Here is an 88,121-nt window from a genome sequence, read left to right on the forward strand (position 1 = left end):
TACAACGGGGCCAACAGGTAAACAATTACAAGTAGATTTATTATCATTCTTATCTACATTAGAATGGAATGGAGGCAATACATGAGTAAGGAAATGAACGAGGAAGTAAACGAAGAAATAGAACAATTAAAGCAAAAAGTTTTAACCTTTATTGAAAAAAGTGAATTAAACAGTGTGGAAGTCAATGATATCAGTGAAGGACTAAACAGTACGGGCTCTAAAGATTTTAAAAAACTGGTCAATGCCATAGCAGAATTAGAACGTGAAGGGAGAATTATACTGACACAGCAAGGGCGATTTAAACTTAAAGAGGCAGAACCAGTTATGCAAGGCGTATTTAGCGGAACAGATAAGGGTTTTGGATTTGTTCCGATTGAAGAATTTGAAGAAGATATCTTTATTCCACCTCATGAAACAAATTCTGCACTAAACGGCGACTTAGTCACTATTGAAGTTACAAAAGAAGCTGTTCCTTGGAAAGGCAAAGGACCTGTGGGAAGAGTATTAGAAGTAGTCGAACGCGCAACGAAATCACTTGTAGGAGAATTTCATGCCTATACAGACGATGAAGTAGAAGAACGTGGACTATTTGGTTACGTTCAGACACAAAATAAAAAGTTGCCAAGTATGAAACTTCAAATTACGGCTAAAGGGATACGACCTGTTGAAGGCAGTATCGTTCAAGTAGAAGTGACAAAGTACCCGAGATCAAGTGAAGAAGATATGTATGGAATTATCATGCGTACAATTGGACACAAAGATGAACCAGGTATCGAGATTTTAACCATTGTAAACAAATATGGCATCCCTTCTGAGTTTCCAAAAGAAGTTATTGAAGAAGCAGAAGCGGTACCGGAAAAAATTGCTGAAGAAGACTTAGCTGGCAGACGAGATTTGCGAGATGAAGTCATCGTAACGATTGATGGAGCAGATGCAAAAGATTTAGATGATGCTGTAGTCGTTAAGAAACTTGAAAACGGACATTTTCACTTAGGCGTTCATATTGCAGATGTTTCACATTATGTAACAGAAGATAGTGCAATGGATCAAGAAGCATTTGAACGAGGCACGAGTGTCTATTTAACAGATAGAGTGATTCCAATGCTGCCACAGAGACTATCTAATGGAATTTGTTCTCTCCATCCAAATGTTGATAGATTAACACTTAGTTGTGAGATGGAAATTGATGCTTCAGGAGACGTGGTCAGCTACGAGATTTTCCCAAGTGTCATTAGATCTTATCGTCGAATGACTTATTCAGCTGTAAACGATATTTTGATGGAAAAAGATCCAAAAGCGATGGAGGAACATGCTGATCTTGTAGAACATTTTGAGACGATGGGCGAACTCCATCATATCTTAGAAAAGAAAAGAGAACAGCGCGGATCGATTGATTTTGATTCAAAAGAAGCAAAAATCGAAGTCGACTCTGAAGGAAATCCAACAGATATTGTCATTCGTGAACGAGGTATTGGCGAGCGATTGATTGAATCATTCATGCTTACAGCCAACGAGACTGTATCTGAATATTATGCAAAACAAGATCTGCCAATTCTTTATCGTATCCATGCGCGTCCAGATGAAGCTAAAATGCAGCGATTTCTCGAATTTGTGACTAGTTTTGGAATTAATGTAAAAGGAACAAAGGACAGTGTTTCGCCTAAAGATTTACAAGCTGTAATGAAGGAAGTTAAAGGGAAACCAGAAGAAATTGTGGTTAGTATGCTGATGTTGAGATCAATGCAGCAAGCTAAATATGACGTAGATCCTATTGGACACTACGGATTAGCAGCTGATTATTATTCTCACTTTACTTCTCCAATCAGACGTTATCCAGATTTGATTTTGCATCGTTTGATTCATTACTATGATGAAGTAGCTAAAGACGAGAAAGCACGGAAGCGTTGGGAGAAAAAACTCCCTGAAATCGCGGAACATAGTTCCAAAACGGAACGTCGTGCCGTAGATGCTGAAAGAGAAACAGATGAATTGAAGAAAACAGAATTTATGGAAGGAAAGATTGGCGAAGAATTCGAAGGTCTAGTTACTTCTGTTACAAACTTTGGCATGTTCGTTCAGTTACCCAATTCTGTTGAAGGATTAGTTCATATTTCGAAAATGAATGATGATTATTATGAGTTCAGCGAACGTGGACTATTGTTGATTGGACAACATACAGGTAAGATTTTCCGCATCGGAGAACCTGTAAAAGTCAAACTGGTAGCAGCGAATAAAGAAGGGTATCAGATTGACTTTGAATTGGCTGACTTACCAGAAGGTGAAAAACCTAAGAAAAAGAAACACGATAAAAAAGCTGATCGTAAAAATCAGCATACACAAAAAAGAAAAACCAAGAAAAAAAGAACAGGCAAACGCAAGCAATAGCCTGAGACAGAAGGAGGGTGATCTAGGTGCCTAAAGGTGAAGGCAAGCTGATTGCTCAAAATAGGAAAGCAAGATATGAATATAGTATATTGGATACGGTTGAAGCTGGGATCGTACTCAATGGAACAGAAATAAAGTCTATCAGAGCTGGAAGAATCAATCTGAAAGATGGCTATGCAAGTATCCGAAATGGTGAGATGTTCTTATATAATGTGCATATTGCGCCATTTGAAAAAGGGAACCAGTTTAATCATGATCCATTAAGAACACGAAAATTATTGATGAAGAAAAAACAAATTGATAAATTCGTTGGAGAAGTGAAACAAGGCGGAGTAACAATCGTTCCATTAAAAGTCTATATAAAAAATGGATATGCTAAAGTGCTTATCGGATTAGCAAAAGGTAAGAAACAATATGATAAGCGTGAATCCATTAAACGCAAAGATCAGAAACGACAAGTAGAGCGTGCATTAAAAGACTATCGCTAATAAACCAATAAATACCAGAGCATCTAAAACGGCTCTGGTATTTATTTATATATTCATAATCTATAAAAAAAAACGATTAATTTTTCTTATGATAGAGGTACATTGTAATAGGAGCAAAAATAATAAGCAAAGTGCCAGAAGCTGTAAGGGTCCAGAAAATATCTGAGAGCATAACATTTCCATGCATTAAGCCTCTTACTGCATCAACAAGAATAGTTATTGGATTAATATGAACAAATAGTTCCAAAGAATGAGGCATTGTCTCTGGATCTACAAACGCACTGCTTAAGAATGTGAGTGGGAAAATAACCATCATTGCAATAGTCATTAAAGCGTTTTCGGATTTTAAAACCAAAGCTAATACATTCCAAATCCAGGATAAACAAAATGCAAAGACTAGCAATAAGGCCACTGCAAAAATCAGTCCAAAGAATCCGCCTTGGGGTCTGAAACCTAAGATCATTGCAAAAATAATCATTATAATGGAAGCGATCGTGTAGCGTAAGGTATCAAACAACATTGCACCAACTAATGAAGATGGAGACCAGATCGGTAAGGTCCGCTGTCGATCAAAAAAGCCTTTTTGGATATCTTTATTTAAATCGAGTCCAGTATACATCGTGATTTGAGTCACTGCTTGTACTAAGATTCCCGGCAAAATGAATTGAAGATATTCTTGAACGGAACCCGCAATGGCGCCTCCGAAAAGATACGTAAACAACAGTAAAAATAAAATGGGCATAGCTGTAATATCCAATAAAGCCGTCGGTGCATGCTTCGTTCTGAGAAGAGCCCTCATGGCAAAAATTCTTACAGAAGTAAAAGAATTAGGGGGCGATGGCCGCTTTTTAGAAATGATAGTCTTCTGTAAGCGATCTTGACTAATCGACTGATTCTGATCCATAAAAATCCTCCTTATATAAATTTATTCATCTTCAGTTAGAGCCAAAAATACTTCATCTAAACTGGGCTGACTAAGGGAAAAAGTAACATATTCAATATGCTGAGCAGTTAAATCAGTTAAAGCTTTAGCAGAAGCAGAAGGATCATCTACTTTAATAAACAATTGCAAACTCTTTGAGGATTCATGTAAAACAGATCCAACACTTTCTTCTAGAATAGTTTCTGCTTTTTCTCGATCAGCTTCGTTCTTTAAAGTGATATGGAGCATACCTGAGCCGACAGATGATTTTAGTTCTTGTGCTGTTCCTTCAGCAATGATTTTTCCTTTATTGATTACAGCAATTCGGTCTGCTAACTGATCAGCCTCTTCTAAATATTGAGTAGTCAGTAAAACAGTGGTCCCGGCTGATGTTAATGCACGAATGACAGCCCAGACTTGGTTTCTGCTTCTAGGATCTAATCCTGTCGTTGGTTCATCTAAAAATAATAAGTCAGGGGTCACTACAATACTAGCGGCGATATCTAGACGTCGGCGCATACCGCCAGAGTATTCTTTAGCTTGTTTAGAAGCTGCTTCCGCTAGCCCGAAAGCTTCCAGTAGTTCAGCTGAACGGATTTTAGCTTCTTTTTTGCTATAGCCCATCAGTCTGGAAATCATAACCAGGTTCTCAGTACCTGTCAAATCTTCATCCACAGAAGCATACTGTCCAGTCAGCGCGATACGGGGACGGATTTTTTTAGCTTCTTTGGCAACATCATGACCGAATATCTTAGCTGTTCCATTATCAATTTTTAGCAAAGTAGTTAACATTTTTAAAGTAGTGGTTTTACCAGCACCGTTTGGTCCAAGAAAGCCATAAACAGTTCCTTTCTGGATTTTCAAGTCAATCTCGTCAACTGCAGTAAAATCCCCAAATTGTTTGTTTAACCCGTGCACTTCAACAGCGTAATCTTTTATTTCATTTATCATGTTACTCCTCCTTTGTTTTGGGGAAATCGGATTACTCAGGATAGAGTGAAAGCCGAAGTTTATAATTATATTCTACATAATACTTATCTTGAAGTACATTATATTTATGTAAAGTTGAAACGCCAGAGCAAAGGTCAGAATGCTGTTTAGTTGAAGCTGTATTGAATGTTGATATAAGCAATTCGTTTAAGATTAATATGAACTTTACCTCATTCTCTTAGCATCCGCCATACAAGTCTGTTACAATATATGAGAAAACATATTTTGGAAGGAGCAACAATTCATTATGACTAGTAAAGGTGTCACGATTTATTTTGTTCGTCATGGAGAAACGTATTTAAACTATTACGGACGTATGCAAGGATGGAGTAATGCTCCATTAACAGATAATGGTATTGAAGATGTTCGTCGATGCGGACGTGGCTTAACTGATGTGAAATTTGACGCAGTCTATACAAGTGACTTAACACGTACACAAGACACAGCTTCCATCATTTTAGAAGAAAATAAGCAAACTCCAAAAATGGATATGGTACAAATGCCTGAATTCAGAGAAGTATTCTTTGGCTCTTACGAAGGAATGCCTGGTTCAGAAGCGTGGAAAAAAGTTGCTGAACAGATGGGGTACGCTTCTTCCCGTGACATGTTCTTAAATACAGAAATTCCAGATCGAATGAATGCATTTAGAGAAACAGATCCTTACCATGATGCTGAAAACTTTATGATGTTCTGGAATCGTGTGGAACAAGGTCTGATTAAATTGATTGACAAACATCGGGATACTGGAGAGACTATATTACTAGTAGCTCATGGGGGAACAATTCGTTATATACTACAGAACCTGATTCCTGACTTAACAGATACAAAAGCATTGCTGAACGCAAGTGTATCTGTAGCGGCTTATCACGATGGTAAATATCATCTTGACCGTTACAATGATGTTTCTCATTTTAGAGATGAAGAATAAAATTAGTTAGATTTGAGGATAAAGTATTGAAACCTAAAGCATTAGTATTTTTTGATCTAGATGGAACATTGTTAAATAATCAGTCAGAACTAGACCAGGATGTTATTGAAGCACTGGAAAAATTAAAAGTAAATGGTGGAGTGCCTTTTATTTCTACAGGTCGTAGTCACCTGCAAGTGGAACATGTATTAAAAGAGACCGCTATTGATTCCTTTATTTCTTTAAATGGACAGTATATTCAATATGAAGGTCAAGATATTTATGAAGGAATCTTTGATCAGAGTCTTTTAGATAGGATCCAATCTAAAGTTGAGGAAACCGATATTTCAGTTGCCTATTATAGTAAAGATGGATTCAGAATCACTAGAAAAGATAAAAACTCTACTGAAGCGTATGAGTTTATTCATACTGAAGTTCCAAAAGTCGATCAAGAGTATAAGAATCATCATGAAATTCTGATGGCTTTACTTTTTACAGAAAACACAACGTTAGATGCAGAATTTTTAGAAGAATTTCCTGAATTATCTTTCTATCGAAACTCGCCTTTCTCTATTGATACGATCCTAAAAGAAAACTCAAAAGCAATTGGAATTAATCGTTTAGTTAATAAATTAGGATTTGAAGAGATACCGACTTATGCATTTGGAGACGGTCCAAATGATTTGGAGATGCTTAAAGAAGTCGATTACAGCGTAGCAATGGAAAATGGTACAGCTGAAGTCAAAGCTGTTGCTGATTATATTGCAAAGAGTAATATCAATGGTGGAATCGTAGACGGATTAAAACATTTCGGACTGATTTAATTCTAAACAAAAATCACACATCTTTTTATCATTTGTCAATCGAATGATAGGAAGGTGTGTGATTTTATGATATTAAGTATAATTTTTATTCATCGTCTTCTACTAAAGAAACAGGATGAAATTCTTTATCTTTACAAAGTAGAAAATTCAATTCAAAATCATTATGGTATCCTTGAAGATTATATACGATATTTTCACCATTCTGCAATCGATCTTTACGGAACAAAGAAGGATGCAACTTTTTAACCACATCAATTAAAGCAAGTAACAGCATATCTGGTGTCTTTAATAAATTTCTGAAATCCTCATCGCTAAGTCGGTAACTTTTAAAGAATTCTTCAGTAAAGTCATTGTCCGGTCTAAGAGCAGATACAAAGCGAAGACTAGTAGGAGTCATGTAACGTAACTTAAATGAATCACTTTCGCGATCATAAATAATGAAGTCAGCTGAATAAAGCTCTTGGTCCATTTCAAATAGCAGCTTATACTTCTTTATATCAATATCATTTAACTTTGGATCTTCATCAATCATTGTATTGAATTCTTTTAACAAGCTATCCAAAATTCTCATCTGGTCAAAATTCATTTATCGCACCTCCTTTTTCAATTTTATTATAGCATTATCAAAAAAAAATCGCACATCAAACCCTAATTAATGCGACATTGAAAGGTTACACCTACTGAACATAGGCTAGGATCAGTTTGTGCGTTTGTTATGCCATTTCAGTACATTATAAACTTCCACATTTCGAATCAGATCGATATTCACCCTTTTAACTCGTCCATCTTTTAATTGTAATATAATCTTGTCCCCTAGATAGCCCATAACTAAGCAATGAACATCTGGGTAAAACTGTCCGTTTCTTAACACATTTGCTTGGATGGCAACGGGAGATTTTGTGAGATAAGCCTCGTAAAGGACTGTTGAAACCTCTTCTATTGTCATTTCTTCTTTAGCGGTGATGTCGCTTTTCTCATCTTCTGCTTTCATCATTTTCAATGCTTCAGAGTGATCTGACAGCATCATTCCTTGCCATTTCTTTATTCCTCGATCTTTATACCCTAACTTATCTGGATTAAGTAGAATGACTTCTTCTGACATAGTGATTACCCCTTTATGCGAATGCATGTTTGTATAGTTTAATAATAGGAACATTCGTTCGAATAGTCAAGTAGAATAATTTGAAATTCCTAACCCGTATCAAGAATGACTTAGAGGGCTCCTCGTTAGCGTCCTTAGCAATTTTTTTTGATGGGGTTTATTTTAGAAAAATAAGGGGAGCAATGATTGTTTTAAGCAGTTTCATCAACTATACTATGGGTAAACTGAGACTCAAGGAGGAGGAAATAAAAATGAATAGAATCAATCTTATTGCCTTAGGCGTTCAAAATATGGAAAGAGCACTGACTTTTTATAAAGGAATAGGGTTTAAATGTTATGAGGATTCTTCCAATCCACCTATCGTATTTTTTGATAATCAAGGGACGAAGTTAGAGTTGTTCCCTTTAAAAGAGCTGGCACAGGATATTAATGCGCAAACACCCCCGACTATCACACAACAAGGTTTTAATGGAATTACTTTTGCAATTAATACAAAAGAAAAAAGAGAAGTGGATGAACTGATGGCGTTAGTAAAAGAAAAGGGCGGTACGATAGCCAAAATACCCGAAACTGTATCGTGGGGTGGCTATAGTGGATATTTTCAAGACCCAGATGGTTATTATTGGGAAGTGGCCTATGCAGATAGCTGGAAATTTGATGAGCATAATATGTTGGTGATTGAGCCGTGATATATAGAAAAGTTTAAAAAGAGGAGAAATAAGTATGATAGAAATGAAAAGGGTAGGAATGGAAACACTAGATTCAATGGTCGAAAAAGTCTTTGCTGAACAAGATATAGATCATTTTGGAAGTATAGTGGAAACAAATAAAGAAAAAATAGCCATAGGAGCTTACTTAGACAAGAAGTTAGTCGGAGGAATCGTTGCGGATAAAGAGTACCAAACGATCCATGTTTCCTTATTAGTGATTACTCAAGACGCTAGAGGATTATCAATAGGCAGTAAATTGTTGCAGGAAATTGAAACAATCGCAAAAGAAAAGGGCATCATTCATATCACTCTTACAACGAGAAGTTATCAAGCAGTCGACTTTTATAAAAAGAATGGCTATACAGTTTTTGCAACCTTAGAAGATATGCCAATAGAAGGCGTAACAAAGTACTACTTTGATAAAAGACTAAAGTGAATAAAGAGTTATCTTCTTAAATATGAATCTCTGTTAGTATTGTTTCTTTGGTCTTTTACTTACGCCTCTTCAAGTAAGTTTATACAGTAACGTCTTTAGGGTGAGAGTTATTTTGTTGCTTTTTTGTAGCTAAGGTTCTGTATTCTATTTTCCTTTTTCAATTTGAATATTCGTTTCATTTTCAGTAGCACTTTGAGAAACTAATCTTGCTTGTTCTGCTTTTAATTTTTCTACTTCTTTTTTTAGCTGATTGATCTGCTCATCAATATTTGCTAAAGTGACTACTTTGCTTTGTTCTTCCGGGGACATATTTTCTTGTTCTAATTGCTCTTTTTTATTTTGCAAAGCAGTACTATCGAATGTCACCAAAATCTCTCCTTTTTTGACCTCTTGATTTTCTTCAAGATTATTTACTTTGATTTTTGTTTCTAGTGGCATATGTTGGTCTTCTGTTTTAGTTGCGGTTAGTTGAGCCGATGTCCGGATAAAAACTTCTTCTTTTGTAAAAGTCAAGAATAGACTAACCAAGAGAAAGAAAATAATTACAGAGTATAGCACCCACCGATAGAATTTCTGATGTTGTTGACTATATATACCTGAGTGGTCAAGCCAGTCGTTCTTATGCATTGTTTTGCCTTCCTTATCTTAAATTTCCCATAATTGTTGGTAGAGGCCCTCATTGTAACGCAAATCATCATGGGTACCTTGCTCCACCAATTTTCCTTCGTTAAGTACTAAAATTTGATTACAGACTTTGGCTATAGGTAAATGATGAGCAATAAAAATCAAGGTTTTCATTTCTAAATTTATCAGGTAGTCTAAAATTGTATGCTCTAAGAACCTATCCAGTCCACTGGTCGCCTCATCTAATATTAGGACATCAGCGTCTTTCAATAAGGCACGAGCAATAGCCAATCTTTGCCGTTGACCACCAGAAAGATTGGTTCCGCCCTCTTCTATTATTGTGTCGTAACGTAAGGGTTGCTGGTTAATAAATGCGCTCAATTGAACTGCATCGCAAACTTCAACTATTCGTTCAAAGCTAGGTGAGATATCTAAGCTAAAGGTTAAATTCTCAATGATAGATCCACTAAAAAAGAATGATTCCTGGGGAATATAAGTTACTCGGTCGCGTAATTGATGAAAAGGAATGTCTAAATGGTTGATATGACCATAACGAATAGTTCCTTCAGACGGGGAGTAAAAATTTACTAGTAATTTTGCTAAGGTAGATTTTCCCGAACCACTAACGCCAACAAAGGCAACCTTACTAAATGGTGGAATAGTACAAGATAGATTACTCAAAGTTGGAGGATTCATTTTGTAAGAAAATGAAACATCTTCTAAGCTAATTCCCTGTTGAAATGTTTGATCTGTAACAACACGATTAGGGTGTTGGTTAACTGACTCCGTTTCAATAGCAAGAATTTCATTTAAACGTTTGTTGGCAACTTGTGCTGTCTGCATTTTTACCTGTAAATTAATGATATTTTGTAAAGGATCAGTAAAAAAAACAAGCAGCGCATTATAAGTAATAAGTTGACCTAAGCTAATCGTACCATCCATGACGTAATAAGAACCTACCCATAAAATTAGTGCGCTACTGATTAACTGAATAGCGTGTTTGATGCCTTGTTGGATATTGTCTAAGGTTGACGTACGAAAAGACTTTTTCATCAATTTAACAAATTCTCGATCGACTAGATCATAGACTTTTTCTTCACCATTGTATGCCTTAATGGTTTCAATCCCCTTAAGGCTTTCAATAATACTAGAATTTAAAGTTGCACCAGCAATCATTTCTTCTTGATTCGCTTTTTCATGGTTTTTGACAAAAGCTAAAATAGCAACTAAATAAAAAGGTAACGAGGCTAAAGTGATCAAAAATAAGGTAACATTTTGAAAGGCTAAGGTAATCCCTACAATTACGACCATACCAATGTCTAAAAAAACAGACAAGGTGGCACTTGCTAAAGCATCAATAATTTTATTAGCGTCAAGAAAACGAGAAATGATTTCTCCCGATTTACGAGTAGCAAAAAAATTCATTGGCAAAGAAAGTACGTGCTTAAAATATTGAAGCATTATCGTCATACTCATACGTTGGCCCAATATAACTAAGATATAATTTCGGCTATATTCAAATATGATACGAAAGAAGTAGATAACAATTAATCCCACAGAGACAACGTTTAAAGCAGAACGGGCTTGGTTAGGAATAAAAAAATCGAGAATTCCTTGAAAATAGAAAGAACTTCCTATGCCAAAAGAAGTAATAAAAATTGATGCTAAAATAATATTAAAAACAAGCCCTTTTTGATGCCAAATAACTGGTAAAAAAGAATTTATGCTCGCAACTTTTTCTTTACTAGGAAAGTAAGTTTCTTTGGGAGTAGGCAATAATAAAATACCTGTCCATTCTTTAGCAAATTCTTCAATCGTTATTTTTACTTTCCCTATAGCTGGGTCATCAATTAATAAGGTCTTTCCTTTTATTCCATAAACAACTACATAATGCATATAGCTATTTTCAATTACAATATGTGCAATTAAAGGTAGTGGTAACTCTTTTTCTCCCCACACATCATTATCCGCTTGAACAGCGGGGCAATCAAAAGATAAATGTTCAAATGTTTTCTTTAATCCAAAAGCTGTGGTTCCTTCTAAATCAGTTCCTGAAAAATCACGTAATTTGTGAATGGAAATTTCTGTCTTGTAATGTTTTAAAATCATGGATATACAAGAAACACCACAATCTTTTTCGTCTTGTTGCTGAATATGAGTAAAAAGTTTCATCAATGTACAGTGGTCCTTTCAAAATTAAGTTAATATTTATTTCAATTTTTCTTTAATTAGTTTTGCTTTCCCTAATGCAAAGTTTCTTACTAAGTCAGATTCAAAATAAACAGCACGTTTTTTAAAATTAATTTCTTTTGCATTAATTAAATTCACTAAACAAGATCGATTAATCTTGAATAAAGTAGGGTATTTTTTTTCTAATTCAACTAACTTTCCATAAAATTCATATTGACCATTTTTAGTATATAGAGATAATCTATGGGGAAGCTTAGAAGATTCTAAAAAATAAATATCTTGTAAATCAAGAGTAAATGTTTGAGACCCGATAGAAAATATAAATGCTTGGTTTAAACTAATTTTTGCTTCATCAATTCTTTTCTGAGCAAGGAGTAGTAAATCTACAATTTCTGACCGATAGTTATCCAAAGGTTGATCTTTTATCACAAAACCTAATGTTTCCACACGTCTTTTAATAGTTAAAGGGATCATTTCATCATGTGTTGTAATGAAAATGATTTTTGCTTGGACATCTTGCGCACGTATTTTTTCCGCTAGATCAATTCCGGTTATAGTGTGGTTTAAATCAATATCTAAAAAGTAAATTCCCTGCTTAGGTTTAAACTTTTTTAAGTAATTTTCTACTTCGTCTGGGCTTTGTGTTTTTAAACTGATTTGGAAAAGATCACTATGAAAAAGTGTGAAATTTTGAATGATTGTTTCAATCTGTTGTAGTTGAATAAGTTGATCTTCACAAATAATAATAGGATAAGTCATAATAGTTCCTTTCTTACCACATCAGGATAATACTAGTGATGAATGTAGAGTTTTTCATTTTGTATTGAATAAACATATTTTGAGTTTTTTCATTTATTTCTTGAATCGTGTTCATTCCTAATCCTTTATGATCCGCTTTTGTTGAAACACCCTTTTCCATCAACTTTCTGATAGAAAGGTTAGTTCCTTTATAGCTATTTTCAAGAAGAAATTCAAGCTGTGAGTCATCTTGATAAATCATAAGAGATAATTTCCGTTCTTCGCTTTCTTTAGAGGCTTCTATTGCATTATCAAGAACAATACCCAATATTCTTACACAATCAAAAATCGGAATAGGGACTAGTTCAATAGTTTGGTTACATTCTAATTGAATATCTAACTGATTTTCATTTGCTTGATAAATTTTCGAAATAAAAAGACTTTTTAAATATGAATTTTTTATATTCTTTAATTGTTGACTGCTACTTGATATATCCTTTACAAAATAATGATTAGAATACTTATCTAATTCATGGACTTGTTTCGAAAAATCTATGTCTTTTTTTAAGTAAGAGATTTCTTTTAAACTGAGTAATAAATTTTTGTAATCATGTTTAAACTTATTTAGTTTTTCTTGACTTTGTTCTAACTGATCAGTGTATCTCTTTAAATAAATAAGTTCTTGTTCTTTCAACCGTTGCTCATATGTTTCTTTTTGCTTCTTAGTTGTTCGAACACCTAAAATAAAAATAAATATGGTCTGCACGACAAGGAAAACTAAAATTCCTAAAATGAATTGATCAAATACTTTATATTGATGCGCAGTATATGATATGAAGAAAGAAATTCCCCATAGGTAAATCATGCACATAAAAGTTGTAATAGAACTATAGCTTTTAATGATTTTCTGAATACTTACCTTTTTGTATAACAAAACAAATATAGTTAGCAAGAAACATTCAAAAATTATTTGTATAATTACATAGTCATAATCATTAACTCCTTGGAAAAATCTGGGTATCATCAATAATGAGCTAATGATTGATATACTATAACTTACGAGTAAACTTAGCATGAGCTTATTTAAAAGGACAATTTTCTTGTTCCCGTTCTCTCTCAAGAAAAAATAACTACTAATTATCGGTATCAAATCAGAAAAATCGGTAAATAATTCGATAAAAAAGGTAATTGGAATAAGCACAATTACCTTTGAATATTTACTAATTGTAGCTTCATCTTTAGTAACAAAGAATATTAAGAAGTAAAAAATAAAAATATTTATTAACATACGTAGTAAGTAAGCCTTTGTATCAATGATAATCAAGAAAATACCTCCCTGATTAAATTATACGAAAGTTAAAGATTATTAGCAGTTTTTGAAAAAAGAAAAGACACATTGTGCTAAATTAGATGAGGGGGCCCCTTTAGTTACTGATTTATTACCGCCTCGTATTTGTTTTAATTTTTTTTCAGAACACTCTTCAATTTTTAAGTCTTTTTTATCGTTCACTTTTATTCCCTCCAATTTTTTTACAGAGATAGTATGCCATACATTTAGTTATAAAACGAAAAACTTTCCTGAAACGCTAGTAAATTATTCCTGAACAATATAACCGATAGAAAGTATAGGTTAAGGAAGAGTATCGTTGTAGTTCAGGAATAAACATTCCACGAATAAAAAAATTGTGGTACAGTCAGCGTATTATCAAAATATTTTATGAAGGAGCGTGTGATTACATGCAAAAGGTTAAAGAACTTAGCGTTAAAGAAATGCAACAAACTAAAGGAGGGAAATATTATGGAAATGGTGTTTCTTGTAATAAAAAAGGATGCACTGTAGATTGGGGAAAAGCTATTGGAATTATCGGAAATAATGCAGCAGCAAATTGGGCTACAGGCGGAGCCGCTGGTTGGAATAAATGATAACTAAAGATACTCATTTTTATATTGTAAAAAAATAAAGAAAATACCCATCCATGGTATTACATAACATAGATGGGTATTTATACTTGCACGGGTCTTTTTAGGCAAAGTTTGATATCGAACATGGGTTATAGTTATATTTTATAGTTTCAACAATTATGTTCTACTAGTCAAGCTAAGGCATTTTCAACGGCATGTAAAGAAATATACAATATCAATCAAAATTAAAAGTATATTGAATTTAGGAAGGATATTTTATGAGCAAATTAAAATGGTTTTCCGGAGGAAATGAACGGGCGAAACAAGCAGAAAAAATTATGACTGATTTATTAGATGATCTAAAAACAGACTTAGGTAACGAGTCGCTACAAAAAGTGTTAGAGAATTATCTTGAAGAGTTAAAACAAAAGAGCGCTTCTGTTCCTATGATTTTGAGTCGAATGAACTTAGATATTTCTAAAGCAATCAGAAATGATCGAGCTGTTTTATCAGACTATCAATCAAAAAAATTAAAAGAGTTGACTTCCGTATCCAATATTAGATATAAATATTAATAGTGGATACAAAGGTATGACTCCAATATAATAGTTTGTCAGTGTGATAAAATGAATCGTACTGTAGTCTATGCAAAAAAAACATCTGATTCCTTTAATTTAAAGGAATCAGATGTTTTTTAGGTTACGATTGAACTTACACAATGGAGTTGAGGGGAGTCGAACCCCTGTCCAGACACATTGGCACTCAAGCCTCTACGTTCATAGTTACACTATTAGATTTCGCTCAACATTAGCCGCATAACAGGCGTCATGTGTCGCTAGTCTGGTAATCTCTTCTTATTCTTACAGACGGAAAGAATAAGCGTATCCCACTTAATTATAGGACCCAAACGTGACACGTGGGCGATGCCAGTTCGGATCACGCTAATAAGCTGTTATTACGCAGCTAAAGCGTAAGTGTTATTATTATTGTTTGCAGTTATATTTAACTGTGACGTTGGTATGCAGTCTCGTCACCTGCAGAACGCAACTCAAGCTCAATCTATGCCTGTCGAATCCGTAACAACCCCGATATAGAATAAAACTTGAAAGCAAATGGATCGTAGAGAACGACCATTTCTAAAAGCATTATAGCACAAATTGTTTAGAAATGAAAGTCTGTTCGCTTATCTAAACAATAATCGTGTGATTTACATAGACGCTTGTTATAATGAATGAAAAGGTAAGAAAGGTGTACTGATAAATGGATTCAAAAATAACTCAATTAAAAAAATATATAGATGAAGCAGAAATTGTTGCTTTTTTTGGTGGGGCAGGCGTTTCTACTGAAAGTGGTTTACCTGATTATAGATCACGAAAGGGTCTGTATACAGAAATGGAAGGACAGAAATTAAATCCTCAAGAAGTAATGAGTCATAAATATCTGATAGAACATCCTCAAGCTTTCTTTAACCGACGACCTAAAAAAGATAGGGTTGAACCCGAACCAAATGATGCACATAAAGTATTGGCCCAAATGGAACAAGCTGGGAAAGATATACGTGTAATCACTCAAAATGTAGACGGTCTTCACCAGAAAGCAGGTCATCGGTTTGTATTAGAATTACATGGTCATAGTAGAACCTGGTATTGTATGGAATGTTCCAGAGTTTACAAGCCAGAAGAAGTTGAAAAAGATGAACTGAATATACCAAGATGCCCAATCGAACAGGGAATCGTCAGACCAAACATTGTATTATTTGGAGAGAACCCAGACAGAGGTATTTTAGAAAAAAGTAAAGAAACGATTAGTAAAGCACAATTACTAATTATTGCCGGAACATCACTGACGGTAAATCCAGCAAAAAACCTGATCCATCGTTTCAAAGGGAAACATGTAGTAGTCATCAATAATGAAGAGATAGATACAAGAAATCTAAAAGTCGACCTATATATAGAAGGAAAAGTCGGAGAAACCTTTAAAGCTATAAATGAATAATAAAAATACGCTCAGTATATAGAGAAATTATTTTCTATACATACTGAGCGTATTTTTTTAGTTGCTTATTATTCTGTTTGAACCTTCATCAGAATCATAGTGATAATGCTTATACATTTGTGCTAACAGCATAGGATCTGAACTGACTTTATGCATCAGATTAGCAGCAGCCTGCAGAGACTGCTCTTTTTTTGCAGCTCTAGCTTCGTCTGTTTTTGTACACACGGTCAAATCATCTAATACATTATGAAAATCTTCAAGGAAATTCTTAAACCCATGACTATCTTCCAGCAATACATTTTTTACGGATTGATTTTTACGATGGAGATAAATTAGGTAGTCTTTTACCGTCATTCCCATGTTTTCAGCGAATGCTACGATCTCTTGATATTCTGTATTTTCTTTCATCCAGATAAGCCTCTACCTTCTTTCGTTAATAATCATATAGTTAATAAAATATTAACGGAATTATAATATTGGTATTAAATATATTACAATTCTAAAATTTATAAGTGAATTTGTAAATAAAAAAAGTGAATAATTAAAATTCTATAATAAATAACAATACCAATTTTATAATTATTCTATTCAAATATAAACAATGAATAAGAAATAATAAATAATGAATGTAAGGCATAAAACTCTAATAAGGTAATAGATACGGGAAACTCAACGTTTGAAATTAATAGATATGGAGATATTGAGTAACTAAAAACAGGAAAATACTAACATAAAGTAACTTGTTCAAAAAAGTGTCACATTTATTCTGCAATCGATTTCAAATCGCTAGAAAAACGTGTGTATAACATATTAAATGCGAATTATAAGTATTGTTTATTGAATTTACTGACAATTACCATTGACTTTATCATTTAATAAATATAAAATTTGAAAAAGATTATAAAAATGTGTGTATTCTAATTTTATAGATTTAAATACATAATTCATTAGACAGAAGGAGTGGAGGATAAATGGGATATAAAATTTGGGAAGAAGCGTTAGCTGCTAATTATAAAACGACTGTTTCATGGAGAAGACAGTTACATGAGAATCCAGAACCTTCTTTCGAAGAATATGAAACCCGGAAATATATTGCGGATAAATTAAAATCGTTTGGGTATGAAGAAATTGAGGAAGAAGTAGGGGGTGGCGGAATTGTTGCTTATCTGAGAGGAAAGCAAGAAGGACCAACAATTGGATTTAGAGCAGACTTTGATGCTTTAAAAATTCAAGAAGCTACCGGATTATCTTTTTCATCTAAAAATCCCGGTGTTATGCATGCCTGTGGACATGATGGACATACAGCAACCTTGCTTAGTGTAGCCAAGGTAATGAAAGAGTATCAGTCTAGTTTATCTGGCACAGTAAAATTTATCTTTCAACATGCAGAAGAAGTTTTACCAGGTGGCGGAAAGGCAATGGTTGATGCAGGTGTATTAGATGATGTGGATTTCATATATGGACTTCATCTGAGATCACCTCTTGAATACGGTAAAGTTACTTATTGTTCTGGTTACGCTATGGCTGCTCCGGACTTCTTTGAAATTAAGATACAGGGTAAAGGTGGACATGCAGCGCATCCTAATGCCACAGTTGATTCAGTTGTGATCGCCTCTTATGTAGTGAATCAGCTCCAATCAATCATTAGCCGTAAAAAAGATCCGACTAAATCAGGGGTCCTAACATTCTCTACCCTTAAAGCCGGGGATGGAGCAAATAATGTTATTGCGGACAAAGCTTTTCTCAAAGGAACAGTTCGTACATTTGATCCTGAAGTAAGAAATATGATAGAAGATAAAATCAAATTTATGACAGAACAAATTTGTAAAGCACATGATGCAACCTGTGAAGTCAATTATGGACGTGGCTATCCAGCGCTTTATAATCATGAAACAGAAACTGAAATAATTGCTGATTTATTTAAAGAAACATTTGGCGAAGAAACGGTTGAATCAACCCCGTTGCGTATGGGAGGAGAAGATTTTGCTTACTTCTTAGAAGAAAAGCCTGGTTCATTTTTCTTCGTTAATTCAGGTAATGAAGAAAAGGGAATCATTTATCCTCACCATCACCCAAAATTTGACTTTGATGAACGTGCACTCTTGTTAGGTGGTAAGTGCTTCTTAGCCATCATTGATCATTACTTGACCGAGAAAGAAACGCATAAAGTTAAAGCATCATCAGTTGTGGGAGAATAGTCAATTCGTACTAAATGAATAAAGTATAGAAAGAAGGAGAAGGATCATGGCATATGAAACATGGGCAGATGAATTAAAACAAAATTTTGATGAAACCGTCAGCTGGAGAAGGCATTTACATGAACATCCAGAACCTTCATTTGAAGAAAAAGAAACAGCACAGTTTATTTTGGCAAATTTAAAAGAATTTGGGGTAGAAGACATTCAAACGAATGTGGGTAATGGATATGGAATTGTCGCAAGAATTAAGGGCGCCCATCCTGGACCAACTATTGCGTTACGTGCTGACTTTGATGCCTTAAGAATAAAAGAAGAAGCGAATGTTCCTTTCAAATCAAAAAAAGAAGGATTCATGCATGCTTGTGGGCATGACGGACATACGGCTTCACTCTTGAGCGTCGCAAAAGTGTTAGTTAATCATAAAGATGAATTAAAAGGGAATGTTGTTTTACTTCACCAGAATGCTGAAGAAGTTTTACCTGGAGGAGCCAAGTCAATGGTCGAAGCAGGCGCTTTGGAAGATGTGGACTATGTATTTGGTATTCATTTAGGAGCTACGCAGGAATTAGGGAAAGTCTACTATAATTATCGTTTTGGATCAGCCAATTCAGATACCTTTAGATTAAATATTCAAGGAAAAGGTGGACATGGTGCAGCGCCACATGATACGCATGATGCTTTGACGATTGGCACACAAATCGTGTCAAGCTTACAGCAGATTGTAAGTCGTTTAGCTGATCCCGTTAAACCGGCTGTTTTGACCTTTGCAGGGTTTAATGCTGGTGGTGAAGCATATAACATCATTGCAGATACAGCTGAGATCAAAGGAACGATTCGAACGATGCATAAAGAAATACAGGATCTGATGGAGAGTAAATTAAAATCAATTAGCACAGGGATTGCAGAAGCTTTTGATGCAACATTAGCTATTGATTATGTTAGAGGTTATCCATCGATTCAAAATGATCCAGCACAAGTGGAAAGAATTAAACAAAAATTTTCAACCGTATTTACAGAAGAGCTTATGGAAGAAGAAGTAGAAGGATCTATGGGGGGAGAAGATTTTGCTTATTTCTTAAAAGAAAAGCCAGGGGCATTTTTAAGAGTGGGGGCAAAATTTCCAGAAGATGAGTCTCCATATCCACATCATCATCCTAAATTTGTGATTCATGAAGACTCTTTATTAAGATCTGGAGAAGTATTTTTAGCCATTATTGATGAATACCTTAGTTAGAAATTTAAAGTATAAGATACGTTTGTACGAAGCAAAGGGGAGGAAAATATGCAAAAATTTATCACGAAACGACTGCTGACTGCTATTCCAGTATTGATTATGATTTCGATGGCTGCTTTTCTAATGGTGAATTTGACGCCTGGGAATCCAGCGGAATTATACGTAATGCCAGATGCGACTGCAGAACAAATTGCTGCTACTGAACGTGCTCTGGGATTAGACCAACCCATGCCAATTCAATATGTTCGTTGGTTAGGAAGAGCCTTAACACTGGATTTAGGCAATTCATTTTCAACTAGATATCCTGTATTGCCCATTATCCTTTCTAGATTAATTCCAACTGTTGTTCTGATGGGCTCAACATTATTGTTTTCATATATCATTGCGATTCCGCTAGGGATTATTAGTGCAAGAAAACAAGGAACTTGGATTGATAATCTACTGACAGGAGGATCCTTTATTGGTGTATCAATCCCTAACTTTTTCCTGGGACTTGGATTGATTTATATCTTTGCTGTTCGGCTAGGGTGGTTACCGACTGGGGGAATGACAGAATTAGGTGGAAATGGCGGTTTCTTTGAAGTACTCAAACATCTTGTCTTACCCGTTATTGTCCTTTCAGCATTCTATATAGCCAACATGTCGAGATATATGCGTTCCACAATGATACAAGTTTATGGAGAAAATTATATGCGGACAGCTACAGCAAAAGGATTAGCTTCAAAAACGATTTTAACCAAACATGGATTAAGAAACGCTATGATTCCAGTTATTACAATTATTGGAACGGATTTGCCTAGATTGGTCGGGGGAGCAATCGTTACAGAGCAAATTTTCCAGTGGCCGGGTTTAGGACGACTAACGATCACGGCGATTCAGCAACGGGACTATCCGATCTTGATGGCCGTTACGATGCTATCTGCTGTAGTCGTTTTAGTCGCTAACTTGTTAGTAGATATTATGTATGCCGTAGTTGATCCGCGAATTAAATATAACTAATGAAAGGGAGAGAGTAAATGGCTCAAAATATAGGTAGTAACAATAAAACAGAGTCACTTTTCCGCATAGCTGATACTGCTAACCGGGTAAACTTCCCTGGAAGTTCGGATGAACAGATTGTAACGAATGGCGACAGTTACGTTAAAACGATCGCTAAACGGTTTTTTAAGAATAAAGTCGCTGTAATCAGCTTAGCGATCTTCATAGCAATGATTTTAGTTGCAGTCTTTGCGAATCAGCTTTCACCATATGCGAGAGATGCTTCTGTAGGAGGGTTTCGATCTGCACCACATGGGAATTATTTTTTAGGAACAGATGATATAGGTAGAGATACGTTGACGAGATTAATTCATGGAACACAAGTCTCTATGATTGTCGGAATATGTTCTGTTGCAATTTATGTAGTAATTGGAACATCTCTAGGTCTGGTGTCAGGTTACTTTGGTGGCATCATTGATGCGATTATCATGCGCGTGACAGAGGCATTTATGTCTTTTCCATTTTTCTTAGTCATTTTGACTTTGGTTTCACTACTTGGATCAGGAATATGGGTCGTCACAATTGTCTTAGGGGTCTTGAGCTGGCCACCTTTATGTAGATTAGTTCGTGGGCAAGTTTTAACGTTGAAAGAACAGGATTTTGTGCTGGCAGCTGAGGCAACTGGTTATTCAACATTTGGAATTATGTTTGTGCATATCTTGCCAAATGTGATTTCACCCATTTTAGTTAATGCTACTTTTGGGATTGCTACAGCGATTTTAACGGAAGCATCCCTTAGCTTCTTAGGTGTGGGAGTACAACCGCCTAGGCCAAGCTGGGGCAATATCTTGTCGCAGGCTCAATCGATTCGCGTGTTGACTTCTGAACCGTGGCGATGGGTACCAGCCGGTATTTTGATTTTTGTAGCGGTACTTTCCATTAATTTTATCGGAGAAGGTTTGAGAGAAGCAATCGAGGGCGAGAATAAAGGATAAAATGCAAGATCATTAACGAATTCAAACGATTTAATAAAAATTGGTTTAAAGGCAAATTAATTCATAGTAGAACACAAGCTTTATAGTTGTTTAATTCATAGTTAAAAAAAAGAGTTAATTGGGGAAGTCTATTTAAAAGGGGAGAAAATTCATGTCAAATTGGAAAACAAGATTTAAATTTGGAGCAACAATCTTTGCATCGACGGTAGTACTTGCAGCTTGTGGGGATTCTGCAGTTCCAGGACCAGATGATGCTGCTGGAGGAGCTGAGGGAGAAAGTAGTGTTCCCCAAGCAAAAGAAGGAGATACTAGTACTTTAATGGTTGGATTAACAAATGCTCCGGATAGTTTTAATCCATTTTATGCACCAGGAATCTCTGGGAAATGGATTCAACGGTTTATGTATGATAGTTTACTTGTCATGCCAGAAGCAGACTCTTGGGATAGTGCGTTAGCATCAAGTTTTGAAACAGAAGATAATCAAACTTTTACCATTGAAATTGATCCAAATGCTAACTGGACAGACGGGGAACCTGTTACAGCAGATGATGTAGCCTTTACCTTGAATGCAATTGCTGATCCGCAAATAGAATCATCATTGGGAACGCGTATTGCAATGATTGAAGGAACAGATGAATCTGGTATCTTAGAGGAAGGCGCAGAATCACTCTCAGGTGTAGAAGTAACGGGAGATAAGTCATTAACAATTAAAACGAAAACACCCGTTGATATCGCATTGATGAAAGAATTTGTAGGGTTTGATGTTCTAATTGCACCGCAGCACATTTTTGGAGAAATGGAACCAACTGAAATAGCAAATTCTGAAGCAGCAACCCAACCATCTGTATTCAGTGGTCCTTATAAATTTGTAGAGTATGACAATGATAATTACGTACAGTTAGAAGCAAACGAAGATTATTATAGAGGCGCACCAAAAATTGAAACTATTTATGGAAGAATTATGAATGGTACAGCAATGGTCACTGAATTCCAAGCTGGTAATCTGCATATGGCTGCAGGTGGCGGTATTGGTATGGTACCGATCCAAGATATTTCACTTCTAGAAGATATTGAGGGATTAGAAGTAAAAGAAAATCCAAGTTTCAATGGACAATATATGATCATCAATAACGATAAATTCCCAGATCCAGAAGTACGAAAAGCATTTATTCATGCAATAGATCGTCAATTGACTGTAGATAACTTGCTAGAAGGACGCGGAGAAGTATTATCTAGTATGTATACCTCAGCGAGTCCATATCATTCAGATGAGATTGAGCCATTGGCGTATGATCCTGACCAAGCTAAACAAATGCTGGAAGATGCTGGATTTGATTTCAATCAAACACTTAAATTTGGCGTACCAACAGGGAATGCTGTCAGAGAACAAAATGGTAACTTGATCCAACAAGCACTAACGGATATTGGAGTCAAAGTTGATCAACAGAATTATGACTTCCCGACATGGCTGCAAACAGCTCAAGACTTGGATTATGATATTGGCCTAATGGGATATGGACATACAGTTGATCCGAATGTGTCCACTTATATTCAAACAGGTGCAACATCAAACAACTCAGCGATTGCTGATCCAGTGATTGATGATTTATTAGCTAAAGGGAATGAAGGAACGAGTGTTGATGAAAGATTCCCAATCTATGAAGAGCTTCAACAATACATGCAAGACCAGGCTATCATCGTTCCATTGTATTCAGATTCTCAATTCTCAGTTCAAGTGGATAACTTGAACGGTGGAATTAATGAGTACTGGGCAGGATCATTGTATAACGTTCACGAATGGACACTAGATCCACAAGAATAATCAATTAAAGGATACTGAATGTAATCGTGAAAGGACGTAATGAATGACTACGTCCTTTCATAAAAGTAGGAAAAGGAAAGATAGAGGTGAACAAAATGGATAACACAAATGTGCTGGAAATTAAGGATCTGGCTATTTCTTTTAAAACCTTTGAAGGTAAAGTCCAAGCTGTTCGAGGGGTGAATTTTGAACTGAAAAAAGGAGAAACATTAGCAATCGTTGGCGAGTCAGGTTCGGGTAAATCTGTTTCTACCAAAGCAGTTAACCGATTGTTACCTAAAAAAAATTCGATTATCGAAAGTGGTCAGATACTATTTGAAGGCAAAGATCTATTAACCATTTCAGATAAAGAAATGCAAGAGATTCGCGGTAATGATATAGCTATGATTTTCCAGGATCCAATGACCTCTTTAAATCCAACAATGCAAGTGGGTCGGCAAATCGCTGAACCGATGATTAAACATCAACATCTATCAAATGAACAAGCTAGAGAAAAAGCGATAGAATTAATGCGATTAGTAGGGATTAGAAATCCTGAACAGACCCATAAACATTATCCGCATCAATTTTCTGGTGGAATGAGACAGCGGGTTATGATCGCTATCTCGTTAGCTTGTGAACCTAAAATTTTAATTGCTGATGAACCAACTACTGCATTAGATGTAACCATTCAAGCTCAAATTCTGAACTTGATGAATAATTTGAAACAAGAACTGGATACATCCATTATCTTTATTACGCATGATTTAGGGGTAGTAGCCCAGATGGCAGACCGAGTTGCGGTAATGTATGCAGGCCAAATCGTTGAGATCGGTACAGCAGATGAAATTTTTTATAATCCAATGCATCCTTATACTTGGGGCTTACTAGCATCTATGCCAACCTTGGATGTTAATCAGACGGATCTATATAACATACCAGGTTCACCGCCGAACTTATTACATCCACCAGTTGGAGATGCCTTTGCACCTAGAAACGAATTTGCCTTGGAAATTGATTTTGAACAAGAACCAGAATTGTTCAAGGTCACGGATACTCATTATGCGAAGACCTGGCTACTGCATCCTGAAGCACCGGATGTTACACCTCCGGCAGAAGTAGTTAGACGTAAAGCAAAATATGAAAGCTTATATGCGGAAAAAAAGACCAGTAACCAAGTAGGAGGTGAAGTCGTTGGTAGCAGAGGTTAAAGAGAAAAAGCCGATAGTTGAAATCTTCGGATACAAACAGTATTTTAATGAAGGTAAAAGAAATGAAGTTAGAGCAGTAAACGATGTAAGTTTTAATATATATAAAGGAGAAACATTTGGACTAGTTGGAGAGTCTGGTAGTGGCAAGTCGACTACAGGACGGGCACTGATCAAACTGGGAGACATTACAGGTGGACAAATCCTTTATAAAGGTCAAGATATTACTAAGATTAAAGGCCGGGGAAATCTTTTAGATTTTCGTAAATCAATGCAAATGATTTTCCAAGATCCTTATGCATCATTAAATCCGAGAATTACAGTGAAAGATATTATTGGTGGCGCCCTAAAAGTTCATGGTCTCTACAAAAATAGTAGTGAACGCAATGAAAGAGTGTATGAATTGCTTGAACAAGTAGGATTGAGTAAAGAATTTGCTAACCGCTATCCAAAAGAGTTTTCTGGAGGACAATGCCAACGTGTTGGAATTGCAAGAGCATTAGCTGTAGAACCGGATTTTATTATTGCAGATGAAGCCATCTCAGCGCTTGACGTATCGATTCAAGCACAAGTAGTCAATTTATTAAAAGAACTCAAAAAGGAAAATAACTTAACCTATCTATTTATTGCGCATGACTTATCCATGGTGAAATACATTAGTGACCGGATAGGGGTAATGAATAGCGGTCGAATACTTGAAATTGCTGAAGCAGACGAATTGTATCAAGCACCGCTTCATCCTTACACGGAATCTCTTTTATCAGCCATACCAACGCCTGATCCTGAGTTAGAGCGGAACCGAATCCGAACTGAATATGATCCTAAGTACCATCAATATGAAGATCTGAGTAAAGTTGGATTACATGAAATTGCTCCAGAACATTATATCTACTGTCATCAGGACGAAGTAGAATTGTATCGCAAAAAACGTGATAAGTTACTAAGAGAAGGACAGAAATACGCATAGATAAATGAATTTAAAAATATGGAGGCTGGTTTTAAGTATGATCTTAATGAAATCTAGGATAAATTCTAGAGTTTAAAAGATTGCTTAAAATCAGCCTTTTTATATATAAATTTGTAAAGGTAAAATATGATCAGAAAGTAGGCAGCTTTATATATGGATATATTAAAAAGTAAATTGCAAGATGTGATAGATAAAAGGATGACTGAATTTTACGATTACCTAAGGCTTGATTCGGTTTCGACTCAAGATAGAAAAATTCCTGAAACAGTTGAATATGTCAAAAATATGCTTGAAAAAACTGGTGGAGAAGTACAAGTCTTAGATGATCTAGGTGGGAATCCGGTTGTATATGGATTCTTTCCAGCAGGAGAGAAAGGGAATAAAGATAAAACGTTACTGTTCTATAATCATTACGATGTTCAACCAGAAGACCCCATTGATGAATGGGAGAGTGCACCCTTCGAGCCGACAGTAAAAGATGATATTCTTTATTGCCGTGGAGTTGCTGATAATAAGGCAAACTTAATGGTAAGATTAAATGCCATTCAAGCTTTACTAGAGTCAGGAGAAGGTTTGTCTTGTAATGTTAAATTTTTAATTGAAGGAGAAGAAGAGAATGGTAGCCCATCCTTAGGCGGATACTTAGAGAAATATGCTGATCTATTCAAAAGTGATGCCTGTATTTGGGAATTCGGTGGGAAAGATGAAGATGAAAATTATGTTATTGAAGCCGGAATTAAAGGCATGGCTTATTTTGATTTATATGTTGAAAGTGCAGATGTGGATATTCATTCTTCGATTGGAGCAGTTGTAGACAATGCTGCCTGGAGATTAACCCATGCATTAGCAAGTTTGAGAAGTGCGGATAACCAAGTCTTAGTAGAAGGGTTTTACGATGATATTACACCGCCTACTGATTTTGAAAAAGAAGTTGTTGCCAGAAAACCATTTGATGACGAGAAGACAAAGGACCTTTATGGATTAAAACATCCGCTTATTACAAAAGATTTAGATTGGACACCAAATGAAGCTCTAGCTTTTTACCCAACAATGACAATCTGTGGATTTATTTCTGGGTATACTGGTCCGGGAACCAAAACTGTTTTACCTAGAGCTGCTTCAGCAAAGCTGGATTGTCGCATTGTTCCTGGGCAGGATCCAGAAAAGATTCATAAACTGATTAGAAAGCATTTAGACAAAAATGGTTTTGAAGAGGTTAAACTAGACCTGATTAAAGCACAGAAAGCATTTCGTTCGGATTTAAAAAATGATTTTGTGGATACCGTAGTAGAATCTGCTAAGAAAGCTTATGGGGAAGGAACAGATGTAGTGCTGTCACCAAATAACGCTGGAACGGGACCAATGTATAATTTTGATAAATATTTGAGTTTACCTGTTTTAAGTAGTGGCTGTGGCTGGGCTAATTCAAAAGCGCATGCACCAAATGAATCTGTTCGTCTAAAAGATTTCTTCGAAGGAACGGCTCATATGGTGTATCTACTACAAGATTTTGGAAAGTAAAGGAGGCATATAGTGAAAGAGATAGCAAAAGCAAAAATTCAAGCAACAGCTGAAGAGAATCAGAACCTATTTTTTGAATATTTAAGATTAGAGTCTGTTTCCACACAAGGAAGAATGATTTCAGAAACCGCCGAATTTGTAAAACAGCTGATTGAAGATTTTGGTGGAAAAGCTGAATTATTAAATGATCTTGGCGGGCATCCCATTGTTTATGGATTTTTCCCAGCAGGACAAAAAGGCAATTCAGAAAAAACGCTACTATTTTATAATCACTATGATGTTCAGCCAGAAGATCCTTTAGAGGAATGGAAAACAAAGCCTTTTGAACCAACGATCATTGATGGCGTGCTTTATTGTCGCGGCGTATCGGATAACAAAGCAAATTTTATGGCTCGATTAAATGCTATTCAGCTTTTGAGTGAATCAGAAGAAGGCCTTCCTTGTAATGTGAAATTTTTAATTGAAGGAGAAGAAGAAATCGGTAGTCCAACTATCGATTTGTACCTAGAGAAACATGCAGATTTATTTAAAGCAGATGCTTGTATTTGGGAATCTGGAAGTAAAGATAACGAAGAACGATTTAATATCGATGCGGGCATCAAAGGGATTGCTTATTTTGATGCTTGGGTAGAAAGTGCAGATGTAGATATTCATTCTTCAAAAGGAGCAGTGGTTGATAATGCAGCTTGGAGACTAATGCATGCGTTAAGTTCGCTCAGAACAAAAGACCATCAGGTTATCATTGATGGATTCTATGAGATGATGACACCACCAACTGAACTAGAAAAATCATTTGTTGAAAAAACGCCCTTTAATGGAGAAAAATTAAAAGAAAATTATGGATTAAAACACCCTCTGATTGTAGAAAATTGGAATAGAACACCTCAAGAAGCGCTGATTTTATATCCAACGTTAACCATTTCTGGATTATTATCCGGTTATACAGACCCAGGTTCTAAAACGGTATTACCAAGAAAAGCACAAGCAAAGATTGATGTACGCTTAGTACCAGGTATGGATCCAGAAAATGTCTATGAAATCATTAGAAACCATTGGGATCAACAAGGATTTAAAGATGTTCAGTTAAAGCTGCTGACAGGAGAAAAATCTTTTCGAACAGATCTGACCGATCCCTTTGTGGATATTGTACTGAATTCAGCGAAAAAAGTTTATGGGGAGGAGGTAGTCTTAACACCTAATTCTCCAGGGACTGGGCCAATGTATGGATTCGGGAAATACTTAGGTGTGCCGATTTTAGGGAGTGGAACTAGCTGGGCCAATTCTGGAGCACATGCGCCAAATGAAAATGTCAGATTAAATGATTTTTATCAAGGAATTGAACATATGGTACATCTAATGAAAGACTTCGGCTCAAAAAATTAAAGATAAAGGAAAGCCCTTTGGGTCAGGTGAGACGAACTGATCTTAAAGGGCTTTTTGTCACCTTATAATTTAATAATAAGCTAGAGATGCAAGAATCAGATAGCTTCTTGCATCGGATCGCTGCCGGTCTCTGACTCAGGTACTTGTGTCAAGACAAAGAATCCAATCAGGAATAAAATAATTAAACTAAACACGCCGTAATTTGATTGCCCCGTAGCTTGTGTAATAACGGCCACTAAAGCTGGCCCGATAATAGAAGCAAATCGTCCGAAAATATCGTAAAGCCCAAAAAATTCACTTGCTTTATGTTTAGGAATAATCCGTCCGAAATAAGCTCGACTTAAAGCTTGAATACCACCTTGAGAAGTAGCAATCAACATAGCTAAAATCCAGAAATCTATCAGCGTATTCATAAAGAAAGCATAAGTACAAACTCCTATATATACCGTGATTGCTACATAGATCATTGTTTTTCCTGGAAATCTGTCAGCTAGTCTTCCATAAAGAATAGCAAAGGGAGCAGCCACAACTTGTACGGCAAATAAAACAACCAGTAAATCAGTTGAAGCTAAACCTAAATCTTTACCATAAGCTGTAGACATTGAGATAATGGTTCCTACCCCATCAATGTAAAACATATAGGCAATCAAGAAAGTAAATGCTGCCCGATAATGCTTAAGCTGCTGAAAGGTACTGAGTAATCTTTTAAAACTGCTTTTGATTAATTGTGGTCTGCGGGGAACCCCATGAATCTGTTCCACGTTTCGAATCATCGGTAAACTAAATAATCCCCACCATAAAGCCGTTAATATAAAAGCAAGCCGAGTAGCATTGACAGTAGAAACAGGAATTAATTCATTTTGAGCGAGTAATATCAGGCCAATACTCATAATAAAAGGAATACTACTGCCAATATAGCCTAGACTGAATCCTCTTGAAGAAACACGATTCATCCTGTCGGGTTCGGTTACATCTACTAAGAAACCATCATAAAATACATTAGCGCCAGACATACCGATTGAAGCTATGGCGTAACCAATTAGTAAAAGGATCCAGGAGGAATGAGGAACGAGCGCAAGGCTTAAAGTCCCTAGTACACCAAGTGAGAAGAACGTGAGGAAAAATCGTTTTTTAAATCCTTTAATATCAGCCATTGTACCAAGTAAGGGGGAAAGAAGCGCAACGATAAAAGTGAAAATAGATATGGTATAACCCAAATAGGCAGTAGAATTTGCATCAGAAACACCCGATAATTCTGCAGCGCTACTATAATAAATTGGAAATACAGCAGTCGTCACGATAATAGAAAAAGCCGAACCGGCCCAGTCATAAAACATCCAGCTATGTTCAGCTTTTGTATAGCTTATTTTCATAGTATGGTTACCCCTTTTTACGTAGTGCCTTCATTCTATCAAAGAAAGGCTATTAATAGAGAAAATTAATCAATATTTAGCCTAAAGTTTACATAAGCAAACTCTTTTAATAAACAGAAACACAAAAGTGAAATGTAGCAGATAAAAGTAGAATTGAATTTGTTAACTTTATGTGAACATTTTGTAAAAGATAATGAAAAGTAAGGGATTTTAAGTGAGCGAATTTAAAGAATATGTAAGCGGAATCTTTTCGGAGTTATTCGGAGATTTCCGAACAATTTATTAAGTAATTAGTAATTGGTTTCGGAAATAAATCTCGTTTGAAAAAGCAGATTAAAAATCAGGTGTTGAATTCATTTATTTATAAGTGCAAGTGAGATTAGAATCCTCTAATTTGTAAATTTTTTGTTCATTTATTGTAAACGAACATTTAAGATAGGGATGGAGACTCTGAATTCGATGGTTACCATATTGAATAAGCATTCCTATGTGTAACTTCAAGTTATCCATAACCAAAAATATGTAACGACTATACGGAGGGTATAAAATAGTGGATGTACAACAAATCATTTTTCAGTTCTTAGGCGGACTGGGTATTTTCCTTTTTGGATTAAAATATATGGGAGATGGCCTGCAAAGATCAGCTGGAGATAATTTGCGTGATATTTTAAATAAATTTACATCAACACCTTTTCGAGCGGTTCTAGCAGGAATCGTTGTAACAGTATTGATTCAAAGTAGTAGTGGGACAACAGTTTTAACTGTTGGTCTTGTAAGCGCTGGATTTATGAAATTGAAACAAGCGATTGGGATTGTGATGGGTGCGAATATTGGAACGACAATAACAGCCTTTATCATTGGTTTTGATATAGGAGCCTATGCTTTACCTATAATTGCAGCAGGCGCACTTTTACTCTTTTTCTTTAAACGCCCGTTTATCAATAGCCTGGGCCAAGTAATCTTCGGTTTTGGAGCATTATTTTATGGGTTAGAATTAATGGGAGACGGTTTACGCCCACTTGAAAATCTAGAAGTTTTTACAGATGCAATGGTAACTTTATCTCAAAATCCTATTCTAGGAGTTGTTTCGGGTACGCTATTTACATTTATGCTACAGAGCTCATCAGCAACGATTGGGATACTTCAAGAGTTATATAGTCAAGGGAGCATGAGCTTAGATGCGGCACTACCCATCTTATTTGGAAGTAATATCGGAACAACGATTACGGCAATTCTAGCTGCGATAGGGGCAAGTGTAGCGGCAAAACGTACATCAGCTTCTCATGTGATATTCAACTTGTCAGGTACCATAGTTATCCTTTTACTTCTGAGTCCATTTACCAGTCTTGTTAGTTATTTGTCAACACAATTAAGCTTGAATGCTGCGATGCAGATTGCCTTTGCTCACGGGATGTTTAATGTATTTAATGTGCTTGTTCAAATGTGGTTCATCAGTCAAATTGCTGCTTTAGTGACTAAACTGGTTCCAGGAGACGATGCATTGATTGAATATGATTCTTCTAATTTGGACTATTCAATTATTCAAACAGCTCCTTCAATTGCCTTGAATCAGGCAAAACTTGAAATTGAACAAATGGGTGAATTCGTTTCAGAAGAATTTAAATCTATGTTTGATTATTATAAAAATCAAGATGAGAAAAGTCGATTGAATACTTTGCAACTTGAAGAAGTTGTGAATAAAATAGATGGGTATCTTACAGAATATTTGATGTTGATATCGGTTGAAGATCTTCCTTTACAGAATTCAACGGAACATGCAAAATTAGTAGATGTAACGAAATACCTTGAACGTATTGGAGATCATTCAGAAAACGTCATAAAAAATATTCAAGAAGCTGTAAAAGCTAATAAAAAACACAATAAGAATAATAAAGATAAAGTTGAGAAAGTTTTTTATGATGACGATTTGGTAAAATTGTTTGAATTAGTAGAAGAAAATATTAAAGATGCAGTAGAATCTTTCTCTACAGATAGTTACGCACTAGCGGGGAAAGTATTAAAACGAGAAAAGGATGTCAATAAGCTTGAAGACGATATCCGTAGTAAGTTTATTGAGCGATTGAATAAAGGCGTTGGCTTACCTTCGGATGGTATTTTGTTTGTAGATATTGTTTCCAACTTGGAAAGAATGTCGGATCATTCAACGAAAATTGCGAAACATACTTTAGGAATGCGTTATCCATTCCAGAAACAATCAAAAATACCAAGACATGGGTATTTAAAAGAGGTAGCAGAGCCAATTGAATTGCCTTAATATAATTAAAAAGCAGCGACTTTTCTGAAAATAGAAAAGCCGCTGCTTTTTTTATTACTTTATTTGATTACTTAACGTACCAATATTTGATATAGTTGCTTCAACTAAATCATTTTGAGATAACCAGTTTTGTTCATCGTTTGGTTTTGCTAAAATAACTCCTTTGGGCGTACCGGTAAAAACCAAATCTCCAGGTTTTAAAGTAAGATGTTTGGATAAATAACTGAGAATAGTTGGGATATCAAAAATCATCTCTTTTGTATTTCCATTTTGAACAATTTCATTATTGACTTTTAAGTTAACGTAAAGATTATTTAAATTAGGGATCTCATCTTTTGTAACAATATTGGGACCAATTGGTGCAAAATAATCTAACGTTTTTCCAAGCATCCATTGCGAAGATTTCCTTTGTAATTTACGGTCAGTCAAATTATTGCCAACTGTGTACCCAAATATACAGTCAAATACATTTTCTTTCTGGACATTTTTCATTGTTTTTCCAATAACCACAACGAGTTCAGCAGAATAATCTACTTGTCTAGCTACAGGCGGAATCGGAATATCTTGTTTATGAGCAGCCAAGGTATTATTGAATTTATTATATAAAACAGGGTTTAAAGGTATTTCTCCATCCATTTCTTTCACATGATCCAGATAATTCATACTAACACATATAATTTTCTCTGGATTTTGAACTACAGGAAGAAAAGTAATCAGATCTTTTTGTTCAATAAATGTTTCAATCGCTACCCCTGAAGCATCTAATTGTTCAATTAAATCTTTTAGCTTCATTAATTGCTCGTTACTATTTTCGATCACTGAATCCATAGTATATTTAGTAGGTTTATTGAAATAGCTACTGAGCTTTGCTACGTTTACTAAACCGTGCGTTGTCTCAATACCAAGCTGAGTCGTAAGGGTGGAATTCTTATGGTAGTATTGAACGAGTTTCATTATTTTGGCTCCTTCTGTGAAGCGTTTTATATTCTGTCAAATCATTATATCGAAAAGATTCAAAATATAGAATTATAATGAATCAGTGATTGAATTTTTCTTGCTCATACGGTTAGTTTGAAGTATGCTAAAGAGAAAGAATAAGTATAGGTAGACTAAAAACGGAGGTTTCACATGGCTAATAGAAATAAAAATATTGAAGTAGAAATTAAAGAAACAACGAACCAGTCAGACTCGTTGACAGAACTTGAAGTATTAGTGAAAAATAAAGTGATAGGAACCGTTAGACAACCATTAGATGAGCAAGTTGCGGTTCGGTATAAAACAGAAAAAGAAATGACGGCTAAAACAATTGATGAAGGGATTCAAATGATTATAGCTGAATACAATTTACACGATCAGTAAAAAATTGAGCAGCCTTTTAAGAGAAGTTTCCGGTTAACCAGTTAATTGGGTTAAATACCGTAGATCTTGGCTTAAAAAGGCTTTTTATTTTGCTCTCTTTCTGCACGCGTTCTTAATAATGCCTTTCGATATTACTTAAAGAGTACTCTGTGATATGATAGTAAAAAGAACTGTTAACAGTTAACATAAAAAGGAAGTGAAATAAAATGGAAAAAATGGAAAAATTCGAAGAAAAAGTTCCTCATAAAGAAAAGCTGATACGCTTAATTCGTATATTGAAGTCAAATTGGGAACGAGCTGAAGTTGCTCAAAGTGCTGCAGAGATGGCCTATTTCCTGTTATTATCTTTATTGCCTGTATTATTGGTTATCGCAAATGTTATTCCTCTGCTTCCTATGGCTACTAGTGACGTATTAAGTTTTATGTCTGATTTGATTCCCACCGATATTTATAATGTTTTAGAGCCGACAATTGAAAGTTATTTACAAAGTGCTAGCGGAGGGGCCATTTCTTTTGGTTTGCTGGCAGCTATCTGGTCATCCAGCCGAGTGATTAATACCTTAAGAAACAACTTGAATGATGTTTATGGTGTTGTTCAAGAAAACAACTTTATTGTAGCTAGAATTATTTCCGTATTAGTCATGATGGCCATTCTAGTCGTCATTGGTTTGACCGTGTTCCTCTTTGTATTTGGAGAACAAATACTGAATCTTGTACAAAATTTTGTGGGGATAAGCATGCCGTTTATTCAGGAATTTTTAGTTTTAAGATATGTTGTTTTAATTGTTATTTTGTTTGCTGTTTTCTTCATAGTCTATCGATTTGTTCCAAATCATAGTTTATCTATCAAATATTCTTACCCGGGAGCATTATTTACAACGATTGGCTGGTTAGCTTTAGTGCAAGGTTTTTCATTCTATCTTAATTTTGCTGGGGGAGATGCTGTAGCAAATGCAACGTTTGGAGCTTTCATCGCCCTAATGCTGTTCTTGTATCTGTCTAGTATAATTATTTTATTAGGCGGGTTACTCAATGTGATTATTTTTGAATGGCAGCGCCAGGAATCTGTTCCGCAATATGAATCGGAATTAAAACACCAAGAACAGCTGAAAGACACTTCTTGGGAAGGTTATCCAAGTGAATCCGATACTGTCATTATGAAAAGAAAGCTTTACAAAGTTAATCGATTAAAAGAAGACGAATTAGAGGATATCCACGAAAAAGAAGAAATAAAAGAGAATAACTGATAATTTAAGAATGAAAATGAAGTAGCGGTTTAAGCTTGCTTCATTTTTGTTTTGTCCTCTTTTTCTTTTAATACAAATGGATTATAATAGTAAAAGACGATTTAAGTGAGAGGAACAATTAAAAATGAAGTTTTATTGTCACCCTACATGCACTACCTGTAAAAAAGCTCAACAATGGCTAGAGATCAATCATATTGATTACACATTTATTAATTTAAAAGAAACGGCACCCTCAAAAGAAATGTTAATGAAACTAATGAAACAGTCAAAGCGACCCCTAAAACAATTTTTTAACACAAGTGGCCAGCTATATCGACAGTATGAACTTAAAGATAAAGTTTCGGATATGTCTATAGAAGAAGCGGCAGAATGGCTTTCAAAAAATGGAATGCTAGTTAAGCGTCCCTTAGCTATAAAGGAAAATAATTTTACCATAGGATTTAAAGAAAAAGAATATGAAGCAGTATGGCTATCAGCAGAAAAGGAGAACACAAAATGACAGTGAAGTATCATGAATCAGGTATATGGATCGAAAAAACAGGTGAAAATTATAGAATCGGTTTATCTGAAAAAGGGCAAGATGATATTGGCGAAGTGATGTTCGTAGAATTACCGGAATATGGCACAAAGCTAGAAGCAGGAGATGTACTATTAGGAGTTGAAGGAGCAAAAGCCGTAACCGAACTGACCATACCAGTAGCCGGGGAAGTAAAAGCTATTCACGAAGAAGTAGAAGATGAGCCCGAATTACTGAACTCTCCCGATAAAAACGAAAATTGGATTATTGAAGTTAGTGGCGTAGATCAAGCTGTCGTAGACACATTTGCAAACGATCCTTGGGAAAGTAAAAAATAATCTTGACATCCTAAGTATAGACTGATAATATAAAGACCACTTAAAACAAATGAATTTAATAGAAATTAAATGCGATGAAAAGAAGAGTACATCCAAGAAACATTCAAAGAGAGCTGTGGTTTGGTGAAAAGCAGCAATGCAGGCGGGATGGAAAATGATCTTTGAGCAGATCAGGTGAATGATCATTCACAAGCTTGGTCCGGGTGCATCCGATAAAATGCCACAGTATACAGATAAGGTAAAATGTCTAAGTACTGGATGAGGTGATATACGTGAGTATATGACGAATAAAGGTGGTAACACGAGAGCTAAAGCTTTTGTCCTTTGGAATCTATGATAGGATTCTATAGGACAGAAGCTTTTTTTGTCTGATTTTATAAGTCAAAATAATATTCAGAAACAAAGTACTTGTTTACCACTACTTTTAAAGGAGGAAGCAGCATGATTGAATTAAAAGAAATCAGAAAAATTTATAAAACTAAACAAGCGGACGTTACGGCGTTAGACGATGTTAATATTGCAATACAAGATGGAGAAGTTTATGGAATCGTGGGGTATTCAGGAGCTGGAAAAAGTACTTTACTCAGACTGTTGAATGGGCTGGAAAAACCAACAAGTGGCGAAGTCTCACTAGCAGGAAAAGCTTTAAATACTTTGAAAAACTCGACATTACGTAAAGAAAGACAAAAAATCGGGATGATTTTCCAGCATTTTAATCTGCTATGGAGTCGAACGGTGTTGGAAAACATTCTTTTCCCTTTAGAAATTGCGCGTGTATCTAAAGTAAAACGAAAACAAAGAGCCTTGGAATTGATTAGATTGGTAGGACTTGAAGGAAGAGAACATGCCTATCCTTCAGAATTATCCGGTGGTCAAAAACAGCGTGTAGGAATTGCTAGAGCGCTGGCTAATGATCCTACCGTACTCCTTTGCGACGAAGCCACTAGTGCATTGGACCCGAAAACGACGGAAGATGTTTTAGAACTTTTACTAGATATTAATAAAAAGCTGAATTTGACGATTGTATTAATTACCCATGAAATGCAAGTGATCAGAAGAATTTGTGATCGGGTAGCTGTAATGAGTGAGGGGAAAGTCGTAGAAGAAGGTCAAGTTAAAGAAGTCTTCAAGAATCCTAAAGAAACTATTACTAAACAATTTATCAGACAAGATACGAATATTGATGCAGAGGATACCATAACCATTTTACATGAGCTAGCTCGGAAATACCCAGAAGGAAAAGTTGCTCGGTTGGTTTTCTTGGAAGATCAAGTCAGAAGTCCTTTTATTTCTAGAATATCAAGGGAATATGATGTGGATATCAATATCATTCAAGGAAGTGTGCAAGAGTCACAAGATACGTCACTAGGCTCATTATACGTGCAGATTACCGGTAGCACTGAATCAATAGAGCAAGCTTTGCAAAAAATCAAAGCGTACCATATAGAAATCGAGGTGATCGATTATGCGTAAAGAAGAGAGTTTTATAGAAATCATCCAGTCCTATATGAACTGGGAAGAAGTAGATCCTGCCAAGTTATGGACGAACACATTAGATACGTTGTATATGACGTTTGCTTCTCTTGTGGCTGTATTACTTTTAGGATTAATTTTAGGACTAATATTATATGAAACAAATAAAAGAGAAGGAAAACTTGCAAAAGTCATCTATTATATTACGACCCTTTTTGTGAATGTTTTCCGTTCAATTCCGTTTATTATACTCATTGTTCTACTCATTCCATTTACACGAGCACTATTAAATACAATGACAGGTCCTACTGCTGGGCTGCCAGCATTGATTTTATCAGCAGCACCATTTTATGGCAGACTTGTTGAAACGAGTTTTAGAGATGTAGATAAAGGCGTTATTGAAGCAGCCGAAGCTATGGGTGCCAGCAAATTCGAAATCATCACTAAAGTGCTCATACCAGAAAGTTTACCTTCATTGATCTCAGGGATTACCGTAACGGCTATTTCGTTGATTGGTTTCTCAGCAATTGCCGGGATTATTGGGGCAGGCGGCTTAGGGAATATGGCTTATCTGGACGGATTCCAGCGAAGTCGTAATACGGTGACCTTAGTGGCAACAGTTACGATTGTAGCGATTGTTTTTGTACTTCAAGCCATTGGAGACTTCATCGTTAAGAAAATTGATAAAAGGTAACATAATACTATGTGGGAATAAAAAACAAAAAAAAACAAAAAATTTGGAGGAAAAGCAAATGTCTAAATCATTATTAAAGAAAGTTCTTTTATCAGCAGGAGCGGTCGCACTGCTAAGTGCATGTGGTAACGGAAGTGATTCATCTAATGAGGAATCAAGTGGAAATGCAGGCTCAGAAGAAACAAAAACTTTAACAGTCGGAGCAACGAATACACCTCACGGAGAAATTTTGGAATTTGTTAAGCCGACTTTAGAAGAAGAAGGCGTAGAATTAGATATTGTAACCTATACAGATTATCCACTGATCAACCAAGCACTTGCAGATGGGGATTTAGATGCGAACTACTTCCAGCATGTTCCATATTTTAATGCAGAAGTAGAAGAAAATGGATATGACTTTGCCAATGCTGGTGGAATTCATATTGAGCCAATCGCAGCCTATTCACAACGCTATGAAAAATTAGAAGACCTACCAGAAGGTGCAGAAATATTGGTCAGCAGCAATGCTCCCGATTATGGACGCATTTTAGAAATCTTGCAAGACCATGGATTAATCAAACTTAAAGAAGGCGTAGACATTACAGAAGCCACATTTGATGATATTGCCGAAAATGAACGCAACCTTGATTTCCAGTATGATTATGATCCAGCGCTGATGGTTCAATTATTGAACAGTGATGAAGGCGACGTCGTATTTATTAATTCAAACTTTGCAGTAGATAATGATATCAATCCAGTAGAAGATTCTATCGCAATACAAAGTGAAGATTCTCCGTATGCCAACATTATAGCCGTACGTTCTGAAGATGCAGAAAATGAAGCAATTCAAAAATTAGTAGACGCATTGCATAGTGAAGAAACACAGGACTATATCTTGGAAAATTGGGGCGGATCAGTGGTCCCTGTTTCTAAATAATAGTGACTAGTAAGAAGCAAACACAAAATAATAAATGTGAAATCAAATAATTTACTTTTTAAAATTAAGTATTTTTATAAAACACTTTTAAAATTTTAGTTATCTATTTTCTAAATCTGAAGTATGCTATGATTGAATGAATTAAATGTAAGGAGTGAGTTGTATGCCAATCGTTCACATCGATATGATCAAAGGGCGCAGTGATGAGCAAAAAAAGGGATTAGTGGAAGATATTGTTAAAGCGGTGGAAACTCATACAGGCGCTAAAAAAGATGCCATAACGGTCATTATTAACGATGTTGAGAAAAACAATATTGCAACTAAAGGCGAGTACCAAGGATAGTGTCTCACTATTTTGACTTACAGCAACTTTTTTTGATCCAGTTATATGAACTTAAACACTGTTCAAAACTAAATAAAAGACATTAAGAAATAGTGCAGTTCAGAGTGTTTATTCTGAATGTGCACTATTTCGTTGTTTAAGCAAGAACAAAAAATTATAAGATAATCAGATTCAAGGAGTGGATACAATGCAGATGAGTTTTAAAAAAATTGGATTAGTACTAGGACCATTATTATTTTCTTTATTTTATTTCATCCCTTCGATTACAGGTCTAGATAGTGCACCTCGAGCCGTACTTGGTGTAACCGCTTGGGTGGCGACTTGGTGGATTACAGAAGCGTTACCCATACCTGCTACCTCTCTTTTACCCATTATTTTACTTCCTTTGACAGGTGGAGCAGACCAAGCTACTGCAACAATGGCTTATGGGAACCCTATTGTATTTATGTATATGGGTGGGTTTACCATTGCGATAGCCATCGAGAAATGGAATTTACATAGAAGAATCGCCATGTCGATTATCTCTATTCTAGGCACAAGCAGCAACCGAATTATTCTAGGTGTCGGACTTGCCACAGCTTTTTTATCCATGTGGATTTCAAATGCGGCAACAGCTTTGATGATGTTGCCAATCGCGATTGCGCTGATTACAGAAATCAAAGAGAAACAATTCTTTAATGAAAAATCCATGCAGAATTTTTCAAAAGGATTATTATTAATGGTGGCTTATTCAGCCTCTATTGGAGGGTTAGCTACTATCGTTGGTTCAGTTCCCAATGCTGCCTTTGTTGCCATCGCAAATAGTATGCTCAACCAGAATATTACATTTTCTGATTGGTTCTTGTTTGGGATTGTAGTGACAACGGTTTTAATGATTGTCCTATATTTTTACATTACAAAAATTAAGTTTCCAGTCAAACAAACTGGAGAAATTTCTTCAGATTTTGCTAGACAGCAGTTAAAAGACCTTGGACCAATGTCTATAGAAGAAAAAATGGTCTCAATCATCTTTTGTCTAATTGGTTCTTTGTGGATATTCGGTGGATTTTTGCCCTTTGAATTATCTGATACCACCATATCTATGACTGGAGCAGTTCTGTTGTTTATGATTCCGAGTTCAAAAGGCGGCAGAATTCTAGACTGGATCGATATGAAACATCTGTCTTGGGGATTACTGTTGTTGTTTGGTGGAGGCTTGTCCTTAGCAGCAGCGTTTGAATATTCTGGATTAACAAGCTGGTTCGGTGATATCTTATCTAACCTGGAACAGTTTAACTATCTGGTGATCTTGATCATTCTAACCGCTACAATTCTATTTATGACAGAAATCATGTCTAATACAGCAGTATCAAATATGTTGATGCCAATCAGTGTAGGATTAGCTGCAGGGATTGGGGTAGCGCCTTATGGCATCATGGCAGTGGTAGCATTAGCTTCATCCTGTGCCTTCATGCTGCCAATTTCTACACCGCCTAATGCCGCAGTCTTCAGCACGAATGAGTTGAAAATTGAAGATATGGTTAAGGCCGGATTCTGGATGAACATGGTGAGTATTGTAGTCATTGTACTTGCTGTCTATTTCCTACAGCCAATCCTGTTGAATTTTTAAAAATAAACGATTATTAAGAAAGTTCTGAGCATTTACTTAAGCGGTTCACTTGAGTAAAAAATTGTTCAGAACTTTTTGCTTTGTAACGATGATAGTAGTTTGAAAATCCTTTAGGTAAAAGATTCGTAGGGAAGATCGCTAGAGTTCCAATGATATTTACAATAAATTTACATAAGTTTACATTAAATACACATAAATTCAGTAATGAATCAACATTCAGCTTGTAATATAGGAACCGAGGACAAGGAAGACTGTCTATCACACATTAAATCAAAGGAGATTTAAAATGAAACTTAAGTACGCATCTAAATGGATTATGGCACTAAGCGCAACAGCATTATTAGGAGCATGTGCAGATGGAGGATCTGATGACGATTCTGGAAATTCGTCTGAAGAATCGTCGGGTGACTTTGATACTTCTAAAGGAATTACTGTAGTAGCGCGTGACACAGCTTCAGGTACTCGTGGAGCGTTTAACGAAATTACTGGAGTATTAGTAGAAGATGGCGACACTGAAACAGACAATACTGCTCAAAGCGCAATTATCCAAAGTGGTACTCAAGGTGTGATTACTGCAGTATCTGAAGACGTTAACGGAATTGGCTACATTTCACTAGGTTCTTTAAATGATTCTGTTGCAGGAGTAATGATTGATGATGTGGAACCAACACATGACACAGTAGCTGATGGTTCTTACCCAATTGCTCGTCCATTCAACATGGCTTACGGTGAAGATTTATCTCCACAAGCTCAAGAATTCTGGGACTTCATCTTTAGTGCTGAAGGTCAAGCAATGGTTGAAGAAGAAGGATACATTCCTGTAGAACCAGATGCAGCTGAATACGAAGAAGCTGAAGGGATTGAAGGTACAATCAGTCTTGCAGGCTCTACTTCAGTAGAACCTGTTGCTACAGTAATCTCTGAAGCATTTAAAGAAATATATCCAGATGTTGTCTTTGAAATCTCTGCTACAGGATCAAGTGCTGGGATAACTGCTGCACAAGACGCAACTGCAGACATTGGTATGGCATCTCGTGAATTGTCAGAAGAAGAAGCAGCTAATTTAACGGTTGAAGCGATCGCTAATGATGGAATCGCAGTAGTCGTTAATAATGATAATCCACTAGAAGGATTAACTTTAGATCAAGTTCGTGAAATCTTCACTGGTGAAGTAACGACTTGGGAAGAGGTAATGGAATAACCTTTATTCCTGCACAGATATAAGATTCTAACTAAATAAGTTTCCCCTTATAATAGATCTTATTAAGTTTAAATAGTTGGTTTACAATTGAATAAATTGAAATGAGTACTAGAGGGGTGGAACCGAATTGAGTTCAATTCGGTTCCATACCTTTTTTGCGTGTATATTATACAGTCAAAGATAAGTTAGTGGCCGGTATAGATTTTGTCGGTCTTATTAGTTATGATGAACAAAAGCACGTATCTTATCATTGTTCTGGAAAGGATGCTTAATATTGAAGAATAGTAAAGAAATGATTATGAAGGGAATCTTTTTTCTTTCGGCTTGTTTCTCTATCGTTGCACTATTATTAATTGTAGTGTTTATTTTTGCTAATGGTGTGCCATTTATGCTTGATTATGGATTCTTTAAGTTCATTTTCGGTATGGAATGGACACCTACTAATTCACCAGCTTCATATGGAATTTTTCCAATGATTATTGGATCCATCTACGTTACTTTAGGTGCTGCCGTCGTTGGAGTGCCCATTGGCGTAATGACCGCAATTTTTATGGCAGATTTTTGTCCGCCATTTTTATATAAAATATTAAAACCAGCTGTAAACTTAATGGCTGCTATTCCGTCTATTGTCTACGGATTCTTTGCTTTACAAGTTTTCACCCCACTAATCAGACAATATTTTGGCGGCAATGGATATAGTGTCCTTACAGCTTCGATTTTACTTGGGATTATGATACTGCCAACAGTCATTAGCCTTTCTGAATCAGCTTTACGTGCTGTACCGCGTACTTACTATACAGGGAGTATTGCTTTAGGGGCGACCCACGAAAGAAGTATTTTTAGAGTATTATTGCCAGCGGCTAAATCAGGTATTATATCCAGTATTATTCTGGGAATCGGTCGCGCAATTGGTGAAACAATGGCCGTTGTATTGATTGCCGGTAATCAGGCAATTATTCCTGATAGTCTTCTTTCCGGTGTTCGTACGTTGACTACGAATATTGTCATCGAAATGGCTTACGCAACGGGCGAACATAGAGACGCTCTGATTGCTACAGCGGTTGTATTATTCGGATTCATTCTACTGATCAATTCAATCTTTCTATACTTTAAAAACAAGGAGGCGAAGTATTAATGAGTGCAAAAGTCATAAGAGGATTCGTTTATCTGTCTGCAGCGATAACATTTGGAATGTTAGGGTATGTCATTTTCTTTATTCTAATTAATGGAGTCAGATTTCTTACGCCTGACTTGTTCGCCTGGAATTCTACCTCAGAAAACGTTTCTATGATGCCAGCAATTATTACTACTTTATATGTAGTGGGCGGAACCTTATTAATTACAACTCCAATTGGCGTCTTTACTGGATTTTATCTTGTTGAATATGCGAACCGTAAAAATCCAATTGTTAAAGCGGTTAGTATGGCTACCGATACATTAGCGGCAGTTCCTTCAATCGTATATGGATTATTTGGATTTTTATTCTTTGTAACCTTCTTAAGCTTTCGTCTATCCTTGATCGCAGGGATTTTGACATCAGTGATTATGTCACTTCCATTAATTATTCGTGCAACTGAGGAAGCCTTGGTCTCCACCGGACGTCCGATTAGAGAAGCTAGTTACGCACTTGGAGCTGGTAAGCTAAGAACAATCTTTACGGTTGTACTCCCGGTTGCTATGCCTGGGATTCTTTCAGGTGTTATTTTAGCTACTGGACGTGTAATCGGTGAAACAGCAGCACTCCTTTATACATTAGGCTCTGCTTCTAATATTCCAGGCGACTTGTTCAGTTCAGGTAGAACACTCGCACTGCACATGTTCGTATTGTCTAACGAAGGGTTTCATGTTGATCAAGCCTATGCTACAGCAGTTGTCTTATTACTGTTTGTCTTAATTCTGAATGGCTTATCTACATTAGTTAGTGCCCGTTTATCTAAAGGAGGAAAATAGATGTCTACACCAACATATAAAATGGAAGTAAAAGACTTGAAATTATGGTATGGAGATTTTCAAGCCTTACATGGATTGGACTTAGCCATTCCCGATAAAAAAATCACAGCATTTATCGGACCATCCGGTTGTGGTAAATCTACTTTTATTAAATCACTAAATAGAATGAATGACTTGATCGAGACTTGTCGGATCGAAGGAACCATTGAGTTAGATGGTAAAAATATTTATGATCATAAAACAGATGTCAACCAACTCCGTAAAAAGGTAGGAATGGTGTTCCAACAACCAAACCCCTTTCCAAAAAGTATTTATGATAATATAGCATATGGACCACGTACACATGGAATCAAAAACAAAAAAGAACTAGATGAAATTGTTGAGCGCAGCTTAAAACAAGCCGCAATATGGGATGAAGTGAAAGACTATTTAGATCGAAATGCCCTTTCTATCTCAGGAGGACAACAACAAAGAATCTGTATCGCTAGAGCCTTGGCAGTTGGACCGGAAGTCTTGTTAATGGACGAGCCCACTAGTGCCTTGGATCCAATTTCTACAGCTAAAATCGAAGAATTGGTTTCAGATTTGAAGTCAGAGTATACGATCGTTATGGTCACACATAATATGCAGCAAGCTTCCCGTGTCTCTGATGAAACAGCCTTTTTCTTGAATGGTCATATCATTGAACATGGTGATACCCGTAAAATCTTTACAAACCCAGATCAAGAAGAAACAGAAAATTATATTTCTGGTAGATTCGGATAATAGCAGGTAACAGCTTTTTATTAATAGGAGGGAATGGATTATGAGAAGAGCATATGATGAAGAATTAGAACAATTGCACCGTAAGTTTTATCAAATGGGATGTAAGGTAAACGAAGCAATCTATAAATCTATCAAAGCTTTTGTCAATCACGATAAAGAACTGGCAAAAGGCGTTATTGAGGAAGACAAAGAAATTAACCAGTTCGAACATGACTTAGAACAAGCTTGTATTGAATTAATCGCTTTGCAGCAGCCAGTGACAACGGACCTTAGAAAAATTATTACCGTTATGAAAGCTTCTGCAGATTTAGAACGTATGGGAGACCATGCTGTCAGTATTTCAAAATCAACTATCCGTGTTAAAGGAAATAAAAGAAACAGCATGATCGAAGGTATGATTTCAGATGCCGGAGAAAAGATCAAAAAAATGGGTGAAGAAGTCATCACTGCTTATATTGAATATGATACAGAGAAAGCTATCGAGATAGCGAATTATGATTATCTAGTAGATAGCTTAGTGTATGATATAAAAGAAGCGAGTATTGCCGAAATGAAAAAAGATCCCGAACTAGTACTTGGGGCAACGGATTATATTATGGCCGGCACGTATATTGAAAGAATTGGAGATTACATTACCAACATCTCTGAATGGATTGTTTACTTCCAGACAGGTGAGATTCAGGAACTAAATACTCACCACTCATACGAAGACTTATAAACGTAGACTAGGTCAGATTGTTTTCATAATTGAAAACGATCTGATCTTTTTTAGTGAGTAGGCAAGTATAAATTTCTTTGAGCATGCTTCTCTAACGCATAAGTGACTCTATACATTAAAAGGCAGAGGTACAGCCATTTAAAAGTCTATATTCAATATTTTTTGAAGCTCTCAGTGGAATTTATTCCTTTTTTTTAATCTTAAAAATAGTTTATACTAGAAGAAATGAATAAATAAAGGAAGTTGAAATCGATGCAGGTAAAGATTACAGAAAAGATCACACTAAATGTAGAAGTTAGCGGTCACGGACCGGCTATGCTTTTATTACACGGAAATGGAGAAGATCATCATATTTTTGATACAATTGCTGAAAAGTTGCAACAGCATTTTACACTTTATGCGGTTGATAGCCGAGAGCATGGATCAAGCACGAAAACAGGAATAACGTTTAATTATGAGGATTTGGCTGAAGATATTCATTTATTGATTAATCAATTAGGACTAAAGGAAGTCAATATTGTTGGATTCAGTGACGGCGGGATTATCGCCCTCCTCTTAGGAATCAGACAAGAAGCGTATTTAAATAAAATAGCCAGCTTAAGCCCAAACCTGTCTCCAAAAGACTGGAAGAAAAAACCATTGCAGTATTTAGAACAAAAATATAAAGAAACTAAAGACCCAGCGTTCTATCTGATGTTGAATGAACCAAATATAGATCCGGAAGCATTGAAAAAGATACAGATTCCCTCATTGATTACCGCAGGAGAAAATGATTTGTTCTATAGATCAATGTACCGTACGATCGAAAACCAAATTCCAGATGCTACATTGAAAATTATAAAGGGTCATGATCACAGCTCTTATATCATTGATACGGATCTTTTATATAATGACTTTATGCAGTTTTTTGAAGATGAAAAAAGCAAATAAATAAAACAATTAATCTAGCTGCAAGGTATAGGTCTATAGAAGTAAAGGCTCAATTTGAAATTTTAGTTCAATAAACTTTTATGTGACATTATAATTTGAATCAGCTAGGATGCTTATAGTAAATAACTTAGTTTTGTGAGGAGTCAGCCTATGTCAATTGAACAAGCACCTTATAAAGAAAATAGAGAAAAAACCTTAGCGGGTATTGAAGCATACACTAAAGAAAAAATGCCTGATCTGGATATGCGCTATGAAGAAGTTAGTTTTGTCTATAAAGAAGCGAATAAAGTATTGGGAAGAATCGTCGGTCATGTCCACTGGGATCATTTATCTGTTGAGCTCTTCTATATAGAAGCGAATACCAGAGGGAAGGGCGTAGGAACAAAATTATTAGAAGAAGTTGAAAAGATTGCTTTAGAAAAGCATTGTAAATATGCATTTCTAGAGACAATGAGTTTTAATGCCCCTGTGTTTTATCAAAAGAATGGATATAACATTCTGGCTCAAATTGAAAATTCTCCTGCTGAAGGCGAAACAAGATATTTCATGAAAAAAGATTTCTTATAGAGCAGCCGAATACAATTATTAGCTTTTTAAAGTTGAAAAAAGAACAGTCAAGAGGGAAGGTTAAATCTCCCTCTTGACTGTTCTTTTATAAATAATTATTTCTATAAATGTGATGCTTTTGTTTGTGACCAGTTCTTAACAGTTTCTACGTAAGCATCGAATAATCCCTGCGCCGATACATTATGTCTGATCATCAACTCAGGATGCCATTGTACGCCAATGGTAATGTGTTGATCGTCTTTGCTTTCAAAGGCTTCAATAAGCCCATCTTTCGACCAAGCTACTGGCTGTAAACTAGCTGCCAACTCTTTAATGGCTTGATGATGGTAGGAGTTGACGTTAGCTTGTGCTCCATATAATTGACCTAACCAAGAATCTTGCACGATATTGACAGAATGAGCAGCCGTTTCTGGCGTGGAGACTTGTACATGCTGGACAGCCAAGTCGGGATACATAGAGACATCCTGATAGAGTGTCCCACCAAGAGCCACGTTGAAAATCTGTAAGCCACGGCAGATAGCTAATACAGGTTTGTTTTCTGCCCAAGCTTCTTTAATGACGGCCATTTCAAAACGATCACGTTCGAGGTTGGTATCTTGCAATTTGATATGAGGTTCTTCACCGTAACTTAAAGGAGAGACATCTTGCCCACCAGCTAGAACAATGGCATCGACACTTTTGACATATTGTTTAGCATTCTCTTCATTTGAAATTGGGAAAACAATAGGCAAAGCACCAGCCCTATGGAGTCCTTCCACGAATCCTTGAGGCGTGTAAGTAATTGGGAAGCTCTCATACCGTGGACTGAAATTCGTCAATATATTTCCAGGAATTCCGATAACTGGTTTCATTTTGTCTCATCCTCTCAAAAACCATTCATAAGTGTATTTAGTATACCTTACTTATAAATTGTATGACAAATAGATTTTCCATAATAAATCGTTTTCTTGAGTAATGACAAATATTAGAAACAAATGATGGATTTAGTTCAATTGCTTCCGTTCAAGCAACCTTTTAAAAGTATGTTCAATAATAAAAGCACCGATGGGAGCAGTAATCAAAATTGAAAGTACAGCTACCGTCACGATTAAATGTCCACTGGCTAGCCCCATGGCAAGAGGTACACCACCAATGGCAGCTTGTACAGTTGCTTTTGGGGTATAAGCAATCATCGTGAACAGTTTTTCTTTATTGTTCAAAGTAGAAGGTGTCAAGCTGAGATAGACGCCAAGCATTCTGAAGACTAAAGCACCAAGAACCAAGATTACCGCAGCAACTCCAGCAGAAAGGGCGTAGCTTAAATCAACAGTTGTTCCGACTAATACAAACAAGAGAATTTCTGCGCCAATCCAAAGTTTTGAATACGTTCCAGATAGTCGCTTGGAGAGATCAGGGTACAACTGATTCAAGACAATCCCCATACTCATAATGCTGAGCAGTCCAGATAAAGGAATAGTACCCGCTAACCAGTCCTCTAAAGCCAACAAGAAAAATGAAGTGCTGAGCAGTACAAGAACTTTTACGGAATGATTCATTCGAATGAATGTAAAGAACTTCCCAATGACAAAACCAGTCAAAACCCCTACCAGAATACCGAGTACGATGGATACAGGAATCGTTAAAAAGTGTCCTGCAGATACAACGCCCCCAGAAGCTAGGGTCAAGAAGGAAGTGAACAGTACGATAACAAAAATATCATCTAAAGAAGCGCCAGCTAAAATAAGTTGGGGAATACCTCTTTTCTGTCCGTAACCAGAATCTTTTATTCTTAACATTAAAGGCACAATAACAGCCGGTGATACAGCTGCAACAACTGATCCCATCAGCGCTGCTTCTATATAAGTCAGATTAAACAATAAAGGCGCTAGTAACGTAATGGCACCAATCTCAAATGATGCTGGAACAAAGCTCATTAGTATGGCAGGCCAGCCAATCTTTTTAAGCTCAGCCAAATTTAAAGAAAGTCCCGCACGGGTTAAAATAATAACTAAAGCAATTTCTCGTAAATCAGCTGAAATCGAAAGCAAAGAATCGTCCAGTATATCTAATGCATACGGGCCCATGATTACACCCGCAATAATCATTCCGATCAATCCTGGCAAAGCGATCTTCTTAAATATCCCTCCTAAAGCTAAACCAGCTATAAAAATTAAAGCAAAACTCGTTAACATGTTCTTCAATCCTCTCAGATAATATGATGAGATGAAAGTTCGATCCAATCTATCAAAGCATAGAAAAAAGCCGAGACTCCTGGATGAAGCATTTCATCACAGAAGTCATCAGCTTTTCAGCAGTTTAGGCTACGCCTTGGGAGACATTCATTCCCATATGAGACACTAGTATAGCATATAATGGGCGTCTTTTCTACATAGGATCATTTAATTCAAAAGAAAAAACTTAGTTCAAGTTTAATAAAAACTTGCTAGCTTTATTTTAAGGGAAGTAGTATTCTTTTCCTTAGAAGCGAGAGACAAAAAGTTGTGAGGAAGAGGATTTAATATCTGACTTCCATCAAAATGAAGAACAGGGAGAATAACTTGAAAAAATAGTTTAAATACTCAGGGGTAGCATTTATCGTGATAACAGTGTTCACGGTGTTGAACTTACCTAACATGATCTATCCAATAATTGATGATGGAGGAATGGATACAACACAATACAACCTTGAAGTGACGATAAATGTCATAAGATACATAACACTTGCTGTCTTTTCTTTTGTACTAGGCGTCAAGGTCTTATTTCCTATTAAAGAAGTTAAAGAAGGTTAAGTTTAAAAAAGAGAAGACCATTTATCAGTAGTTTCATATCCGTATTTTATTTTGTCTAGGTCTATGAAAGAAAATCAGGTTGAAGAAAGTATATAAAGCCTGATTTACTCTTAAAGAAGATTTTAAATGGTAAACCACATAAGTTAGAACATTTCAAATTATGATGGTTTTCGGAAATAATTAGGTTCTGCGTAGGCTAAAAAACTTCGAGGAAAGGAAAAAACAGAGCCGAAACAAATGTGACAAAAACACAAAAACGCTGTCACATTTATCGTGTGTAAAAAATAAATTTGTTGATACTATAAGGTTTCTACAGGGGGCAACGGAACGTTGCTCCCTCTTTATTTAGGATTCAACTATAATTAAATCAGCAGAATTAAGAAGATAAAAAGAAAGAAATGATAACTTTAAAAGAAGTTCTTTATTTCTTTCTTTACAGTGGAGTAAACTATGAAAAATTCATTATATAGATTCAGCGATAGGTTAGAAATTTTTTTTATTTATTTGTTTTGTTTTGTAGTGAATGCATTACTGATTTATGCAGAAAGAACCTATCAAGGTAGCGACAGTTTAATTGGTAGTTATATTAATAGTATTGTCGAATATAGACTCATTATTACTATTATGCTCACTTTTCTAGTCATAATATTTTGTTACCAGTTTATTACTAGAAAGAAAACAGAAATCCGTATTCGATTCCTTGTGGGGGAGACTTCTTGGGAGATTAGGTATAGATACTTTATACAAAGTATGATCATAATGGCACTGAGCTATTTTGTTTCGCTTTTGCTAAATATTTATCTAAGCATAAGCTTAATGGTTAATCTGTATTTGATTTTCATTTTTATAAACTATATTTTAGTAAGCACAGTTGGGGTGAAAGTAAAGTGAAAGATTTAATATTCTTTATAAAACGAATTTTTTTAAAAAGATGGATTCTTGTATTAGGCATGCTGCTTATCATATTTTTAGCTAATTATCTGACTTTTACAGCCTCAAGATCTCTAATTTCTACCTATCAAGGGAATCAAGAAAATAAGATTTTAGATCAAGATGGACTCTTTATTTCTAACCTGGATCCAGATGTTGAACAAAATTTTGATGCGATTACAATTGAAGAGACGCAAAAAGTTTATGACTACTTAGAAAGTCACTACGAGTATGCTATAGACACTTATGGATTTGTTGCGGATATCCCTAATACAGAAGACATGGAAGTTTCAGTTAGGTATATAAATGAGCAAGCCTATGATTTAAGAGACATAAAATTATCAGAGGGCAAACAGATAACATTCCAAGATCTTAACACTGTAAAGCCTGTACTAATAGGTGCTGGGCTAGCTAAAGAGTATCCGGTTGGATCTGTTATAGAAATGATTGATCCCGTGACGCATCAACCCACTAAATTAAAAGTGAATGGTATTTTAGAAAAAAATGCCTCTCGTTCTAATATCTATGCACTTAACTCAAAAAATTACTTAAATTATTCTATCTACTCTCCAATCGATGAAGAGTTCATTAAGCAATCTAGTCTTGACTTACATGTAAATGCGCTAAACGATTTAATACTACTTAATTCTTCTGAAAAAGAAGTTAATCATCTTAAGGATTTGATACAAAGCACAACAGGTCTAACGTTTAATTTTTTTAGTCAGAAAGAAAATGATAAGTTTTTCAAAGATTATTATATGAATGGGTTACAAATAATCAGTATGTTGACATTGATTTGTTTCATAATTGCTACTGGTCTAGCAATTTGGAACACACTGATCAGTATTAGATTAATGATAAAGGACTTTACAGTTCATCTGCTGGTTGGCTTAAGTTACCCCCGATTGCGAAGTATACTTTATCAATATTTTGGAATAGTATTCTTTATAAGTTTTTCACTCCTCACTATATTCGTTTCCGTTAATAGATATAGTGCGTGGTACAGAAAAGATGCCATATTTGCAACTCTAGGTATATTAAAATTAATTGGAATGGACTGGATGGCATTAATCATTGTTCTATTAATAGATATGATTATGGGGATTTTTATTGTTGAATTTATGATGAGAAAAATTAAGAAGATTCCTATATCTCTGGGGGTTCTAACATGAAAGAACTAATTCAATTGAATATTAGACATAAATTATTTAATAAAGGTACGCTTTCGATTTTAAATAATTTTCAATTAAGTGTATTATCTGGTGATAAAATAGCAGTTATGGGGGAATCGGGAGTAGGAAAAACCTCATTACTAAACATCCTAGGCTTAATCGATTCGGATTATGAAGGAGAGTACACCTTATTTCAAGATGAAGCGAAATCACTCACTTCCAAACAACGAGCCGTTATAAGAAATAAAAATATTGGATTTGTTTTACAAGAAAATTCATTGATTGATTCTCTAAGTATTGAAGAGAATATTAAACTCCCTCTTTTATATACAAATGAACCTAACAAAAAAGAAATAGAGGAACACTTTCAATTGATTACACACAAAATGGATATCGAACCTTTATTAGCCAAAAAACCTTTGGAGTGTTCAGGCGGCCAGCGTTCTAGAGCAGCTATCGCTAGGGCTATTCTAATGAAGCCCGACATTATCTTAGCGGATGAACCAACAGCTTCTCTGGATGAAAAAAATAAATTGCGTGTTTTAGAATTGTTAGATGACATTAATGAAAATTATGGAAGTACGATCATTACTGTAACACACGATCGATCAGTAGCAGATCATCACGACAGAATAATAGAAATGGAGCGAGAAGACTAATGGGGTTTATTTTAATGATTTTATCAGCAATAATAGGCATTTTTTTAGTTATAGTAGGGTTTGCAAGAGCAAAACAAAATACCTTATATAAAGTTTTATTAATCATTGGAATACTTTTAATTCTATTCTCTATTTACTTAGCATTACCGAAGTAGAACAGAGTAGATCTGATAAAGATGACTTGAAAGTTAATGAGGTAGAGAAAGTTACTGATCAAAATAATGTATTTAAGCTCAAATACTAGTGGTTATAGTCAAAAGATTATCATACTGTAAACCATTGGCGTGGAGATATATCCTACTTCTATAACTTAGAGACATAAACTATTACACGCCTCTTGGGGAATAGTTATCTGCAAGGGCAAGTTTGTTGGTAAACTAGTTGAATTTCTCCTATTTTTTGGAGATAGAGCAGGCGTTATATTATGCAACCATTTTATCGAATAGGGTTGATCTCCAGATGCTTATTTTAGAGTAAGGTTTTATTAAGTGGGAACAAACTTTATCTGCAGCAATAATAAAATAACCATTACAATAGAAATTTTGCGCTGCTATATTTTAAATATATAAGATTTATATAGAATTAGGGAGAGGTCATGATTAATAAGTATAGAAACTTTGCAAAAGAACATCCGTATGCCCATGTCATATTAATAGCTTTGTTTGCTAGTATAATAGGGATTTCAATAGAATATATAGTAAATAAAGATTTCATCGGCGGAGGGTTATATACTGTTTTAACCCTTGTATTAATTCAATTTATAATAATTAAGAGAAGAAAAATAAAAGATGAGGATTAATTATTAAATTTTTATTTATTGAATTGATAAAGTGGATTTTAAATAGCTCCTTCACGTTTGTTGTGGGGGAGCTGTTTGGGGTTAATTGTAAAGATTAAATCATTTTTTAACACATTAATTCTAACAATCAGTTGAGGAAAGCGTAGAAATAGCTTTTGAAGGATGAAAAACTCTAACCAAATAAAAAAATTTATTATAAAAGCCTTAAAAAACATTTTCAAATCATTATAGGAGGAATAGAAGTTGGGTTAATTTTCAAAAAGTCTTTTATTCATATCATCGCTAATTATCTTAGGATTAGGAGTTTTTCTTCTAAAACATAAGAATCCACAAAAAAATATAGAGATTTATTTGAAACTAGTTTCTGTGTTTTGTATTTCTTTGGGCATAGTGGGCATATTGTTTATTGTGTTTTTATAACGCTCCTAAAGCAACAAAAATTTGAAAAAATATCAATTTAAATAACTTCCAAATAATTTATTATCTATGAAGACCACACTGAATAAAGAAAACTTAAAATTCTTTTTAAATCATGTTTTTCGTTATAATAGCTTATGTAAGTGAACGGAATTTTTAAAAAACGAGTTGAGAATGTATGTTAAAGATTTACATTAGGATGACTTGTGTATTTGCGTTGTTCGATTTTAAAAACTATATGATTTATATAGAATAAGGATGAGAATATGATTAATAAGTATAGAAAGTTTATAGAAGAACACCCGTATGCTCATATCATATTAGTAATGTTACTGACTAGTTTTATTGGTGTTTCAATAGAATATATAGTAAATAGAGATTTCATAGGATCAGGGATATATACCGCTATAGGACTTACTTTAATTGAATTTTTAAGGGTTAAAAGAAGAAAAAGGAAAAATGAGAATGCATGATTGGATTAATGATCACAGGATGGATAAAATCAAAGGATAAGTAATAACGTTTGCTTTTTCAAGCAGATTACAGGATGTGCACTTGATTAGCTACATATAAACATAATTTTATAAGAAAAACTGAAGTAGATGTATAGATCTTTATAAATTAGATTATTATGGTAATTTACATGGATGGATTAGCTTGTATTCAATATTTTAACTATGGTATACTTTTGAATATTTTTATGAGGAGAGCGACTATGACAAAGTATATGGGAATAAATATTGAGGGAAATTTAAATTTAATCGTTCCAGAGTTTAGTATGGCAGAGGAACTTTTTCGTTTAGTCGATTCTGACAGAGACCACTTAAGAACGTTCTTGAGTTTTGTTGACGATTCTGTAGATGTAACCAGTCAAATGAATTATTTTAAAATGAAGATGGCCGGTGCAGCAAATGGAACGGATAAAATATTTTTAATCGCTTCTGACGATAAAATAATTGGAAGCATTGATTTGCATCACATCGATTCGAATAATGGAAAAGGTGAAATTGGATACTGGATTCATTCAAGTTACGCTGGTAAAAATATCATTTCTAAAGCAGTCAAAACATTATGCGCGTATTCTTTTGAAGTACTTAAGTTGAATAAATTAACGATTTTTGCAGATGTCGAAAATATTCCTAGTAACAAAGTGGCTTTAAAAACAGGATTCCAGCTAGTTGGAACAAAACGACAAGATATTATAATGTATGATCAATACAGAGACATGAATGAATACTATCTTTTGAAATCAGACTTCTTACAATAAAAGTCAGGTTTCGTTATTAGATTCATAAGTCACTCTATTTAATAAAACGATAAAAACGGAAGCTTGTGTCTTATGATTAGATTACAAGCTTCGTTTTATATTCTGTTTTACCCAATTAAAAGTAAACGTTACTTTCCAGATTTGGGTTGATTAATATCTGCTGAACACAAAAGAATAGTCTCTTTAAAATACAAGTAGTGTAAGAGAATTCAGATAAAACTAAATAGCAATAATCGTAATTCATAGGAGGAAATATGGCTAGAGAAAGAAAAAAATTTTTATTAGAAAACTTTTTAGTTTACTTAGGATGTATTTTTGTTGGTGCAATCTGTAATACTTTTTTAGACTTTAACGATAAGTTCGATAATAATATTCTATTTTTGATCTTACCTATATCTGGTGTACTACTATCATTAACAATAAATTTTCTCCTTCGAAAAAACGAGACGTATGTTCAAAAGAAAAATAACAAACGATTAGTGATGCTTTTATTGATTCTGATTATAGTATTACGCTTGTTTCCGACTCTCTATCCAAAATCAATGGTTGAACTCGTAATTTTTTTAACTGTTATATTTATATTGGTCATACTACAAGATCTTATCCCTAGAAAGAACTCATGATCAAACTATAATGAGGTTGGTGATTTTTCACCAACCTCATTATTTATAGAACACAATAACTTTTCTAATCTGACTTTGCTGTTAATTATTAAAGATAGTCATTCCTTTTGAAGTTTACGCTTTTGCGACACAATTCTTGCGATTGAAAGAATTATTACTATCCATGTACCAATATCGTCGAATCCGATTCCGGATAATGACTCTCCACCAGATACAGTTAAAATAATCATTAGAAATAACAAGTAGGACAATGAAAAAATTTGGCTATATACTATTTCAAGTCTATTATCAGTTTGGAGACGTTTAAAAAAGAGAGAAAAAATAACCAAGCCTAAGATAACCCATATATATATTTCTCTGGGAATAAAGTTAAACATTGACAAATCAGGGAAATAATCGTAAACCATCAAAAAAGTTAGCGGTACATAAAATAATAAATCTATATAGTTAAAGTACTTCATTAGTAGCTGCCTCAAATCTTTTATTTCTTTTCAGTATATAGAGAATAGTAAGCAACATCAGTTGGATTATCAAAGTCTGAATCTGAATGTCTTACAATGGTAGCAAAGTATTGCCAATAGTTATGATTATAAGTATAAGATGCTCTAGAAATCCATTCAGAGGTATAAGTAGGTTTGAAATCCCAACCTGTCATTTTGTTAAAAAAATAATTAGCAACGATAGACTTTGTGAACTTTGTAGGTAAATGTGTTCCAATCCAAGCAACAAAAACATTTGCTATTTCTTTAATATTTTTATTAGTATTTATTCTTTCAACAGGACCACGGATAATTGATCCTGTGTAAGTTCCTGACTGGACAGGTCCAAAGGGTACTATACCTCTGTTACTATTGTCATTTGTTTCTAATTTCTTAGGAATGTTTGAATGAGTCACTTCACTTTGAATTCTTTGAAGATCTGCTTCATTTAATTTTATATTAGATTCAATAGTTAATCCATCGTAGTTATATTTATGGTCAAGTTCTTTTTCTAAAGAAGAGCTTTCTATATCGGGAGTATTAACGCTGTTTTCTTTTGCAAAAGCTAATCTCCCTGGTATGGTGGCACTTAGTAAACATGTTGCTATTAAACTGCTAAGTAATATTTTTTTCATAATAATCTTCTCCTTTATGAATTTATAATTAAAGATACGGAAATTTTAATCATTTACATAATCTAAACTATCAGAAATTTTAGATATTTATAACGGTGGTTTACAACCGTATTTTATTTTTTTAAATGTAAAAAAAACTATACGAGTGAATTATAATAAGCACGTCCTCAAAATCTCCTGAAGAATAGGTTATCAAAAAGGTGTTTTTATTTTAAACGGAGTAAAATATGCATAGTTTTTCAAATGAATATTAGAAAGGACATTACACGAAATGTACTGAAAACACCTAAGCGAATAGTTTTATATTATTTACTAGATAATAATTTTTATAATCTGAAAAACCCCTTACTGGTAGCCTTTCTTCATATATACGCATTTCAAGAGACGGATTCGCCTTGATATGCATTCTCAATTACATTAAAATAAAGGAGTATATGTAACGGGTAAATACGTTTGCATAGTTCTATTTATAATAAAAAATAACCTAGAAAAGGAAGGTACATAATGGCCGTATTAGAGATCAAGAACCTACATGTATCCATTGAAGGTAAAGAGATTTTAAAAGGTGTTAACTTAACAATGAAAACGGGAGAAATCCATGCAATCATGGGACCGAACGGAACAGGAAAATCAACCCTTTCTGCAGCGATCATGGGTCATCCGACATATGAAGTGACGGAAGGAGAAGTGCTTTTAGATGGTGAAAATATCCTCGAAATGGAAGTGGATGAACGAGCACGTGCCGGTCTGTTCTTAGCTGTTCAGTATCCAAGTGAAATCGCAGGGATTACCAATGCAGAATTTATGCGTGCCGCCATCAACTCAAGACGTGATGATGATAATAAAATGGGCGTGATGGAGTTCATCAAAAAGCTGGATGAAAAAATGGACTTACTAGATATGCCGGAAGAAATGGCAGAACGCTACTTGAATGAAGGTTTCTCAGGTGGAGAGAAAAAACGAAATGAGATCCTGCAATTATTAATGATCGAACCGACTTTTGCCATCTTGGATGAGATTGATTCAGGTCTAGATATCGATGCCCTTCAAGTTGTTTCTAAAGGGGTCAATGAAATGCGTGGAGATAACTTTGGCTCATTGATTATTACGCATTATCAAAGATTATTAAACTATATCACTCCAGATGTCGTCCACATTATGATGGACGGACATGTCGTGAAAACAGGCGGCGCAGAATTGGCACAACAATTAGAAGCAGAAGGTTACAAAGGTTTAATGGAAGAATTAGGAATTGAATACAACGTGGAAGAACACGAATAAAAAAGAGGAGGCAAACCGTATGGTAACAAAAGAAAAGCAGTATGTAGAATATGCAGATGCCCTTACAGCCTTCTCAAAAGGACTAGGTGAACCAGAATGGATGACTCAGTTACGGTTAGATTCCTTAGATAAAATAGACGAATTAGACCTTCCAGTAATCGAACGTCTGCGGTATAATCGCTGGCCGCTCTGGCAAGTCCCTGATCTGACAGGTGCACCTGCTCAAAAAGCAATCGACATCACTGAATTTATAGATGACAAAGCAGATGCTGCAAGAGTCGTTCAAGCGGGAAATGAATCGGTAATTGAAACATTACCAGAATCGTTAAAAGAAAAAGGCGTCATTTTTACCGATATCAAGACTGCTTTAAAAGAATATCCTGACCTTGTCAAAGAAGCCTATATGCAGCAGGCAGTGAAAGCGGATAAGAATAAAGTCACTGCTTTTCATGCGGCATTTATGAACTCGGGGTTATTCTTATATGTGCCAAAAAATGTAGTCGTTGAAGAACCATTAGAAGCCATCTTCATTCAAAACAGTTTAGTAGAAGACAGCTTTATCAAGCATGTGCTAATCTATGCGGATGTGAATTCAAATTTCAACTATGTAGAAAAATTTCTAACCGCCGGACAAGAGAAAAACGCAGCAAACATATTAGTAGAAGTTGTGGCTAAACAAGGGGCACAAGTGAAATTCTCTGCTGTAGATCAACTAGGTGAACAGACTACAACCTACTTTAACCGTGCCGGACATACTTTCCGCGATGCCTCAATCGATTGGGCACTCGGTGTAATGAATAATGGAAGCACCATTGCAGACTTTGATACGAATCTGGTCGGAGACGGATCTCAATCACACTTGAAAGCTGTAGCCATCAGCAGTGGCAAACAAACACAAGTCATTGATTCGAATGTTGTCAGCTATGGCAGTCACACGATCGGGAATATTTTCCAGCATGGGGTAATCTTGGATCGTGCTACCTTAACCTTTAATGGGATCGGACATATCATCAAAGGCGCTAAAGGATCTGACGCGCAGCAAGAATCCCGTGTCCTCATGCTTTCAGACAAAGCACGTGGAGATGCAAACCCGATCTTATTAATCGATGAATATGAAGTGACTGCCGGACATGCCGCTTCAGTTGGAAGAGTCGATCCGGAAGAAATGTACTATCTAATGAGTCGTGGAATCGCTAAAAGCGAAGCCGAAAGACTGGTTATCCGAGGATTCCTGGGATCAGTAATCTCAGCCATTCCACTCAAATCAATTAGAGATGAATTGGTCGAAACAATCGAAAGGAAGCTGACCAGTAGATGACCGTTCCATTCGAACCGTTTGAACACTTAGAAAAAGATTTTGCCATTTTAAACCAAATTGTCAATGATGAACCATTAGTCTATCTGGACAATGCCGCAACGACGCAGAAACCGGAAGCTGTACTGCAGGCACTGGAGACCTATTATCATACCTCCAATGCCAATGTTCACCGTGGTGTGCATACACTAGCTGAACGCGCAACAAGTCAGTATGAAGGCTCACGAGAAGTCGTTCGGGCATTCATTCATGCCAGTGAAACCGCTGAAGTCTTATTTACTCGAGGCACAACGACTTCCTTGAACTGGGTAGCCAGAAGCTTTGGGGAAATGATCGTTGAATCAGGCGACGAGATTCTGATCTCTTATATGGAACATCACTCCAATATTATCCCTTGGCAACAGTTAGCTAAGAAAAAGAACGCAAAGCTCATTTATATTGAGCTAACGGAAGACGGACAGTTGGATCTGGGAGATGTTAAAAATAAAATCACCGACAAAACAAAAATTGTTTCTCTAACGCACGTATCAAATGTCCTCGGTGTCGTGAATCCGATCAGACAGATCGCGGACTGGGTTCATGAACAAAACGGCTATCTGGTCGTCGATGGTGCTCAAGCCGTTCCGCATATGCCAGTAAACGTACAAGCGCTAGATGCAGACTTTTATGCCTTCAGCGGGCATAAGATGCTGGGACCGACTGGCATTGGTGTATTATATGGTAAACGGGCTTTACTCGAACAAATGGAGCCAATCGAATTCGGTGGTGAAATGATCGATTTCGTTGAAGAACAAGACAGTACCTGGAAAGAACTGCCCTGGAAATTCGAAGCGGGCACGCCTAATATCGCCGGCGCCATCGGATTAGCGGCAGCAATTCATTACCTGAATAACATCGGTATGAACAACATCATGCAGCACGAACGAGAAATCGTAGAGTACATCATGCCGAAACTAGAAGCCATTGATGGGTTAACACTTTTTGGACCCAAAGATGTTGCGCACAGAACAGGGGTCATTTCTTTCAATATTGATGGGATTCATCCCCATGATGTCGCAACAGCGATGGATATGGAAGGCGTCGCAGTCAGAGCCGGACATCACTGTGCACAACCTTTGATGACCTATCTGAACCAGCCCGCAACAGCCAGAGCGAGTTTTTACTTGTACAACACGAAAGCCGATGCAGATAAATTCGTAGAAGCGATTATTGCCACGAAGGAGTTTTTCTTAAATGGCCTTAACTAAACTAGATCAATTATATCGAGCAGTCATATTAGACCATTCTCAGTCACCGAGAAGACGGGGCGTACTGGATGAAACGACCACCCAGATCGAACTGAGAAATCCGACTTGTGGAGATGTCATTCAAGTCCAGCTCAATGTTCAGGACGGTATCGTAAAAGATGTCCGTTTTGACGGCAGCGGCTGTACGATCTCCATGGCCAGTGCCAGTATGATGACCGAAGCAATTATTGGAAAGCCTGTTGAAGAAGCATTGAAGTTGTCAGAAGAATTTTCGCAAGTTGTTCAAGGCAATGATGTCGAGCATGAACAAGAACTTGGAGACGCAATGATGTTGTCAGGCGTATCCAAATTCCCAGCCCGAATCAAATGTGCCACACTATCTTGGAAAGCCTTGGAAAAAGCCTTGGAAAGCCAAGGTACAGGTGTGGATGGTCAGCTAAAGCACGAAGACATGATTGAATAAAACTGATGAATGAACACTTACAGAGAACAACCAATCACGAGAGGGGAACGCAAACATGGTGAATGTACCAGAAAAAAGCGAATACCAATACGGGTTCCACGATGATATCGAGTCGATTTACGATACCGGTAAAGGACTGACCGAAGACATCATCAGAGATATTTCCAAACGGAAAGAAGAACCGCAATGGATGCTGGATTATCGTTTGAAATCTTATGACCACTTTTTGAAACGTCCAATGCCAGAATGGGGCGCAGATCTTTCAGAAGTGGATTTCGATAACATTACGTATTACCGTAAATCCAGTGAAAGAGCAGAACGCAGCTGGGATGATGTACCAGACAAAATCAAAGAAACTTTTGACCGTCTAGGCGTTCCTGAAGCTGAACGTCAATTCCTAGCCGGATCCGGTGCACAGTATGAATCAGAAGTGGTTTACCACAACATGAAAGAAGAATACGAAAAATTAGGCATTGTTTTTACCGATACGGATTCAGCCTTAAAAGAATATCCGGAAATCTTCAAAGAACACTTTGGAACCGTTGTACCACCAACTGATAACAAACTAGCAGCACTGAACTCAGCTGTCTGGTCAGGTGGAACCTTCATCTATGTACCAAAAGGCGTGCGCTGTGACGTACCGCTGCAAATGTATTTCCGTATCAATGACGAAGCAATGGGTCAATTTGAACGCACACTGATCGTTGTAGACGAAGGCGCAAGTGTGCATTATGTAGAAGGCTGTACTGCACCAACCTTCTCAGAAAGCTCCTTACATGCCGCAGTTGTTGAAATCATCGTTAAAAAAGATGCCTACTGCCGTTACACAACGATCCAGAACTGGTCAGACAATGTCTATAATCTGGTAACCAAACGTGCCACAGCCGCAGAAGGCGCAACAGTTGAATGGATCGATGGAAACCTGGGTGCGAAAACAACCATGAAATACCCAAGTATTCATTTAAATGGACGCGGCGCTCGTGGAACAACAATGTCTATCGCAATGGCAGGAGAAGGACAAGTGCAGGATACAGGCGCAAAAATGATCCACAATGCACCACATACATCCAGCTCGATCGTATCAAAATCCATCGCCAAAGACGGCGGAGAAGTAAACTACCGTGGACAAGTGACCTTCGGAAAAAATTCCGGCGGATCGATCTCACACATCGAGTGCGACACGATCATCATGGATGACAAGTCGAAATCCGATACCATTCCGTTCAACGAGATCCACAACGCAAACGTCGCCCTAGAACACGAAGCAAAAGTCTCCAAAATATCCGAAGAACAACTCTACTACCTCATGAGCCGCGGCCTAAACGAAGAAACCGCCACAGAAATGATCGTCATGGGATTCGTAGAACCCTTCACTAAAGAACTTCCAATGGAATATGCAGTCGAGTTAAATCGATTGATTAGTTATGAGATGGAAGGATCAGTAGGGTAAGAATAAAAAAGTTCCAAACATTTCACTTTGAATGTTTGGGCTTTTTTATTTGGAAGATAGTTACAGGTACTACTTAGGTAATGAATATTCAAACTCAGTATTGAAAATGACTAAATATATTGAGTAATAACAAGTCTTTATGAAGCACTAGAAAACTTATATGATATTTTTGAAACAAAGTTCATATACTATTAAATAATTTGTTTATTTGAAGTTAGCTTCAAATAATGATAAAATTGAAGTTACTAAGAAGTTAACTTCAAAGGAGGACTAGCTATGTTTCAAAGACCTGTTTATCTTAATCAACTGATTGAATTTAAAGATTCGGATTTCATAAAAGTTATTACTGGAGTACGTCGTTCAGGGAAATCAGTTTTATTAATGCTTTTTAAAGAGTATTTAATACAAGAAAATGTAGCTGAAGACCATATTATTTATATGAACTTTGAAAGTTTCGATTATCAGACAATTACAACTGCAGAAAAATTTCGCGAAAAACTGAATGAATTAATTCCGAAAGATCAAAAAAAGGTCTATTTTTTATTCGATGAAATACAAGTCGTGGAAGGTTGGCAACGTGTCATTAATGGTGTTCGAGTAAGTTTCAATAGTGACATCATCATTACAGGTTCAAACGCAAATATGCTATCAGGGGAATTAGCCACCTTTTTAAGTGGGCGGTATATTGAAATACCGATTTATCCATTTTCGTTTCGTGAGTACTTAAATGCAAAGGGAATAGAAGAAGATTCTCGTCATGTAGATAGTGCTTATGATCAGTACGAAAAATATGGTGGGTTTCCAAGCGTGGTCATTGCGGAAGAGACAATCAAAGACACAATCTTATCAGGAATATTTGATACGATTGTTTTAAATGACGTTGCATTAAGAGCGGGAGTAAAAGATGCTACTGCTTTGAAATCAATTATCCGATTTTTAGCAGATAATGTTGGTCAATTAGTTAATGCTTCTAAAATTGTCAATACGCTAAAAAGTGAAGGTGTGGAAACAAGTGTCCATACAGTCAATCGCTATTTAGATTTACTTGAGAATGGCTATTTATTCTATCGAGCAAAACAATATGATATCAGAGGCCGAGAATATCTTAGAACTAATGGAAAGTATTTTATTGTCGACACTGGACTACGTAGAAATGCTGTTGGTAGAAAAGAGGGTAACTATAGTAACCGATTGGAAAATATCGTTTATGTAGAATTGCGTCGAAGAGGCTACACAGTCGATGTTGGTCGAGTTGATAACAACAAGGAAATTGATTTTGTTGCAAGGCGACTAGATGAGACACTTTACGTTCAAGTAGCGTACGAATTACCAAACAATAAGCATGAAACAGATAATCTTTTGAACATAAAAAACAACTACAAAAAAATAGTCGTTACGGGCAGGTATCATGACGTAGAGCAAATAGACGGTATCCCAATTATCTATATAGTCGATTGGTTGTTGACAGAAAAATAATCTGACTTAATAAGAAGGATCTTTTCTAAAAAAGCTTAAACCTAAAAAGTGTCGATATGAAATTAATTTCAGCCCATTCAACACAATTCATAACTCCAACGTTGTCCTGGAAAACAAAGCAAAAGTCTCTTAAATATCCGAAGAACAACTTTACTACTCCATGAGTATAGTACTATCAATGAAACTGCCACAGAAATGATTGCCATGGGATTTATAGAATACTTAATCAAAAAATCCATTAAATAACTGATCAAACGGTTGGTTCTGATTAGTTATTTAATGGAGAAATCTGTTTGGTAATGCTCAAAATTATACATATAATAAGCAAAAGGGATTAATTATTCCCAACAACGAATAGTTACTTGCTATCAAATCGCTTTTTCAGATTCAACACTCCTTTTTTAAGTCACTATTTTTTAACTTTTTGAATAGATCCATTTTCTTGTTCCAATAGAGACTCCAAGAATTTATCTAATCTGCCAACATCTTTTAAATTTTTTGGAAAGTCTATTTCAATCATTACTCTTTCTCCTGGAGTTATTTCTTCTCCAGTACTAGTATCATAGAACTTTTTCATTTCTTACCCTCCTTCTAAAAATCACTATTATTTTCTACTCTTTTAAAATAAAATAACCAAAATAATTTTTTAAGCGCTCTACTTAAAAGTTAGAGAGCACTAAGAACTTTATGTAAATAAAGCGTTCCTTCTGTAAGAAAATCGGCTCTCTTCTAGTGTTTAAAATATTTTCTGTAGTTCTGCTTTAGCTTTATTGTTTTATGGCAGGATTCCGATTACTTTTTATATTTATCGACAATTGTAGCGAGTACATAAATAATAACAGCAATCATAAAGAAAGATAACCATGAATTAAGGTTTAAGCTTAATACGAACATTGCAGTAATTGCACTAATAATTCCTACGATAATCCCTTTTATATGTCTATTTTTTTGCATGTTTTATGACCTCCTTTATATTAGTACTACCATAATTAAGTTTATCATTTAAAATTAATGAAGTTTAGACTAGTTAGTATGTTGTCAAAAAGATTGATTAAACTATAGGCTGCCTAGTATGTACGTGATCACAGTTATCATGACAACAAAAGATACTGTAAACCAAAAAGTTTCAAGTGGATGGTTCTCTTCAAGGTGTATTTTCTCGATAATTCTAATAAGCGTTAAGCAGAAAACTATACCCCAGATAGGAATAGTAAGAGCACTGATATATAGTATAAAAGTCATAATCATTATTTTGTCGTTTACCTCTTCCTTTTTTTATCATATTTAAATCGTATCATATTATTTTAGCCTGTAAAAGCAAATTTTAATTAATTTTAAAGCTATACAATTGGAGATTAGGCATAGGAATATAAGATAGATTTTTAAGAAATTAGATTTATTCTTTAGTCTTTTCCCCAGATTATTTTCTGCTCAGTTAAATCTGCAAGGTCACCAAGAGAATAACCTTGTTCTGATCCTTCGCCTGTGTAAACATCTCCTGATACAATGGAAATTTTATCAATAGATTCTATATCGGGTACATCATCTAAGGTAAATGAAAATGCGTTTTGACCAGAAAGAGACGGTTGTTTATGAATGACGATATATAGAACTGTATCAACTTTCTCTTTATTTATATGGGTTATTTCTTCAAAGCTATCTACTTCGATTTCTCCAGATATGATCGTTTTACTAGACAAGATTTCGGGAGAAGCATCCACATTAATATTATTCACGTCATCAATAGGAACAACACTAATATTGTTAGCTTGGTAAATACTCAAAAAAACATACAAACCAAAAAAAGAAACAAAACTCAGCGATAAAATGAGTATAATTTTTTTCAGGGGTAATTTATTTTTCAGAATAGTTTCCTCCATTCTTATTATATAATTAAAATAGTAACATACTGCAATGGTGTTATTAAGATAATACTAGATATGGTTGCGCTTCAATATCTTTATGTATACAATATATTTATCAAATAAAGAGAGCGTTTTTATGAAGAAATATAAAAAATGTTGTTGTTTTAACGGTTGCTATACTTATGTTTCAGGTGCTCAAGGAACCTGGTCATCTAGTTGGGGATAGGATGTAAACGGGGCTTCAAAAATTGGTGCAACAAGTGCTATGGAAAGCTCGTACTGGTACCAATTTCAAGTACACGGCGCAGGCAATGTAGTTTTAAGTCATAGTATTAAGCAATTAAGTGCTCATCAAAGTTACAGTACTACTCACTACTCTGCGCCTTTGCAACAAAAGCAAGGCAGAATTTCAGCATCACCTCAAGTACATTTTACACCAATCTTTAATCACTAAGAATATCTATAATAAAATCCATATTCTATGAAATCAGAATATGGATTATTTTTTAGAAAAGAGGATATTATGTTAAAATTTTCAAATTTAACAAAAACATTTGGCGATAAGACTATTTTAAATAATGTTAGCTTTCAGATAAATAACCCGGCACATCTTCATGTTTTAACGGGTGAAAGTGGGAGTGGAAAGACCACTTTATTGAATATAATGTTTGGATTAGATCATGACTACCAAGGGAAATATGAGTTATTTGGAGTGGACAGTAAGACATACAAAAATAAAAATTGGGATCATTTAAGAACTGAAGACATAAAAATGGTTTTTCAAGATTTTAAATTATTCGATCAGTTAACGATCTATGAAAATCTTTATTTATCAGGGGATTTTGAGGATGAAGAAATTTATTCTATTCTAGAAAGCATGGATTTATTGAGTTTGAAAAATGAATATGTCAAAAATATTAGTGGTGGACAAAAGCAAAGAGTTGCAATTGGGCGTGCCGTTTTAGGGTCTCCGAAAATCATTTTATTAGATGAGCCTACGGGAAATTTAGACGGTATGACGACCGATAAAATAATGGAGTACATCATTAAAATAAAAAATAAAGGGATCTTATTTTTTATTATTACGCATGATCATTCAATTCTTGAATATGCAGATGTAATATATAAATTGGAAAATGGAAAAATTTATGAAACCTATCAAAAAAATGAAAATGAACTTCTGGAGAATAGCCCAAATCCTGAGAAAGTAAAAAATATAAAAACAAAGAAACATATTGTTACATATACATTTTTAAGTATGTTCCGAAAAAAGAAAAGATTATTTTTGCTAGGTGTACCCATTATAATTATTCTAATAGCTTTTATATTGAGTTTTACTGCTTTTCAGTCGGCATCATTAGATTCATTTACTAGTTTTTTTGCAGGTGTTGATGATAAAACAATTGTCTTCAATACACAGAGTTTGACTTCAGAAGTAGAAGATGAACTTAGAAATAATAATATTCTAGCAAGTAATGATGGTAAGCGAATTGGCTTTTCAAATGACGATATCAATGAAGTTGCTAGCATTGAAAACATTGACAATGTTGAAGTTGTCGTAGAAGGAGTACAATCTCAATTTGATTATGAAGGAAATAGATTTGAATATAGATTAGATTATGAAAATATCCCTACATTTTTGAAAAAGGATCTTGATCAAATAAGGAATGGCGAGTCAATAATTTTTTCATTAACCTCTCAAAATGTCCCCTTGTCAGTGATTCGTAATTATAATTTTAATAATATAAGTATCATCTCAGGAGAATTTCCTAGTGATAATTCAAAAGAAATCTTGATTCCAGATTTATATGCTTTTACAATATCTGAAACAGAAGATATTACGAACTTAGTTAATACTACTATTGACTTAGATGTAACTTCTGAAGAAAAGGGTATGGATACTGAAAAATATAAAATTGTTGGTATTTATGATACGAAATATAAACAAGCATTATCTACATCTTATCCTATATATGTGGGGTATATTGATCAAAGTAATCTTCAAGATAAATTGAGCGAAGATTCTTACCAGTTTCATGCACAAAGTTATAAGGTAAATAAAGCAACAGAAGAATATACTGAAAATATTGTCAAAGATTATGAACACTTTGAACAAGCTATGGGAACTGGTTTCGACCAAATGATTGTGGTTGTTAATGATGAGGAAAATTTTGATAGTGTATACAAAGAATTAAAAGGAATTTTTCCTAAATATCAATTTACTTCGCAATATGATTTAAAGAATGGCGATTTATCAGGAATATATCATTCACTAGTTCGGAATTTAGTTGTAGGGTCTACAATAATAGCAGCTATTATTGGTGTAGTCGTAGTTTTTCTTAACAAAGGATATATTTACGATCGAACAAAAGAATTTGCTGTTTTATTTTGCCAGGGTTTTTCAAAAAATGACATTGCCAAGATTATTTCATTAGAAAACGGAATAATTTTTACGATTTATTTCTTTATTGCATATCTATTAGCTGTTGTAGCGAATATGCTATTTATAAGTAATAGTAAGTATGGTTACTTATTTGTAAATTTATTAACTTTAGAAAACATTATGTCTTTGGCTTTACTTGTCGTAATTATTCTTCTTTTCTCTATATTTTGGGGAATAGCAGGAATCAGAAATAACAATTTGGTGAAACTATTAAAAGGTTAAAATGAATGAAGAGGTTGGGGCATAAGTCTCAGCCTCTTTTAGGTTTGATTTATAAGCTTTTGATTAATATCAGTTTATGAATAATTTCATCTATTATAATACTAGTGAAAATTAATTTTAAAATAGTAACTCTACTGTACAAGTTTAAAACCTAGGAATAACTACAAGAAATTAATGATACAATAATAATCAAAGAGACATATGATAAAGGGAATAAGTGAGTTTTTTTCAATAAGTTAATATTTTTCAGAGTGAAGAGGGGAGGAAAACATGATTAATTATGAAGAACAGTTAATAGAAATTATTAATCAAGATAATTATATCTTATCAATTTTAAAAGCGGTTGAGAAATTAAATTCAAATGATGCTTGGATATGTGCAGGGATTATTCGAAATAAAGTTTGGGATAGTTTGAATAATAAAAGAACTCCTATAAATGATATTGATGTCATTTACTATGATTCTTCGGACACTTCATGGGAAGCAGAAAAGCTTCTTGAAGAAAAATTAGAATTTTTACTCCCCCATGAACCATGGTCAGCAAAGAATCAGGCCCGTATGCATTTGAAGAGTAATTTTGATCCTTTTAGATCATCTTATGATGGAGTTGCTCATTTTCCAGAAACACCCACGGCAGTTGCTATAAGACTTCGTAATAAAGAAATAGAAATTATGTCTCCTTATGGATTGAAAGATTTGTTTGAAAAGAAAGTTAAGCCCACACCATTTTATCAAAAAAATAGCGATCATCATTCAATTTATATTGAGAGGGTTACAAGTAAGAAATGGGAGGAAAAATGGCGTGATTTAATTGTTGAAATTTAAATAATTTTTTTTGCTTGGAAAATAGCCATACAGTAAACTTACCATAATAGAAGAGGAGCTAATAAAATGAACGAAATTATGAATACAGACGTTAAAAATACATTGGGGAATTATCCGGATTGGGCACAAAATAAGCTATTATTTATTCGTGAACTTATCCTTGAAGTAGCCTCAGAAATTAACGGCACTCCTGAAGTAGAAGAAACATTAAAATGGGGGGAGCCTAGTTATCTTACAAAACAAGGCAGTACAATCAGAATGGATTGGAAAAAAGCGGCCCCCACTCAATATGCTCTGTACTTTAACTGTAATACTCGTTTGATTGAAACGTTTAGAGAGGTTTTTCAGGATCAATTCAAATATGAAGGAAATAGAGCGATTGTTTTTGATAAAGAAGATGATATTCCGATTAGAGACTTAAAGCGTTGTATAGAAACTGCTTTAACCTATAAAGAACGAAAACATCTTCCTCTTCTAGGCATTTAGATTGAACCACAAATATATGGAATTTATAAAAATTGTGCATAAGAAAATCCCTTATCGATTTTTTGTTTGAATGCTGCTGGAATATTATGAAGTCCGCAACGATATAGTTACCTTTTTATATAAAAGTTGCAAAGGAAAATAAAGGTTCACCTGTCTTTTTTCTCAATTTATTATTTGCCATTATAAATAGTTTTTACCAAGCAGTTGATTAAAGTGAAAAAAAGCTGGCTGAATCGAATAAAGAATTGTCCAGTATAGTAAAAGATTTATTTTAAGAAATAAATTGAAAAAGATAGATGAAGAAATTCAAAAAAGTTATTGAAATTTTAAAACAGATGAGTGTAATTAGAAAATCTAGATATGGGCAACGGTTAGCTGCTTACTTATCAATAATCTTAGTATATATTTTTATGTGAGAAAAACTTTATAGCACATTAACCAAGATGCTAAAAAGGGAATTCCAAAGGGAGAAATGCCAAAAATCATTTACAGATAAGAGGTTTAACAAATGATAGGATAATTCGGAAAAAAGTAGTTTTGAGTATAAAAAAGATATCTATCAAGCAATACATAAAACTAAAGTTGGTGCAGTAAAAGAGAGAAGAAGACCATTTACTAAAATACAAAACAGAAAAATCTATGGTGATTCTCGGACTACTTATTTCTGGTCAATTAGACCATACTAGTATGGGAGGTTAAGTAATGGAAAATAAGATGTTCTATATTCTAATGCCTATATTTTTAGTCATATTAGCTTTTTATCCTTTAATAGTACCGCAGTATTTATCTCAAGGAGTATTTCTAATAGCCTGGTTTGTATTATTAATCCTTGTAAGTGTATCTTTCAAAGTATATTTTATAAGAAAAAGAAAATAAGTGGATTATCTTTGAACATTAATGGATAGTCCAAATCTATTTGGATAAAGGTATAGCTAGCAGAAAACTAACTATTTTGTAAATTCTCTAGGGTTCTATATCATTTGATGAAGGGCCCTTTTTTGAACTATTTTTAATTTTGAACTATTTCTCATTCGTAGGTAAAATATAATCGAACTTACAATCTTTTATACTAACAAACTGATATAACGAAATTAAGTTATCACACTACAAAATTCTTTACCTACAACAATCAAATAGTGTGTGATAAACTTAAATTAAATCAAGTATTAATGTGTAAAAAAGAGGAGTTTTTGAGTTTTGAGTAGGGAAATCTACACAATTGAACAAGAAAAAGAAGTACTGGAAGAAACAATGAAATCGCTAGGATATAATTTAAATCACAATTACTTTATAGCTGATAGGGGGCTAAGACCATTTCTTCAAGCGATTTTTGATCACTACCCTATTTCTGTATCGATGTTCCTAGGATCTTATTCTGTATTGTTTGCGGAGGATCATTTGGTAATGCTAAGCATGAAGTATCTAGAGTATGATAACCCGGAAAAGTATGTTCAAAAAATCAAGTATGAGGAGATTACTGATTTCTTTGTTTCACGTCCGTTTGTAAAATATTGTCTAGGGTTTAAAGCGAATGGCAAAAGATATTATTTTTATATTGATGCCAATGGTTCCTATTCTTTTACAGGTCTTAATTACTCAGATAAGAACTTTCAATACTTATTAGAGGATCACTTTAAAGGATTGTTAAAAGGGAAAATGTTAGGAGCGTATAGTGACAATAACAAAAAGACTTTCTTTGTGCTTTTAATCGTAATGTTATTATTTATCGTAATAGGAGCAGTATTTTCTAGCGGAGTGGCGAGTGCAGGTCATACTTTTTCAAGACCAGAAAAGCTCATTATTCTGCTATCGGTTGGAGGTTTATGGGGTCTGCTTTATTGGTATTTTAGAAACAAAAAGCATTAATGATGAAATAGTGAGACAATCAATAAAGAAAACTGTCTCAGTTTAAAACATCTAGGCTATTCTTTTTTTGTAACGTATAGTTATGATTAGTTAGTTTTTGAAAATGGATATGATAATTCTAGTTTTTAATCGATGTTGTTAAAGGATAGTATTTTCTCTCTAGTACACTAATCTACTGATAGAACCTAGTGAGCTTAATCAATGACAACCTCTTTAATAACTGAATTCGAAAAGGGAGGGTTAGCAGATGCAAATCATAGAAATAGTGAAGAAAAAATTGTGGTTACGAATCTTTCTCTATCTATTGATAGGAATTCCTGTAGGTTTGTTAATGGTAGATAATGAACTTGTATTAGGATTAGGATTAATTCTATTATTTGTAGTAGCACTTAAAGAAGAGAATTCGAAACAGAAAAAATAGTGGTAAGTATTTAAAAATAGGAAGAAATAATATATAAATCTCAATTAAGGTAAAAGTTAACTCATTGATAGTAAAGCGTTTTAGGATGGGCAATATTTTTTTGCTTTAGTGCATAGATTTGATAAGCTATAGTGGTATGTAGTCTTGAGAAAAAGCTCAGCACTATATGATACAATTGGATCAGGATTGAGCATTGAAGTAATGGTATACATAATTTTTACAGCACTCTGTGGTAATCTAAAAGTGAGAAATGTTTGAACCATATCTAGTTAAAATATGATACACTGTTTCTATAAAAGTAAACAAAGTTTACTAAAGAGGTGAATTTATGGCAACGATACAAGATATAGCTAATGAAGTGGGAATATCAAAAGCAGCCGTTTCGAGAATACTCAATAGAAAAGGATCCTTTAATGCTGGAACTAAGGAGAAAGTGTTTAGAGTAGCTAAAGACTTAGGCTACTTAGTACCACGAGAAAATCAACTTTTAGATGAAAAGTTTTTTAAAACAATAGGAGCAGTTTTCCCGACAGGTCATATACCATATTATAGTGTGTTAGTTTCATTATTAGAACAAGTTGCCTATAGTTTTGGCTATAGTTTGATGATTTGTAGTTCATTATATGATAAAGAAAAAGAGGAACTATTTTTTGAGCAGCTACGTGAAAAAAGAATTAGTGGGATCATTTATGGGAGTTTTACAAATGATGTCAATCTACCAATTAATGAAGACCTTCCCATTGTAACAGTCGGACATAGATTATCTGAAGACATCCCAGTTATTAAATCAGATAATCATTTGGCAGGCATTATCGCTGCGAAGCATTTAATTGCAAAAGGCTGTACGAATCTATTATATATATCTGCCTATCAAGTAGGGAAAAATAACGATGAGCGGTATAAAGGGTTTATTGAAGAATTAGAAAAAAGTAATAAGAAATGTAATGCCTACTTTACAGGAACCAATGAACGAAAGAAAGATATTCCTAGTGTGATAAGTCAAATGTTTATTGAGAACGTAGATGCAGATGGCATTTTTGTAGAGTCCTATACTTTGGCAGTTCAGTGCTTAAAAGTTTGTCAGTCATTAGGTATTTCGATTCCGGAGGACCTAAAAATAGTCACTTACGGTAATCAATTATTAAATGCGTATAGTTTTCCAGAGATTACAATGATATCTGAAAATACAAATCAAATAGCCTATGAGGCAGTATCCGCTTTAGTTGATATTATTGAACATGAGGATAACACAGAACCTGATTTAAAAGATAACCAGATCGTTATTCCTGTCTCCCTAATAGAAAAACAAACGACGTAAAAAAATACCTGTTTAGGTATTTTTTTATTTTCATTTAATAAACTTGTTGACTTTTTAAGTAAACAAGTTTATTATTATTTTGTAAACGTTCACAATAAAAGCACAGGCCATGCTTAATATTTGGGAGGAAATTATGTCTGATAACTATAAAAAAACTGCTGAAAGCATTATCGAATTATCTGGTGGGAAAGCTAATATTGCTCATGCCCTTCATTGTGCGACAAGAGTTCGTTTTAATATTAACAACTTTGATAAAGTAAACATTGATAAGATTAAAGAAGTACCTGGCGTTCTTGGAGTTATGAAGGTCGGGGATCAGCTGCAAATCATAATAGGTGCAGAGGTTAACAAGGTATTTGATGAGGTTTCAATACTTTTAGAAATAGAAACGGATGAGAACGAAACAGCAACTCCCCAAACTAAAAAGAAAACCAACCTATTTAAGTCAATTGGTTTAGGTATGCTTGATGGACTATCAGGTACAATGGGACCTGTTATACCAGCCATTGTTGCTTGTGCCTTTTTCAAAATGTTTGTTGCTATTTTAGGTCAGGACTTATTAAATGTACTTCCGGCTGAAAGCGATCTATTTATTTTACTAACCTTTGTAGGAGATGCCGGATTCTACTTCTTCCCGGTTATTGTAGGGTACACAGCTGCTAAAAAGTTTGGGGTTACACCCGTGTTAGGAATTTTACTAGGAGCCATTTTAATTCACCCAACCTTTATTCAAATGATCGCTGACGGAGATCAGTTTACTGTTTTTGGATTACCTGTTTATATGACGAACTACAGTGGAACGATCATTCCGACGATTCTATCCGTTTGGGTAATGAGCTATGTAGAAAAATTCTTTAATAAGTATATCCATAGTTCAATCAGAAGCGTTTTTGCTCCAGCCCTTACAATAATCGTTATGCTGCCAATCGCTTTTTGTTTAATTGGACCAGCAGGAGCCTTTTTAGGCAATTATGTTGTAAATGGTCTTTTAGCTTTACAGAATTATGTAGGATTTTTAGGGATAGCGATAATAGCAGCACTATACCCAATTCTTGTAATGACAGGCATGCATATGGTACTGATTACGGCACTTTTTCAAATCTTTGCGACACAAGGATGGGACGGTTTTGCAGCGCCAGCGCTTTGTTATGCTAGTTTCTCAGTAATGGGCGTTGCGATAGGTGCGTTCTTCAGATTAAAAGATAAATCACAAAAATCGTTAGCTGCTAGCTATGCAATAACGGCGATCGTTGCGGGAACTTCAGAACCAACAATTTACGGTATCTGCACTCGTTATAAAAAACCATTTTTAGGATTAATGGCTGGCGGGTTTGCTGGAGGTATATACGGAGGGATTGCAAACGTTGTTTCTGCAACCTTAGTACCTTCATCTAGTGTGACGGCGACTTTAGCTTTTGTAGGAGAATCTACTGGTAATATAGTTAACGGTGTGATTGCTTCAATTATCTCTCTTGTTGTTGCAGCAATCTGTACCTACTTTTGGGGATTTCGAAAAGACGAACCTGGATTGAAGGGATAAACATGTTGCATAAAAAAATAAAACTGAATGATACGGCATTTGTTGAGCTATATATTCCGGACTCAGTGATTTCATATGGGGTCAATAGAAAATGGCCTGCAGTTGTGATTTGTCCTGGTGGTGGCTATATGATTTCTGCTATCAAAGAAGGTGAAGCAGTGGCTATCCAATTTCTGGCTAAAGGGTATGCCTGCTTTGTTTTAAGATATTCAACCTTTATTAAAGACAGAGAATCTTATTATAATGAATCTTCAGAAATAAATGAGAATGGCTATTATCCTTCTCAAATACTAGAACTTATGGAAACGTTGCATATCATCCATGAAAATGCTGAAGAATGGGCAATAGATAAAGAGTCTATTTTTACGATTGGGTTTTCAGCGGGGGCACACATTATTACAATGGAAGCTCTTAGATGGAATGATGATTCCCTATTAAAACAATTAGGATTTAAACCTAAATCAGTGGAGTTGAAACCAAAAGGCTGTATATTGTGTTATCCAATGCTCAATGCTAAAATAGATACCCTTTCTAATCTTGATTTATCTGAATTTCAAAAAGATAGTATGAATGAATGTTTGCACAAAAGTAAAACGCCAAACAGTGAGCAAGTTGAAGCATTAAACGTGGAAAACTATCTACATTCTGATATTCCAGAGTTTTTCATTTGGCATACGACAGAAGATAGTGTAACGAATGCAGAAGACACAACTTCATTAGTAAAAAAATTTCAAGAAATTGGTCAACCTTGTGAATACCATCTTTTTAAGAAAGGTCGGCATGGATTGGCTTGTGGCAATAAACAGTACGCAAGTAAGGATACTGATGTAAATAATACTATCGGCATGTGGTTACCGTTAGTTTTTAATTGGATGGGAGAATTTTAGTTGATGTTAGATGAAGATAAAACAATTTTTGAATATAGAATGAATAAAGAAAAAAAGTACAGTGACATGATCAAAGAGGAAAACCTGAAAGACAATATTGAGAAAATTTCTTATTATTCTAAACACTGTGGTTATATAGATGGATATATATATAGACCGGAATCGTATGACTATAAAAAAGAATTACCGGTTGTGTTTAATTTTCATGGGGGAGGCATGGTCTTAAAATATTGTGAGCAAGATGGAATATATTGCCAAGATATTGCCAATAATGTAGAAGTAGCCGTTGTAAACGTGGATTATGCAGTAGCACCTGAGTACAAATTTCCGCTTCCCATTTTATCGGCTTACGATTTTATTGAGCAGGTTCTTGAAAATAGTGAACAGTACTATTTTCAAAAAGAAAATGTATTGTTAATGGGACATAGCGCCGGTGGATATATTTCTGCCGCACTATGTATATTGAACGACACAAATAAAAAAATCAATATCAAGGGATTAATTGCTGATTATGCTGTGCTCAAACAGGATACTCCCCCAGCATCTAGGGAATCAAAAGATAAAGATAAAGCTATACCTGTTACCAGAATGGAAGAATATTACAATTGGTATTTTGAGAAGGATGAAGATACGACTGATCCATTGGCTTCACCAATCAATGCGCAAGGTGAAATATTCCCACCTAGCCTCGTTATTTCAGCTGATTTTGATGCTTTAAAAAATGAAGAAAAAGCATTCGCTCAAAAACTACAGGATAGTGGCGTAGAGGTAATCTATGAGAACTTTAAAGATAGTATGCACGGCTTTACCCATAAGTGGTTTGATGAATTTAATGAAGAGCAGTCAAAAAAAGCCTGGAAAATGATGCAAGAGTTTATCCAAGCTCAATTGATTAGTAAAGATTTAGATTAGATGAAATAAACACCTAATAAAAAAACTTTATTAGGTATTGCCCCTTAACATTAGAGCTCAATATTTTCTAGCCATTTGGCTGGTTTGAATCCGGTATTCTACTGGACTTAAACCAGCCAATTTTTGTTTTTCGTCATTAGTGTTAGATCACTCAGTATAGTCTTCAGCTTCTTTATTGAATTTCTCATTCGCTTTCAAATAATATTTACCGTTTTACCATTCTAAAAAAATTTCAGACACCCTTATTCAAAATGAAAATTACAGTATGAAATATTGAGGAAAAAACAAAGGCATTTTTAAATGGATGCTTTACCTTGAACTGCCTCTGCTACAATTAAAGGAGCGTTTAGATAGATGAATAATCAAATTGTCAGATTAAAATCGTTCTGGTTTACTAATATGGATATATCCAATAGACTGTATATGTACTTTAAATAATAGAAAGGAAGTTTTTAAATGAAATATATTGTTGTTGGATCTTCTCACTTTGGTTATGAAGCAGTTGAGACCATCTTAGAGGCTGAACCTGAAGCAGAAATTCATTTATTTGAACGTGAAGACAAAGCATCCTTTATGAGTTGCGGAGCTCAATCCTATTTAATGAATATCGCGCAATCACCAGATGAGTTACATTATGCGAATGAAGAATCCTATAAAAGACAAGGCATTAACATCCATCTAAATAGTGAGGTTGTTGGTGTGAATGCTGATAAAAATACAGTAACAGTGAAAACGGACAATGGGGAAAGAGAAGAAAGCTACGATAGATTACTTCTTTCACCAGGTGGCTATGCACCCAAATTAAACATACCAGGAAATGATTTAGAACATGTCTATACTTTCCGTGGTCGAAATGACGCAGAAATGGTTAAAGCACGTATGGAAGATGCGAAGAAAGTAGTCGTTATTGGTGGAGGATACATCGGTATTGAAGTTGCCGAAGCCTATAGAGAAAACGGTCAGGATGTTACGCTCATTGATGCAGTTGATCGTTTCTTACCAAGCTACCTAGATGAAGAATTCTATCCAAGCTTATCTAAAGAAGCGGAAGAAAAAGGATTGAAAATTCAAACAAATGAATTAGTGCAAGAGATTAAAGGAGAAAATGGTGAAATTCAGGCAGTAGTAACGGATCAAGCTGAATATGAAGCAGATACCGTGATTATGGCTGTTGGAGTTAAGCCCGATACATCTTGGCTAGCGAACAGTCTTAAATTAGATGAAGCTGGTTTTGTAGTTGTCAATGATTATTTAGAAACTTCAGCTAAAAATGTCTATGCAGGCGGCGATGCGACATTAATCCCCTTCAAGGCAACAGGCAAAAAACAAAACATAGCCTTAGCAACAAATGCCCGAAAACAAGGCGTTATCGCTGCTAAAAATGCGATGGGAGAGAAAGTCGAAATGCCCGTAGTCAACGGGACGTCTGGATTAGCTTTCTTTGATTTGAAATTTGCAACAACTGGTTTGAATAATGCTAACTTAAAGAACTATGACGGAAACATTAAAACTTTCTATACTGAAGAAAGAGTCCGTCCTTCATTTATGCGTGATGGGGACATCAAAGTTGAAATGAAACTATTCTATGATTCAGAAACAGAAGTAATCTTAGGAGCACAATTTTTATCAACTGGAGATATTACCCAAGCAGCAAACACCCTTTCACTAGCCATTAGTAACGAAATGACCTTAAGTGATTTAGGGAAAGCAGATTTCTTCTTCCAACCAGGATTTAGCCGTCCATGGAACTTCTTAAATGTTTTAGCACTAAAAGCGCAAGGAAAAACATTTGGTTCAACAGAGATGTTGTTTTAACAATACCAAAACTTAAAACCTAATCGTTCATATCTTTCATTCTAGCTATTACTATTGATAATAACGTTAGATAAGAAAGTTATCGAACAAAAAAGTAACAATCCCTTCAAAATCAGGATTGTTACTTTTTTTATTCAATAAGAGAGATAATTTTTTACAGAAAGAACTTTTTAGTTACACAAACTTCTTGATGATCAAAAAAATTTAAATTTGTAATAGTAAAAATTTACTAATTTTTATAATCTTTAATTAGTATCATTTGAAAATCTTTTTATTCTCTAGTACTGTTTTATTAAGGAAGAGATTTCATTATGTCGAAAAAATTTTATTCGCACAACAACAATAACTGCTTTGCTTTTTTACTAGTCTGTTAGCTATCTCATCTTTTTACAATGTAGCTGCAGCAGAGAATCCAACTGTTAATGTTACTACGGAAAACACTACTCAAGCTAGTAGAGAAGGTGTCATTAGCAATATTTCACATATAAAACAAATGATAGAAATAGACAACAAAGGGCACTTGGAACTTAAAGATAACGTGTCTCAAGAGGATTTTGAAAAATATGATTTATCTCAATTAGAAGAGCATTTTATCACTTTAAACCAAAAAGTTGATCAAGGGATAATTTCAATCAATTCAGAACTAGAAATTCAAGAAAGTAATGATATTGTTACTATTTCTGCTTCTGTACCTACTAGAGAATATCATTGGTGGGGTTACAAAACTACGTATATTAATTCTCAAACTGATTCAGCTATAAGCACATTGGATAGTTTTGCAGCGGGTACTGCAGGAGTGTGGTTCCCAGCAATCGGAGCTGGAGCTGGCGTATCATCAGCGTATGCCTCTTTGTTAGCAAGTAGAATGGGCGCTAACAAAGACGGAAACGGCGTAATAGTCGATATGACTTGGGCCGCTGACTTAACATATTACCTAGATAAAGGAGGCAATAATAGTGTTCTATTTTGCGATTTTCGTATTACTTGCAAGTATTGGATTTGGAGTACTTCACGCAACTCATAAAGGTGATAAAAAAGAATTACAAAAATTCAATATCGGTTTTTCAATTCTCATGGCTATATTTGCACTAGCTAACTTACTACAAATATTAGCTTAAAAAGTATACTAAGATTAGTATATTTTCTGTTTGATATTAGTTTTTTACTGTTTCATAGAGATTATAAAATTACCAATATCCTCTTCAATTGAACTATTTGTTATCGACATAGAGTCAATTAGCTTTCCATTATTCTGTTCTTTCGGAGCACTTATCGTGTCTATAACATAAAGCGTCTAATGCATCAATCGCTGATTTTTCTTTATTATCTTTTCCACACCAATTTCCGTACCGTGTTATTTCAGCAAATCCTGCTAGTGTAACTAAAGATGCCAGAGTTTCTTTCTGGTGTTTCAATAATGTTTGAAGAATTAAGGAGCAAAGCCGTAATATAAAGCAGAATAAATGGGTTGTGCTAATAAAAACACTCCAAACAGTGCAGGTATAAAAAAGAACATAAATACTATTTTCAAAAAAGGAAATTGATTTTGAGATAATATTAGTTTACTACCAAACCACGTTATAATGGTTAAAAAAGCTATCATCAAAGGGTAATACGATATATCTACAAATGCAGAAAAATGATCAATTGTAGGAAATTCATTATTTCCAGAACTTTTTATTAAAGCGATCCATCCCAACCAAATGACAAGAAAGGTACCTTGTAAAAAAATGGCAAGTGTGACTAAACTGTAAAAAATAGATTTTTTTTCTTTTCTGACTAATAAATAAACGATTCCCACGTAAATAATTCCTGTTAATACGGCGAAAGATGGATAATATACAAACAAAGTGATTACTCCTTTTTTATGAAAATGTTCTCAATAAGAAACTTGATTATATTAAAACAGGTTCTTCTTTTTTATGAAAATTGCTTCAGAAAAGTTAGTGTACTAAAAGCTAGAATGATAGTTGCTGGACAGTGTAGGAATATACTATTCGACCAATTCTCTATAAAGTTATATTACAAAGGATTGTATCGATATTCATTTATGATTTTAAGTTTAAATTCACATCTATCATTTGCTGTACAAAGTTCCCACAGAAGTTAGAAAGCTTTCTCTAAAATCTGGGAGATAATATCTGCTGATCAATATTAACCCTGAGTTATTCTATATATTTATTTTTAAAAAATAAATTACTTTAAGGGTGATAGGGTTTTACGCTAGTAAGTTATCCAATTGGCAATTCATTAGTTAGTGTAAACCTTGCTCCACGAATCTATAAATTCACATACCCAACAGCAGCTTTGTAAATATTTCTAGAGAGCGCATAATCCTATAATCCCCAATTAATTTTCCAAGGTACCCACTAAAAACATCTACAACACGTACTTGTAATGCGCCTTCACTTAAATCACCATATAATATGTGTAAACCACTATTACTGTGTTCGAAAGCATGAACACAGCCATTAACAAATTTTTGTGAGTATAAAGCTGCTTGGGCGCTTACAACAGTCGCTTCCGCTTCATCAAACTTTTCAACAAGCTCAAAAAATTGTTCAGCACTGATATTAGAATTTTATGTAGTTTTAAGGGTATTGATTATAGTATTTTTGTTAGTCTCTTTTACTCCTTTTGAATTTTAGTTTGCTAGATATTGACCGATTCAGAAGCTTCAACTGATTGTATATTGTTCATTACAGGAATAGTTGTGGATAAAAGTGTAGCAGAAATAAGTGAAATTTTGATGTTTTTATACATATTAAACGTTTTAATTAAAAATTTATTTACATATTTAAATAGATTAAAGGATTTAGACTTTTAGAAATAACCTCCTACTACTATAATAACTTTATAACATAATTAATCAATGGATATTGGATATTATTTATTGGGCTTACTTATTATGTTAAAAACATAATATAATAAAACCTACTATTTCTTTTACAGATGTATAGTAAGGGTGAAAGGTATGAGTCCGAAACAAAAACAGGTTTTTTCTTATTTCTTATCGGAGATAACGGACTTCTAGTATTCCAGAAATAGTTTTCGAATCCACATGAATATATTCCAGGGCTTTAGAAACCGTCTGCCAGGAGAATCAGTTGCCTTGTATAATCTTGAACCCACTATAGGCAAAGAAACTAAAATAGTTTACTTCACTGAAAGCAGATATTACGAATAACGAGACTAAGATATGGCAGTTTCTGGACCTAACATAAGAACATTACTGCAACAATCGCTAAAGAAGAATTTTATATAGTAGAATTGGAAGCAAAGGTGAAAATAAATCAATTTCAATTATTAACGAGTATAATTCAAATTGATTTAAAAATTTACTGTATGACTATCTTTGATCAAATTTAATTTCATAGTATATCTGAGATTAAATTAAAAAGCTGCTTCTTTGTGGAGTTGAGTACTGCCCCCGGAAGTTAAACTGTTTGCTCTAAGGTACCTAACTTTAGATTCTATACATATTTTAAATAGAAAAACGTCCTTACATTATTTTGGTAAGGGCGCTTTTTTACAAGAATAAAACCAAGCCTTCGAAATTCAATTGGTAGTTTCTGATTCATATAACTTTCTTTGTTGTTCAACCAGCAAGTCGAGCTTTTCTTGTGCTTCTCTGTTCAGCCTTACAAAGTCTCTTTGAAAAGCCCAAAAGATCGCAGAAGTTGGGGTGTATTCCTCTACTAATCTTTCCAGATCTGGAGTGTTTGATGAATAATAATCCCCTAGAAACTCCAGACCATTCTCCCAGCTTTTTAGCTTATTTAATACATCTTCTAACTCAATAATTTCTGAGTATACATTTATCTTGTTTTCAGACATAGTTATTCCTCCAATAATTTTAGTTGGGCATACTTTTACAACAATTAAAAGATATTTTGACATGAATAGAGATTTAATACTAAATATAGTTTACCAAAACTAAAGTGAATTATTGTAGCGGGTATCCGCTAGATTTATAAATTTTGTGGTAAAATTTATAATAAATTGAATTTTATAAAATTAAAAAATTGTTGAAATCTTGCTAAGATACTCTAATATTTATGGTATCTGAGAAAATTATAGAGAAATTTTCTTTTCTATGAATGTAGCTTTAATACGTTATTCTAAAGTAAATAGTTATTTTACATAATTTTATTTGGAAAAGTAAGTTCCAATTCTTTTAACAATAATAAGTATAGTAATCCTAGTGATTGCTGGATAAGGGGAGGTAAGAAACATGAATCAGTATGAAAAGAAAACTACATCAGGAAATAATACATCAAGTATTACAGGATCATTGCCTTTTGAGGGAAGATGGACAGTAGGTGCAACGCCAGATGAGATAATTCCGAGTCATGGAACGGATCTGTTTGGCGTTGGATACGCAATCGATTTTATGGCCGTAGATAGTCAAAATGAAACAAGCAGGAAAACGAGTTGGCGGACACATTTAAGCTCCGAGGCTCCTGAGATCTTCTATGCATTTGGGAAGCCAATCTTCTCTCCAGTTTCTGGTGAAATTATTAGTATTCATAATGGAGAACTAGACCACAAAGCGTATCGTTCACTAGTCACTTTGATTCCCTATGCTGTCACGCAAAGAAGTAGAATGCGTAAAGGACCAGAAGCAATTGCTGGTAATTATATTGTAATCTCACCTAATAATACTGATCTTTATGTAGCAATCGTGCACTTACAATTAGATTCATTGATTGTGAAGAAGGGAGACCATGTAATACAAGGAGAGCATATTGCAAACTGTGGAAATTCAGGGAACTCGACCCAACCTCATATTCATATTCAAGCAATGGCGAGTGCAGATTTTTATAATACAGTAGGGATCCCTTTATATTTTAATGAATTTACTCAACAGAATACGGAAACAAGAGAGTCTGAAATCATAAAAAGTGGCTTCCCAGCAACTGGTTCTGTAGTGAGTCAGAATTAATTGGTTTATTAAGCATATAAGCAGACGAAGGTTAACTAAGAGAGAATAATCCTGAACTAAGTGTTTTATCAATGGATTACTATCAAGAAAAACAACTGATTTTTAACCAAATTGGATTAATAATAAGTATTAGAATTAATGATTGGTATATCTTTGTAATTCAAGAAATGGATAGAGTTATTTGTTCGTAAGAAAGTGAAAAAAGAGTATCAATATGTATTTAGTCTTATTCACGATTATTTATTGTGTCATTACCCAAATTTTAAATTTAAACGATGCACTTTCTTTTGGAATTTATTTAATCGGTTTAAGTATTGCAAAAGGCATTCTTGGTAAAGAACTTACGGATGTTTTTAATTTCAAAAAACAAGCTACATGTACGAAATAATTGGTTTAAAAGATTCATTCATGGAAATGATCGCTTTAATGCTGATTTATCTTAATACCTATTTAATTGATTATGAGCCGCTGTCTGTTTTCGAATTCATTATTACATTTTTCGTTTTTATACTAGTCTATCGATTTTTATTTTAGGGCATACTATTAAGGTTCAAAGCTTTTACAATAGAAAGTTCAAAAAGCTGATTCAAAACTTCAAAAAAAGTATATGGCAAACAGAGCTTGAAATTGATAATTGAAAAATTAACTCAGAGTTTTTCAAACGAAAAAGTATGGCTAAGCATTCATTCAAGTAATGATATAGCCAAGCATCTTTATGAACGTTTCGGTTTTCAGAAAGAGGAACTGGGTTTGAAACGGATGATGAAATTTTTATGAGTCGTAATTTAAAAGAATTCATAAATTCTTGAATTAGTTGGTGAATGATTATCCTCAAAGAGACATAAGTATCTATTCAAGAATAATAAATAAAATATAAAACAAGTCTAATGAATGAATCATCGTAAAAACGAATTATTTACTCCTATGCACTAATGGAGGAAAATAGTTCGTTTTTAATTTTATTTATTTCAACGACAACTAAATATATTGATTCAATTATATAAATGATATTTTGTTTTTAAAATCATTTCATAGTAGAAGTAATTGACTAAATTTAAAGGTGTATGGTATGTTAAAATTATACTAATTTATATAATATTAGGAAGGAGCTGAAATTTTGAATCCAGTTTTAACAATTAAAGGATTACAAGTAAAAAAAAGCAATCAATTAATTCTTGATATAAAAGAAGAAATAGCCATATCTTCTGGAGATAATGTAGCAGTATTAGGAGAAAATGGTGCTGGTAAAACGACTTTGATCAATGCAATTTTAGGAGAAATAGACTTTGAAGGAGAAATAATTAAACACTTTCAGAAAAAAGATTGTGGTATTGTCTTTCAAGATAATGCATATAATGACCTAATGAAAGTTTACGAACTAATAGAATTAGTTTTACCCTTAAGAAAAGAAGCTTTAACTCATTTTATCGAAAGCTATGATTTGAAAGATTTAAAGAAGAAATATATTAAGGATCTATCTGGTGGAGAGAAACAAAGATTAACCTTAAGTTTAGTATTAGAAAGTGAAAAAAACATTTATTTTTTTGATGAATTAACTTCGGGGTTAGATTATAAAAAAAGACTTGCTCTACTCGCTATGATGAAGAAAAAAACAATAGCTGGAACTGTACTGAATGTGACCCATTATTTTGATGAAATTGAAAATTGGGCCACTAAAATATTAATGTTGAAACAAGGAAAATTAATATTTTTTGGATCGAATGAAGATTTTTTTGCGAAGTTTAAGCATTACTCGGTTGTAAAAGTAGAGTATAACCAATTGGAAAACTTTAATAAATCGACTATGGAGAATGTTCAAACTGCAGATACCGGTGATGGCATAGCATTCATCTGTCCAAATCATGACATGCAGGTTGATGTAAAAAAAATATTAACTAATAATAATGTTGTCTACAGTGTTATAAAACAAAATGTTTATACTTCCTATCTAATGGCGTACGCAACAAATGAAAAATCAAATCATAAAATGACCGAGGTGAAAAAATAGTGAGATATTTATGGACAAGTATAAAATTGCAGTTCCGTATTCCAATATCCATCTTTTTTTCATTATTATTTCCGTTAATTATGATGTTTGCGATGGTGACTTCTTATGGTAATTTTGATATAGGGAATGGTTATTATTTTGTCGATAAATACTTTTTGATCAGTACGGGTATGGGAATGCTGCCTATCTCATTAATTAGTTTCCCCATTTGGTTAGGTGAAAGTCTGCAAAATCAAAGTTATAAACGCCTAGAATATTTTGGACTAAAAGCACATCACATGGTTATTTCTGACGTTTTCTCCTATGTCTTATTAACCACTTTAAGCATTTTAGCCAATATAGTTTTTGGCTTTATTATGTATGGATTAACTATTCCAAGTACTGGTTATTTATTTGCGTATGTTATTCAATGTCTATATTGTAATTTGATTTTCCTCCTTTTTGGGGCAATCATTGCACTATTGGTAAAAAACACCAGAATATTAATGCCTGCAGGAATGGTCCTATTGTTTAGTTCCTATATTTTCACTGGAGCATTTTCCTCATTTTCAGAGCTTCCAGAAACTTTTCAGACAATTGGAAGATTTATCCCGATGAAATATGTAATGAATGACTTTTTTGAAATATGGACAGAAACTGAACTCGTTAATGTAGATTTTCTACTGTTAACTACAGCTTTAGCTGTAGTGTTTACTGTGATTTTAGTATTAATACTAATAGCGAATAAAAAAAGAAAAAATTGAATTAAGTTTATCTGTATAAACGAACTAGTAGACTATTGTAGTTAAAGGAAGGTTTAAATTAATGAAAAAGAAGCTGAATAATCCAAGTACTCGCATCATAGCGTCCATTGTTTTAGGAATTGTTATAGGAGTCATAGTATGTTTTATCGCAATTCGTTTTGGGTACAGCCATATTAAAAGTACGGATTTGATGGAATACAATGTAAACTTGATTGGGTTAAACATTTTTAATATTCAAAGAGAGGGTGCTGAATATATAGGTACTCCTAATAACAGTAACATGATGTTTATCGGTCTCGCTTTTTCTATGGTATTAGCAATCGTAACTGAAACAATTGAATAGGTTACACTGAGTTGGACAGAAAAGATAAGGTGTGTATACTAAACACAATTGTAGCTTTTAAAAATAGAAAGAAAGTCGAAAGTAAATGATAAATAGCAGTAAATAGGTTCATTTAACTCTTTATTTGTAACACTTAATATTTTACAATTGACATATTAAGAAACAAGCGATTGAAAAAAATAAAAAGAAAGGATGAGAGAATGATACATTCGTATAAAAAGCTCGTATCTATTTTGCTAGCAATATTTTTATTAATTGTAATTATTGTATTTTCACCAGAGTACAGATTAATCGGTTGGATCATACCAATACTGTCTGGAATAGCAATCAATTTAGCTTTTGTGCCTTTTCCATCAGACAAAGGTAAATCTGTTAAGACTAACAAGCCATACTATTTGATCTTACCCGCAGCGTATACGCTTGGTTTTATGTATATTTCGGGTATTCAAGCTGTAAACTTTTTCGTGATTGGATTTTGCTTAGCTCAAATATATAAACGAATAAGAATAAAACTTAGTCTGAAGATATCAACCTAAAAAAATTAAATTTTAAAATTTTCTAACTAATTATTGGATTAAGGAGTTTAATATCGATAGTGTAAAATGTAATAAATTAGTTAAAAATAGGGTAGGATATTCTAAATGTAACTTATAAAAAATTTGTATATATGGTTTGCTGATATAATATTATCATTTCCTCAAGAATTTATAGTGAGTATTATAATCAGCTTCATAACAGTACTCTTAAGTCGATTTTTTAAATATATTGGAAAATATATCAAGATAATTAGAATAGTTATGAGAAAAATACAGCAATTCTTAAGTGATCAACCTACAATAGAATCAAAATATACAATAAATCCTTCTCCAAGGTATAAAGGAGGATTTAAAAGAAGAAAAAAAGAATCAAGGTTTACAAATTATTCAGGATCGCTTGGGATAGTACTATACACTAGTGTTGTTATTACAATAATCTCTTTAAATTTTTTAAAGACTTATCAATACAGTATTCGAATCAATATTTTCGCCATCAATTTGTTTTTTATTAGCTTTGGAATTTTTCTAATTGTTATTTCTGCGTTAACCAATAGAATACAGAAAAGTACACTTCTTTTTAGTATAGTGGGTATCATATTATCTTTCTACACTTATTACATAGCAACTATATTACCTAGATTAACGAAAAAGATACCAATTGATTTCAACATTTTAACTTTGTTTACTGATTTGGATACTTTTTTAAAGCTTATGATTATGCTCGGAGGAATATTGATTCTGTTTTTGGAAATAGGGATAGTTTTAGCGTTGTTCATTAGAATGTTTGTCATAAAAATTGATAAATTTATATCCAATAGAGTGACAAAGTATATTATAATTAAAACATCTATTTTTGATAATAAGAGAGCGTCAAGAAGTTTGTGTAAATAAAAAGTTCCTTCTGTAAAAAACTTATCTTTCTTCTAGTTCTCCAAACATTTCCCAAAGTTCTGCTTCAGCTTGTTGGAAACCGCGGTGGCTTCGAGTTAAAAATTTCTGATTATACAGATCAAAATTTGAGACTAAAAAGCGATCCATAGATTCTTCATTTTGAAATTGCTCTTTACGCCGACTGTATTTTTTAATTTGTTTGTTAAAAGACTCAATCAAATTAGTGGAGTACAAGCTTCTTCGGATTGAAGCGGGAAAGTCATAAAAGGTCAGTAAGCTATCGTTCTCTAAAATAGATTTG

Annotated in this window: 86 protein-coding genes, 1 other RNA gene, 1 pseudogene, 1 riboswitch and 1 other annotated feature (1 of these 90 only partly in view); of the genes and pseudogenes, 66 read left to right on the top strand and 22 right to left on the bottom strand. The window is 34.5% G+C overall.

What is annotated here, in order from left to right:
• The 3 genes in view from BLT22_RS03130 to smpB are tightly spaced (at most 26 nt apart) and all read left to right on the top strand, a layout consistent with a single transcriptional unit that may run on beyond the window.
• A protein-coding gene (locus BLT22_RS03130) for an alpha/beta hydrolase (protein WP_087057479.1) crosses the window boundary here: on the top strand, positions 1-85 show its 3' end. It extends 665 nt beyond the left edge of the window; the window shows 85 of its 750 coding nt (coding positions 666-750); its start codon lies beyond the left edge, outside the window; the stop codon is at positions 83-85.
• Positions 82-2,385, top strand: coding sequence for a ribonuclease R (gene rnr, locus BLT22_RS03135; RefSeq protein ID WP_236048839.1), 2,304 nt, complete (start codon positions 82-84; stop codon positions 2,383-2,385). Before BLT22_RS03130 ends, rnr begins: the two co-directional genes overlap by 4 nt.
• A 26-nt stretch (positions 2,386-2,411) precedes the next feature.
• Entirely contained in the window at positions 2,412-2,873 is a 462-nt protein-coding gene (gene smpB / locus BLT22_RS03140; protein WP_087057478.1) for an SsrA-binding protein SmpB, read from the top strand.
• A 76-nt stretch (positions 2,874-2,949) separates the two neighbouring features.
• Here the strand turns inward: smpB and BLT22_RS03145 are convergent, their stop codons facing one another.
• The gene (locus tag BLT22_RS03145) at positions 2,950-3,777 is read right to left on the bottom strand and encodes an ABC transporter permease (protein ID WP_091760599.1); all 828 of its coding nucleotides are present in this window, start codon (positions 3,775-3,777) and stop codon (positions 2,950-2,952) included.
• Between the two features lie 21 nt (positions 3,778-3,798).
• Complete coding sequence (locus tag BLT22_RS03150) at positions 3,799-4,746, bottom strand: ATP-binding cassette domain-containing protein (RefSeq protein WP_091760602.1); 948 nt, start codon at positions 4,744-4,746, stop codon at positions 3,799-3,801.
• Between the two features lie 286 nt (positions 4,747-5,032).
• Between BLT22_RS03150 and BLT22_RS03155 the strand changes: the two genes are divergently transcribed.
• Both BLT22_RS03155 and BLT22_RS03160 read left to right on the top strand, forming a co-directional pair.
• Positions 5,033-5,713: a histidine phosphatase family protein gene (locus BLT22_RS03155; protein ID WP_087057477.1), complete on the top strand. Its 681-nt coding sequence runs from the start codon at positions 5,033-5,035 to the stop codon at positions 5,711-5,713.
• A 26-nt stretch (positions 5,714-5,739) separates the two neighbouring features.
• Positions 5,740-6,516 carry a Cof-type HAD-IIB family hydrolase gene (locus tag BLT22_RS03160; RefSeq protein WP_236048837.1) on the top strand — a complete coding sequence of 259 codons (777 nt, stop codon included), beginning with the start codon at positions 5,740-5,742 and terminating at the stop codon, positions 6,514-6,516.
• 85 nt (positions 6,517-6,601) lie between these two features.
• Here the strand turns inward: BLT22_RS03160 and BLT22_RS03165 are convergent, their stop codons facing one another.
• Positions 6,602-7,102 carry a hypothetical protein gene (locus BLT22_RS03165; protein WP_087058669.1) on the bottom strand — a complete coding sequence of 167 codons (501 nt, stop codon included), beginning with the start codon at positions 7,100-7,102 and terminating at the stop codon, positions 6,602-6,604.
• Positions 7,103-7,213: 111 nt separating this feature from the next.
• Positions 7,214-7,618 (bottom strand): hypothetical protein, encoded by a 405-nt coding sequence (locus tag BLT22_RS03170; RefSeq protein ID WP_091760608.1) that lies wholly within the window; start codon positions 7,616-7,618, stop codon positions 7,214-7,216.
• 251 nt (positions 7,619-7,869) lie between these two features.
• Here BLT22_RS03170 and BLT22_RS03175 point away from each other — a divergent pair, with 251 nt between their 5' ends.
• Entirely contained in the window at positions 7,870-8,307 is a 438-nt protein-coding gene (locus BLT22_RS03175; protein ID WP_091760611.1) for a VOC family protein, read from the top strand.
• A gap of 34 nt (positions 8,308-8,341) precedes the next feature.
• Complete coding sequence (locus BLT22_RS03180) at positions 8,342-8,764, top strand: GNAT family N-acetyltransferase (RefSeq protein WP_091760614.1); 423 nt, start codon at positions 8,342-8,344, stop codon at positions 8,762-8,764.
• Positions 8,765-8,908: 144 nt separating this feature from the next.
• Here BLT22_RS03180 and BLT22_RS03185 read toward each other — a convergent pair whose 3' ends face one another.
• Genes BLT22_RS03185 through BLT22_RS03205 form a run of 5 tightly spaced genes read right to left on the bottom strand, consistent with a single transcriptional unit; the run spans position 8,909 to position 13,826 of the window.
• On the bottom strand, positions 8,909-9,391 hold the full coding sequence (locus BLT22_RS03185) for an HlyD family secretion protein (protein WP_091760617.1): 483 nt from the start codon (positions 9,389-9,391) through the stop codon (positions 8,909-8,911).
• Positions 9,392-9,409: 18 nt separating this feature from the next.
• A complete protein-coding gene (locus BLT22_RS03190; RefSeq protein ID WP_091760620.1) occupies positions 9,410-11,560 on the bottom strand; it encodes a peptide cleavage/export ABC transporter in 2,151 nt (716 codons plus the stop codon).
• Positions 11,561-11,596: 36 nt separating this feature from the next.
• Complete coding sequence (locus BLT22_RS03195) at positions 11,597-12,337, bottom strand: response regulator transcription factor (RefSeq protein WP_091760623.1); 741 nt, start codon at positions 12,335-12,337, stop codon at positions 11,597-11,599.
• 13 nt (positions 12,338-12,350) lie between these two features.
• Positions 12,351-13,640 (bottom strand): sensor histidine kinase, encoded by a 1,290-nt coding sequence (locus tag BLT22_RS03200; protein WP_091760626.1) that lies wholly within the window; start codon positions 13,638-13,640, stop codon positions 12,351-12,353.
• 42 nt (positions 13,641-13,682) lie between these two features.
• Positions 13,683-13,826 carry an EntF family bacteriocin induction factor gene (locus tag BLT22_RS03205; RefSeq protein WP_091760629.1) on the bottom strand — a complete coding sequence of 48 codons (144 nt, stop codon included), beginning with the start codon at positions 13,824-13,826 and terminating at the stop codon, positions 13,683-13,685.
• A 227-nt stretch (positions 13,827-14,053) separates the two neighbouring features.
• Between BLT22_RS03205 and BLT22_RS03210 the strand changes: the two genes are divergently transcribed.
• A complete protein-coding gene (locus tag BLT22_RS03210) occupies positions 14,054-14,239 on the top strand; it encodes a leucocin A/sakacin P family class II bacteriocin (protein WP_091760632.1) in 186 nt (61 codons plus the stop codon).
• Between the two features lie 257 nt (positions 14,240-14,496).
• The gene (locus tag BLT22_RS03215; protein WP_087058677.1) at positions 14,497-14,793 is read left to right on the top strand and encodes a bacteriocin immunity protein; all 297 of its coding nucleotides are present in this window, start codon (positions 14,497-14,499) and stop codon (positions 14,791-14,793) included.
• A 141-nt stretch (positions 14,794-14,934) separates the two neighbouring features.
• Here BLT22_RS03215 and ssrA read toward each other — a convergent pair.
• Positions 14,935-15,305, bottom strand: a transfer-messenger RNA (tmRNA) gene (gene ssrA / locus BLT22_RS03220).
• A gap of 173 nt (positions 15,306-15,478) precedes the next feature.
• Between ssrA and BLT22_RS03225 the strand changes: the two genes are divergently transcribed.
• Entirely contained in the window at positions 15,479-16,213 is a 735-nt protein-coding gene (locus BLT22_RS03225) for an NAD-dependent protein deacylase (protein WP_091760635.1), read from the top strand.
• 57 nt (positions 16,214-16,270) lie between these two features.
• On the opposite strand, the gene BLT22_RS03230 is transcribed toward BLT22_RS03225, so the two are convergent.
• Positions 16,271-16,621, bottom strand: a complete 351-nt coding sequence (locus tag BLT22_RS03230; RefSeq protein ID WP_091760638.1) for a hypothetical protein — start codon at positions 16,619-16,621, stop codon at positions 16,271-16,273.
• Positions 16,622-17,184: 563 nt separating this feature from the next.
• Between BLT22_RS03230 and BLT22_RS03235 the strand changes: the two genes are divergently transcribed.
• The 9 genes from BLT22_RS03235 to BLT22_RS03275 all read left to right on the top strand — a co-directional run bounded on the left by BLT22_RS03235 (position 17,185) and on the right by BLT22_RS03275 (position 28,498).
• Positions 17,185-18,411 carry an amidohydrolase gene (locus BLT22_RS03235; protein WP_091760641.1) on the top strand — a complete coding sequence of 409 codons (1,227 nt, stop codon included), beginning with the start codon at positions 17,185-17,187 and terminating at the stop codon, positions 18,409-18,411.
• Between the two features lie 46 nt (positions 18,412-18,457).
• Complete coding sequence (locus tag BLT22_RS03240; RefSeq protein ID WP_091760646.1) at positions 18,458-19,645, top strand: amidohydrolase; 1,188 nt, start codon at positions 18,458-18,460, stop codon at positions 19,643-19,645.
• Positions 19,646-19,693: 48 nt separating this feature from the next.
• On the top strand, positions 19,694-20,644 hold the full coding sequence (locus tag BLT22_RS03245; RefSeq protein ID WP_087058687.1) for an ABC transporter permease: 951 nt from the start codon (positions 19,694-19,696) through the stop codon (positions 20,642-20,644).
• A gap of 17 nt (positions 20,645-20,661) precedes the next feature.
• Positions 20,662-21,618, top strand: coding sequence for an oligopeptide ABC transporter permease (opp4C, locus tag BLT22_RS03250; protein WP_091760649.1), 957 nt, complete (start codon positions 20,662-20,664; stop codon positions 21,616-21,618).
• 151 nt (positions 21,619-21,769) lie between these two features.
• Positions 21,770-23,440, top strand: coding sequence for an ABC transporter substrate-binding protein (locus BLT22_RS03255; RefSeq protein WP_091760652.1), 1,671 nt, complete (start codon positions 21,770-21,772; stop codon positions 23,438-23,440).
• A gap of 95 nt (positions 23,441-23,535) precedes the next feature.
• Positions 23,536-24,630, top strand: coding sequence for an ABC transporter ATP-binding protein (locus BLT22_RS03260; RefSeq protein WP_091760655.1), 1,095 nt, complete (start codon positions 23,536-23,538; stop codon positions 24,628-24,630).
• Positions 24,614-25,594 carry an ABC transporter ATP-binding protein gene (locus BLT22_RS03265; RefSeq protein ID WP_087058693.1) on the top strand — a complete coding sequence of 327 codons (981 nt, stop codon included), beginning with the start codon at positions 24,614-24,616 and terminating at the stop codon, positions 25,592-25,594. The genes BLT22_RS03260 and BLT22_RS03265 overlap by 17 nt, the downstream gene beginning before the upstream one ends.
• A 153-nt stretch (positions 25,595-25,747) precedes the next feature.
• Positions 25,748-27,115, top strand: coding sequence for a M20/M25/M40 family metallo-hydrolase (locus tag BLT22_RS03270; protein WP_091760658.1), 1,368 nt, complete (start codon positions 25,748-25,750; stop codon positions 27,113-27,115).
• A 12-nt stretch (positions 27,116-27,127) separates the two neighbouring features.
• The gene (locus BLT22_RS03275; protein WP_091760661.1) at positions 27,128-28,498 is read left to right on the top strand and encodes a M20/M25/M40 family metallo-hydrolase; all 1,371 of its coding nucleotides are present in this window, start codon (positions 27,128-27,130) and stop codon (positions 28,496-28,498) included.
• 95 nt (positions 28,499-28,593) lie between these two features.
• Here BLT22_RS03275 and BLT22_RS03280 read toward each other — a convergent pair whose 3' ends face one another.
• Positions 28,594-29,871 (bottom strand): MFS transporter, encoded by a 1,278-nt coding sequence (locus BLT22_RS03280; protein WP_091760664.1) that lies wholly within the window; start codon positions 29,869-29,871, stop codon positions 28,594-28,596.
• A 550-nt stretch (positions 29,872-30,421) separates the two neighbouring features.
• Between BLT22_RS03280 and BLT22_RS03285 the strand changes: the two genes are divergently transcribed.
• Positions 30,422-32,146: a Na/Pi cotransporter family protein gene (locus BLT22_RS03285; protein WP_091760667.1), complete on the top strand. Its 1,725-nt coding sequence runs from the start codon at positions 30,422-30,424 to the stop codon at positions 32,144-32,146.
• A 54-nt stretch (positions 32,147-32,200) separates the two neighbouring features.
• Here the strand turns inward: BLT22_RS03285 and BLT22_RS03290 are convergent, their stop codons facing one another.
• Positions 32,201-33,100, bottom strand: a complete 900-nt coding sequence (locus BLT22_RS03290) for a fumarylacetoacetate hydrolase family protein (RefSeq protein WP_091760669.1) — start codon at positions 33,098-33,100, stop codon at positions 32,201-32,203.
• A 174-nt stretch (positions 33,101-33,274) separates the two neighbouring features.
• Here BLT22_RS03290 and BLT22_RS03295 point away from each other — a divergent pair, with 174 nt between their 5' ends.
• The 16 genes from BLT22_RS03295 (at position 33,275) to BLT22_RS03370 (ending at position 46,773) form a co-directional block, all read left to right on the top strand.
• The gene (locus BLT22_RS03295; RefSeq protein WP_091760672.1) at positions 33,275-33,505 is read left to right on the top strand and encodes a DUF2969 family protein; all 231 of its coding nucleotides are present in this window, start codon (positions 33,275-33,277) and stop codon (positions 33,503-33,505) included.
• Positions 33,506-33,711: 206 nt separating this feature from the next.
• Positions 33,712-34,752: a YihY/virulence factor BrkB family protein gene (locus BLT22_RS03300; RefSeq protein WP_236048835.1), complete on the top strand. Its 1,041-nt coding sequence runs from the start codon at positions 33,712-33,714 to the stop codon at positions 34,750-34,752.
• 124 nt (positions 34,753-34,876) lie between these two features.
• Positions 34,877-35,251 (top strand): arsenate reductase family protein, encoded by a 375-nt coding sequence (locus tag BLT22_RS03305; RefSeq protein WP_091760675.1) that lies wholly within the window; start codon positions 34,877-34,879, stop codon positions 35,249-35,251.
• A complete protein-coding gene (locus tag BLT22_RS03310) occupies positions 35,248-35,607 on the top strand; it encodes a glycine cleavage system protein H (protein WP_091760677.1) in 360 nt (119 codons plus the stop codon). Before BLT22_RS03305 ends, BLT22_RS03310 begins: the two co-directional genes overlap by 4 nt.
• A gap of 65 nt (positions 35,608-35,672) precedes the next feature.
• Positions 35,673-35,935 (top strand) — a binding site (T-box leader).
• A gap of 113 nt (positions 35,936-36,048) precedes the next feature.
• Positions 36,049-37,080, top strand: coding sequence for a methionine ABC transporter ATP-binding protein (locus BLT22_RS03315; protein ID WP_091760680.1), 1,032 nt, complete (start codon positions 36,049-36,051; stop codon positions 37,078-37,080).
• Entirely contained in the window at positions 37,073-37,774 is a 702-nt protein-coding gene (locus tag BLT22_RS03320) for a methionine ABC transporter permease (protein WP_091760683.1), read from the top strand. Before BLT22_RS03315 ends, BLT22_RS03320 begins: the two co-directional genes overlap by 8 nt.
• Positions 37,775-37,832: 58 nt before the next feature.
• A complete protein-coding gene (locus BLT22_RS03325; RefSeq protein ID WP_087058713.1) occupies positions 37,833-38,690 on the top strand; it encodes a MetQ/NlpA family ABC transporter substrate-binding protein in 858 nt (285 codons plus the stop codon).
• Between the two features lie 163 nt (positions 38,691-38,853).
• Positions 38,854-39,033: a 2-hydroxymuconate tautomerase gene (gene thmT / locus BLT22_RS03330; RefSeq protein WP_087058715.1), complete on the top strand. Its 180-nt coding sequence runs from the start codon at positions 38,854-38,856 to the stop codon at positions 39,031-39,033.
• 187 nt (positions 39,034-39,220) lie between these two features.
• Positions 39,221-40,642 carry an SLC13 family permease gene (locus BLT22_RS03335; RefSeq protein WP_236048833.1) on the top strand — a complete coding sequence of 474 codons (1,422 nt, stop codon included), beginning with the start codon at positions 39,221-39,223 and terminating at the stop codon, positions 40,640-40,642.
• 286 nt (positions 40,643-40,928) lie between these two features.
• Positions 40,929-41,843 carry a substrate-binding domain-containing protein gene (locus BLT22_RS03340; protein ID WP_091760686.1) on the top strand — a complete coding sequence of 305 codons (915 nt, stop codon included), beginning with the start codon at positions 40,929-40,931 and terminating at the stop codon, positions 41,841-41,843.
• A gap of 292 nt (positions 41,844-42,135) precedes the next feature.
• On the top strand, positions 42,136-42,978 hold the full coding sequence (pstC, locus tag BLT22_RS03345; RefSeq protein WP_087058737.1) for a phosphate ABC transporter permease subunit PstC: 843 nt from the start codon (positions 42,136-42,138) through the stop codon (positions 42,976-42,978).
• On the top strand, positions 42,978-43,793 hold the full coding sequence (gene pstA, locus BLT22_RS03350; RefSeq protein WP_091760689.1) for a phosphate ABC transporter permease PstA: 816 nt from the start codon (positions 42,978-42,980) through the stop codon (positions 43,791-43,793). Before pstC ends, pstA begins: the two co-directional genes overlap by 1 nt.
• Complete coding sequence (gene pstB / locus BLT22_RS03355) at positions 43,794-44,558, top strand: phosphate ABC transporter ATP-binding protein PstB (protein ID WP_091760692.1); 765 nt, start codon at positions 43,794-43,796, stop codon at positions 44,556-44,558.
• Between the two features lie 40 nt (positions 44,559-44,598).
• Entirely contained in the window at positions 44,599-45,276 is a 678-nt protein-coding gene (gene phoU, locus BLT22_RS03360; RefSeq protein ID WP_087058723.1) for a phosphate signaling complex protein PhoU, read from the top strand.
• A gap of 252 nt (positions 45,277-45,528) precedes the next feature.
• Positions 45,529-46,206 carry an alpha/beta fold hydrolase gene (locus BLT22_RS03365; RefSeq protein WP_091760695.1) on the top strand — a complete coding sequence of 226 codons (678 nt, stop codon included), beginning with the start codon at positions 45,529-45,531 and terminating at the stop codon, positions 46,204-46,206.
• 150 nt (positions 46,207-46,356) lie between these two features.
• Positions 46,357-46,773, top strand: a complete 417-nt coding sequence (locus tag BLT22_RS03370; protein ID WP_072695771.1) for a GNAT family N-acetyltransferase — start codon at positions 46,357-46,359, stop codon at positions 46,771-46,773.
• 101 nt (positions 46,774-46,874) lie between these two features.
• Here BLT22_RS03370 and BLT22_RS03375 read toward each other — a convergent pair whose 3' ends face one another.
• Both BLT22_RS03375 and BLT22_RS03380 read right to left on the bottom strand, forming a co-directional pair.
• Positions 46,875-47,624: a gamma-glutamyl-gamma-aminobutyrate hydrolase family protein gene (locus BLT22_RS03375; RefSeq protein WP_091760697.1), complete on the bottom strand. Its 750-nt coding sequence runs from the start codon at positions 47,622-47,624 to the stop codon at positions 46,875-46,877.
• A gap of 132 nt (positions 47,625-47,756) precedes the next feature.
• A complete protein-coding gene (locus BLT22_RS03380; protein WP_091760700.1) occupies positions 47,757-48,944 on the bottom strand; it encodes a cation:proton antiporter in 1,188 nt (395 codons plus the stop codon).
• A gap of 92 nt (positions 48,945-49,036) precedes the next feature.
• Positions 49,037-49,108, bottom strand: a riboswitch (Fluoride riboswitch).
• 241 nt (positions 49,109-49,349) lie between these two features.
• On the opposite strand from BLT22_RS03380, the gene BLT22_RS03385 reads away from it, so the two are divergent.
• The 7 genes from BLT22_RS03385 (at position 49,350) to BLT22_RS03420 (ending at position 55,408) form a co-directional block, all read left to right on the top strand.
• Entirely contained in the window at positions 49,350-49,541 is a 192-nt protein-coding gene (locus tag BLT22_RS03385; RefSeq protein WP_091760703.1) for a hypothetical protein, read from the top strand.
• 887 nt (positions 49,542-50,428) lie between these two features.
• On the top strand, positions 50,429-51,643 hold the full coding sequence (locus BLT22_RS03395; RefSeq protein ID WP_218127231.1) for an ABC transporter permease: 1,215 nt from the start codon (positions 50,429-50,431) through the stop codon (positions 51,641-51,643).
• A complete protein-coding gene (locus tag BLT22_RS03400; RefSeq protein ID WP_091760708.1) occupies positions 51,640-52,302 on the top strand; it encodes an ABC transporter ATP-binding protein in 663 nt (220 codons plus the stop codon). The genes BLT22_RS03395 and BLT22_RS03400 overlap by 4 nt, the downstream gene beginning before the upstream one ends.
• A gap of 595 nt (positions 52,303-52,897) precedes the next feature.
• Complete coding sequence (locus BLT22_RS03405) at positions 52,898-53,101, top strand: hypothetical protein (RefSeq protein WP_091760711.1); 204 nt, start codon at positions 52,898-52,900, stop codon at positions 53,099-53,101.
• A gap of 683 nt (positions 53,102-53,784) precedes the next feature.
• On the top strand, positions 53,785-53,991 hold the full coding sequence (locus BLT22_RS03410; protein WP_091760714.1) for a hypothetical protein: 207 nt from the start codon (positions 53,785-53,787) through the stop codon (positions 53,989-53,991).
• A gap of 242 nt (positions 53,992-54,233) precedes the next feature.
• The gene (locus tag BLT22_RS03415; RefSeq protein ID WP_091760717.1) at positions 54,234-54,785 is read left to right on the top strand and encodes a GNAT family N-acetyltransferase; all 552 of its coding nucleotides are present in this window, start codon (positions 54,234-54,236) and stop codon (positions 54,783-54,785) included.
• 254 nt (positions 54,786-55,039) lie between these two features.
• Positions 55,040-55,408: a hypothetical protein gene (locus tag BLT22_RS03420; RefSeq protein WP_091760720.1), complete on the top strand. Its 369-nt coding sequence runs from the start codon at positions 55,040-55,042 to the stop codon at positions 55,406-55,408.
• A gap of 481 nt (positions 55,409-55,889) precedes the next feature.
• Here BLT22_RS03420 and BLT22_RS03430 read toward each other — a convergent pair whose 3' ends face one another.
• Positions 55,890-56,522 carry a hypothetical protein gene (locus BLT22_RS03430; protein WP_091760725.1) on the bottom strand — a complete coding sequence of 211 codons (633 nt, stop codon included), beginning with the start codon at positions 56,520-56,522 and terminating at the stop codon, positions 55,890-55,892.
• A gap of 504 nt (positions 56,523-57,026) precedes the next feature.
• Here BLT22_RS03430 and sufC point away from each other — a divergent pair.
• The 6 genes from sufC (at position 57,027) to BLT22_RS03460 (ending at position 63,754) form a co-directional block, all read left to right on the top strand.
• Positions 57,027-57,803 (top strand): Fe-S cluster assembly ATPase SufC, encoded by a 777-nt coding sequence (sufC, locus tag BLT22_RS03435; protein ID WP_072695758.1) that lies wholly within the window; start codon positions 57,027-57,029, stop codon positions 57,801-57,803.
• A gap of 19 nt (positions 57,804-57,822) precedes the next feature.
• Positions 57,823-59,121 carry a Fe-S cluster assembly protein SufD gene (gene sufD, locus BLT22_RS03440; protein ID WP_091760728.1) on the top strand — a complete coding sequence of 433 codons (1,299 nt, stop codon included), beginning with the start codon at positions 57,823-57,825 and terminating at the stop codon, positions 59,119-59,121.
• On the top strand, positions 59,118-60,365 hold the full coding sequence (locus BLT22_RS03445) for a cysteine desulfurase (RefSeq protein WP_091760731.1): 1,248 nt from the start codon (positions 59,118-59,120) through the stop codon (positions 60,363-60,365). The genes sufD and BLT22_RS03445 overlap by 4 nt, the downstream gene beginning before the upstream one ends.
• Positions 60,352-60,828, top strand: a complete 477-nt coding sequence (gene sufU / locus BLT22_RS03450) for a Fe-S cluster assembly sulfur transfer protein SufU (protein ID WP_091760735.1) — start codon at positions 60,352-60,354, stop codon at positions 60,826-60,828. The genes BLT22_RS03445 and sufU overlap by 14 nt, the downstream gene beginning before the upstream one ends.
• Positions 60,829-60,886: 58 nt before the next feature.
• A complete protein-coding gene (sufB, locus tag BLT22_RS03455) occupies positions 60,887-62,278 on the top strand; it encodes a Fe-S cluster assembly protein SufB (protein WP_280525127.1) in 1,392 nt (463 codons plus the stop codon).
• A gap of 276 nt (positions 62,279-62,554) precedes the next feature.
• Positions 62,555-63,754, top strand: coding sequence for an ATP-binding protein (locus BLT22_RS03460; protein ID WP_091760741.1), 1,200 nt, complete (start codon positions 62,555-62,557; stop codon positions 63,752-63,754).
• Between the two features lie 409 nt (positions 63,755-64,163).
• Here the strand turns inward: BLT22_RS03460 and BLT22_RS12300 are convergent, their stop codons facing one another.
• The 3 genes from BLT22_RS12300 to BLT22_RS03470 form a co-directional block, all read right to left on the bottom strand.
• Positions 64,164-64,331 (bottom strand): hypothetical protein, encoded by a 168-nt coding sequence (locus BLT22_RS12300; protein WP_171034430.1) that lies wholly within the window; start codon positions 64,329-64,331, stop codon positions 64,164-64,166.
• A 215-nt stretch (positions 64,332-64,546) separates the two neighbouring features.
• Positions 64,547-64,708 carry a hypothetical protein gene (locus tag BLT22_RS12305; RefSeq protein ID WP_176935305.1) on the bottom strand — a complete coding sequence of 54 codons (162 nt, stop codon included), beginning with the start codon at positions 64,706-64,708 and terminating at the stop codon, positions 64,547-64,549.
• 449 nt (positions 64,709-65,157) lie between these two features.
• The gene (locus tag BLT22_RS03470; protein WP_143020617.1) at positions 65,158-65,538 is read right to left on the bottom strand and encodes a hypothetical protein; all 381 of its coding nucleotides are present in this window, start codon (positions 65,536-65,538) and stop codon (positions 65,158-65,160) included.
• Between the two features lie 604 nt (positions 65,539-66,142).
• On the opposite strand from BLT22_RS03470, the gene BLT22_RS03475 reads away from it, so the two are divergent.
• The 11 genes from BLT22_RS03475 to BLT22_RS03520 all read left to right on the top strand — a co-directional run bounded on the left by BLT22_RS03475 (position 66,143) and on the right by BLT22_RS03520 (position 79,378).
• Positions 66,143-68,284, top strand: a complete 2,142-nt coding sequence (locus BLT22_RS03475) for an ABC transporter ATP-binding protein/permease (protein ID WP_176935307.1) — start codon at positions 66,143-66,145, stop codon at positions 68,282-68,284.
• Between the two features lie 270 nt (positions 68,285-68,554).
• Positions 68,555-69,109 (top strand): nucleotidyltransferase family protein, encoded by a 555-nt coding sequence (locus BLT22_RS03480; protein ID WP_091760754.1) that lies wholly within the window; start codon positions 68,555-68,557, stop codon positions 69,107-69,109.
• A 66-nt stretch (positions 69,110-69,175) separates the two neighbouring features.
• Positions 69,176-69,595, top strand: coding sequence for a DUF1801 domain-containing protein (locus BLT22_RS03485; RefSeq protein ID WP_091760757.1), 420 nt, complete (start codon positions 69,176-69,178; stop codon positions 69,593-69,595).
• 1,197 nt (positions 69,596-70,792) lie between these two features.
• On the top strand, positions 70,793-71,461 hold the full coding sequence (locus BLT22_RS03490) for a hypothetical protein (protein WP_091760759.1): 669 nt from the start codon (positions 70,793-70,795) through the stop codon (positions 71,459-71,461).
• A 247-nt stretch (positions 71,462-71,708) separates the two neighbouring features.
• Positions 71,709-71,882, top strand: coding sequence for a hypothetical protein (locus BLT22_RS12310; protein ID WP_176935309.1), 174 nt, complete (start codon positions 71,709-71,711; stop codon positions 71,880-71,882).
• 328 nt (positions 71,883-72,210) lie between these two features.
• Positions 72,211-73,200 carry a LacI family DNA-binding transcriptional regulator gene (locus BLT22_RS03495; RefSeq protein WP_091760762.1) on the top strand — a complete coding sequence of 330 codons (990 nt, stop codon included), beginning with the start codon at positions 72,211-72,213 and terminating at the stop codon, positions 73,198-73,200.
• A gap of 133 nt (positions 73,201-73,333) precedes the next feature.
• Positions 73,334-74,740 (top strand): PTS transporter subunit EIIC, encoded by a 1,407-nt coding sequence (locus tag BLT22_RS03500; RefSeq protein WP_091760764.1) that lies wholly within the window; start codon positions 73,334-73,336, stop codon positions 74,738-74,740.
• Positions 74,741-74,742: 2 nt separating this feature from the next.
• On the top strand, positions 74,743-75,627 hold the full coding sequence (locus tag BLT22_RS03505) for an alpha/beta hydrolase (RefSeq protein WP_091760767.1): 885 nt from the start codon (positions 74,743-74,745) through the stop codon (positions 75,625-75,627).
• A 3-nt stretch (positions 75,628-75,630) separates the two neighbouring features.
• On the top strand, positions 75,631-76,539 hold the full coding sequence (locus tag BLT22_RS03510) for an alpha/beta hydrolase fold domain-containing protein (RefSeq protein WP_143020618.1): 909 nt from the start codon (positions 75,631-75,633) through the stop codon (positions 76,537-76,539).
• 456 nt (positions 76,540-76,995) lie between these two features.
• Entirely contained in the window at positions 76,996-78,354 is a 1,359-nt protein-coding gene (locus BLT22_RS03515) for an FAD-dependent oxidoreductase (protein ID WP_091760772.1), read from the top strand.
• Positions 78,355-78,874: 520 nt separating this feature from the next.
• Complete coding sequence (locus tag BLT22_RS03520; protein WP_143020619.1) at positions 78,875-79,378, top strand: hypothetical protein; 504 nt, start codon at positions 78,875-78,877, stop codon at positions 79,376-79,378.
• Between the two features lie 405 nt (positions 79,379-79,783).
• On the opposite strand, the gene BLT22_RS03525 is transcribed toward BLT22_RS03520, so the two are convergent.
• Positions 79,784-80,203 (bottom strand): hypothetical protein, encoded by a 420-nt coding sequence (locus BLT22_RS03525; protein ID WP_091760777.1) that lies wholly within the window; start codon positions 80,201-80,203, stop codon positions 79,784-79,786.
• A 1,709-nt stretch (positions 80,204-81,912) separates the two neighbouring features.
• Positions 81,913-82,191 carry a hypothetical protein gene (locus BLT22_RS03530; RefSeq protein WP_091760779.1) on the bottom strand — a complete coding sequence of 93 codons (279 nt, stop codon included), beginning with the start codon at positions 82,189-82,191 and terminating at the stop codon, positions 81,913-81,915.
• Between the two features lie 397 nt (positions 82,192-82,588).
• On the opposite strand from BLT22_RS03530, the gene BLT22_RS03535 reads away from it, so the two are divergent.
• The 6 genes and pseudogenes from BLT22_RS03535 (at position 82,589) to BLT22_RS03555 (ending at position 86,929) form a co-directional block, all read left to right on the top strand.
• Positions 82,589-83,299: a M23 family metallopeptidase gene (locus BLT22_RS03535; protein ID WP_091760782.1), complete on the top strand. Its 711-nt coding sequence runs from the start codon at positions 82,589-82,591 to the stop codon at positions 83,297-83,299.
• Between the two features lie 618 nt (positions 83,300-83,917).
• A pseudogene (locus tag BLT22_RS12555) lies at positions 83,918-84,076 on the top strand (hypothetical protein); the annotation flags it as partial.
• A 340-nt stretch (positions 84,077-84,416) separates the two neighbouring features.
• Entirely contained in the window at positions 84,417-85,307 is an 891-nt protein-coding gene (locus tag BLT22_RS03540; protein WP_091760783.1) for an ATP-binding cassette domain-containing protein, read from the top strand.
• Positions 85,307-86,050, top strand: a complete 744-nt coding sequence (locus tag BLT22_RS03545; protein ID WP_091760786.1) for an ABC transporter permease — start codon at positions 85,307-85,309, stop codon at positions 86,048-86,050. The genes BLT22_RS03540 and BLT22_RS03545 overlap by 1 nt, the downstream gene beginning before the upstream one ends.
• A gap of 61 nt (positions 86,051-86,111) precedes the next feature.
• Complete coding sequence (locus BLT22_RS03550) at positions 86,112-86,393, top strand: LlsX family protein (RefSeq protein WP_091760789.1); 282 nt, start codon at positions 86,112-86,114, stop codon at positions 86,391-86,393.
• 200 nt (positions 86,394-86,593) lie between these two features.
• Complete coding sequence (locus tag BLT22_RS03555) at positions 86,594-86,929, top strand: hypothetical protein (protein ID WP_091760792.1); 336 nt, start codon at positions 86,594-86,596, stop codon at positions 86,927-86,929.
• 912 nt (positions 86,930-87,841) lie between these two features.
• On the opposite strand, the gene BLT22_RS03565 is transcribed toward BLT22_RS03555, so the two are convergent.
• The coding region (locus BLT22_RS03565) for a transposase (RefSeq protein WP_143020620.1) at positions 87,842-88,121 on the bottom strand (280 nt) is incomplete at its 5' end.

Origin of the sequence: Marinilactibacillus psychrotolerans, from assembly GCF_900101525.1 — a bacterium.
Lineage (GTDB): Bacteria > Bacillota > Bacilli > Lactobacillales > Carnobacteriaceae_A > Marinilactibacillus > Marinilactibacillus psychrotolerans.

What these genes read in the sequence shown, in the direction of transcription:
- BLT22_RS03230 (WP_091760638.1), bottom strand. Translation starts at nt 16,621, where the DNA reads ATGAAAGAAAATACAGAATATCAAGAGATCGTAGCATTCGCTGAAAAC.
- BLT22_RS03310 (WP_091760677.1), top strand. Translation starts at nt 35,248, where the DNA reads ATGACAGTGAAGTATCATGAATCAGGTATATGGATCGAAAAAACAGGT.
- thmT (WP_087058715.1), top strand. Translation starts at nt 38,854, where the DNA reads ATGCCAATCGTTCACATCGATATGATCAAAGGGCGCAGTGATGAGCAA.
- BLT22_RS03150 (WP_091760602.1), bottom strand. Translation starts at nt 4,746, where the DNA reads ATGATAAATGAAATAAAAGATTACGCTGTTGAAGTGCACGGGTTAAAC.
- BLT22_RS03405 (WP_091760711.1), top strand. Translation starts at nt 52,898, where the DNA reads ATGATTAATAAGTATAGAAACTTTGCAAAAGAACATCCGTATGCCCAT.
- BLT22_RS03180 (WP_091760614.1), top strand. Translation starts at nt 8,342, where the DNA reads ATGATAGAAATGAAAAGGGTAGGAATGGAAACACTAGATTCAATGGTC.
- BLT22_RS03175 (WP_091760611.1), top strand. Translation starts at nt 7,870, where the DNA reads ATGAATAGAATCAATCTTATTGCCTTAGGCGTTCAAAATATGGAAAGA.
- BLT22_RS03370 (WP_072695771.1), top strand. Translation starts at nt 46,357, where the DNA reads ATGTCAATTGAACAAGCACCTTATAAAGAAAATAGAGAAAAAACCTTA.
- BLT22_RS03245 (WP_087058687.1), top strand. Translation starts at nt 19,694, where the DNA reads ATGCAAAAATTTATCACGAAACGACTGCTGACTGCTATTCCAGTATTG.
- BLT22_RS12305 (WP_176935305.1), bottom strand. Translation starts at nt 64,708, where the DNA reads ATGCAAAAAAATAGACATATAAAAGGGATTATCGTAGGAATTATTAGT.
- BLT22_RS03495 (WP_091760762.1), top strand. Translation starts at nt 72,211, where the DNA reads ATGGCAACGATACAAGATATAGCTAATGAAGTGGGAATATCAAAAGCA.
- BLT22_RS12300 (WP_171034430.1), bottom strand. Translation starts at nt 64,331, where the DNA reads ATGAAAAAGTTCTATGATACTAGTACTGGAGAAGAAATAACTCCAGGA.
- BLT22_RS03475 (WP_176935307.1), top strand. Translation starts at nt 66,143, where the DNA reads ATGTTAAAATTTTCAAATTTAACAAAAACATTTGGCGATAAGACTATT.
- sufD (WP_091760728.1), top strand. Translation starts at nt 57,823, where the DNA reads ATGGTAACAAAAGAAAAGCAGTATGTAGAATATGCAGATGCCCTTACA.
- BLT22_RS03550 (WP_091760789.1), top strand. Translation starts at nt 86,112, where the DNA reads ATGAAAAAGAAGCTGAATAATCCAAGTACTCGCATCATAGCGTCCATT.
- BLT22_RS03415 (WP_091760717.1), top strand. Translation starts at nt 54,234, where the DNA reads ATGACAAAGTATATGGGAATAAATATTGAGGGAAATTTAAATTTAATC.
- BLT22_RS03365 (WP_091760695.1), top strand. Translation starts at nt 45,529, where the DNA reads ATGCAGGTAAAGATTACAGAAAAGATCACACTAAATGTAGAAGTTAGC.
- BLT22_RS03430 (WP_091760725.1), bottom strand. Translation starts at nt 56,522, where the DNA reads ATGAAAAAAATATTACTTAGCAGTTTAATAGCAACATGTTTACTAAGT.
- BLT22_RS03505 (WP_091760767.1), top strand. Translation starts at nt 74,743, where the DNA reads ATGTTGCATAAAAAAATAAAACTGAATGATACGGCATTTGTTGAGCTA.
- BLT22_RS03340 (WP_091760686.1), top strand. Translation starts at nt 40,929, where the DNA reads ATGAAACTTAAGTACGCATCTAAATGGATTATGGCACTAAGCGCAACA.
- BLT22_RS03295 (WP_091760672.1), top strand. Translation starts at nt 33,275, where the DNA reads ATGGCTAATAGAAATAAAAATATTGAAGTAGAAATTAAAGAAACAACG.
- BLT22_RS03555 (WP_091760792.1), top strand. Translation starts at nt 86,594, where the DNA reads ATGATACATTCGTATAAAAAGCTCGTATCTATTTTGCTAGCAATATTT.
- BLT22_RS03375 (WP_091760697.1), bottom strand. Translation starts at nt 47,624, where the DNA reads ATGAAACCAGTTATCGGAATTCCTGGAAATATATTGACGAATTTCAGT.
- BLT22_RS03445 (WP_091760731.1), top strand. Translation starts at nt 59,118, where the DNA reads ATGACCGTTCCATTCGAACCGTTTGAACACTTAGAAAAAGATTTTGCC.
- pstA (WP_091760689.1), top strand. Translation starts at nt 42,978, where the DNA reads ATGAGTGCAAAAGTCATAAGAGGATTCGTTTATCTGTCTGCAGCGATA.
- BLT22_RS03190 (WP_091760620.1), bottom strand. Translation starts at nt 11,560, where the DNA reads ATGAAACTTTTTACTCATATTCAGCAACAAGACGAAAAAGATTGTGGT.
- BLT22_RS03270 (WP_091760658.1), top strand. Translation starts at nt 25,748, where the DNA reads ATGGATATATTAAAAAGTAAATTGCAAGATGTGATAGATAAAAGGATG.
- pstB (WP_091760692.1), top strand. Translation starts at nt 43,794, where the DNA reads ATGTCTACACCAACATATAAAATGGAAGTAAAAGACTTGAAATTATGG.
- BLT22_RS03480 (WP_091760754.1), top strand. Translation starts at nt 68,555, where the DNA reads ATGATTAATTATGAAGAACAGTTAATAGAAATTATTAATCAAGATAAT.
- BLT22_RS03195 (WP_091760623.1), bottom strand. Translation starts at nt 12,337, where the DNA reads ATGACTTATCCTATTATTATTTGTGAAGATCAACTTATTCAACTACAA.
- BLT22_RS03225 (WP_091760635.1), top strand. Translation starts at nt 15,479, where the DNA reads ATGGATTCAAAAATAACTCAATTAAAAAAATATATAGATGAAGCAGAA.
- BLT22_RS03235 (WP_091760641.1), top strand. Translation starts at nt 17,185, where the DNA reads ATGGGATATAAAATTTGGGAAGAAGCGTTAGCTGCTAATTATAAAACG.
- BLT22_RS03320 (WP_091760683.1), top strand. Translation starts at nt 37,073, where the DNA reads ATGCGTAAAGAAGAGAGTTTTATAGAAATCATCCAGTCCTATATGAAC.
- BLT22_RS03460 (WP_091760741.1), top strand. Translation starts at nt 62,555, where the DNA reads ATGTTTCAAAGACCTGTTTATCTTAATCAACTGATTGAATTTAAAGAT.
- BLT22_RS03335 (WP_236048833.1), top strand. Translation starts at nt 39,221, where the DNA reads ATGCAGATGAGTTTTAAAAAAATTGGATTAGTACTAGGACCATTATTA.
- BLT22_RS03280 (WP_091760664.1), bottom strand. Translation starts at nt 29,871, where the DNA reads ATGAAAATAAGCTATACAAAAGCTGAACATAGCTGGATGTTTTATGAC.
- BLT22_RS03165 (WP_087058669.1), bottom strand. Translation starts at nt 7,102, where the DNA reads ATGAATTTTGACCAGATGAGAATTTTGGATAGCTTGTTAAAAGAATTC.
- BLT22_RS03260 (WP_091760655.1), top strand. Translation starts at nt 23,536, where the DNA reads ATGGATAACACAAATGTGCTGGAAATTAAGGATCTGGCTATTTCTTTT.
- BLT22_RS03145 (WP_091760599.1), bottom strand. Translation starts at nt 3,777, where the DNA reads ATGGATCAGAATCAGTCGATTAGTCAAGATCGCTTACAGAAGACTATC.
- BLT22_RS03290 (WP_091760669.1), bottom strand. Translation starts at nt 33,100, where the DNA reads ATGAAACTCGTTCAATACTACCATAAGAATTCCACCCTTACGACTCAG.
- BLT22_RS03530 (WP_091760779.1), bottom strand. Translation starts at nt 82,191, where the DNA reads ATGTCTGAAAACAAGATAAATGTATACTCAGAAATTATTGAGTTAGAA.
- BLT22_RS12310 (WP_176935309.1), top strand. Translation starts at nt 71,709, where the DNA reads ATGCAAATCATAGAAATAGTGAAGAAAAAATTGTGGTTACGAATCTTT.
- BLT22_RS03500 (WP_091760764.1), top strand. Translation starts at nt 73,334, where the DNA reads ATGTCTGATAACTATAAAAAAACTGCTGAAAGCATTATCGAATTATCT.
- sufC (WP_072695758.1), top strand. Translation starts at nt 57,027, where the DNA reads ATGGCCGTATTAGAGATCAAGAACCTACATGTATCCATTGAAGGTAAA.
- BLT22_RS03420 (WP_091760720.1), top strand. Translation starts at nt 55,040, where the DNA reads ATGGCTAGAGAAAGAAAAAAATTTTTATTAGAAAACTTTTTAGTTTAC.
- BLT22_RS03255 (WP_091760652.1), top strand. Translation starts at nt 21,770, where the DNA reads ATGTCAAATTGGAAAACAAGATTTAAATTTGGAGCAACAATCTTTGCA.
- BLT22_RS03155 (WP_087057477.1), top strand. Translation starts at nt 5,033, where the DNA reads ATGACTAGTAAAGGTGTCACGATTTATTTTGTTCGTCATGGAGAAACG.
- BLT22_RS03215 (WP_087058677.1), top strand. Translation starts at nt 14,497, where the DNA reads ATGAGCAAATTAAAATGGTTTTCCGGAGGAAATGAACGGGCGAAACAA.
- BLT22_RS03170 (WP_091760608.1), bottom strand. Translation starts at nt 7,618, where the DNA reads ATGTCAGAAGAAGTCATTCTACTTAATCCAGATAAGTTAGGGTATAAA.
- phoU (WP_087058723.1), top strand. Translation starts at nt 44,599, where the DNA reads ATGAGAAGAGCATATGATGAAGAATTAGAACAATTGCACCGTAAGTTT.
- pstC (WP_087058737.1), top strand. Translation starts at nt 42,136, where the DNA reads ATGATTATGAAGGGAATCTTTTTTCTTTCGGCTTGTTTCTCTATCGTT.
- BLT22_RS03400 (WP_091760708.1), top strand. Translation starts at nt 51,640, where the DNA reads ATGAAAGAACTAATTCAATTGAATATTAGACATAAATTATTTAATAAA.
- BLT22_RS03305 (WP_091760675.1), top strand. Translation starts at nt 34,877, where the DNA reads ATGAAGTTTTATTGTCACCCTACATGCACTACCTGTAAAAAAGCTCAA.
- BLT22_RS03325 (WP_087058713.1), top strand. Translation starts at nt 37,833, where the DNA reads ATGTCTAAATCATTATTAAAGAAAGTTCTTTTATCAGCAGGAGCGGTC.
- opp4C (WP_091760649.1), top strand. Translation starts at nt 20,662, where the DNA reads ATGGCTCAAAATATAGGTAGTAACAATAAAACAGAGTCACTTTTCCGC.
- BLT22_RS03210 (WP_091760632.1), top strand. Translation starts at nt 14,054, where the DNA reads ATGCAAAAGGTTAAAGAACTTAGCGTTAAAGAAATGCAACAAACTAAA.
- rnr (WP_236048839.1), top strand. Translation starts at nt 82, where the DNA reads ATGAGTAAGGAAATGAACGAGGAAGTAAACGAAGAAATAGAACAATTA.
- BLT22_RS03315 (WP_091760680.1), top strand. Translation starts at nt 36,049, where the DNA reads ATGATTGAATTAAAAGAAATCAGAAAAATTTATAAAACTAAACAAGCG.
- BLT22_RS03535 (WP_091760782.1), top strand. Translation starts at nt 82,589, where the DNA reads ATGAATCAGTATGAAAAGAAAACTACATCAGGAAATAATACATCAAGT.
- BLT22_RS03185 (WP_091760617.1), bottom strand. Translation starts at nt 9,391, where the DNA reads ATGCATAAGAACGACTGGCTTGACCACTCAGGTATATATAGTCAACAA.
- BLT22_RS03240 (WP_091760646.1), top strand. Translation starts at nt 18,458, where the DNA reads ATGGCATATGAAACATGGGCAGATGAATTAAAACAAAATTTTGATGAA.
- BLT22_RS03300 (WP_236048835.1), top strand. Translation starts at nt 33,712, where the DNA reads ATGGAAAAAATGGAAAAATTCGAAGAAAAAGTTCCTCATAAAGAAAAG.
- BLT22_RS03380 (WP_091760700.1), bottom strand. Translation starts at nt 48,944, where the DNA reads ATGTTAACGAGTTTTGCTTTAATTTTTATAGCTGGTTTAGCTTTAGGA.
- BLT22_RS03515 (WP_091760772.1), top strand. Translation starts at nt 76,996, where the DNA reads ATGAAATATATTGTTGTTGGATCTTCTCACTTTGGTTATGAAGCAGTT.
- sufU (WP_091760735.1), top strand. Translation starts at nt 60,352, where the DNA reads ATGGCCTTAACTAAACTAGATCAATTATATCGAGCAGTCATATTAGAC.
- BLT22_RS03485 (WP_091760757.1), top strand. Translation starts at nt 69,176, where the DNA reads ATGAACGAAATTATGAATACAGACGTTAAAAATACATTGGGGAATTAT.
- BLT22_RS03410 (WP_091760714.1), top strand. Translation starts at nt 53,785, where the DNA reads ATGATTAATAAGTATAGAAAGTTTATAGAAGAACACCCGTATGCTCAT.
- BLT22_RS03510 (WP_143020618.1), top strand. Translation starts at nt 75,631, where the DNA reads ATGTTAGATGAAGATAAAACAATTTTTGAATATAGAATGAATAAAGAA.